General features: G+C 74.9%; 108 protein-coding genes, 2 pseudogenes and 1 riboswitch (1 of these 111 cut by a window edge). Of the genes and pseudogenes, 62 read left to right on the forward strand and 48 right to left on the reverse strand.

Annotation, left to right across the window (positions count from 1 at the left end; translation table 11 throughout):
* Positions 1–187 precede the first annotated feature (187 nt).
* A complete protein-coding gene (locus BUB17_RS03170; protein WP_072913164.1) occupies positions 188–1,216 on the forward strand; it encodes an Atu2307/SP_0267 family LLM class monooxygenase in 1,029 nt (342 codons plus the stop codon).
* Between the two features lie 3 nt (positions 1,217–1,219).
* Here the strand turns inward: BUB17_RS03170 and BUB17_RS03175 are convergent, their stop codons facing one another.
* Positions 1,220–1,849, reverse strand: coding sequence for a CG0192-related protein (locus BUB17_RS03175; protein ID WP_072913167.1), 630 nt, complete (start codon positions 1,847–1,849; stop codon positions 1,220–1,222).
* Positions 1,850–1,932: 83 nt separating this feature from the next.
* Here BUB17_RS03175 and BUB17_RS03180 point away from each other — a divergent pair, with 83 nt between their 5' ends.
* A complete protein-coding gene (locus BUB17_RS03180; protein ID WP_072913170.1) occupies positions 1,933–2,130 on the forward strand; it encodes a hypothetical protein in 198 nt (65 codons plus the stop codon).
* Positions 2,131–2,213: 83 nt separating this feature from the next.
* On the forward strand, positions 2,214–3,392 hold the full coding sequence (locus BUB17_RS03185; protein WP_072913174.1) for an FAD-dependent oxidoreductase: 1,179 nt from the start codon (positions 2,214–2,216) through the stop codon (positions 3,390–3,392).
* Positions 3,393–3,397: 5 nt separating this feature from the next.
* Here the strand turns inward: BUB17_RS03185 and BUB17_RS03190 are convergent, their stop codons facing one another.
* From BUB17_RS03190 to dhaK, 4 genes are read right to left on the reverse strand one after another with little or no spacing between them, the layout of a single operon-like run.
* Positions 3,398–4,942 carry an ATP-dependent DNA ligase gene (locus BUB17_RS03190; RefSeq protein WP_072913177.1) on the reverse strand — a complete coding sequence of 515 codons (1,545 nt, stop codon included), beginning with the start codon at positions 4,940–4,942 and terminating at the stop codon, positions 3,398–3,400.
* Between the two features lie 36 nt (positions 4,943–4,978).
* Positions 4,979–5,389, reverse strand: a complete 411-nt coding sequence (gene dhaM / locus BUB17_RS03195; protein ID WP_012948457.1) for a dihydroxyacetone kinase phosphoryl donor subunit DhaM — start codon at positions 5,387–5,389, stop codon at positions 4,979–4,981.
* A gap of 3 nt (positions 5,390–5,392) precedes the next feature.
* Positions 5,393–6,040 (reverse strand): dihydroxyacetone kinase subunit DhaL, encoded by a 648-nt coding sequence (gene dhaL / locus BUB17_RS03200; protein ID WP_141242883.1) that lies wholly within the window; start codon positions 6,038–6,040, stop codon positions 5,393–5,395.
* On the reverse strand, positions 6,037–7,038 hold the full coding sequence (dhaK, locus tag BUB17_RS03205) for a dihydroxyacetone kinase subunit DhaK (protein WP_072913180.1): 1,002 nt from the start codon (positions 7,036–7,038) through the stop codon (positions 6,037–6,039). The genes dhaL and dhaK overlap by 4 nt, the downstream gene beginning before the upstream one ends.
* 504 nt (positions 7,039–7,542) lie before the next feature.
* Between dhaK and BUB17_RS25915 the strand changes: the two genes are divergently transcribed.
* Positions 7,543–7,836 carry a hypothetical protein gene (locus BUB17_RS25915; protein ID WP_141242884.1) on the forward strand — a complete coding sequence of 98 codons (294 nt, stop codon included), beginning with the start codon at positions 7,543–7,545 and terminating at the stop codon, positions 7,834–7,836.
* Positions 7,837–7,846: 10 nt separating this feature from the next.
* Here BUB17_RS25915 and BUB17_RS03215 read toward each other — a convergent pair whose 3' ends face one another.
* Positions 7,847–8,626 carry a sporulation protein gene (locus BUB17_RS03215; RefSeq protein ID WP_072913186.1) on the reverse strand — a complete coding sequence of 260 codons (780 nt, stop codon included), beginning with the start codon at positions 8,624–8,626 and terminating at the stop codon, positions 7,847–7,849.
* Between the two features lie 220 nt (positions 8,627–8,846).
* Between BUB17_RS03215 and BUB17_RS03220 the strand changes: the two genes are divergently transcribed.
* Complete coding sequence (locus BUB17_RS03220; protein ID WP_072913189.1) at positions 8,847–10,037, forward strand: site-2 protease family protein; 1,191 nt, start codon at positions 8,847–8,849, stop codon at positions 10,035–10,037.
* Between the two features lie 22 nt (positions 10,038–10,059).
* On the opposite strand, the gene BUB17_RS03225 is transcribed toward BUB17_RS03220, so the two are convergent.
* The gene (locus BUB17_RS03225) at positions 10,060–10,908 is read right to left on the reverse strand and encodes an SDR family NAD(P)-dependent oxidoreductase (RefSeq protein WP_072913724.1); all 849 of its coding nucleotides are present in this window, start codon (positions 10,906–10,908) and stop codon (positions 10,060–10,062) included.
* A gap of 179 nt (positions 10,909–11,087) precedes the next feature.
* Positions 11,088–12,584, reverse strand: a complete 1,497-nt coding sequence (locus BUB17_RS03230; RefSeq protein ID WP_072913192.1) for a flavin-containing monooxygenase — start codon at positions 12,582–12,584, stop codon at positions 11,088–11,090.
* Between the two features lie 65 nt (positions 12,585–12,649).
* Between BUB17_RS03230 and BUB17_RS03235 the strand changes: the two genes are divergently transcribed.
* Positions 12,650–13,234, forward strand: a complete 585-nt coding sequence (locus BUB17_RS03235) for a hypothetical protein (RefSeq protein ID WP_244276863.1) — start codon at positions 12,650–12,652, stop codon at positions 13,232–13,234.
* On the opposite strand, the gene BUB17_RS03240 is transcribed toward BUB17_RS03235, so the two are convergent.
* The 3 genes from BUB17_RS03240 to BUB17_RS03250 form a co-directional block, all read right to left on the reverse strand.
* Positions 13,209–13,655, reverse strand: a complete 447-nt coding sequence (locus BUB17_RS03240) for a hypothetical protein (protein WP_072913195.1) — start codon at positions 13,653–13,655, stop codon at positions 13,209–13,211. The genes BUB17_RS03235 and BUB17_RS03240 overlap by 26 nt on opposite strands.
* 86 nt (positions 13,656–13,741) lie before the next feature.
* The gene (locus tag BUB17_RS03245; RefSeq protein ID WP_072913197.1) at positions 13,742–14,485 is read right to left on the reverse strand and encodes an LmeA family phospholipid-binding protein; all 744 of its coding nucleotides are present in this window, start codon (positions 14,483–14,485) and stop codon (positions 13,742–13,744) included.
* The gene (locus tag BUB17_RS03250) at positions 14,482–16,800 is read right to left on the reverse strand and encodes an MMPL family transporter (RefSeq protein WP_072913200.1); all 2,319 of its coding nucleotides are present in this window, start codon (positions 16,798–16,800) and stop codon (positions 14,482–14,484) included. Before BUB17_RS03250 ends, BUB17_RS03245 begins: the two co-directional genes overlap by 4 nt.
* Before the next feature lie 91 nt (positions 16,801–16,891).
* Between BUB17_RS03250 and BUB17_RS26570 the strand changes: the two genes are divergently transcribed.
* Positions 16,892–17,440: a hypothetical protein gene (locus BUB17_RS26570; RefSeq protein ID WP_072913203.1), complete on the forward strand. Its 549-nt coding sequence runs from the start codon at positions 16,892–16,894 to the stop codon at positions 17,438–17,440.
* Between the two features lie 67 nt (positions 17,441–17,507).
* Here BUB17_RS26570 and BUB17_RS03260 read toward each other — a convergent pair whose 3' ends face one another.
* Positions 17,508–18,473, reverse strand: coding sequence for an NADPH:quinone oxidoreductase family protein (locus BUB17_RS03260; RefSeq protein ID WP_072913207.1), 966 nt, complete (start codon positions 18,471–18,473; stop codon positions 17,508–17,510).
* Between the two features lie 135 nt (positions 18,474–18,608).
* Positions 18,609–19,145 carry a DNA-directed RNA polymerase subunit alpha C-terminal domain-containing protein gene (locus tag BUB17_RS03265; protein WP_072913209.1) on the reverse strand — a complete coding sequence of 179 codons (537 nt, stop codon included), beginning with the start codon at positions 19,143–19,145 and terminating at the stop codon, positions 18,609–18,611.
* Between the two features lie 89 nt (positions 19,146–19,234).
* Between BUB17_RS03265 and BUB17_RS03270 the strand changes: the two genes are divergently transcribed.
* Both BUB17_RS03270 and BUB17_RS25320 read left to right on the forward strand, forming a co-directional pair.
* On the forward strand, positions 19,235–20,095 hold the full coding sequence (locus BUB17_RS03270) for an alpha/beta hydrolase (protein ID WP_072913212.1): 861 nt from the start codon (positions 19,235–19,237) through the stop codon (positions 20,093–20,095).
* 359 nt (positions 20,096–20,454) lie between these two features.
* Complete coding sequence (locus tag BUB17_RS25320; RefSeq protein ID WP_083605977.1) at positions 20,455–21,318, forward strand: LysM peptidoglycan-binding domain-containing protein; 864 nt, start codon at positions 20,455–20,457, stop codon at positions 21,316–21,318.
* 62 nt (positions 21,319–21,380) lie between these two features.
* Here BUB17_RS25320 and BUB17_RS26575 read toward each other — a convergent pair whose 3' ends face one another.
* From BUB17_RS26575 to BUB17_RS03295, 4 genes are all read right to left on the reverse strand, one after another.
* Positions 21,381–21,533, reverse strand: coding sequence for a hypothetical protein (locus BUB17_RS26575; protein ID WP_175561256.1), 153 nt, complete (start codon positions 21,531–21,533; stop codon positions 21,381–21,383).
* Between the two features lie 98 nt (positions 21,534–21,631).
* Complete coding sequence (locus BUB17_RS03285; RefSeq protein WP_072913215.1) at positions 21,632–23,050, reverse strand: MFS transporter; 1,419 nt, start codon at positions 23,048–23,050, stop codon at positions 21,632–21,634.
* Between the two features lie 205 nt (positions 23,051–23,255).
* Entirely contained in the window at positions 23,256–24,293 is a 1,038-nt protein-coding gene (locus BUB17_RS03290) for an alpha/beta fold hydrolase (protein ID WP_072913220.1), read from the reverse strand.
* Between the two features lie 74 nt (positions 24,294–24,367).
* Entirely contained in the window at positions 24,368–24,796 is a 429-nt protein-coding gene (locus tag BUB17_RS03295; RefSeq protein WP_083605978.1) for a MarR family winged helix-turn-helix transcriptional regulator, read from the reverse strand.
* Between the two features lie 135 nt (positions 24,797–24,931).
* Between BUB17_RS03295 and BUB17_RS03300 the strand changes: the two genes are divergently transcribed.
* The 6 genes from BUB17_RS03300 (at position 24,932) to BUB17_RS28140 (ending at position 30,863) form a co-directional block, all read left to right on the forward strand.
* Positions 24,932–25,987, forward strand: coding sequence for a substrate-binding domain-containing protein (locus BUB17_RS03300; protein ID WP_072913226.1), 1,056 nt, complete (start codon positions 24,932–24,934; stop codon positions 25,985–25,987).
* Positions 25,988–26,062: 75 nt separating this feature from the next.
* On the forward strand, positions 26,063–26,392 hold the full coding sequence (locus BUB17_RS03305; RefSeq protein WP_072913229.1) for a zinc ribbon domain-containing protein: 330 nt from the start codon (positions 26,063–26,065) through the stop codon (positions 26,390–26,392).
* 3 nt (positions 26,393–26,395) lie between these two features.
* Positions 26,396–27,037: an AmiS/UreI family transporter gene (locus tag BUB17_RS03310; protein WP_072913232.1), complete on the forward strand. Its 642-nt coding sequence runs from the start codon at positions 26,396–26,398 to the stop codon at positions 27,035–27,037.
* A 12-nt stretch (positions 27,038–27,049) separates the two neighbouring features.
* Positions 27,050–28,297 (forward strand): formamidase, encoded by a 1,248-nt coding sequence (gene fmdA / locus BUB17_RS03315; protein WP_072913235.1) that lies wholly within the window; start codon positions 27,050–27,052, stop codon positions 28,295–28,297.
* Positions 28,298–28,832: 535 nt separating this feature from the next.
* Positions 28,833–28,985: riboswitch (cyclic di-AMP (ydaO/yuaA leader) on the forward strand.
* Positions 28,986–29,263: 278 nt separating this feature from the next.
* Positions 29,264–30,190 carry a VldE C-terminal domain-containing protein gene (locus BUB17_RS03320; RefSeq protein WP_072913238.1) on the forward strand — a complete coding sequence of 309 codons (927 nt, stop codon included), beginning with the start codon at positions 29,264–29,266 and terminating at the stop codon, positions 30,188–30,190.
* A 40-nt stretch (positions 30,191–30,230) separates the two neighbouring features.
* Positions 30,231–30,863 carry a class I SAM-dependent methyltransferase gene (locus BUB17_RS28140; RefSeq protein WP_072913241.1) on the forward strand — a complete coding sequence of 211 codons (633 nt, stop codon included), beginning with the start codon at positions 30,231–30,233 and terminating at the stop codon, positions 30,861–30,863.
* A gap of 25 nt (positions 30,864–30,888) precedes the next feature.
* Here the strand turns inward: BUB17_RS28140 and BUB17_RS03330 are convergent, their stop codons facing one another.
* Entirely contained in the window at positions 30,889–32,481 is a 1,593-nt protein-coding gene (locus tag BUB17_RS03330) for a fatty acyl-CoA synthetase (protein WP_072913243.1), read from the reverse strand.
* Positions 32,482–32,621: 140 nt separating this feature from the next.
* Here BUB17_RS03330 and BUB17_RS03335 point away from each other — a divergent pair, with 140 nt between their 5' ends.
* The 6 genes from BUB17_RS03335 (at position 32,622) to BUB17_RS03360 (ending at position 40,368) form a co-directional block, all read left to right on the forward strand.
* A complete protein-coding gene (locus BUB17_RS03335; protein ID WP_072913246.1) occupies positions 32,622–34,325 on the forward strand; it encodes an AMP-binding protein in 1,704 nt (567 codons plus the stop codon).
* A 32-nt stretch (positions 34,326–34,357) separates the two neighbouring features.
* Positions 34,358–35,497, forward strand: a complete 1,140-nt coding sequence (locus tag BUB17_RS03340; RefSeq protein ID WP_072913249.1) for an acyl-CoA dehydrogenase family protein — start codon at positions 34,358–34,360, stop codon at positions 35,495–35,497.
* Between the two features lie 228 nt (positions 35,498–35,725).
* Positions 35,726–36,364 carry a superoxide dismutase family protein gene (locus tag BUB17_RS03345; RefSeq protein WP_072913252.1) on the forward strand — a complete coding sequence of 213 codons (639 nt, stop codon included), beginning with the start codon at positions 35,726–35,728 and terminating at the stop codon, positions 36,362–36,364.
* A gap of 197 nt (positions 36,365–36,561) precedes the next feature.
* Positions 36,562–38,256: a PHA/PHB synthase family protein gene (locus BUB17_RS03350; protein ID WP_072913255.1), complete on the forward strand. Its 1,695-nt coding sequence runs from the start codon at positions 36,562–36,564 to the stop codon at positions 38,254–38,256.
* Positions 38,257–38,290: 34 nt separating this feature from the next.
* Complete coding sequence (locus BUB17_RS03355) at positions 38,291–39,481, forward strand: acyl-CoA dehydrogenase family protein (protein ID WP_072913259.1); 1,191 nt, start codon at positions 38,291–38,293, stop codon at positions 39,479–39,481.
* A complete protein-coding gene (locus tag BUB17_RS03360) occupies positions 39,478–40,368 on the forward strand; it encodes an alpha/beta fold hydrolase (RefSeq protein WP_072913262.1) in 891 nt (296 codons plus the stop codon). The genes BUB17_RS03355 and BUB17_RS03360 overlap by 4 nt, the downstream gene beginning before the upstream one ends.
* Here the strand turns inward: BUB17_RS03360 and BUB17_RS03365 are convergent.
* From BUB17_RS03365 to BUB17_RS03390, 6 genes are all read right to left on the reverse strand, one after another.
* Positions 40,307–40,621: a hypothetical protein gene (locus tag BUB17_RS03365; RefSeq protein ID WP_072913265.1), complete on the reverse strand. Its 315-nt coding sequence runs from the start codon at positions 40,619–40,621 to the stop codon at positions 40,307–40,309. The two genes, BUB17_RS03360 and BUB17_RS03365, sit on opposite strands and share 62 nt — an antisense overlap.
* Before the next feature lie 76 nt (positions 40,622–40,697).
* Positions 40,698–41,042 (reverse strand): GYD domain-containing protein, encoded by a 345-nt coding sequence (locus tag BUB17_RS03370; protein ID WP_072913268.1) that lies wholly within the window; start codon positions 41,040–41,042, stop codon positions 40,698–40,700.
* Between the two features lie 89 nt (positions 41,043–41,131).
* Complete coding sequence (locus BUB17_RS03375; protein ID WP_072913271.1) at positions 41,132–42,346, reverse strand: cytochrome P450 family protein; 1,215 nt, start codon at positions 42,344–42,346, stop codon at positions 41,132–41,134.
* A gap of 55 nt (positions 42,347–42,401) precedes the next feature.
* Positions 42,402–43,640: an FAD-dependent oxidoreductase gene (locus BUB17_RS03380; RefSeq protein WP_072913274.1), complete on the reverse strand. Its 1,239-nt coding sequence runs from the start codon at positions 43,638–43,640 to the stop codon at positions 42,402–42,404.
* Between the two features lie 183 nt (positions 43,641–43,823).
* The gene (locus BUB17_RS03385; RefSeq protein ID WP_072913277.1) at positions 43,824–44,213 is read right to left on the reverse strand and encodes a universal stress protein; all 390 of its coding nucleotides are present in this window, start codon (positions 44,211–44,213) and stop codon (positions 43,824–43,826) included.
* Positions 44,210–44,866: a tripartite tricarboxylate transporter permease gene (locus BUB17_RS03390; protein WP_280173844.1), complete on the reverse strand. Its 657-nt coding sequence runs from the start codon at positions 44,864–44,866 to the stop codon at positions 44,210–44,212. The genes BUB17_RS03385 and BUB17_RS03390 overlap by 4 nt, the downstream gene beginning before the upstream one ends.
* 32 nt (positions 44,867–44,898) lie before the next feature.
* Here BUB17_RS03390 and BUB17_RS03395 point away from each other — a divergent pair, with 32 nt between their 5' ends.
* From BUB17_RS03395 to BUB17_RS26580, 3 genes are read left to right on the forward strand one after another with little or no spacing between them, the layout of a single operon-like run.
* Positions 44,899–45,060 carry a hypothetical protein gene (locus BUB17_RS03395; protein WP_280173845.1) on the forward strand — a complete coding sequence of 54 codons (162 nt, stop codon included), beginning with the start codon at positions 44,899–44,901 and terminating at the stop codon, positions 45,058–45,060.
* Between the two features lie 29 nt (positions 45,061–45,089).
* Positions 45,090–46,619, forward strand: a complete 1,530-nt coding sequence (locus BUB17_RS03400) for an aldehyde dehydrogenase (NADP(+)) (protein ID WP_072913280.1) — start codon at positions 45,090–45,092, stop codon at positions 46,617–46,619.
* The gene (locus BUB17_RS26580; RefSeq protein WP_072913284.1) at positions 46,616–46,831 is read left to right on the forward strand and encodes an FAD-linked oxidase C-terminal domain-containing protein; all 216 of its coding nucleotides are present in this window, start codon (positions 46,616–46,618) and stop codon (positions 46,829–46,831) included. The genes BUB17_RS03400 and BUB17_RS26580 overlap by 4 nt, the downstream gene beginning before the upstream one ends.
* Positions 46,832–47,187: 356 nt before the next feature.
* On the opposite strand, the gene BUB17_RS03410 is transcribed toward BUB17_RS26580, so the two are convergent.
* Both BUB17_RS03410 and BUB17_RS03415 read right to left on the reverse strand, forming a co-directional pair.
* Positions 47,188–47,526: a hypothetical protein gene (locus BUB17_RS03410; protein ID WP_072913287.1), complete on the reverse strand. Its 339-nt coding sequence runs from the start codon at positions 47,524–47,526 to the stop codon at positions 47,188–47,190.
* A gap of 230 nt (positions 47,527–47,756) precedes the next feature.
* On the reverse strand, positions 47,757–48,089 hold the full coding sequence (locus tag BUB17_RS03415; protein ID WP_072913290.1) for a WhiB family transcriptional regulator: 333 nt from the start codon (positions 48,087–48,089) through the stop codon (positions 47,757–47,759).
* A 641-nt stretch (positions 48,090–48,730) separates the two neighbouring features.
* Here BUB17_RS03415 and BUB17_RS03420 point away from each other — a divergent pair.
* Both BUB17_RS03420 and BUB17_RS03425 read left to right on the forward strand, forming a co-directional pair.
* Complete coding sequence (locus BUB17_RS03420; protein WP_072913293.1) at positions 48,731–51,808, forward strand: AfsR/SARP family transcriptional regulator; 3,078 nt, start codon at positions 48,731–48,733, stop codon at positions 51,806–51,808.
* Between the two features lie 113 nt (positions 51,809–51,921).
* The gene (locus BUB17_RS03425; RefSeq protein ID WP_072913296.1) at positions 51,922–52,506 is read left to right on the forward strand and encodes an RNA polymerase sigma factor; all 585 of its coding nucleotides are present in this window, start codon (positions 51,922–51,924) and stop codon (positions 52,504–52,506) included.
* A 75-nt stretch (positions 52,507–52,581) separates the two neighbouring features.
* Here the strand turns inward: BUB17_RS03425 and BUB17_RS03430 are convergent, their stop codons facing one another.
* Both BUB17_RS03430 and BUB17_RS03435 read right to left on the reverse strand, forming a co-directional pair.
* Entirely contained in the window at positions 52,582–53,898 is a 1,317-nt protein-coding gene (locus tag BUB17_RS03430) for a Dyp-type peroxidase (RefSeq protein WP_083605982.1), read from the reverse strand.
* A gap of 22 nt (positions 53,899–53,920) precedes the next feature.
* Entirely contained in the window at positions 53,921–54,391 is a 471-nt protein-coding gene (locus BUB17_RS03435; protein ID WP_141242887.1) for a hypothetical protein, read from the reverse strand.
* A gap of 165 nt (positions 54,392–54,556) precedes the next feature.
* Here BUB17_RS03435 and BUB17_RS03440 point away from each other — a divergent pair, with 165 nt between their 5' ends.
* The 3 genes from BUB17_RS03440 (at position 54,557) to BUB17_RS03450 (ending at position 57,508) form a co-directional block, all read left to right on the forward strand.
* The gene (locus tag BUB17_RS03440) at positions 54,557–55,285 is read left to right on the forward strand and encodes an AfsR/SARP family transcriptional regulator (RefSeq protein WP_175561257.1); all 729 of its coding nucleotides are present in this window, start codon (positions 54,557–54,559) and stop codon (positions 55,283–55,285) included.
* Positions 55,286–55,363: 78 nt separating this feature from the next.
* Positions 55,364–55,756, forward strand: coding sequence for a hypothetical protein (locus BUB17_RS03445; protein ID WP_072913305.1), 393 nt, complete (start codon positions 55,364–55,366; stop codon positions 55,754–55,756).
* 564 nt (positions 55,757–56,320) lie between these two features.
* Entirely contained in the window at positions 56,321–57,508 is a 1,188-nt protein-coding gene (locus BUB17_RS03450) for a cytochrome P450 (protein ID WP_072913308.1), read from the forward strand.
* A gap of 10 nt (positions 57,509–57,518) precedes the next feature.
* On the opposite strand, the gene BUB17_RS03455 is transcribed toward BUB17_RS03450, so the two are convergent.
* Both BUB17_RS03455 and BUB17_RS03460 read right to left on the reverse strand, forming a co-directional pair.
* On the reverse strand, positions 57,519–58,571 hold the full coding sequence (locus tag BUB17_RS03455; protein WP_083605984.1) for an App1 family protein: 1,053 nt from the start codon (positions 58,569–58,571) through the stop codon (positions 57,519–57,521).
* A 127-nt stretch (positions 58,572–58,698) separates the two neighbouring features.
* A complete protein-coding gene (locus tag BUB17_RS03460) occupies positions 58,699–58,902 on the reverse strand; it encodes a cold-shock protein (protein WP_072913312.1) in 204 nt (67 codons plus the stop codon).
* Between the two features lie 255 nt (positions 58,903–59,157).
* Between BUB17_RS03460 and BUB17_RS03465 the strand changes: the two genes are divergently transcribed.
* The 4 genes and pseudogenes from BUB17_RS03465 (at position 59,158) to BUB17_RS28145 (ending at position 61,715) form a co-directional block, all read left to right on the forward strand.
* Positions 59,158–59,409, forward strand: a complete 252-nt coding sequence (locus BUB17_RS03465) for a hypothetical protein (protein WP_072913315.1) — start codon at positions 59,158–59,160, stop codon at positions 59,407–59,409.
* Positions 59,410–59,515: 106 nt separating this feature from the next.
* Positions 59,516–59,680, forward strand: coding sequence for a hypothetical protein (locus BUB17_RS26585; RefSeq protein ID WP_175561258.1), 165 nt, complete (start codon positions 59,516–59,518; stop codon positions 59,678–59,680).
* On the forward strand, positions 59,677–61,176 hold the full coding sequence (locus tag BUB17_RS03470) for a thioredoxin family protein (RefSeq protein ID WP_244276867.1): 1,500 nt from the start codon (positions 59,677–59,679) through the stop codon (positions 61,174–61,176). Before BUB17_RS26585 ends, BUB17_RS03470 begins: the two co-directional genes overlap by 4 nt.
* Positions 61,173–61,715 (forward strand): annotated as a pseudogene (locus BUB17_RS28145) (UGSC family (seleno)protein). The gene BUB17_RS03470 and the pseudogene BUB17_RS28145 overlap by 4 nt, the downstream one beginning before the upstream one ends.
* Before the next feature lie 71 nt (positions 61,716–61,786).
* Here BUB17_RS28145 and BUB17_RS03485 read toward each other — a convergent pair.
* Positions 61,787–62,335 carry a hypothetical protein gene (locus BUB17_RS03485; RefSeq protein ID WP_141242888.1) on the reverse strand — a complete coding sequence of 183 codons (549 nt, stop codon included), beginning with the start codon at positions 62,333–62,335 and terminating at the stop codon, positions 61,787–61,789.
* 332 nt (positions 62,336–62,667) lie between these two features.
* On the opposite strand from BUB17_RS03485, the gene BUB17_RS03490 reads away from it, so the two are divergent.
* The 4 genes from BUB17_RS03490 to BUB17_RS03505 all read left to right on the forward strand — a co-directional run bounded on the left by BUB17_RS03490 (position 62,668) and on the right by BUB17_RS03505 (position 71,880).
* Positions 62,668–63,483 (forward strand): 3-oxoacyl-ACP reductase family protein, encoded by an 816-nt coding sequence (locus tag BUB17_RS03490; RefSeq protein ID WP_072913347.1) that lies wholly within the window; start codon positions 62,668–62,670, stop codon positions 63,481–63,483.
* A 47-nt stretch (positions 63,484–63,530) separates the two neighbouring features.
* Positions 63,531–69,023 (forward strand): ATP-binding protein, encoded by a 5,493-nt coding sequence (locus tag BUB17_RS03495; protein ID WP_072913349.1) that lies wholly within the window; start codon positions 63,531–63,533, stop codon positions 69,021–69,023.
* Positions 69,024–69,046: 23 nt separating this feature from the next.
* Positions 69,047–71,011, forward strand: coding sequence for a 3-oxoacyl-ACP synthase III family protein (locus BUB17_RS03500; RefSeq protein WP_072913351.1), 1,965 nt, complete (start codon positions 69,047–69,049; stop codon positions 71,009–71,011).
* A 71-nt stretch (positions 71,012–71,082) separates the two neighbouring features.
* Entirely contained in the window at positions 71,083–71,880 is a 798-nt protein-coding gene (locus BUB17_RS03505; RefSeq protein WP_244276869.1) for an alpha/beta fold hydrolase, read from the forward strand.
* Between the two features lie 161 nt (positions 71,881–72,041).
* Here the strand turns inward: BUB17_RS03505 and BUB17_RS03510 are convergent, their stop codons facing one another.
* The 3 genes from BUB17_RS03510 to BUB17_RS03520 all read right to left on the reverse strand — a co-directional run bounded on the left by BUB17_RS03510 (position 72,042) and on the right by BUB17_RS03520 (position 75,566).
* Positions 72,042–73,187, reverse strand: coding sequence for an RNA polymerase sigma factor (locus BUB17_RS03510; RefSeq protein ID WP_072913354.1), 1,146 nt, complete (start codon positions 73,185–73,187; stop codon positions 72,042–72,044).
* Positions 73,188–73,225: 38 nt separating this feature from the next.
* Complete coding sequence (locus BUB17_RS03515; protein ID WP_072913357.1) at positions 73,226–73,633, reverse strand: YciI family protein; 408 nt, start codon at positions 73,631–73,633, stop codon at positions 73,226–73,228.
* Positions 73,634–73,814: 181 nt separating this feature from the next.
* A complete protein-coding gene (locus BUB17_RS03520) occupies positions 73,815–75,566 on the reverse strand; it encodes a PHA/PHB synthase family protein (RefSeq protein ID WP_072913360.1) in 1,752 nt (583 codons plus the stop codon).
* Between the two features lie 175 nt (positions 75,567–75,741).
* Between BUB17_RS03520 and BUB17_RS03525 the strand changes: the two genes are divergently transcribed.
* From BUB17_RS03525 to BUB17_RS03535, 3 genes are all read left to right on the forward strand, one after another.
* Complete coding sequence (locus BUB17_RS03525) at positions 75,742–76,773, forward strand: NAD-dependent epimerase/dehydratase family protein (RefSeq protein ID WP_175561259.1); 1,032 nt, start codon at positions 75,742–75,744, stop codon at positions 76,771–76,773.
* A gap of 150 nt (positions 76,774–76,923) precedes the next feature.
* A complete protein-coding gene (locus BUB17_RS03530; protein ID WP_244276891.1) occupies positions 76,924–77,628 on the forward strand; it encodes an MEDS domain-containing protein in 705 nt (234 codons plus the stop codon).
* A complete protein-coding gene (locus BUB17_RS03535) occupies positions 77,625–78,563 on the forward strand; it encodes a sensor histidine kinase (protein ID WP_072913363.1) in 939 nt (312 codons plus the stop codon). The genes BUB17_RS03530 and BUB17_RS03535 overlap by 4 nt, the downstream gene beginning before the upstream one ends.
* 62 nt (positions 78,564–78,625) lie before the next feature.
* On the opposite strand, the gene BUB17_RS03540 is transcribed toward BUB17_RS03535, so the two are convergent.
* Complete coding sequence (locus BUB17_RS03540) at positions 78,626–79,135, reverse strand: phosphohydrolase (RefSeq protein ID WP_072913367.1); 510 nt, start codon at positions 79,133–79,135, stop codon at positions 78,626–78,628.
* A 54-nt stretch (positions 79,136–79,189) separates the two neighbouring features.
* The gene (locus tag BUB17_RS03545) at positions 79,190–79,957 is read right to left on the reverse strand and encodes an IclR family transcriptional regulator (protein ID WP_175561260.1); all 768 of its coding nucleotides are present in this window, start codon (positions 79,955–79,957) and stop codon (positions 79,190–79,192) included.
* 201 nt (positions 79,958–80,158) lie between these two features.
* Between BUB17_RS03545 and eda the strand changes: the two genes are divergently transcribed.
* The 5 genes from eda to BUB17_RS03570 all read left to right on the forward strand — a co-directional run bounded on the left by eda (position 80,159) and on the right by BUB17_RS03570 (position 85,511).
* Positions 80,159–80,848 carry a bifunctional 4-hydroxy-2-oxoglutarate aldolase/2-dehydro-3-deoxy-phosphogluconate aldolase gene (eda, locus tag BUB17_RS03550; RefSeq protein ID WP_072913370.1) on the forward strand — a complete coding sequence of 230 codons (690 nt, stop codon included), beginning with the start codon at positions 80,159–80,161 and terminating at the stop codon, positions 80,846–80,848.
* Positions 80,845–82,128, forward strand: a complete 1,284-nt coding sequence (locus tag BUB17_RS03555; protein ID WP_072913373.1) for an alpha-hydroxy acid oxidase — start codon at positions 80,845–80,847, stop codon at positions 82,126–82,128. The genes eda and BUB17_RS03555 overlap by 4 nt, the downstream gene beginning before the upstream one ends.
* 92 nt (positions 82,129–82,220) lie before the next feature.
* Positions 82,221–83,666 (forward strand): Nramp family divalent metal transporter, encoded by a 1,446-nt coding sequence (locus tag BUB17_RS03560; protein ID WP_072913377.1) that lies wholly within the window; start codon positions 82,221–82,223, stop codon positions 83,664–83,666.
* Positions 83,659–84,624: a sugar kinase gene (locus BUB17_RS03565; RefSeq protein ID WP_244276870.1), complete on the forward strand. Its 966-nt coding sequence runs from the start codon at positions 83,659–83,661 to the stop codon at positions 84,622–84,624. The genes BUB17_RS03560 and BUB17_RS03565 overlap by 8 nt, the downstream gene beginning before the upstream one ends.
* Positions 84,621–85,511, forward strand: coding sequence for a dihydrodipicolinate synthase family protein (locus BUB17_RS03570; RefSeq protein ID WP_083605989.1), 891 nt, complete (start codon positions 84,621–84,623; stop codon positions 85,509–85,511). Before BUB17_RS03565 ends, BUB17_RS03570 begins: the two co-directional genes overlap by 4 nt.
* A 197-nt stretch (positions 85,512–85,708) precedes the next feature.
* On the opposite strand, the pseudogene BUB17_RS03575 reads toward BUB17_RS03570, so the two are convergent.
* Positions 85,709–86,359, reverse strand: a pseudogene (locus BUB17_RS03575) (SDR family NAD(P)-dependent oxidoreductase); the annotation flags it as partial.
* 106 nt (positions 86,360–86,465) lie between these two features.
* Between BUB17_RS03575 and BUB17_RS03580 the strand changes: the two are divergent.
* The 4 genes from BUB17_RS03580 to BUB17_RS27635 all read left to right on the forward strand — a co-directional run bounded on the left by BUB17_RS03580 (position 86,466) and on the right by BUB17_RS27635 (position 89,223).
* Positions 86,466–87,236, forward strand: coding sequence for an IclR family transcriptional regulator (locus tag BUB17_RS03580; RefSeq protein WP_083605991.1), 771 nt, complete (start codon positions 86,466–86,468; stop codon positions 87,234–87,236).
* Positions 87,237–87,344: 108 nt separating this feature from the next.
* Positions 87,345–88,196 (forward strand): fumarylacetoacetate hydrolase family protein, encoded by an 852-nt coding sequence (locus BUB17_RS03585; protein WP_244276871.1) that lies wholly within the window; start codon positions 87,345–87,347, stop codon positions 88,194–88,196.
* Complete coding sequence (locus tag BUB17_RS27630; RefSeq protein WP_244276873.1) at positions 88,193–88,795, forward strand: alcohol dehydrogenase catalytic domain-containing protein; 603 nt, start codon at positions 88,193–88,195, stop codon at positions 88,793–88,795. The genes BUB17_RS03585 and BUB17_RS27630 overlap by 4 nt, the downstream gene beginning before the upstream one ends.
* On the forward strand, positions 88,795–89,223 hold the full coding sequence (locus BUB17_RS27635) for a zinc-binding dehydrogenase (RefSeq protein WP_244276875.1): 429 nt from the start codon (positions 88,795–88,797) through the stop codon (positions 89,221–89,223). Before BUB17_RS27630 ends, BUB17_RS27635 begins: the two co-directional genes overlap by 1 nt.
* A gap of 92 nt (positions 89,224–89,315) precedes the next feature.
* Here BUB17_RS27635 and BUB17_RS03595 read toward each other — a convergent pair whose 3' ends face one another.
* The gene (locus tag BUB17_RS03595) at positions 89,316–90,500 is read right to left on the reverse strand and encodes a dipeptidase (RefSeq protein WP_072913389.1); all 1,185 of its coding nucleotides are present in this window, start codon (positions 90,498–90,500) and stop codon (positions 89,316–89,318) included.
* A complete protein-coding gene (locus BUB17_RS03600; RefSeq protein ID WP_083605993.1) occupies positions 90,497–91,939 on the reverse strand; it encodes a DNA-binding protein in 1,443 nt (480 codons plus the stop codon). The genes BUB17_RS03595 and BUB17_RS03600 overlap by 4 nt, the downstream gene beginning before the upstream one ends.
* Positions 91,940–92,240: 301 nt before the next feature.
* On the opposite strand from BUB17_RS03600, the gene BUB17_RS03605 reads away from it, so the two are divergent.
* The 9 genes from BUB17_RS03605 to BUB17_RS03645 all read left to right on the forward strand — a co-directional run bounded on the left by BUB17_RS03605 (position 92,241) and on the right by BUB17_RS03645 (position 99,393).
* Positions 92,241–92,705, forward strand: a complete 465-nt coding sequence (locus BUB17_RS03605; RefSeq protein ID WP_072913750.1) for an MSMEG_3727 family PQQ-associated protein — start codon at positions 92,241–92,243, stop codon at positions 92,703–92,705.
* 13 nt (positions 92,706–92,718) lie between these two features.
* On the forward strand, positions 92,719–94,431 hold the full coding sequence (locus BUB17_RS03610; protein WP_072913391.1) for a PQQ-dependent dehydrogenase, methanol/ethanol family: 1,713 nt from the start codon (positions 92,719–92,721) through the stop codon (positions 94,429–94,431).
* A gap of 5 nt (positions 94,432–94,436) precedes the next feature.
* Complete coding sequence (gene pqqA, locus BUB17_RS03615; RefSeq protein ID WP_141242889.1) at positions 94,437–94,559, forward strand: pyrroloquinoline quinone precursor peptide PqqA; 123 nt, start codon at positions 94,437–94,439, stop codon at positions 94,557–94,559.
* A 107-nt stretch (positions 94,560–94,666) separates the two neighbouring features.
* Positions 94,667–95,563 (forward strand): pyrroloquinoline quinone biosynthesis protein PqqB, encoded by an 897-nt coding sequence (gene pqqB, locus BUB17_RS03620; RefSeq protein WP_072913397.1) that lies wholly within the window; start codon positions 94,667–94,669, stop codon positions 95,561–95,563.
* An 8-nt stretch (positions 95,564–95,571) separates the two neighbouring features.
* A complete protein-coding gene (gene pqqC / locus BUB17_RS03625) occupies positions 95,572–96,312 on the forward strand; it encodes a pyrroloquinoline-quinone synthase PqqC (RefSeq protein ID WP_072913400.1) in 741 nt (246 codons plus the stop codon).
* A complete protein-coding gene (pqqD, locus tag BUB17_RS03630) occupies positions 96,299–96,619 on the forward strand; it encodes a pyrroloquinoline quinone biosynthesis peptide chaperone PqqD (RefSeq protein WP_072913403.1) in 321 nt (106 codons plus the stop codon). Before pqqC ends, pqqD begins: the two co-directional genes overlap by 14 nt.
* Positions 96,620–96,626: 7 nt before the next feature.
* Entirely contained in the window at positions 96,627–97,724 is a 1,098-nt protein-coding gene (gene pqqE / locus BUB17_RS03635; protein ID WP_072913406.1) for a pyrroloquinoline quinone biosynthesis protein PqqE, read from the forward strand.
* A 49-nt stretch (positions 97,725–97,773) separates the two neighbouring features.
* The gene (locus BUB17_RS03640; RefSeq protein ID WP_072913409.1) at positions 97,774–98,871 is read left to right on the forward strand and encodes a sodium:calcium antiporter; all 1,098 of its coding nucleotides are present in this window, start codon (positions 97,774–97,776) and stop codon (positions 98,869–98,871) included.
* 114 nt (positions 98,872–98,985) lie between these two features.
* Entirely contained in the window at positions 98,986–99,393 is a 408-nt protein-coding gene (locus BUB17_RS03645; RefSeq protein WP_072913412.1) for a YkvA family protein, read from the forward strand.
* A gap of 60 nt (positions 99,394–99,453) precedes the next feature.
* Here BUB17_RS03645 and BUB17_RS03650 read toward each other — a convergent pair whose 3' ends face one another.
* Positions 99,454–99,867 (reverse strand): GlcG/HbpS family heme-binding protein, encoded by a 414-nt coding sequence (locus BUB17_RS03650; protein WP_072913415.1) that lies wholly within the window; start codon positions 99,865–99,867, stop codon positions 99,454–99,456.
* A 312-nt stretch (positions 99,868–100,179) separates the two neighbouring features.
* Between BUB17_RS03650 and BUB17_RS03655 the strand changes: the two genes are divergently transcribed.
* Positions 100,180–101,586: an APC family permease gene (locus BUB17_RS03655; protein WP_072913419.1), complete on the forward strand. Its 1,407-nt coding sequence runs from the start codon at positions 100,180–100,182 to the stop codon at positions 101,584–101,586.
* Between the two features lie 78 nt (positions 101,587–101,664).
* Here BUB17_RS03655 and BUB17_RS03660 read toward each other — a convergent pair whose 3' ends face one another.
* The 3 genes from BUB17_RS03660 to BUB17_RS03670 form a co-directional block, all read right to left on the reverse strand.
* Positions 101,665–102,426, reverse strand: coding sequence for an FAD-binding oxidoreductase (locus BUB17_RS03660; protein ID WP_072913422.1), 762 nt, complete (start codon positions 102,424–102,426; stop codon positions 101,665–101,667).
* Positions 102,396–102,998, reverse strand: coding sequence for a molybdopterin-dependent oxidoreductase (locus BUB17_RS03665; RefSeq protein ID WP_072913439.1), 603 nt, complete (start codon positions 102,996–102,998; stop codon positions 102,396–102,398). The genes BUB17_RS03660 and BUB17_RS03665 overlap by 31 nt, the downstream gene beginning before the upstream one ends.
* 68 nt (positions 102,999–103,066) lie before the next feature.
* On the reverse strand, positions 103,067–105,904 hold the full coding sequence (locus BUB17_RS03670) for a helix-turn-helix transcriptional regulator (protein ID WP_072913442.1): 2,838 nt from the start codon (positions 105,902–105,904) through the stop codon (positions 103,067–103,069).
* A gap of 286 nt (positions 105,905–106,190) precedes the next feature.
* Between BUB17_RS03670 and BUB17_RS03675 the strand changes: the two genes are divergently transcribed.
* Both BUB17_RS03675 and BUB17_RS03680 read left to right on the forward strand, forming a co-directional pair.
* On the forward strand, positions 106,191–106,661 hold the full coding sequence (locus BUB17_RS03675; RefSeq protein ID WP_072913445.1) for a DUF5709 domain-containing protein: 471 nt from the start codon (positions 106,191–106,193) through the stop codon (positions 106,659–106,661).
* 34 nt (positions 106,662–106,695) lie between these two features.
* Positions 106,696–106,992, forward strand: coding sequence for a DUF6510 family protein (locus tag BUB17_RS03680; RefSeq protein WP_072913449.1), 297 nt, complete (start codon positions 106,696–106,698; stop codon positions 106,990–106,992).
* Positions 106,993–107,057: 65 nt separating this feature from the next.
* Here the strand turns inward: BUB17_RS03680 and BUB17_RS03685 are convergent, their stop codons facing one another.
* On the reverse strand, positions 107,058–107,798 hold the full coding sequence (locus tag BUB17_RS03685; protein ID WP_072913453.1) for an alpha/beta fold hydrolase: 741 nt from the start codon (positions 107,796–107,798) through the stop codon (positions 107,058–107,060).
* A 147-nt stretch (positions 107,799–107,945) separates the two neighbouring features.
* Positions 107,946–108,560: an alpha/beta fold hydrolase gene (locus BUB17_RS03690; RefSeq protein ID WP_175561262.1), complete on the reverse strand. Its 615-nt coding sequence runs from the start codon at positions 108,558–108,560 to the stop codon at positions 107,946–107,948.
* A 149-nt stretch (positions 108,561–108,709) separates the two neighbouring features.
* Here BUB17_RS03690 and BUB17_RS03695 point away from each other — a divergent pair, with 149 nt between their 5' ends.
* Positions 108,710–109,312 (forward strand): TetR/AcrR family transcriptional regulator, encoded by a 603-nt coding sequence (locus BUB17_RS03695; RefSeq protein WP_072913456.1) that lies wholly within the window; start codon positions 108,710–108,712, stop codon positions 109,310–109,312.
* 11 nt (positions 109,313–109,323) lie between these two features.
* On the opposite strand, the gene BUB17_RS03700 is transcribed toward BUB17_RS03695, so the two are convergent.
* The 3 genes from BUB17_RS03700 to BUB17_RS03710 all read right to left on the reverse strand — a co-directional run.
* Positions 109,324–110,397, reverse strand: coding sequence for a thioredoxin family protein (locus BUB17_RS03700; protein WP_072913479.1), 1,074 nt, complete (start codon positions 110,395–110,397; stop codon positions 109,324–109,326).
* Between the two features lie 75 nt (positions 110,398–110,472).
* Positions 110,473–111,693, reverse strand: a complete 1,221-nt coding sequence (locus tag BUB17_RS03705; RefSeq protein WP_083605997.1) for an epoxide hydrolase family protein — start codon at positions 111,691–111,693, stop codon at positions 110,473–110,475.
* A 400-nt stretch (positions 111,694–112,093) separates the two neighbouring features.
* On the reverse strand, positions 112,094–112,181 hold the final stretch of the coding sequence (locus BUB17_RS03710) for a dihydrolipoyl dehydrogenase family protein (protein ID WP_072913482.1). 1,244 nt of this gene lie beyond the right edge of the window; only the last 88 of its 1,332 coding nucleotides appear in the window; its start codon lies beyond the right edge, outside the window; it ends in the stop codon at positions 112,094–112,096.

The following is a 112,181-nucleotide window of genomic DNA, read 5'->3' on the forward strand; positions in this document are numbered from 1 at the left end:
CGGGTCGTGCCGGACCGCGCCAGCATGGGGAGCGGCGGGGGGAGAGCGCAACCCACCTCCCGGCGCGCCGTCCGTGCAAGGGGGCGGTACCCGCGCCGGCGGGTGAGGGCCGCCGCCGGGACCTGGTTGACTGGTTGAACACTGGACCGTCGCCGGGTGGCGGCCCCACACCCCGAGGAGGACCGCCGTGCACGTCGGCGTCGACAGCTTCGTCGCAGCGGTGACCGACCCCTCGACCGAGCGCCTGGTCGGTCCGGAGGAGCGGATGGCGCACCTGCTCGAGGAGATCGCGCTCGCCGACGAGGTGGGGCTGTACTCCTTCGGGATCGGTGAGCACCACCGCCCGGAGTACTACGACTCGGCCCCGCCGGTGATCCTGGGCGCCGCGGCCGCACGCACCTCGCGGATCCGGCTGGGCAGCGCGGTCGCCGTGCTCAGCGCCGCAGACCCGGTCCGCGTCTTCCAGCAGTTCGCCACGCTGGACCTCATCTCACGGGGCCGCGTCGACCTGGTGGTGGGCCGGGGCTCGTTCATCGAGGCGTTCCCGCTGTTCGGCCTGTCGCTGGCCGACTACGACGAGCTGTTCGAGGAGAAGCTCGACCTGCTGCTGCGGCTGCGCGAGTCCGAGGAGGTGACCTGGTCGGGGCGGCACCGTCCCGCGCTCACCGGGCAGGGCGTCTACCCGAGGCCGCTGCAGGACCCGCTGCCGATCTGGGTCGGGGTCGGCGGGACGCCGGAGTCCTTCGTCCGCGCCGGGCTGCTCGGCCTGCCGCTGATGGTGGCTGTCATCGGCGGAGAGCCGCGGCAGTTCGCGCCGCTCGTGGACCTGTACCGCCGGGCCGGGGCGCAGGCCGGCCACGCGGCCGAGCGGCTGCAGGTGGGGCTGCACGTCTTCGGCTACGTCGCCGAGAGCACCCAGGCGGCCGCCGACACCATCTACCCCGGCTGGCACGAGATGTTCACCAAGGTCTCCCGTGAGCGCGGCTTCGCCCAGCCGACGCGGGCTCAGTTCGACGCGACCAGCGGCCCGAACGGCGCCTTCTTCATGGGTGACCCGGACACCGTGGCCGACAAGCTCGTGCGGGTGTCGGAGCAGCTGGGTGGGGTCGACCGCGTCGCGATCCAGATGACCAACCCCCGGCTGGCGCACGCCGACCTGCTGCGTGGCATCGAGCTGCTGGGCACGGAGGTCGCCCCGCGGGTCGCCGGGGCCTGACGGTCACATCCGGCGCCCGGTCGCGAGCAGGACCGGGTCGCCCTGGCCGGCCCAGGTGCCGGTGAGCGTGGCGTCGCCGTCCGCCGGAGCGCCCGGCGTCAGGACGCGGCGGACCACGAGCTCCAGGTCCCCGGCGCGGACCGTGGTCGCGTCGGCGGTGTCGGTGGCGGTGGGCGGGCCGAGGGGCCCGACGCCGGCCGCTGATCCGCTGCCGGTGACGTGCGCGGTGGGGTCGCGGCGCTCGTGCCGATCGCCGACCACGACGAGCTCCTCGGCCTGGGGTGCGCCGCTGAGCACCGCGGCCGCCAGCGCGGCGACGTACACCGGGTCGGCGCAGGCGTCGTAGCACCAGCGCCGGCCGAGCACGGAGTGCTCCGTCGTCCCCACGAGGTGCTCCTCCTGCCCCGGGACGGGCGCGCCGCGGTAGGTCAGGGGCACGTGCAGCAGGGTGTCGCCGGCGCGCAGCACGAACGTCTCGGCGCCGACCTCCCCGGCCGGGTCGTCGAAGCGGTAGGCGGCGACCTGCTCGAGGTCGGTGCCCGCGGCCGCGGCACCCCACGCGCGGCCGGGGACCCAGCCGGCCACCAGCTCGAGTTTCGACGGTCGCAGCGTGGCCCGGTAGATGATCGCCATGCGTCGACGCTAGGCGAGTCGGGCCCGTCCCACCCGACCGGACCCGGCCCTCGCGGCCCGGCCCGGTGTGGTGCGGTGGGGCCGTGGCGCGGGGGACGGCGGTCGGCAGCCTGGCCGCGGTGTTCCTGCTCGGCCTGTCCGCGCTGCGCACCACCCACTCGTCGTTCGAGGCCGTCGGGTGGGGCGCCTGCGTGGGGCTGCTGTGCGCCGTCGCCGTTCTCGGCGCGGTCGCGGGGTGCGTGAGCTGGCCGGCGCGGGCCGGTGTCCCGTCCGCCCGGTAGCTCCGCCCGGCGGGCAGGGGTGGCGTCCGGCGCCGGCCTGTGGGGAGATGCCAGGGCGGGACGGACGACGGGGAGGTGCCGGCATGACCCGAGCGATCGTGGTCGGCGGCGGGGTCGCCGGCCCCGTGGTGGCGATGGCCCTGCAGAAGGCCGGCATCGAGGCCACCGTGCACGAGGCGCACGCCGGTCCCGCGGGCGACGTCGGCGCGTGGCTGGGCCTGCAGGTCAACGGGCTCGACGCGCTCCGGGCGATCGACGCGGAGCACGCGGTCGCCGGCGTGGGCTTCCCGACGCCGGTCATCGAGTTCCGCAGCTGGACCGGCGCGGTGCTGGGCGCACTGTCCACCGCGGGCCCCGGCGGGAGCTCCGGCCTGTCGATGCGGCGCTCCGACCTCTACCGGGCGCTGCACGCCGAGGCCCTGCGCCGCGGTCTGCGGTTCCGCTACGGCTCCCGCCTGGTCGACGTCCGCTGCACCCCCTCCGACGTGACGGCGGTCTTCGCCGACGGCAGCTCCGAGCCGGCGGACCTCCTGATCGGCGCCGACGGCGTCCGCTCGACCGTCCGGGCCCTGGTCGACCCGGGGGCGGCGGCGCCCCGCTTCGTCCCGGTGCTCAACACCGCCGGGTACTCCGAGCACGTCCCGCCCGGCGCCGAGGTCGGTCGGCTGACGATGGTGTTCGGCCGCCGGTCGTTCGCCGGGTACCTCGTGGCGCCGTCCGGCGGGACCTGGTGGTTCGCCAACCCGCCGCTGGACCGCGAGCCGGCGGCCGGCGAGGTGGCGGGCATCCCGGACGCGGAGTGGCGGGCCCGGCTGTCCGACCTGCACCGCGGCGACCGGTCGCCGGTCCTGGCCCTGGTCGAGGCCACACCGGGCCCGCTGCGCGGGTGGACGACCTACGACGTCCCGACCGTGCGCCGGTGGTCCGCCGGGCGCATGGTGCTGATCGGGGACGCCGCGCACGCGACCTCGCCCGCGGCCGGCCAGGGGTCCTCGCTCGCCGTCGAGGACGCCGTCGTCCTGGCCCGCTGCCTGCGCGACCTGCCGCTCCCCGCGGCCCTGGAGGCGTTCGAGGAACTGCGCCGGGAGCGGGCGGAGCGGGTCGTCGCCCAGGGCTTCCGCACCAGCAGCGCCAAGTCGCCACCCGCCGTCGGCCGGGTAGCCCGCGACCTGCTCATGCCGTTCGTGCTGCGCCGCCGGGACCCGAACGCCTGGGTGCGGGCCCACTCCGTCGACTGGGACGCCCCCGCCGTCCCCGCCTGACCCGTTCAGCCGCCGGCGAGCAGCGCGCACACGGCGTCGAGCGGATCGGCGTCGGCCGGCGACCGGTCCGGCCGGTAGCGGACCACCCGGGCGAAGCGCAGGGCGACGCCGCCGGGGTAGCGGGGGCTGCGCTGAGCGCCGTCCAGGGCGACCTCGACGACCAGCTCCGGTCTCAGCAGCACGCCCCACTCGTGCTGCTCGCGGGCCAGCCCGGGGAAGGTCTGCGTCTGCCAGTCGAGCAGCTCGTCGGTCATCCCCTTGAAGGTCTTGCCGACCATGACCGGCTCGCCGCCGTCGGGGTCGCGGGCGCCCAGGTGGATGTTGGACAGCTTGCCGGAGCGCCGCCCGTACCCCCACTCGGCGCCGAGCACGACCAGGTCGAGGGTGTGCACCGGCTTGACCTTCTGCCAGGCCCGCCCGCGCCGGCCGGCGGCGTAGGGCGCGTCGAGCGCCTTGACCACCACGCCCTCGTGTCCGGCGCCCAGCGCGCCGTCGAGCACCTCGGCGGCCTGCTCGGGCGTGGGTCGGCGGACGCCGGGCATCCGCAGCGCCGCGTGTTCCTCGCCGGCCAGCAGCTCCGCCAGCGCATCGAGGCGGGCCGACAGCGGCTCGTCGAGCAGGTCGCGGCCGTCGAGGTGCAGCAGGTCGAAGAAGAACGGGCTGAGCAGGACCGTCTCGTCGGCCCCGTCCTCGAGCTGCTGGCTGCCGAAGCGGCTCATCGTGTCCTGGAAGGCGCGCGGGCGGCCGTCGTCGTCCAGGGCGAGGGTCTCCCCGTCGAGGACGGCGGTGCGGCACGGCAGCGACCGGACCTGCGCGACCAGCTCCGGCACGCCGGCGGTCACCTCGCGCAGGGTGCGGGTCCAGACGCGGACGGCGTCGCCGTCGCGGTGCACCTGGATGCGGGCGCCGTCCAGCTTGCGCTCGACCGTGACGTCGGCGCCGAGGTCGGCCAGCGCGGCGTCCAGCGAGGAGCCGGGGCTGGCCAGCATCGGCCGGACCGGGCGGCCGACCTGCAGGTGCACGGCTTCCAGTGCCGTCGTCCCGCCGTCGAGGGCCGTGGCCGCCGTCGCGGGCAGGCTGCCGGAGAGCATGAACGCCCGGCGCACCGTCGGTGCCGGGACGCCGGCCGCGGTGCCGATCGCGTCGAGGACGACGCCCTCCAGCGCGCCCTGCCGCAGCTCGCCGCTCAGCAGCCGGACGAGGAAGCGCTGCTCGTCGGCGGTGGCGCCGGTGAAGAGCTGCCCGACGACCGCCTCCCGCCGAGCCGCCGACCCGGTGCCGGTCGTGCCGGCCAGCTCGGTGAGCGCGCGGTCGACGTCGGAGACGGTGAGCCGCGGCGACGCGGCCGGGTCGTGCGTGAGGCGGGTCAGGGTCCGCCAGCCGACCCCGAGTCGGCCCTGCCGGGTCTCGCCGGCCAGCCACGCGGTGACCGGCTGCACCTCCTCGCCGCCGGCACGGCGCAGCAGCTCGGCGATGGCCGTGGCCTTGACCGTGCGCGAGCGGGTGGCCGCGACCGCGGCGGAGGCGGCGACGGCGTCGGCGAACAGCACGGCGTCATGGTGGCAGCCGGGGCCGACAGCGCCCGGTCAGCCGCCGAGGTGCGCCTGCTTGGGAGCCAGGCCGCGCAGCGCCTCGGCGGCGACCCGGTCGCGGTCGGCGCCTGCGGCCGCGGTGACCGCGGCGCCGACGAGGCCCTCGACCAGGGGCGCGGGGGAGAGGACCACCCGCTCGCGGACGTCGTCGTCCACCAGCTCCAGGGCGGTCTCGGCGGAGAGCACGGCGCTGCCCAGGTCCATGAGGACGACGACGCCGTCCCCGCTGTCGACCGCGGCGATGGCGTCGGCGATCGCCGTCGCGTCGGTGCCGAGGCCGCCGTCGACGTCCCCGGCCGCCACCCCGACGGCGAGCTCCCGGCCGGGCAGCATGCCGCGGGCCAGCTCGACCGCGGCGTCGGCGAGGGCGCGGCTGTGCGACACGACCACCAGTCCGACCGGCACGGCTCAGCCCCGGCCGGCGAGCGCGGTCGCGGCGGCCTCCACCAGCAGCGCCGCCGAGGCCGCGCCGGGGTCGAGGTGCCCGGCGCTGCGCTCGCCCAGGTAGCTGGCCCGGCCCTTGCGGGCGATCAGCGGCTCGGTCGCGTCCCGCCCCTGCGCGGCCGCCTCGGCGGCGGCGCCCAGTGCCTCGTCCAGCGCCTTCCCGGCGGCCAGCGCCTCGTCGAACGCGTCGCACGCCGGGCCGAGCGCGTCGAGCATCGTCTTGTCCCCGCGCTCGGCCTTGCCGCGTGCGATGACGCCGTCGTACCCGGCGCGCAGCGCGGCCGCGAGGGCGCGGCCGTGGTGGGTGGGGTCGGTGCCGACGTCGAGAGCGCCCGCGGCGCGCAGGAAGAAGGTGCCGTAGAGCGGGCCGCTGGCGCCGCCGACCGTCTTGATCAACGTCGTCGCGACCGTCTTGAGGGCGGCGGCGGGGTCGTCCGGGGGGGTGGCCTCCAGGGCGGCGACGGCGGCGGTCATCCCGCGGTCGAGGTTCGCGCCGTGGTCGGCGTCCCCGATGGCGGAGTCGAGCTGGGTGAGCGTGTCGCGCTGCTCGTGCACCAGCCGGGCGAACTCCCGGACCCACGCGGTCAGCGCGGCGGCGTCGACCACGGTCACGCGCCCCAGCGCAGCGAGGGGGTGCGCACCGGGGCGTCCCACAACCGCAGCAGCTCGTCGTCCGCCCGCAGCAGGGTGACCGAGCAGCCGGCCATGTCCAGGCTGGTCATGTACGACCCGACCAGGTTGCGGGCGATGCCGACCCCGGCCTTCTCCAGGACGGCGACCACCTCGGCGTACATCAGGTAGAGCTCGAGCAGCGGCGTACCGCCCATGCCGTTGACGAAGGCGATCACGCCATCGCCGCCGGTCATGTCCAGGTCGGCGAGGATCGGCTCGACGAGCATCTCGGCGATCTCCCGCGCCGGCGCCACGGGGACGCGGCGGCGGCCCGGCTCGCCGTGGATGCCGATGCCGATCTCCATCTCGTCGTCCGGCAGGTCGAACGTCGGCCGGCCCGCCGCGGGCACCGTGCAGGAGGTCAGTGCCATCCCCATGCTGCGGCCGGTGGCGTTGACCCGCTTCGCGACGTCGGCGACCTCGGCCAGCGGCCGGCCCTCCTCGGCCGCGGCGCCGGCGAGCTTCTCGACGAGGACGGTGACGCCCACGCCGCGCCGCCCGGCCGTGTAGAGGCTGTCCTGGACGGCGACGTCGTCGTCGGTGACGACCGCGATCACCTCGGTGTCGGACTCGGCGGACACCAGCTCCGCGGCCATCTCGAAGTTCATCACGTCGCCGGTGTAGTTCTTCACGACGTGCAGCACCCCGGCGCCGCCGTCGACGCCGCGGGTCGCCGCCACCACCTGGTCGGGGACCGGGGAGGTGAACACCTCCCCGGCGCAGGCCGCGTCGAGCATCCCCATCCCGACGAAGCCGGCGTGCATCGGCTCGTGCCCCGAGCCGCCGCCGGAGACCAGGCCGACCTTGCCCTGCACCGGCGCGTCGGCCCGGAGGACGACGCGGTCCTCGTGGTCGACCCGCAGCTCGGGGTGCGCCGCGGCCAGACCGCGCAACGCCTCGGGGACGACGTCCGCGGGGTCGTTGATGAGCTTCTTCATCGCAGCCTCCTGACCTCGGCGTGCCCGGCGACGGGGTCACGTGGGCAGGAGGCTAGGAGGGTGCACCGACGGGCACAAGCGACCCGGGACCCTGGCCTTCGGGAACGATGGGGAGTCCCTGACCAGCGCACTCGTCCCGCGTCGGTCATCCAGACGGGTGCCAGGCCGCCGGACAGCACCGCAGAGCCGCCGAAGGCCCGGTCGGGCGCGGATGCGCTCGACCGGGCCCTCGGCGCGCGCGACCGCGGCCGACGGCGGAGGTCAGCCGACCGGCGATGGGAGGGCGTGTCGTCCTCGGTCGGGTCCTGGTCGGGATCGTCGTCCGGGAAGTCGAACGGCGGCGTCGGCGGCTGCCCCTCGGCGGACACCGGTACGTCGATCGTCACCTCGCCGGCCTCGGCGAACGTGCAGGTGCCGGTGACGATCCGGTCACGTCCCGCCCGTCCGGGCGTCGCTGCACCACCCGCGGGTACCGCCGGAGCCCCGTCCCGGGAGGAGGCCCGCGTGGACTGGATCGTGCTCGTCGTCCTGCTGGCGCTGGCGGCGGCGCTGGCCGGGCAGGGGGCGCGGCTCGTCGCCCGGGGACGGCCGACGGCCGACGCCGATCCCGAGGCCGGCACCGACCGCGCCGTCCTCTCGCTGCTGCTCGTCGGCGCCGCCCTCGGGATCGGCGCGGCCGGCGCGGCCGTGGCCGCCGCCGGCGCTCCCGGACCGGTGCAGGCGGCCGTGTTCCTCGCCGCGGCGGTCGCGGTCGGCCTGCCCGTGGCCGCCGTCTGGCGGGGCGCCCGCCGCGGCTGACCGCGGCCGGTCAGAACCAGCCGCGCCGGGCGCCGAGCTGCCGGACGGCGGCGTCCAGCTGCGCGGCCACGGTACGGACGTCGGTGTCGGTGTGGCCCAGCCGCAGCCGGCCGCCGACGTCCCGCCCCTCGCTGAGCAGCCCGCCGCGCCGGTCGACCTCCAGGACGACGTCCACCCCCTGCGGGTCGGCGAGGAAGGTGACCTCCAGCTCGTTGACCCGGCCGCGCAGCCCGTACGGCGGGGCGAACTCGACCTCCTGGTAGAAGGGCAGCTCGCCGCCGCGGACACGGCCCTTCTCCACGTCGGCGCCGCGGAAGGCGAAGCCCAGGCTGTCCAACGCCTGCAGCACCGTGCGCTGCACCGGCAGCGGCAGCACGGTCACCGGGTCCAGGTCGCCGGGGTCGACCGAGCCCGCGATGTCCAGCCGGGTGCGCAGGCCGACGCGCATGCCGCGCAGGTGCCAGCCGTCGATCGCGGTGATCGGGCACTGCCACGGCACCGGCAGGCTGAACGGCAGGGCGTGCCGAGCGCCGGGCTCGACCCGCGCGGCCCCGGCGACGGCGACCGTGCCGAAGGTGACCTCTTCGCGCCAGGAGCTGTCGCCGCGCTCCACCTCGACGGTGGCCTGCAGCGCGACGCGGACCTCGGTGACGTCCTGGGGGACCGTGCCGCCGGTGACGTGGACGGTGCCGGTCACCGACCCGCCCGGGGTCGTCTCCGGCCGGTCCAGCACGGTCTCGACGCCGGCGCCGCCGGAGCCCAGGCGCGCCATCATGCCGCGGAGAGCCATCGATCCTCCTGGTCGAGGGAGTGGGGTCGGGACGAGGGATCGTCCCCGCAGCCTGTCACGGCGTCCGGCCACGTGTCACCGCCCCGTGAGCAGGGCACCTGCGTCCCGTGGACCTGCCGACCGGCACGACCGCACTGGTGGACGGAGGCGGTGCCCGGCACGCTCGGAGGACCGCGTGCGACCTGGCGGCCCGCCGGAGCGCCGTCCCGAGGGGAGGCACGTGAGCGAGACCTTCAGCCTGGGCCGGATCGCCGGCATCCGTGTCGGCGTGAACGCCAGCGTCCTGGTGATCGTCCTGATCATCGCCGGGGGACTGGCGTTCGGCCGGTTCCCCCTCGTGCTGCCCGGCCGCGGTGCCGCCGCGTACGCCGCCGCCGGGGTGGCGGCCGCGGTTGCCTTCCTCGCCTCGCTGCTGGCGCACGAACTGGCCCACGCCCTGGTGGCCCGCCGCAACGGGGTCGAGGTGGAGGGCATCACCCTGTGGCTGCTGGGCGGGGTGGCCCGGCTCCGGGGCGGCGCCCGCACGCCCGGAGCGGAGTTCCGCATCGCAGGCGTCGGCCCGCTCACCAGCCTCGTCCTCGGCGTCCTCTTCGCCGCCGGCGCCGTCCTGGTCCGGCTCGCGGGGGCCGACGGGCTGCCGGTGGCGGTCCTCGACTACCTCGCCGGCATCAACGTGGTGCTCGCCGTCTTCAACCTCGTGCCGGCCGCTCCGCTCGACGGCGGGCGGTTGCTGCGGGCCCTGCTCTGGCGCCTCCGCGGTGACGCGTGGTCCTCGGCGGTGACCGCGGCGCGGGCGGGCCGGGTCTTCGGCTTCGCCCTGATCGCCCTGGGCTTCCTGCAGCTGGTCACCGGACGGGGTCTCGGCGGGCTGTGGCTCGTGCTGGTCGGGCTGTTCCTGGTGAACGCGGCCACGGCCGAGGAGCAGCACGCGCAGGTGTCCGGCCGACTGGGTGGACTGACCGTCGGCGCGGTCATGAGCGGCCCCGTGCTGGTCGCCGACCCGGACCTGACCGTCGAGCGGTTCCTGCACGAGGTGGCCCTGGTGCAGCGCTTCAGCACCTATCCGCTCGTCGAACCCTCGGGTGCACTCGTCGGCCTGGTGACGCTCAACCGGCTGCGCTCGGTGCCGCCCGCGGCCCGGGCCACGACACGGCTGCGGGACGTCGCCTGCCCGCGGGCGGAGATCCCGGTCGCCCGGCCCGGTGAGCCGCTGACCGAGCTGCTGCCGCGGATGGCGGGGTGCAGCGACGGCCGCGCGGTCGTCCTCGACGGAAGCCGGGTCGTCGGCGTGGTCTCACCGAGCGACGTCGCCCGGACCCTCCAGCTGGCCGACCTGGCCGCCTTCGACCGGTACCCGTCGGCGGGCGGCGGAGCCGACGTCGCCCGCGTACCGGACACCGGCCGCCCCTGACGCCCCCGCCGTCCGGAGGCGGTCAGGCGCCGCCGGCGAAGCGGCGCTCGGCGCGGGCCGCCAGCACCGGGTAGAGCCGCGGCGCCAGCCGGACCAGCAGGTCGACGACCTTGGCGTCGTTGCCGACGAGGATGCGCGGCCGACCTGCCTCCACCCCGTCGACGACGATCCGCGCGGCCCGCTCCGGCGGCATCCTCAGCAGCTTCTCGGTGTAGGCCCGGTGGCGGGCCTCGTCGGCCGCGGTGACCTCCTGGCCCTGGGCCTTCGCGTGCTCGAACGCGGCGGTGGCGATGTTGGTCCGCACCCCGCCGGGGTGGACCACGCTGACCTGCACCGGGTGCCCGGCGGCCAGCAGCTCCGCGCGCAGGCTCTCGGTGAAGCCGCGGACGCCGAACTTGCTGGTGCAGTAGGCCGTCATGCGGCCCTGGCCCATGATCCCGTTGAGGCTGGAGACGTTGACGACGTGCCCGTCGCCGGAGGCGATCAGGTGCGGCAGGAACGCCTTGGTGCCGTGGAGCACGCCGAACAGGTTGATCGACAGGACCCGGTCGTAGTCCGCCCAGCTGCTGTCGAGCACGGTGCTGGCGCCGGCGACCCCGGCGTTGTTGTAGACCTGGTGGACGACGCCGAAGTGCTCCGCCACCGCGCTCGCGTACGCCTCGACGGCCGCACGGTCGCTGACGTCGAGCCGGGCGGTGTGCGCTTGCGCGCCCAGCGCCCCGGCGCGGTCGGCGGTCTCGCCCAGGCCCAGCTCGTCGACGTCGGACAGCGCCAGCCGGGCGCCACGCCTCGCCAGCTCGAGGGCCAGCTGCCGGCCGATGCCGGAGCCGGCGCCGGTGACGACGGCGACCTTGCCGCGCACGCTGCTCATCGGGTTCCTCCTGCGGTGGTCTGGACGAGGTCGGTGGTGAGCGCGACGAGCCGGTCGACGACGCCGGGAGCGAGGTGGTGACAGCAGCGGCGTCCCGTCGTCCGGCCCGTCGATGCGGTAGCAGATCCGCGGGCCGGCCGGGAGGTCGACGAAGCGGTCGGTGTCCGCCGCCGTGGCCGTCACGCGCCCAGCGCCACGCGGTCGGCCGCGCGGAACAGCTGCAGCTCGGGGTCGGTGACGCTGTCGGCGCGCAGCAGCTTGACGTCGGTGGAGTAGCTCATCGAGGTCAGCCACGGCATCCGGTCGCCCTGGCGGGGGAGCTGGTCGACGGCGCGCTGGATGTAGCCCGCGGCGAAGTCGAGGAAGGGCCGGGTCGGCATGTCCGGGTCGCTGGGCTCGGCCCGGGCGACGTCCTGGCCGGAAGCGTCCATGTGCGCCAGCAGCCGGCAGAAGTGCTCGCAGAGCAGGCCGATCTTCAGCGTCCAGGACGAGTTCGTGTAGCCGATGGCCAGCACGAAGTTGGGGACGCCGGACAGCATCATCCCCTTGTAGGTCACCGTGTCGGGCAGGTGCACCGGCTCGCCGTCGACGGTCAGCTGCATGCCGCCGATCGCCTGCACGTTGAGCCCGGTGGCGGTGACGATGACGTCGGCCTGCAGCTCGCGGCCGGACGCCAGCCGCACCCCGTCCTCGGTGAAGGTCTCGATCCGGTCGGTGACGACGTCGGCCGTCCCGTTCCGGATGGCGCGGAACAGGTCACCGTCGGGGACGGCGCACAGCCGCTGGGCCCACGGGTCGTACGGGGGGTTGAAGTGCTCGTCGACCGGATAGCCCGCGGGCAGTTGCTTGGTGTTGACCCAGCGGATCAGCTTCCGGGCCGCCTTCGGGTACCTCTGGCAGAACTTCCAGATGCCGATGCCGCGGGCGATGTTCTTGCGCCGCGTCAGCGCGAACGCGCGCTCGTCGCCGAGCAGCGCGCGCAGCCGGTCGGCGAGGGCGTCGTTGCGCGGCACGGGCATCACGTAGGACGGCGTGCGCTGCAGCATCGTCACGTGCCCGGCGGTTCCGGCCATCGCCGGCACCAGGGTGACCGCGGTGGCGCCGCTGCCGATCACCAGCACCCGCTTGCCGGTGTAGTCGAGGTCCTCGGGCCAGGCCTGCGGGTGCACGATCGGGCCGCGGAAGCGCTCCCGGCCGGCGAAGACCGGCGTGAAGCCCTCGTCGTAGCGGTAGTAGCCGCCGGCGCAGAACAGCCAGCCGGCGCTCAGCTGCAGCCGCTCGCCGGTGTCGGTGCGCTCGACGTCGACGGTCCAGCGGGCGTCGGCGGTCGACCACGAGGCCGCCAGCACCCGGTGGGAGTACCGGATGGAGGCGTCCAGGCCGTTCTCGGTGATCGTCTCGCGCAGGTAGGCGAGGATCCGCGGTGCGTCGGCGATCGACTGCTCGTCCCGCCAGGGCTTGAACTCGTAGCCGAACGTGTGCAGGTCGGAGTCCGACCGGATGCCGGGGTAGCGGAACAGGTCCCAGGTGCCGCCGGAGGCCTCACGGGCCTCGAGGATCGCGAAGCTCTTCGCCGGCAGCTCCGTCTTCAGGTACCGCCCGGCCCCGATGCCGGAGATCCCGGCCCCGACGACGAGGACGTCGAGGTGCTCGGCCGGCGACTGCGGAGTGGTCACCCCTCCGACTCTCCGTGGTCCCCGGCGCTTCGCGCCACCGCACGGTGCACCACGATGCTCGCCAGGTGGTGCAGAGTGCTGCGGAACTGCGGTGGCCGGACGTCTCCCCGCGCGTGCGGGAGCTGTTCCGGCGCGGCGCGGAGGTGGCGCTCGACCCGGAGGACGAGTGGGCCGCCGTCACCCTGCTGCTGGAGGGCGCTCCCATCAGCCCGGCCCGCGCCGAGGCACAGCTCGGCTACGGTCTCGCCGGCCCGCACACCGCCGTGGTCGTGGAGAGCGGGTCGGGGACGGCCTCCGAGCAGCTGGAGGCCGCCGCGGAGGCCGTCGTCCGGGCGAGCGGTGCCGCGCACCGCCTGACCGTCGTCGCCGGCGCCGCCGCGCTGTGGGTCTGGCTGCCGGTGGCGACCGCGCCGAACGCGGGCCGGCTGGCCGGCGAGCTGGCCGCGCACCCCGACGTCCGGGTGGCGTCGGCCGCCCCGGCCGGGACGTCGACGGCTGCCGCCGCAGCCACCTCGACGCCGCCACCACCCAGCGGATGGTCGCCCGGCTGGAAGAGGACCCCACCGCCCCCCGCCACGCGCCCGCCGCGAGCGTGCGGGCGGTGGGGGCAGCGGGGTCCTCTGACTAGCCCAGCGAGGCGGTCAGGGTGATCGCGTCCGCCGTGACGGTGGTGCACTCGAGGGTCAGCGGGCCGGCCGAGACGCTCTCCCCCGAACTGCAGGACACCTCGCGGTCGCCCACCCGGACGGTCGCCCGGCCGTCCTGGACGGTGCCCAGCGAGACCTGCGTCCCGAGGACGTCCGCCTGCGCGCCGTCGCCGGTGAGGGTGAGCGAGCAGGAGGTGCCGGTGCAGTCCACGCCGGCGTCCGCGCCGGTGGGGTCGGAGGCGGCGGTGTCCTCCGGCGCGGTGGTGTCCGTCGTCCCGGTGTCCCCGGCGGGGGCCGACGTGTCCGTGGTGGCGGTCCCGGAGGTGGTGGTGTCCTCGCTGCAGGCCGCCAGCGGCACCAGCAGCAGGGCGCCGGCGAGCATCCCGGAGGCGAGCCGGCGGTGGTGGATCGTGCTCGTGTCCATGTCCCGACGGTAGGGAGTGCGGCCGTGACCTTCGCGGCGAACGGGAGTTCCGTCACACTCCCGTGACCCGCGGCGCCGCACCCGCGTCAGGAGCCCAGGACGACGCCGCTGCCGGAGACCCGGATCGACAGTCCGTCCGGCTGCACCGCGACGTCGACGTCCCCCTCCTCGAACAGCAGGGGGTCCAGGGGTACCGGAAAGGTGAACCGCTGCCGGAGCAGCAGCTCCTCGAGCCCGTCGAGCGCGGGCGGAGCGTCCAGCTGCGTGGGCCGCACGAGCAGCGCGCCGGCCTCCGGTGCGACCTCGGCGAGGGCGGAGACCTCCCGGACCCCACCGGAGGTGTCGACGGTCCCGGTGAGCCGCAGCTGCTCCTCGCCGGCCGGCTCGGCCTCCAGCCGGCGACTGGTGAAGCGCAGGTAGCGGTCCAGGTCGTCGTGGGTCAGCAGGGCCCGCTCGACGGACCGCCCGACGAACACCTCGTCGGTGTTGCCGTCGAGCAGGTCGTGGAAGGAGAGGTACACACCACTCAGCTCGGCCTCGACGGCCCGCAGCCGCACGGGACCGGCGGACACGGTGCCGCTGTCGACCTCGACGTCGTCGTAGCGACCGCGCAGGGCCTGGAGCAGGACCGGGCTGCCGTGCACCAGCACGGTGGGGCGTTCGAGGATGCCGGTCTGCTCCTGCACGGCGCGGGCCAGCACGGACTCCGCACCGGCGCGGGCCAGCCACTCGGCCGCCCACAGCAGCAGCGCGGTCCCCAGGACGACGGTCAGCGCGAGCGCGACGGTGGCGCGCCGGCCGTGGACCGGGGGCGCCGGGCCCGTGCTCACCTCGGCCCGCCGCCCACCGCCGCCTGCACCGCGCCCTCGCGCAACCGCTCGGCCTCCTGCTCGAGCAACCCGGACTGCTCCTCGGCGCCGGTGCGGGCGGCGGTGGTGCGGATCCGGCCGCCCGGCCAGCCCCCGGCGCGACCGAGGAGGGTCAGCGCGGCCGGGGTGAGCACCGGCCGGGTGAGGAAGGTGTCGATGAGCAGCCCGACCGCCATCGTGAACGCGATCTGGCGGAAGGTGGACAGCGGGATGATGGCGACCATGGCGAACGTGGCCGCCAGGATCAGGCCGGCGGCGCTGACCGCCCGCGCGGTGGCGGGCAGGGCGACGGCGATCGCCTGGGCGAGCGGGCGCCGGGCGGCCTGCTCCCAGATCGCCCCGACGACGAACACGAGGTAGTCCGAGCCGAGCGCGAGCAGCAGCACGGCGGTGGCGAAGGGGACGTAGAAGGTGAGGCCCGGCTCCCCGAGCAGGACCTGGAACACCAGGACGGTCAGGCCGAGGGCGGTGGCCACGCCGAGGGCGCTCAGCAGGAGCAGCACCAGCGGCGCCAGGATCGCGCGCAGGAACAGCGCGAGGATGACCAGCTCGACCAGGAGCACGGCGATCACCACGCGCCCGAGCTCGGCGCGGGTGATGGCGGCCAGCTCGGCGGCGACGGCGGTCTGGCCGGTCACCCCCACGGTGACGTCCTCGACGCCGGCCTCGGCGACCAGCGTGTCGACGCGGTCCTGCAGCTGCCGCAGGTCGGCGATCGCCGGAGCCGCCAGCGGGTCGCTGTCGAACACCACGATGAACCGCGCGGCGTCCCCGTCCGTCGAGAAGACGATGCCGTACTCCTCGGGCAGCGGGTTCTGCGCCGGCCCCAGCACCTCGGCGACCCCGGGCAGGGCGGCGAGCTCCTCCTGGAAGCGGGTGAGGGCCTCCCGCTGCGCGGAGACCCCCTCGCCCTCCAGGATCACCTCGGTCGGTGCGGTCACCCCGCGCACGCCGGTGTCCTCGAGCACCTGGGCGCCGACCCGCACGGGGTCGTCGTCGGGCAGGGCGGTGGTGAACGACACGCCCAGCTGCATGTCCGACAGCGGCAGCGCGCCCGGGACGAGCACGCCGACGCCCAGGAGCAGCCCGGCCAGCGCCCCCCGCCGGCCGGAGAGAGCCCGGGCGAGCCACCGCGTGGCCGGCCCGGCGCTGCGGTCCAGCGTCCGGCCGCCGGCCCGGGACGGGGCGAACAGCCGGGCGCCCAGGACCGCCAGCACGGCCGGGACCAGGGTGAGCGACACGACCAGGCCCACCACCACGGTGAGGGCCAGTGCCGGCCCGAACGCGCGGAACAGGGCGAAGTCGGCGACCAGCAGCGCCGCCGTCCCGGCCGCGACGGTCACCCCGGCGACCGCCACGATCGGGCCCTCGGTGAGGACGACGCGGCGGGCCGCCTCGTGCCGGTCCACCCCGCGGTCCAGCTGCCGGCGGAAGCCCGAGCAGAACAGCACGCAGTAGTCGGTGACGACCCCGATGAGCAGGGCCGCCGTCAGCGGCCGGAGCTCGTCGGGGAGGGCGAAACCCAGCGCGGAGGCGGCGGCGCCCAACACGCGCACCGCGACCACGTAACCCAGCCCCGCCACGAACAGCACGACGACGGGCGCCACGAGGGAGCGGAAGGTGAGCGCCACGACGATGGCGATCAGCACCAGCGTCGCCAGCTCGAACACGAGCAGCCGGGACGAGAGGTACTCGGCCTGGGCGACCCGGGCCGGGGTGAACCCGGTGACGTAGGTCCGCACCGAGGGGTCGATGTCGAAGTGGTTGGCGTACTGGCGGGCCAGCGCCGTCGCCTCGGCCAGCGAGGTCCCGCCGGACACGTACAGGTAGGTCACGGCGGTCTCGGGGTCGGAGGTGGGGATCGGCACCGCCGCGACGACCTGCTCGCCACTGGGCGGCGCGGTGCCCTCGAGCTGGGCTTGCACGTGGGCCAGTGCCCAGAGGGCGACGTCGGCGCGGGTGAGGGGGTCCAGGCCCGCGGGGTCGTGCACGACGACGGAGGTCTCGGAGAGGACCGGCACCCGGAACAGCTCCAGGCTGCGCTCCTGCACGGCCACCGCCTCGCTGCCCGGGGGCAGCAGGCCGCCGACGTCGGCGGTGCTGCCGCCACCGCCTCCGGGGGAGGGCACGACGACCGCAGCCACGGCGAGGGCGATCCACCCGGCGAGGACGAACCACCGCCCGGTCACCACGAGGGTCCGGATCGCGCGACCCACCGCGCGGAGCACGGCCGCGGGGACGGCGACCAGCGACCTCACCCAGTGCCGTGAGGACAAGGCGGCCTCCCGCCGGGCCCGTTCTCGTGCGTACCGCTGTCTGCGGAGGGTACGTCCGAGCCCGCCTGACCGCCGGGTGAGAGGACGACCGATGGCGCAGCCCGCCCCACCCGGCCAGGAGGAGCGGTCGGACGGCCCGCAGGACCGTGGCTGGACCCGCTGGCTGGCCGCGGGGACATTCGTCCTCGGCCTGGTCGCCGGGGCGTTGCTCGTCGGGCTGCTCGGTCAGGCCCCGCCCGTGCCGAGGTCCGCGCAGGAGGCGGCGTCCGCGCCGGCTGCCGGGCCGACGGGCACGGCCGGGCCGGGTGACCCGGTCGGGATCGACCCGGCCTGCCTGCGGGCGCTCAACGCCGCGCAGGACATCGCGGCGACCGCCGACGACCTGGGGGCCGCTGCGGCGGCCCTGGACGCGGCTCAGCTCGACGAGGTGGTCCGCCGGCTCCAGCCGCTGCAGGCGCGGCTCGGCGCGAGCCGCGCCGCCTGCGAGGCGTCCGGGTCGCTGTCCACCGAGGGGGCAGAGCCGACCGAGGGGGCAGAGCCGACCGAGGGGGCCGAGCCGACCGAGGGGGCCGAGCCGACCGAGGGGGCCGAGCCGACCGAGGGGGCCGAGCCGCCCCCTCCGGCGTCACCGACGGGCTGAGGACCTCCGGGCCGGGGAACCGGCCCCGCTGCCGAGCCTGCGAGCCGTGGGGGAGCGCGGGCCTTCGTCAGCGGACCCGGAGCAGCACCTTGCCGGTGGCGCGGCGCTCGTCGAGCTCGGTGACCGCCGCCGCGGCGTCGGCCAGGTCGTGCACGGTGCCGAGGACCGGGTCGAGGGCGCCGCGCTCGAGCAGCGGCTGCAGGTCGCGCCACTGCTCCTGCACGTAGCCGGGCTCGCCCGTCCAGAACGCGCCCCACCCGACCCCGACGACCGACACGTTGTTCAGCAGCAGCCGGTTGACCTTCACCGTGGGGATCTCCCCGCCGGTGAAGCCCAGCACCAGCAGCCGGCCCTCCCGCGCCAGGCTGCGCAGCGAGTCGGTGAACCGGTCGCCGCCCACCGGGTCGGCGACGACGTCGACGCCGCGGCCGCCGGTGAGCTCCTTGACCCGGTCGCGGAAGCCGTCGGCGAGCACGACCTCGTCGGCGCCGGCGGCCCGCGCGGCCCCGCCCTTGGCCTCGCTGGACACCACCGCGAGCACGCGCGCGCCGTACGCCTTGGCCAGCTGGATGCCCGCCGTCCCCAGGCCGCCGGCGGCGCCGTGCACCAGCACCGTCTCGCCCTCGCGCAGCCGACCGCGGCGGCGGAGCGCGAAGTGCATGGTCAGGTAGTTCATCGGCAGCGCCGCGCCCTGCTCGAAGGTCACGCCGTCGGGCAGCGGGAAGACGAAGCCCGGGTCGGCCGCGGCCACCTCGGCGAAGCCGCCGAAGCCGGGGAAGGCCGCCACCCGCTGGCCGGGCTGCAGGCCGCTGCCCGCGGGGGCGCTGCGCACCGTCCCGGCCACCTCGCTGCCGGGCACGAACGGCAGCGGCGGCTTGATCTGGTACTCCCCGCGGCTGAGCAGCACCTCGGGGAACGTCACGCCCGCGACGTGCACGTCGATCAGCACCCGGCCGTCCGAGTCGGGCTCGGGGACGTCGACGACCGCGATGGCCGAGGGGCCGCCGAGGGTGACGATCTGGGCTGCGCGCACGGGTCCTCCTGCACGGTGGGCTACGGGACCGCGAGCTTGTCAGAGCGGGGGACCGGCGTCGCAGCGAGGGCGGGGGAGCGGGTGACCGAACCGCGGCTCCACGGGGCGTGACGCCGCCCTCGGCGGAGGTGCGGGCTACCCGCCGACCAGCCGCCGCAGCCGGCGGGCCGGCGCCTGGACGGCCCGCAGGGCCAGTCGCACCGGCAGGGTCGCGAGGGTGGAGCCCACCCGCACGCCCAGGCGCCACAGGTCGGCGTAGTCCGGCGGCCGGGGCGCGGTCGGCATGGGATCGGCCGGGGGTGGTGTGGCGGGCACGATCAGGTCGACCGTCGTCCGGCGGCGGGTGCTGCGCAGCGACTCGAACGACGGGATGCGAGGCGCATCGGGCGACTCCTCCTCGTCCGCTCCGGGCTCCGCCAGGGAGGACTGCGCGCGGTCGGGGCGCGGCTGGGCCGCTCTCATGCGGCCGGGCGGCTCCGGGACGACGCGGCGGATGGCGGCGATGCTGCCCGGGCCCAGCCCGTTGACCGCGATGAGCTCCGCCCGGGTGAGGGTGGCGAGCTGCGCGGTCGTGGTGATCCCGGCCCGGGCCAGCGCGGTCACCGCTCGCGTGGGCAGGCCCAGGTCGCTGACGGTCTCCCCGGGCGTGCTCCCCGGTGACGTGGTCGGCATGGGGTCCAACCTAGGGCCGACCGCTGCGCGGCACCGGGCCAGGTCTCCTGCAGGATGCGCAGGCAGTCCGCACCCCTGGAGGCTCTCCGATGACCGCTGCCCGTCCCGGCGGGACCCCCCGTCCCACGCACAGCGAGGGCTCGTTGCCCTCCGGGCAGTACCGGCAGGCCTGGACCGTCGAGGACCCGGTCGGCGCGGTCGTCCTGGTGCACGGGGCCCACGAGCACGGCGGTCGGTACCGGCACGTGGCCGAGCGGCTGGCCGCCGCGGGGTACGCCTGCCACGCCGTCGACCACCCCGGTCATGGCCGCTCCCCGGGCCGGCGCGGCAACATCGGCAGCATGACCGCTGCCGTCGACGGCGTCGCCGAGCTCGTGCGGTTCGCCGGCGAGCGGCACCCCGGCGTCCCGCTGTTCGTCTACGGGCACAGCCTGGGCGGGCTGATCGCCCTGCAGTACCTCACCGGGACGCCGGACACCCGGGTCACCGGTGCGGTCCTCTCGGCGGCAGCGCTGGACACCAGTGCCGCCAACGCCGTCCAGAAGGTCGTGGCGCCGCTGCTGTCCCGGGTCCTGCCCGACCTCGGCGTCCTCCAGCTCGAGGCGGAGGCGGTCAGCCGGGATCCCGAGGTGGTCCGCGACTACCGCACCGACCCGCTGAACCACACCGGGAGGATGGTCGCCCGGACCGGCGCCGAGCTGATGAGCACCGCGCTGGCCATGCCACGGCGGCTGCCCTCGCTCACCCTGCCGCTGCTGGTGCTGCACGGCACCGCCGACCGGCTCGTCCCGCCGGCCGCGAGCGAGGTCGTGCGCGCGCACGCCGGCTCTCCCGACCTGACGCTCAGGGTCTACGACGGGCTCTTCCACGAGCCGCACAACGAGCCGGAGAAGGACGACGTCCTGGCCGACGTCGTCACCTGGCTGGACGCCCACCGCACGGCGTCCTGACGCGTTCCGCCGCCCGGGACGGCACGACCGGTACAGCTCCGCGACACGCCGCGCTGACCTGCGACCCGCCGTTCCCGGGCGCTGATGTGATCGGCGTCACGGCGACAATGCACATGACTGGACGTAGCGTTTCGTGTGCGCTCAGCAAACAAGAGAGCGCGGCGCCGGACCGCCAAACCCTGCCCACCGGTCGCCATCCGGATCCCAGGGCAGGGGTGGGGGACCCACGACCACGGCGTGCCACGGCTCGGATGCACGACTCGAGCGCCGGCCGCCTCGGGGTGAAGCCGCGGACCGCGGCCGGGCACCGATCGCCCGAACCCGACAGCTGACCTCGCCGGCGGTGATCGGAGATCACCATGGCCAAGCACCGCGCACCCCGCTATGTCCGCACCAAGAAGGTCCTCGCCAAGGCCCCGGTCGCAGCCGGCGCCACGGTCGTCGGCTTCGGCGTCCTGAGCTCCCCGGCCCAGGCCTTCGCCGGGACGACCGTCCTCACCCACGCCGTCGAGATCCCCGCCGCGACACCGGGCGCGGATGCCGGCCGCACCGCGCCGGAGGCCGACCACACCGTCGAGCGCGGTGACACGATCGCGAGGATCGCCGCCGCCCACGGCCAGTCGTGGCGGGAGCTGTACCAGCGCAACGCCGACGTCATCGGCGCCGACCCGAACCGGATCTTCCCGGGGCAGGTCCTGCACACCGCCGGCTCGGCCGGGAACGCGGCCCCGGCCGCCTGGGCTCCCGTCGCCGGCTCGGCCGGGAACGCGGCTCCCGCGGCGGCGGTCGCCCCGCTCGCCGCGGTGGCTCCGACGCCCGCGGCCGCTCCGGCCCCCGTGGCCGCCACAGCCCCGGCTGCCACCGCGAGCATCACCAACAGCGCCGGCAACGTGGCCCCGCAGGCGCAGGCCGCGGCCAACCGGGTGGTCAGCGAGGTGCCCGGCGCCGACGCGATCACGATCGGCGGCACCCGGGCCAGCGCGACCGATCCGAACGGTCACCCGTCCGGCCTGGCGCTGGACTACATGGTCGGCTCCGACGCCGCCCTCGGGGACGCCATCGTCGCCTTCCACGTCGCCCACTGGGACGAGCTGGGCGTCGAGTACGTGATCTGGCAGCAGCGGATCCTCACCTCGCCGACCGGCGCCTGGAAGGCCATGGCCGACCGCGGCAGCGCCACGGCGAACCACATGGACCACCCGCACGTGAACTACGTCGGCTGAGTCCGGGCCCGGCCGCCGGCGGCCCCCACCGACTGCGGGCGGGGCCGCCGGCGTCTCGGCGATCAGAGGAGCTGGTCGAGGTCGTCGGGCCCCGGCCCGGTGCCGCCGGAGTCGCGCAGGGGAGAGGTCTCGGGCACGTCGTCCTCGGGCGGCTCGGGTGCGACCGGTCCCTCCGAGTACAGGGTGCTCGGGTCCCGCGGGTCCATCTCGCTCATGGGGACAGGGTGCCCCGCCGGGCCACGGGGAACCGCGTGCCGACGGCCGGGTACCGCTCGGCGACCAGGAGGTCGTCAGCGCACCCGCGCCGCCTCGCTCAGCGGGCCGGGACCCCGGCCGCCCGGGCACCCGGCCCGCCCGGCACCGGCCGGGCGGGCCGCTGACGGCCGGTCACAGCGGCGACCACGGCGGTCGCCGCGCAGACGGCGGCGCCGGTCACCGCGACGGTGGTGTAGCCGCTGCCGGACGGCGCCGCGCCCGGGCCCGCCGTGGCGCCCGCGAGCACGGTCGCGGTCAGCGCGCTCCCCACGGCGAACCCCACGTACCGCAGCACCTGGTTGAGGCTCATCGCGCTGCCCGTCTCCGACGGCGGGACGGCGGCGACCACCAGCGCCGGGAACGCCGCGAACGCGGCACCGACACCGAGCCCGGCCACCGCCATGACCAGGAAGAGCTGCCAGAGCTCGGTGCGCAGGACCGCGAACAGCACGAACGCGCACCCCAGCACCAGCGCGGCTCCCGGGAGGACCAGCTGCGGGCGGATGCGGGCGGTCAGCCGGCCGGCGACCACGCTCGCCGCCGAGAACGGCAGCAGCACCAGCCCGGCGACCACGATCGAGGCGCCGAGGCCCGCGCCGGGCGATGCCGGGGCCTGTGCCAGGACGGGCACCGCGGTGAGCAGGAGGTAGTTGGACAACCCCACCAGCAGTGCCGCCGAGTGCGCGGAGAACGCCACCCGTCCGCGGGCGAGCCGCACGTCGACCAGCGGGTGCGGCGTCCGGACCTCCCAGAGCACCCAGACGCCCAGTGCCACGACGGCGCCGCCGGCCGTCGCCAGCAGCAGCGGCGACGTCCAGCCCCACGTCCCGGCCCGGCCCAGCGCGACCAGCAGCCCCGTCACCCCGGCGCCGAGGAGCAGGGCCCCGACGACGTCCAGGGGTCGCCGCGGAGCGGCGGCCGAGGGCGGCAGGACCGCGGCCGAGGCGGCGAGGGCGGCCGCGCTCACGGCGGCGCCGGCCCAGAAGGCCGCGTGCACCCCGCCCAGCTCGGCCACGAGGCCGGCGAGCGGGTAGCCGAGCCCGACGCCGGCGACCACGGTGATGGACAGCGCGGCGATGGTGGAGCGCGACCGCTGCCCGGTCAGCGCCTCGCGTGCGGTGGCGATGGCCAGCGGGGTGAGCCCGAGCCCCACGCCCTGCAGCGCGCGGCCGGCGACCAGCCAGCCCAGGCCCAGGGGGAGCGCGGCGAGCACGCCGCCGGCGGTGACCACGGCCAGGACGACGAGGACGACCGTCCGCCGGTGCGGACCGTCGCCGAGCCGGCCCACCACCGGGGTCGCCACCGCGCCCACCAGCAGCGTGACGGTCAGCGACCACTGGGCGCTGGGCAGCGACGCCCCCATGGTCTCGGCGATCGCCGGGATCAGCGGTGCGCCGAGGCTGCTGATGACGGCGACGACCGTCCCGACGAAGAGCAGCACCGGAACGAGGGTGCGAGGGGACCGGGCGACCGCCATGACCTCCAGGGTCCCAGCTCGTTGCGCTCCCCAACGAGGGCGGAACCGAGGTCGCCAGACGTCCTGGACATCTGTTGCGATGTCGTTCCGTTGACCGCATGCTCCCCGTGGGCGGAGCCCTGGGGGCCTCCCGGGTGCGCTCCGCCCGCCAGCTGCTGCAGGTCCGCACCGGTCGTCCCGCACGGGACGACCGGTGCGACGCGGCTCAGGCGGGACGGTCGAGCAGTTCTGCGAGCGTCCGGTCGACGAAGGCGTTGTCGACGGGGTTCATGCCGAGCCCGCCGAAGTGGCCCCAGATCGTGTCGATGGCCCGGACCTCACCCCGCTCGATGAACTGCGCGGCCCACTGCTCGTCCTCGGGCGGGAAGTAGAGGTCGGTCCGGGCGGGCATGGCCACGACGGGGCAGCGGATCGAGCGCAGCGCCGCCTCGGTGTCCCCGTCGAAGCCCGGCGTCCGGCCGACGTCCCCGTGCTCCCAGGTCCAGAGCATCGCCAGCAGGTTGTTCGGGTCCCGGTCCTCGTCGAGCCAGAACCCCTCCCAGAACCCGACCAGGAAGTCCTCGAGCGAGGAGTGGCCCATGGTCCGGTACTCGCGTTCCCAGTAGAACGCCTGGGACAGGCCCCACCCGGCGTAGATCCGGGCGAAGGCCCGCATGCCGGCGGTGGGGCGCGCGTCGGGGGAGTACTCGCCGCCGCGGAAGGCCGGGTCGAGCGTCAGCGTGGCCCGCAGGCTCTTCAGGAAGACCTGGTTGTGCTCGCTCGTGCGGCTGGAGCCGACGATGGGCGCGGCCCGCCTGACCATCTCCGGGTGGCTGACCGCCCACTGGTAGGTCTGGCCGGCGCCCATGGAGGAGCCGAGCACCAGCTCGATCGACTCGATCCCCCACTGCTGCGTGAGCAGGCGGTGCTGCGCCTCGATCTGGTCGGCGAAGGTGACCCGGGGGAAGTGGGGCCCGTCGAAGGGGGGAGGGGTGGTGCTCGGCGAGGTCGACAGGCCGTTGTTGAGCTGGTTGGGGACGACGATGAAGTACCGCTCCGGATCACAGGCCAGGCCCGGGCCGATCGACCACTCGTTGGCGTCGTGCCACGCGCTGAACCAGGTGGGGTGCACGATGACGTTGGACCGGTCGGCGTCCAGGGTCCCGTACGTCTTGTAGGCCAGCTGCGCGCCCCGCAGCGTCGCCCCGCTCTGCAGGGGCAGGTCACCGAGGTCGAACAGCTGGTGGTCCGTGGGAGCGGGCACGGCGAGTTCCTTCCAGGTGAAAGTGTCTCGCCAGCCTGCTCGCCGCCGCAGTCGAGCGCAACCCGTCGCCCTGGTCAGGGTGCCGCCAGCCGCTCCAGCAGCCGGCGGAGGGTGCGCGTCTCCGCGGCGGACAGTGCGGCGAGCCCCTCGCGCTCGGCCCCGGCGATCCGCGGGGCCAGCGACCGGCACAACGCGCGGCCGCGTTCGGCGGCGTGGACGACGACACGGCGGCGGTCGGCCGGGTCGACGTTGCGGTAGAGGAGCGAGCGCTCCACCAGGCGGTCCACGATCCGGGTCGCGGTCGGCCCGGGGATCCGGGTGCGGCCGCCCAGGTCGGTCATCGACAGCGGGCCGACCTCGGTGAGGGTGTGCAGCACCCGCCACTGGTCGAGGGTGAGGTCACTCCCGACGAGGATCTCCTCGACGCGGGAGGTCAGGCCGGAGGCCACCTGGCGGAGCAGGTCGACGTGGGGCAGCGATCCCCCCGACGTCTCCTGCCGCATGCTCGCTCCCCCGACCGGGACCCTTCCCATCGCTGGGGCGGGTCAGCATAGTGATCCCCGGTTCGGGCCGATTCTCGCAGAGAGGCCCGTGGGGTTCCGCTCCGACGCCCACGCAGTCCACGCCTGGGGGGATCGATGGGTCGGTCCGCAGAGGTCGCGCGGGTCGGGCTGGTCGTCCCCCTGCAGGGGCCCGCAGGCCTGTTCGGCCCGTCCTGCGAGGCGGTGGCGGCGACGGCGGTGCGGGCCATCAACGACGCCGGGGTCCTCGGCCGGGAGCTGACCGTCGAGATCATCGACGGCGGCGCGCGGCCGGAGCAGGTGGGAGCCGCCGTGGGCCGGCTGATCGACGCCGGGCGCATCGACGCGGTGACCGGCTGGCACATCTCGGCGGTCCGGCACGCCGTGGCGCCCGTGACCTCGGGGCGGGTCCCCTACGTCTACACCTCCCTGTACGAGGGCGGCGAGACCCGGCCGGGCGTCTTCTGCTCGGGCGAGACGCCCGCGCGGCAGATCGCCCCCGCTCTGCGGTGGCTGCGCGACGTCTGCGGGGTGCGGCGGTGGTTCGTGGTGGGCGACGACTACATCTGGCCCCGCGCCTCGGTGGAGGTCACCCGCGAGTTCGCCCGGCGGCTGGACCTCCGACTCGTCGGGACGGACTACGTGCCGCTGGGCACCGACGACTTCCGGGGCGTCGTCGAGCGCATCCGCGCGAGTGACGCCCAGGGGGTGCTGCTGTACCTGGTCGGCCAGGACGCGGTCCAGTTCAACCGCCTCTTCGCCGAGCACGGTCTGCACGAGCGACTGATCCGCTTCAGCCCGCTCATGGAGGAGAACATGCTCCTGGCCAGCGGCGTGGAGGCGACGCAGGATCTCTTCGTCTGTGCTTCCTACTTCCGGTCGCTGGCCACGACGTCGGCGCTGGAGTTCTGCGGTGACTACGTCGCCCAGCACGGCCCCGACGCGCCACCGCTCAACAACGCCGCGGAGTCCTGCTGCGAGGGGCTGATGGCCCTGGCGGCCCTCGCCCAGCGGGCCGGGAGCCTCGAGGTCTCCCGGATGGCCGCCGTCGCCGACGGGCTCGGGTACGACGGCCCGCGCGGCCCGGTCTCCTTCTCCGGCAACCACCTCCAGCAGCGGGTCCACCTGGCCGTGGCCGACGGCTACGACTTCGAGGTCCTCGCCGCGCTCTGACCCGGGTCCGCGCCCCGGCCCTCTTGACAGGTCCTTTCACCTGAATAAGTTGCAGCTGAATGGAACGGAGGAGCCATGGCCACGTACGTGTTCCGGTGCCCCGACTGCTCGGTGTTCGAGGTGGTGGTCCCGATGTCCTCGGTGCGCCCCACGCATCCCTGCCCGACGTGCGCGGGGGAGTCCAGCCGGGTGTGGACCGCACCCGCCCTGGCGACGACGCCCGCCGCACTGCACCGCGCCGTGTCGACCGCCGACGCGAGCGCGGAGGCGCCGCAGGTGGTCCGGTCGATCCCCGCCGGCCGGCCCCGGCCGCGGAGCCGCCGGTGGAGTCCTGCCGCCGGTGCCGCCCCCGTCAACGCGGCGCACCGCCCCGCGGGCCCGCACCCCTCGCTGCCGCGCTGGTGACCCGTGGGCGCCGTCGGCCTGCTCTACGTCGGTGCCGTGCTGGTGGTCAACGGCTTCATGCTGCTGGGGCACGTGAGCCCGGCCAGTGCCGCACCGCTGAACCTCTTCGTCGGCGCGCTCCAGGTGGTCACGCCGACCTACCTCATCATCGCCGCGAACGGCGACACGGCGCAGATCGCGCTCGCCGCCGGGCTCTACTACTTCGGCTTCACCTACCTGTGGGTGGGGATCAACGGCATCACCGGCTGGCCGGGCGAGGGGCTCGGCTGGTTCTCCCTGGTCGTGGCCGCCGCCGCCGTGGGTTTCGCCGTCCACTCCTGGTTGGCGGTCGGTGACCGGACCTTCGCCGTCATCTGGCTGCTGTGGGCGGTCCTGTGGTTCGGCTTCTTCCTGCTGCTGGCCCGGCACAAGGACCACCTCACCGGCGCGGTCGGCGTCCTGGCGCTGGGCGAGGGGCTGCTCACCGCCGCCGTCCCGGCCTTCCTGATCATCACCGGCTGGTGGAGCGAGTCGCTCACCACGGCCCTCGTCGTCGCCGCCCTCGGGGTGCTGCTGCTCGCCGCCAGCGCTCCACTCGGCCGGACCCTGTCCGCCCCCGCCTCCCCGGCCCCCACCCAGCCCGGTGCCGCACCGGGCGCCCAGTGAGAGGAAACCGCCATGCCCGAGGTCGTGTTCAGCGTCGACCAGAGCAGGTCCATGCGGGACCAGGCCGTCCCCGGTCACAACCGCTGGCACCCGGACATCCCGCCGGCGGTCACCGTCCGGCCGGGCCAGGACATCCGGGTGGAGTGCAAGGAGTGGACCGACGGCCAGATCGGCAACAACGACTCGTCCAACGACGTCCGGGACGTCGACCTCTCCCACGCCCACATGCTCTCCGGGCCGATCGCGGTGGAGGGGGCCGAGCCGGGTGACCTGCTGGTCGTCGACATCCTCGACCTCGGCCCGGTGCCCCAGGCGCAAGGCCCCAACTGCGGGGAGGGGTGGGGGTACTCGGGCATCTTCGCCAAGGTCAACGGCGGCGGCTTCCTCACCGACTACTACCCGGACGCCTACAAGGCCATCTGGGACTTCCGCGGCCAGAAGTGCACGTCCCGCCACGTCCCGGGGGTCGAGTACACGGGCATCACCCACCCCGGGCTGTTCGGGACGGCGCCGTCGGCGGACCTGCTGGCCCGCTGGAACGCCCGGGAACGCGCCCTGATCGCCACCGACCCCGACCGGGTGCCGCCCCTCGGGCTGCCGCCGCTGCCCGACAACGTGCTGGGCGGCACGGCCACCGGTGACCTGCTCGAGGCGATCGGGCGGGACGGCGCCCGGACCGTGCCGGCGCGGGAGAACGGCGGCAACCACGACATCAAGAACTTCACCCGCGGCAGCCGGGTCTTCTACCCGGTGTACGTCGACGGCGCGCTGCTCTCCGGAGGGGACCTGCACTTCAGCCAGGGCGACGGCGAGATCAACTTCTGCGGCGCCATCGAGATGGGCGGCTTCATCGACTTCCACGTCGACCTCATCAAGGGCGGCATGGAGACCTACGGCGTCACCACCAACCCGATCTTCATGCCGGGCCGGGTGGAGCCGCGGTACTCCGAGTTCCTCACGTTCATCGGCGTCTCGGTCGACCACCGCGACGACACGAACGTGTACATGGACGCGACGCTGGCCTACCGCAACGCCTGCCTCAACGCCATCCGCTACCTGGAGAAGTGGGGCTACACCGGCGAGCAGGCCTATCTGATCCTGGGCACCTCGCCGATCGAGGGCCGCATCGGCGGTGTGGTCGACATCCCCAACGCCTGCTGCTCGGTCTTCCTGCCGACGGAGATCTTCGACGAGGACATCCGGCCCGGCGGCCAGGGCCCGCAGCGCAGGGACCGCGGGCAGGTCTGCGTCACGTCCTGACCGGCATCCCGGCCCGGCGCGGGCGGACGCCGGTCCGCCCGCGCCGCTGCGTGCCCCCCGGGCCCGGCCGGCCCGGCGGTGTCCCGCACTCGCCCTCGGGGTCTCCACCGCCTCCTGACCGCCGGTCCGGCCGCAGGGCCGCACCCGCCGTCGTCCCGACCGGCGTCCTCGTCGTCGGACCGGCCTGCGGCGCGGTGTCCGCGCTGGTGCCGGCTGCGCTGGCCGGCGGACCGGGTCGGGGCCGCGCCTTCCCGGCGGTCCGCCGCCGGGTGCCCACCGCGTGGGGGTGGCACCGCTCCGCGCCGGGAGGGCGACCGGCGCCGGCGGTGGGCAGCCCGGGCCGCTGCCGCTCGCCGTTCCGCCCCCCGCGCTGTCCGTCCTCCTCCGCCGGGGCCCCCTACACCCCCGGCCGACGATCCGGCGGGTGGGCGACGCGTGTCACCTCCCGAAAACGGGGCCGCTGATTGTCACAGCTCGATAACGCCGTTACGGTCGACGGGTCCGTTCGGTCGTTCCGCCTCCCATCGGGAGGCCCGAGCGGGCGCCGCCGAGTCGCCCTCCGGGGCGAGCCGGGGACCCACCGCAGAACTGGGGTGAATCCCGCTCCTGGACGCACGTCCAGGGGCAGGTAGGGCTGCTTCCCGCCCGAACCCGTCAGCTAACCCGGTAGGCGGCCGTCGGAAGAAACGGAGAGCCGCCGCATGGCGTGCCCCTGCCCTGCTGCACCACCCCGCCGGCTCCGGATCCCGGTGCGCCCGCGCACCTGACCGCACGCGGCCGTCCGCAGCGGACGCCGCCCGTGGGCCCACCGACCCGAGCACCCGCGCTCGACCGGCTTCCCGCCGCTTCCCCGGTGCGCCCGCCCGGCGCTCGTCGCACGGCCGCAGTCGCCGCCGCCCGCAGACCCCCGCAGACCCGCGCGCCCTCGGGGCGCCGCTGCGCCCACACCCCGGAGAACGCGAACCCATGGCCCGCCGCACCACCACCTCTGGCCGTCCCACCTCTGGCCGCCCCACCTCTGGCCACCCCACCTCTGGCCGCCTCACCTCTGGCCGCTCTGCCCGCGCGCGCCGCCGTCCCGCCCTGTACCTGGGCGCGGCCACCGCCGGCGCCGTCCTGGCCGGTGTCGTCGTCGGCACCGAGCCGGCCGCGCAGGCCGAGGCCGCGCCGTCGGAGACCGTCAGCGTCGCCCGGGAGCTCGGGCTGAGCGCCCGGTCCGGCCCGGTCGACGTCACCTCGGAGCTGCAGCCGCTGCAGGACCTCGCCGCCACCCGCAGCACCCGCGCGGCCGCCGAGACCGCGGCCCAGCAGGCCCAGGCCGCCGCCGACCAGGCGGTGCTCGACCGGCAGCAGGCCGAGGCCGAGGCGGCCGCCAAGGCGAAGGCCGAGGCCGAGGCCGCCGCGAAGGCGGCCGCCGAGGCCGCGGCTGCCTCCGCCGCCGCTGGCAGCCGGGCCACCCCGGCGCAGGCCGGTGCGGCCGCTCCCGCGGCCGCCGCGCCCCGGGCTGCCTCCGCTGCCGCGGCCGGCACGGTCGCCTCGATCAAGAACTCCGCGGGCTCCGTCGCCGGCGTGGTGCAGGCCGCCGCCAACGCCGTCGTCCGCAACGTGCCCGGCGCCGACTCGATCACCCTGGGCGGCACCCGCCCCAGCGCCGCCGACCCGGGCGGCCACCCCTCGGGCCTGGCGCTGGACTACATGGTCGGCTCCGACGCCGCCCTCGGGGACGCGATCGTCGAGTACCACATCGCCCACTGGGACGAGCTGGGCGTCGACTACATCATCTGGCAGCAGCGGATGCTGTCCTCGCCGAACGGCTCCTGGAAGGCGATGGCGGACCGCGGCGGCGCGACGGCCAACCACATGGACCACCCGCACGTGAACTACCGGGGCTGACCTGCGGTTGCCCGCCGCGCCGGCGGGGCAGGACGGCACGATGGGCACCAGCTCTTCCCGTCCCGTCCCGCCGACCCTCGTCGACGCCAACCGGCTGTGGGTCGACTCGCGCCTGCGCGCGCTGGTGCAGCGCCGCATCGAGGCACCCGCCCTGCTGCGGCTCGGCGGGCCGGTGCCCGGCGGCCGCGTCCTGGAGCTCGGCACCGGCCGCCGGGGCACCGGGCTGCGCCTGGCGCTGGAGCTGTTCGGTGCCGGGCACGCCGACGGCGTCGAGCGGTTCGACGACAGCGTCGCGGCGTGCCGGGAGGCGGTGCGCGACCTGACCGGGCGGGTCGACGTGCAGCGCGGCGAGGCGACGGCGCTGACCGCGCACGACGCGGCCTACGACGCGGTGTTCGGCTACCACGTCCTGCACCACGCCGACGCCTGGCGGGACGTCGTCCGGGAGGCGGCACGGGTGCTCCGCCCGGGCGGGCGCCTCTACTCCTGCGAGATGACGGCGCGCATCGTCGACAGCCGCCCGCTGCGGGCGGTGTCCCGCCACCCCGCCGACGGCGACCGCCCGACCCCGGACGGTCTGGCGGCCGCCTGCGTGGCCGCGGGGCTCACCGTGGCCGCCCAGGAGACCCGGCTCGCCGGCTGCTGGACGGCGCTCGTCGCCACCCGACCCTGAGGGCGCACCGCGCGGGCCACCCCGGTCACCCGGCCAGGTCCGCGTACGTCGTCCGGAGCTCGCGCTTGAGGATCTTGCCGCTGGCGTTCTTGGGCAGGCCGTCGGCGACGGCCACGTACCTCGGCGTCTTGTAGCCGGCCAGCCGCTCCCGGCAGAACCGGACCAGCTCCTCGGGGTCGACCGTCTGCCCCGCCCGCGGGACGACGACCGCGGCGACGGCCTCGATCCACCTCGGGTGCGGAATGCTGAAGACGGCGGTCTCCGCGACGGCGGGGTGCTGGTAGAGGACCTCCTCGACCTCGCGGCTGGCGACGTTCTCCCCGCCGGTCTTGATCACGTCCTTCTTGCGGTCGACGACGGTGATGTAGCCGTCCTCGTCCATCACGCCCAGGTCGCCGCTGTGGAACCAGCCGTTGCGGAACGCCTCCGCCGTCTTCTCCGGGTCGTTCCAGTAGCCGGCCGTGGCGTGCGGGCTGCGGTGCACGATCTCGCCCTCGACGCCGGGGCCCACCGGATCGTCGGCCTCGTCGACGATCCGGGTCTCGCTGTTGATCACCGCCGTGCCGGCCGACCCGGGCTTGCGCAGCTGGTCCTCGGGGGAGAGCACGAGGGCGAGCGCGGACATCTCGGTCTGGCCGTAGAAGTTGAACAGCGCCATGTCGGGCAGCCGGCGGCGGAGCTCCTCGACGACGGCCACCGGCATGATCGACGCGCCGTAGTAGCCGGTGGCCAGCGACGACAGGTCGCGGCGGTCGAAATCGGTGGAGCGCAGCAGCCCGATCCACACCGTCGGCGGGCAGAACAGGCTGGTCACCCGCTCCCGCTCCACCGTCTCCAGCACGGTGGCCGGGTCCGGCCCGTCCAGGACGACGTTCGTCCCGCCCAGGTACAGGTTGGGCATCAGGAAGCAGTGCTGGGCGGCGACGTGGAACAGCGGCAGCGCGTGCAGGGCGACGTCCCCGGCGGTGTAGCGGCCGTCGACGATGCAGCTGACGTACTGGCCGATCAGGCTGCGGCTGGTCATCATGACGCCCTTGGGCCGCGACTCGGTACCGCTGGTGTACATCAGCTGCAGCACGTCGTCGTCGGCGACCGGGACCTGCGGCGCGGTCGCGTCGTCGTGCGCGGCCCAGACCTCGAACGCCTCCCAGCCGCCGGGCAGGTCGCCGCCGTCGCCGCCCAGGACGCCCCGGACCCGGACCGCCGCCTCGCGCCCGGCCAGCTCCACGGCCTGCTGCGCCACCGGCAGCAGGGCCACCTCCGCCACCAGCCCGGTGGCCCCGGAGTGCTCGAGGATGTAGGCGACCTCGCCCGCCTGGAGCATGAAGTTGACCGGCACCGCGATCGCGCCCAGGCGCGCGAGGGCGAAGGTGAGCACCACGTACCCGTCGTCGTTGTGCGACAGCAGCGCCACCCGGTCGCCCTGCGCCACGCCGCGGACGGTGAGCGCGTTCGCGACCCGGTCGGCCGCGGTGTCGAGCTCGGCGTAGGTGTACGACCGGTCGCGGTAGCGCAGGGCGGTCCTGGCCGGCACCCGGGCCGCGGAGCGCCGCAGCAGGTCGCCGAGCGCGTGCCTGCGGGCCTGGGCGATCGTGCTGGTCAGCGTCTCGTCGAACACGTTCGTCTCCTGGGGCCCGGCCGTCCGTGGAGGGGTCCTAGAGTGACCCCGAGCACAATCTATTCGGACGTCCGACCATCCGGGAGCCACCGGCGACCGGGTGCCGGCCGGCGCGACGAGGCGCAGGAGAGGACACCCAGATGGACGTCACGGAGGCCTACCGGGCGAGCCGGGACCAGCTGCTCGGGCTGCGCGGCCGGCATGAGCAGGCGGTCGCCGAGTTCCGCTGGCCGGAGCTCGGGGAGCGGTTCAACTGGGCGGTCGACTGGTTCGACGCCGTCGCCCGGGACAGCGACCGCCCCGCCCTGGTCCTGGTCGAGGAGGACGGGACGACGACGCGGCGCAGCTACGCGGAGGTGTCCCGCGCGTCGGACCGGCTGGCCGCGTGGCTCGCTGGCCGGGGTGTCGGGAAGGGCGATCCGGTCCTGCTCATGCTCGGCAACCAGGTCGAGCTGTGGGAGTCGATGCTCGCGGTGGCGAAGCTCGGAGCGGTGATCATGCCGACCACCACCGCGGCCGGCCCGGCCGACCTGGTCGACCGGATCACCCGCGGCGGGGCACGGCACGTCGTCTGCAACGCGGCCGACGTCGCGAGGTTCGCCGAGGTCCCCGGCGACTACACCCGGATCAGCGTCGGGCCGGCCGAGGGCTGGGCGGACCTGCACGCCGCCGCCGACCTCGAGCACGTCCCGGTCGAGCACCCGGGGACCGCGCCCGGCGACCCGCTGCTGCTGTACTTCACCTCCGGGACGACGTCCCGCCCGAAGCTGGTCGAGCACACCCAGGTCTCCTATCCGGTCGGGCACCTGTCGACGGTGTACTGGCTGGGCCTGCAACCCGGTGACGTGCACCTCAACATCTCCTCGCCCGGGTGGGCCAAGCACGCCTGGTCCTGCTTCTTCGCGCCGTGGATCGTCGAGGCGACCGCCCTCGTCCACAACTACCGGCGCTTCGACCCGGCCGCGCTGCTCACCCTCCTGCGCGAGCACGGCGTCACCTCTTTCTGCGCCCCGCCCACGGTGTGGCGGATGCTGATCAACGCCGACCTGTCCGGCGGTCCCGGCGCGCTCCGCGAGGTCATCGGTGCCGGCGAACCGCTCAACCCGGAGGTCATCGAGCAGGTGCGGCGCGCCTGGGGGCTCACCATCCGCGACGGGTACGGCCAGACCGAGACCACCGCGCAGGTCGGCAACACGCCGGGGTCGGAGGTCAAGCCCGGGTCCATGGGCCGTCCGCTGCCCGGCGTGCCGGTGGTGCTGGTCGACCCGGTCACCGGCCGCCCGGTCGAGGGGCCGGGGGAGGGGGAGATCTGCCTGGACCTCGCGCAGCACCCGCTCCCGCTGATGACCGGCTACCAGGGCGACCCGGAGCGCGCCGCCGAGGCGACGGCCGGCGGGTACTACCACACCGGGGACGTCGCGAGCGTCGACGCCGACGGCTACATCACCTACATCGGGCGCACCGACGACGTCTTCAAGGCCAGCGACTACAAGATCAGCCCGTTCGAGCTGGAGTCGGTGCTGATCGAGCACCCGGCGGTCGCCGAGGCGGCCGTCGTCCCGGCGCCGGACGCGCTGCGGCTGGCGGTGCCCAAGGCCTACGTCACGCTGGCCCCGGGGCACGAGTCGACCGGGGAGACGGCCCTGTCGGTGCTGCGGTACGCCCGTGAGCACCTCAACCCCTACCAGCGGGTGCGGCGCATCGAGTTCGCCGAGCTGCCCAAGACCATCTCGGGGAAGATCCGGCGGGTGGAGCTCCGCGCCCGCGAGGAGGAGCTCGCCACCGCCGATCCGCGCTCCGGTGTCGAGTGGCGGGACGACCAGTTCCCCGAGCTCAAGAGCTGACCTGCGCCCGTGCACTCCCTGGAGGAACTCCTGTGACCGTCGACCGTCTGCTGCCCAGCGAGGAGGCCGAGGACCTGCTGGCCCTCGTCCGCGAGGTCGCGGACAAGGAGCTCAGCCCCCGGGTGGCGGAGCACGAGCGGGCCGAGACCTACCCCGAGGGGCTGTTCGCGACGCTCGGCGGCCTGGGGCTGCTCGGCCTGCCGTACCCGGAGGAGTCCGGCGGGGGCGGACAGCCCTACGAGGTGTACCTGCAGGTGCTGGAGGAGTTCGGCGCGCGGTGGGCGGCGGTGGCGGTGGCGGTGTCGGTGCACGGGCTGTCCTGCCACCCGCTGGCGACCTTCGGCACCCCGGAGCAGCAGGAGCGCTGGCTGCCGCGGATGCTCGCCGGGGAGCTGGTCGGCGGGTACTCGCTGTCCGAGCCGCAGGCCGGGTCGGACGCCGCGGCGCTGGCCTGCCGGGCGGAGGCGACCGAGGGCGGGTACCGGGTGACCGGCACCAAGTCGTGGATCACCCACGGCGGGAAGGCCGACTTCTACGCGCTGTTCGCGCGCACCGGCGAGGGCTCGCGCGGGATCTCCTGCTTCCTCGCGCCGGGGCAGGTCGAGGGCCTGTCGTTCGGCAGGCCCGAGGAGAAGATGGGGCTGCACGCCATCCCGACCACGATGGCCAACTGGGACGGCGCGCTGATCGAGGCGGACCGGCTGATCGGTGCCGAGGGGCAGGGCCTGTCGATCGCGTTCTCCGCGCTGGACTCCGGGCGCCTCGGCATCGCCGCGGTCGCCACCGGTCTGGCGCAGGCGGCGCTGGACGCCGCGGTGGACTACGCGCACGAGCGCAGCACGTTCGGCCGGCGGATCATCGACCACCAGGGGCTGGGTTTCCTGCTCGCCGACATGGCCGCCGCCGTCGACACCGCACGGGCCACCTATCTGGACGCCGCCCGCCGCCGGGACGCCGGCCGCCCCTACGGCCGGCAGGCCAGCGTGGCCAAGCTGATCGCCACCGACGCGGCGATGCGGGTGACCACCGACGCCGTCCAGGTGCTCGGCGGGTACGGCTACACCCGCGACTTCCCGGTCGAGCGGTACATGCGCGAGGCCAAGGTGATGCAGATCTTCGAGGGCACCAACCAGATCCAGCGCCTGGTGATCAGCCGCTCGCTCGCCCGCTGACCCCCGCGGACCCACCCGCTCCGCCGGGCGCCGTCCCCCCGGGCGCTCGAGGAGGTCGTGGACGACGTCCACACCCGCTGCCCGAGCCTGCGGACCGCCGTCCCCCTGCGCTCGCCCCGGCGTGTCCTGGCGGCACGCCGGGTGCGTCCCGCCGGCCGGGGCGCGAGGTCGTGGCCAGGGCGCCGGTCCGGGAGGATTCTGGTCACCGGCCGATGTCAGGAGGACCCGATGCGCCGACCGGTCGTCGCCCCAGCTCTGTCCGCGTGCGTCCTCGCCGTCGTCGTGTGCGGCTGTGCGGGGACCGACGAGGCGCAGCCCGGGTCCTCCGGCGGGGGCACGGCCGTGGCGGACTCCGCGTCGGCCGGCACCGGCTCCGCGGAGCTCACCGCGCGGCTGGTCGACCCCGACGGCCGCGAGGTGGGCGTCGCGACCCTCACCGAGGTCGAGGGCGGCACGCAGGTCGACGTCCGGGTCACCGGCCTGCCGCCGGGCTACCACGGGTTCCACCTGCACGCCGCCGGCGTCTGCGACCCGGACAGCCCCAGCCCGGCCGACCCGTCGATGACGGGGGACTTCCTGTCGGCCGGCGGGCACATCGGTGCCGGGGAGACCGATCACGGGGAGCACGCGGGCGACCTGCCCCTGCTGTACGTGACCGACGCCGGCACCGGGACCCTCACGGCCGTCACCGACGCGCTGACCCTCGACCAGCTCACCGACGACGACGGCAGCGCGGTCATGGTCCACGCCGACCCCGACAACTACGCGAACGTCCCGGAGCGCTACGCCCCCGGCGGGCCGGACCAGATGACGCGCAACACCGGCGACGCCGGAGGCCGCATCGCCTGCGGACCGGTCGAGGGCTGATCCGCCCGAGCCCGATCCGCCGACCAGCAGGTACCGACCGCGGCGGCGCGGCACGCCCCCCTCGGTGGGGCGACAGCAGCTCCCCCCGAATGGGCAGTGTCGACGTCTCCGGGCATGATGCTGGGGAAGCGTCCCGCGACCCAACCCACAAGGGTCGGAGGTCCCCCGGAGGGGATCGCCGTCCCGGAGGAGACGACATGGCATCGGTCGACGACTCGCGCGAGGTGGCCGGTGCGGCCGCGCCCCTCGACCTGCTGCTGACCCAGGCGGCCCAGGGAACGGTCCGCCGGCTGTCCCCGGGGAAGCCGGGGCTCAAGTTCCTGGGCGGGCTGGCCCGCCGCCCGGACCGGCTGGCGGCGCGGGCCCGGTCGCTGGCCGGCCAGCTGGCGCAGATCGCCGTGGGCAGCAGCGACGTGGCCCCCTCCCAGCGGGACCGGCGCTTCGCCGACCCGGCGTGGACGGAGAACCCGCTGCTGCGGCGGCTGGTCCAGGCCTACCTCGCCACGGGCGAGACCGCTCTTGGCCTGCTGCACGACGTGCCGCTGGAGTGGAAGGACGCCGAGCGGGTGCGCTTCGCCGGCACCAACCTGGTCGACGCGCTCGCGCCCAGCAACAACCCGCTGATCAGCCCGGTGGCGTGGAAGGCCCTCATCGACACCGCCGGGGCCAACCTCGTGCGCGGGCCGCGGAACCTGGTGCGCGACCTGGCCAGCCCGCCCCGGGTGCCGACGATGGTCGACCCGGACGCCTACGAGGTGGGCCGGGACCTCGCCGTCACCCCCGGCGCGGTGGTGCTGCGCACGCCGGTCTTCGAGCTGATCCAGTACCGGCCGACGACGGAGACGGTCCGGTCCGTGCCGGTGCTCATCGTCCCGCCGACGATCAACAAGTTCTACGTGCTCGACCTCGCGCCCGGGCGCAGCCTGGTCGAGCACCTCGTCGGCCAGGGCCAGCAGGTCTTCATGGTGTCCTGGCGCAACCCCGACGCCCGGCACCGCGACTGGGGCTTCGACACCTACGCCACGGCCATCCTCGACGCCCTCGACGCGGTCGAGGAGATCGGCGGCGAGGACGCCACCCACCTGATGGGGACGTGCTCGGGCGGCATCCTGGCCAGCATGACCGCCGCCGTCCTGGCCGCGAAGGGGCGGCAGGACCGGCTGGCCAGCCTGAGCCTGCTGGTCACCGTGCTGGACCAGACGCGCGCCGGCCTGCTCGGTGCGACGATGGATCCGGACACCGCCGCGCAGGCCGTCGCGGCCTCGCGGCGCGCCGGCTACCTCGACGGCCGCACGCTCGCCGAGGTGTTCGCCTGGCTGCGGCCCAACGACCTGATCTGGAACTACTGGGTCAACAACTACCTGCAGGGCAAGCGACCGCCCAAGTTCGACATCCTGTCCTGGAACTCCGACACCACCCGGATGACCGCCCAGTTGCACGCCGACTTCGTCGACATGGCCCTGGGCAACAAGCTGACCCACCCCGGGAGCGTGACCCTGCTCGGCACCGAGGTCGACCTCAGCCAGGTCACCGTCGACTCCTACGTGCTGGCCGGGTCCGCCGACCACATCTGCCCGTGGCAGTCGTGCTACCGAAGCAGCCAGCTGCTCGGCGGCAAGATGCGCTTCGTGCTGTCGACCAACGGGCACATCGCGGCGCTGGTCAACCCGCCGGGCAACCCCAAGTCCAGCTACCGGGTCACCGACGACAACTCGGCGGCCGTCGAGGAGTGGACCGACACCGCCCGCACCGAGAAGGGCTCCTGGTGGCCGGACTACTCCGCGTGGCTCGGGGAACGGTCGGGACCGGACAAGCCCGCGCCCGACGAGCTCGGCAGCGCCCGGTTCCGCGTCCGCGAGGACGCCCCCGGCAGCTACGTCCGGGACAAGTGACCGGGCCGGCCGGCACCCGACGGGAGAGCGCGACGTGACACTCGCAGAGGACATCGGCAAGTCGCTGTCCACCGACTACTTCCAGCTGCGCGAGGAGTTCTCGCCCGAGCAGCTGGACACCCTGCTGCGCACCCGGGCCTTCGTCGAGGACGAGGTGCTGCCGGTGATCAACGGCTACTGGGAGCGCGCCGAGTTCCCCCGGGAGCTGGCCGAGAAGCTGGGCGCGGCGGGCCTGGTCGGTGACGGCATCGAGGGCTACGGCTGCCCGCCGATGGACGCGCTCTCGGCCGGCTTGGTGCACATGGAGCTCAACCGCGGGGACGGCAGCCTGGGCACCTTCCTCGGCGTCCAGGCCGGCCTGGCGATGAAGTCGATCGCCATGCTCGGTTCGGAGGAGCAGAAGCAGCGCTGGCTGCCGCCGATGGCCCGCTGCGAGGCGCTCGGTGCCTTCGCGCTCACCGAGCCCGACCACGGCTCGGACTCGATCGCGCTGGAGACGACGGCCCGCCGGGACGGCGAGTCCTACCTGCTCAACGGGTCCAAGAAGTGGATCGGCAACGGCACCGTCGCCGACGTCGTCGTGGTCTGGGCCCGCGACGACGACGACGGGCAGGTCAAGGGCTTCCTCGTCGAGAAGGGGACGTCCGGCTACCGGGCGCGGAGGATCGAGGGCAAGGGCTCGCTGCGCGCGGTGTGGCAGGCCGAGATCGAGTTGGAGGACGTGCGCGTCCCGGCCGAGAACCACCTGCCCGGCTCGCGCAGCTTCAAGGACACCGGCGCGGTGCTGGCGACCACCCGTGGCTCCTGCGCCTGGATGGCGCTGGGCCACGCCGTCGCCGGGTACGAGGCCGCGCTGACCTACGCCGGGCGTCGCAAGCAGTTCGGCAAGCGGCTGGTGGAGTTCCAGCTGATCCAGGAGCGGCTGGTCGGGATGCTGGCCAAGGTGACCGCGATGCAGCTGTACTGCCGGCGGCTGGCCGACCTGGCACTGGCCGGACGGGTCGAGCCGACGCTGGCCGGCCTGGCCAAGGCGCACAACACCAGCACCGCCCGCGCGGTGCTGGCCGAGGCGCGCGACCTGCTCGGCGGCAACGGGATCCTGCTGGACTTCCACGTCATCCGGCACATGGCCGACATCGAGTCGATCCACACCTTCGAGGGCACCGAGACCATCCAGACCCTCATCGTCGGCCGGGACATCACCGGCGCCTCGGCTTTCGCGTGAGGGGGACGACGCGGGCCGAGGTCCGCACCGTCCGGGTGGGGGAGGTGCGGCTGCGGACCTCGGTCCGCGGCACGGGACAGCCGCTGCTGCTCATCACCGGCCTGGGCGCCAGCCTGGAGCTGGCCGAGCCCTTCGAGCAGGAGCTGGTGGCCCGCGGCCGGCAGGTGATCAGCTTCGACGCGCCCGGCATGGGTGGGTCGACGCCGTACCGGAGTCCGCGGCGGATGCCGGGCCTGGTGCGGACGGTCATCGGGCTGCTCGAGGCGCTCGGGCTCGACGAGGTCGACGTCTTCGGCGTCTCCCTCGGCGGCGTGGTGGCCCAGCAGCTGGCCCACCAGGCGCCGGACCGGGTGCGGGGCCTGGTGCTCGCGGCCACCGCGCCCGGGTTGGGCGGCATGCCGGGCGCGCCGTCGGCCCTGCTCGCGCTGGCGACGCCGCGCCGGTACCGCGACGTCGAGCACTACCTGCAGATCGCCGGGCGCATCTACGGCGGCATGGCCCGCACCGACCCGCACCGGCTGCTGCACACGGTCATCGGCCGGGTGCGACCCCCGTCGGTGATCGGGTACATGGGCCAGCTCTACGCGATCACCGGGTGGAGCAGCATGCCGTGGCTGCACACCCTGCGGCAGCCCACGCTGGTCATCGCCGGTGACGACGACCCGATCATCCCGCTCATCAACGGGCGGATCCTCGCCTGGCGCATCCCCGACGCGAGGCTGCACGTCGTCCGGGGCGGGGGACACCTGTTCATCCTGGAGCGCCCGGCCGAGATGGCCGGCATGATCACCGACTTCCTCGACGGCGAGCACTCGCCGATGACGGTCAGATCCGGCGCAACCAGGTGGACAGACCACCCGCTCGGCGGAAACCCAGCGCCTCGTTGACCGCCACCATCGGCCGGTTCGCGTCGGCGTTGTAGCTGCTGATCCGCCGCACCGCCGGCAGCGTCGCGGCGACCTCCCGGAGCACGGCGACCTTGATCCGGGCGCCCAGGCGGTGACCGCGGTGCTCGCGCTCGTCGGGACGGTCGGCGCACTGGGTGGCCGCCCACACCTCGCACCAGGCGGCGAAGTGCTCGTCGTCCGGGCCGGTCGCCAGGATCTGCACCTCCCCGTTCTGACCGGCGGTGCAACGCATCTCCGGCCGGCTGCCTCGTTCACGGGCGGCGACGGGTCGTTCCGTGTCCCGGAGTGGCTCCCTCGAGGCCCACGCGTCAGCGCGGTGTCTCCGACTGCGTCCCCGGCGACCGGTAGCGGACCTGCGAGGCCATGCGCAGGGCCTCCATGGTCTCGTCGACGGTCATCAGCACCGTCGTCTCGATCGGGCTGAGCGAGCCACCGGCACCGATCGCCAGGGCAACGGCAGCCATGGACACGTTGTCCGGGGCCTCCCACAGGGTGTAGCCGTCGTGCGGCCCGAAGGCGTACCAGAACCCGCGGAGCTCCCCCCCGACCGACTCGATGTAGGTCTGCGCGGCTGTCCGGCGGTCCTCGGGGTGCTCGATGAGCCGGGCCCACGTCTCGGGCGTGTAACTGAACCTGGTCAGGTAGAGCGGCATCGTCCCTCCCGTTCCGTGCATCGGTTTCGCGTGTTCCGCCGGGGGGCCACCGGAGCCGCCTCGAGGCCGGTCGAGTCGCGGCAGCCGGGTCAGCGCAGCCGTACCGGCAGCCGGGTCAGGCCGCGCATCAGGATGCTCTGCCGCCAGGCCAGCTCGCTCGGGTCGACGGCGAGGGCCAGGTCGCGGAAGCGGCCGAGCAGGGTCCGGAACGCCACCTCGCCCTCCAGCCGGGCCAGCGGGGCGCCGAGGCAGTGGTGGATGCCGTGCCCGAAGGCCAGGTGCTGGGCCTCGCGGTGCAGGTCCAGCTCGTCGGGGTCCGCGAAGTGCCCGGGGTCGCGGTTGGCCGACGCCAGGGACACCAGCACCACCTCGCCGGCCGGGATGGTGGTGCCGCCGATGTCGACCGGTGCGGTGGTGTGCCGGTAGGTGGCCAGGTTGACCGGGCCGTCGAAGCGCAGGAACTCCTCGACGGCGGCCGGCACCAGGTCGGGGTCGGCGCGCAGCTCGGCCAGCCGGTCGGGACGGCGCAGCAGCGCCAGGACCCCGTTGCCGATGAGGTTGACCGTCGTCTCGTGGCCGGCGACCAGCAGCAGGAACGCCATCGACACGGTCTCGTCGGCCGAGAGCCGGTCGGCGTCCTCGGCGGCGGCGACGATCGCCGACAGCACGTCGTCCGCCGGGTGCGCCCGCTTCTGCGCCACCAGGTCGGTCAGGTACACCGCCATGGACATGCCGGCGGCGGTGCGCTCGTCGACCGCGCCGTCGGAGGACAGCAGCGTGTTCGACCACCGGCGGAACGACGTCCGCTCGGCGTCGGGCACGCCGAGCAGCTCGCAGATCACGCCCATCGGCAGGGGGAAGGCGAAGGCGTCGAGCAGGTCGACCTCCGCCGGGCCGGCGGCCATCCGGTCGGCCAGCCGGCCGGCGATCGCCTCCACCTGCGGCCGCAGGGCGGCGATGGCCCGCACCGTGAATGCCCGGCTGACCAGCTTGCGCAGCCGGGTGTGGTCGGGCGGATCGGTGCTGAGGAGGTGCCGGTTGAGCTCCTGGGCGAACACCGCCCGCCCCTCCGGGGGCACCGGCTGGCGCTCCAGCGCGCGGGCGAACCCGTCGGAGTCCTTGGCCAGCCGCGGGTCGGTGAGCGCGTGCCGGACGTCGTCGTAGCGGGTGACCAGCCAGACGGGGAGGCCGACCGGCGTCACCGCCCGCGCGACCGGCTCCTCGACGCGCAGCCGCGTGTAGCAGGCGTGCGGGTCGGCGAAGAAGGCCGCGTCGAGCGGGACGACCGGGGCGGCGAGGTCCATCGCCCGAGGCTGTCGGGCGGGCGCGGCGGGCACCAGGTGCGGAGGTCCCGGTTGGTCAGGCGGACGCCGGGGTGCGTCGGGCGAAGGCCGGGGCGTGCTCCGGGCGCAGCCCCACGCCGATCAGGTACGCCGGGACGACGGACAGGTAGGGGAGCCGCTGCACCAGGGCGAGCACCGGCTTGGGCGGGCCGGCCCGACGCCCCTCGACCAGCGGGCCCACGAAGCCGCGGTGCATCGCCCGCTGCAGGGTCTGCACGGCCACGGTCGGCAGCAGCCGGCGGGCGCGCACGGCGGCCAGCTCGGCGGCGCCCACGGTGCCGCGCCGCAGCGGCTCGGCCAGCAGGGTGGCCGCGGCCACGGCGTCCTGGACGGCGAGGTTGATGCCCACACCGCCGACCGGCGACATCGCGTGCGCGGCGTCCCCGATGCACAGCAGCCCGTCGACGTGCCACTGCACGAGCCGGTCGACCCGCACGTCGAGGTGCTTGACGTCGTCCATCGATGCCAGCGCGTCCATCCGGTCCCGGAACTCGGGGATGAGCTCGGCGACGTCCGCGCGGAACGCCTCGATGCCGCGGGCCCGCAGTTCGGCGTCGGTGCCCTTGCGGCCGATGTAGGCGACCTGGAGGAACGTCTCGCGCGGGATGACCACGGCGAACCGGCCCGGCGCCGCGTGCGGGGCCAGGGCGGCGGGGCGGTCGTCGGGCATGCGTGGGAGCCGGAACCACCAGACGTCGATGGGGACGGGGTACTCCCTGGGCCGCAGCCCCGCCTGCCGCCGCGCGAGGGAGTGCCGGCCGTCGCAGGCCACGGTGAGGTCGGCGCGGATCTCGCCGGTGTCGCCGTCCGCCGTGCGGTAGCGCACCCCGCAGACCCGGTCGCCCTCGCGCAGCAGGTCGGTCATCTCGGTCGACATCCGCAGCGTGAACGTCGGTTCCCGCCGGCCGGCGTCGGCGAGCAGGTCGAGCAGGTCCCACTGCGGCGTCATCGCGATGTAGGGGTAGCGGACGCGCAGCCGGCGGAAGTCCCCGAGGGTCACGGTGTTCCCGTCGGCCGTGGGGATGACGACCTGCTCGACCTTCGTGTGCGGCAGCCGGGCGAACTCCTCGGCCAGGCCCAGCTCGTCGAGCAGCTGCAGCGTCGAGGGGTGCACGGTGTCGCCCCGGAAGTCGCGGAGGAAGTCGGCGTGCTTCTCCAGCACCGTCACCTCGACGCCCGCGCGGGCCAGCAGCAGCCCCAGCACCATCCCGGCCGGGCCGCCCCCGACCACCAGGCACGTCGTGCGCTCACCCATCGCCGGCCTCCCTCGGGGCGTCCGGTGCCGCGCGGGTGCGGCCCGGCACCGCCGATCCTCCCGCGCCTGCGGTGTCCGGCACCACGGTCCGGTGCGCGCGGCGTCGCCCGGGCCGCCGGCAGGGCGGGAGGCCGGCCCCGTCAGCGCCGCGGGGTCAGGCGGGGGGAGCCGCGTGCAGGGCCATCAGGGCTTGACGGCGAGCACCGGGCGGTCGGCGTCGAGCAGGATCCGCTGGGCGGTGCTGCCCATGAGCAGCTTGCCCACCGGCGAGCGCTTGCGCAGGCCGATCACGATCACCGAGGCGTCGACCGCCTCGGCGACGCGCACCACCTCGTCGGCGAGGTCGCCGGCGTGGGCGTCCTGGCGCACCTCGAGGTCGACCCCGGCGGCCCCGGCCCGGGCGGTGAGGCCGCGGACGGTGTCCTCGTCCGCGAGCGCCGCACTGACCGGGGCCCCCTCGCGCGGGGTGTTGAGGAGCACCAGCCGCGCGTCGCGCCGGCCGGCCTCCTCGACTGCGGCGGCGAAGGCGGCGTCCCCCTCGGGGGTGGGGACGTAGGCGACGAGGACGGTCACACGAGCTCCTTGGTGTCACGACGGGCGTTGTCCCGTCGGCGGGGGAGGGCGGTCCGGACGAGCGGGAGCAGCGCCACGAGGAGGAACAGGACGAGCAGCGTCCCAGAGATGGGGCGGGTGAAGAAGCCGGTGGGGTCGCCGCCGAACAGCAGCAGCGAGCGGCGCAGGGAGTCCTCGAGCAGCGAGCCGAGCACGAAGGCGAGCACCAGCGGGCCCGGGTCGAAGCCCAGCTTCTTCATCAGGTAGCCGAGGGCGCCGAACACGATGACCAGCATGATGTCGAAGACGTCGTAGTTGACCGTGTACACGCCGATCAGCGTGATCAGCACGGTGATCGGCGCGAGGATCGTGGCCCGCACCCGCAGGATCTTCACGAACAGGCCGACCAGCGGGCTGCTCAAGATCAGCAGCAGGATGTTGCCGACGTGCATCGAGTTGACGACGCCCCAGAACAGCTCGGGTTCCTGGTCTCCCAGTTGCGGGCCGGGGCTCACGCCCTGCACGAGTCGGTCGAGCAGGTCGAGGACAACGCCACCCGGACCCTCGAGCAGGCATCGGCGGCATCGAGATCGAGGTGGGGCTGCCGTCGAGCCGGCCACCTTCGCGACGTCGCGAACCTGCAGCCGGCCCGGCACGTCGCGATGGAGATCCACGCCCACCTGGCCGCGGCCTACCCTCGCGAACCATGGGTGGAGCACGTCGACCGGCTGCACCCGCTGTTCAACGAGCGGCTGGAGCCCGCGACGGGCGGAGGTACGTCTCCGACCGGCCGGGCCTGGGCATCATGCTCAGCCAGCAGACCCGCGCCTGGACGGTCGACCGCGTCACCGTCGGCGCCATCCGCTGACCACCCGCACCACAGCACAGGAGGCAACCGTGTCCGAATCACCCGACCGCGGAGTCGTCAGCACCGACCCCCGCACCGGCGAGGCCGTGGAGGTCGTCGCCCAGGAGACCACGGCCGAGGAGGTGGACCGGCTCTGCACGGCCGCGCTCGCCGCGGTCCCCGGCCTGGACGCCCTCGGCCGGAGCGGGCGGGCGGCGCTGCTGCGCGCGCTCGCCGACGCGCTGGAGGCACGGCGGGACGACGTGGTCGCCGTCGCCGACCGGGAGACCGCCCTCGGCCCCACGCGGCTGAACGGCGAGCTCACCCGCACCTGCTACCAGCTGCGGCTGTTCGCCGAGGTGCTCGACGAGGGCAGCTACCTCGAGGCCGCGATCGACCACGCCGGGGACACCCCGATGGGCCCGCGCCCGGACCTGCGCCGGATGCTGGTGCCGATCGGCCCGGTCGCGGTGTTCGGGGCCAGCAACTTCCCGCTGGCGTTCTCGGTGCCCGGCGGCGACACCGCCTCGGCGCTGGCCGCAGGCTGCCCCGTCGTCGTCAAGGCGCACGGCTCGCACCCGGCGACCTCGCAGCTGGTCTTCGACGTCCTGGACGCCGCGGCCCGCAAGGCCGGCGCGCCCGACGGCACGCTCGGCATCGTGCACGGCCTGCAGGGCGGCGCCGACCTGGTCGCCCACCCGGCGATCCGCGCCGTCGGCTTCACCGGCTCGGTGAACGGCGGCCGCGCCCTGCTGGAGATCATCGAGCGGCGCCCCGACCCGGTGCCCTTCTTCGGCGAGCTGTCCAGCCTCAACCCGGTGGTCGTCACGCCGCAGGCCGCCGCCGAGCGCGGGACGACGATCGGCACCGAGCTGGTCGGCTCGTTCACCCTCGGGGGCGGTCAGTTCTGCACCAAGCCCGGCCTGGCGTTCGTGCCGGCCGGGCCCGAGGGCGACGCCGTCGTCGACGCGATGGCCGAGGCCGTGCGCGGTGCGGCCGCCCCGGTGCTGCTCAACGAGGGCATCGCCGCCTCCTACGGCCGCATCTCCGACGGCCTGGCCGGGACGCCCGGCGTCGAGGAGATCGCCCGCGGCGGGAACCCGTCCGGCCGGGGTTTCGAGGCCGTGCCGCGGCTGCTTCAGACGACGGCGGCCGGGCTGCCGGAGCAGGTGACCGAGGAGTGCTTCGGGCCGGTGTCGGTGGTGGCGCGCTACGACGGCGAGAAGGAGCTGTTCGCCGCGCTCGACGCCATGCCCTCCTCGCTCACCGCGACCGTGCTGCGCGGCGCCGGCGAGACGGACCTGCCGCTGGCCGTCTCGCAGGAGCTCCGCACCCGAGCCGGCCGGCTGGTCTACGACGCCTACCCGACCGGCGTGGCCGTCTCGTGGGCCCAGCACCACGGCGGTCCGTGGCCGTCGACCAACTCCCAGCACACCTCGGTGGGAACGACGGCGATCCGCCGGTTCCTACGCCCGGTGACCTGGCAGGGCGCGCCGCAGGAGGTGCTCCCGGCCGAGCTCACCGACGACTTCCGGGGCATCCCACGGCGGATCGACGGCGTGCTCGAGCTGCCGCGGTGAGTCCGCAGGCCGCCCTCGTCAGCTCCGAGCGCGGCCTGCGCGTCGACCCGGACCTCCCGCTCGCCGCCCCGGCGCCGCGGGAGGCCGGGTCCGCCAAGTGGGACGTGATCGCCGACTACAAGAGCCCGCTGGAGCTGGAGCTGATGCGCGGGGTCGAGCGGCTGCTCGACCCGGCCGGGCTGATGAACCCCGGCGAGGTGCTGCCCGGCTGACCGGGCCGGACCGGCGCCGCCTCCGTGCGATCGAGGGCGGCGCCCCGGTCACCAGCGGAGCGGGTCGACGAGCCGGGACTGCGCGGTGCGGCAGGCCCGGCAGTTGCCCCACGAGACGATGGCCAGCGGTGTCGTCGGCGAACCGCACTCCGGGCAGTCGACGAGCTCACCGGACCGGCCGCGGGCCTCGGTGATCTCGTGGGACCGTTGTTCGTGGATCGTCTCGTCGCCCCGGCAGGGGCATCCGAGATGGGCTTCGGCGCAGCGTCCACGGTGGGTGGCGATGGGGCCTCCTCGTCTCTGGGGGGAACGCTACCCGCCGTTCCGTTCCGCGACGGCGCAGGTCACGCCGCGGGTCAGCGGTTGCGGCGGCTGACCCGCAGGACCATCCCGTCGGCGCCCACGAGGACGACCAGCGAGCCGCGGCGGAAGCGGGTCCGCGTGGGGGTGTCGGGGTGGGGGGAGACGTCGTCGGGCGCGTCGAGGCAGCGCTGGACGTCGGCGTCGGCGATCCCCATGCCGGTCGCGGCCTCGCGGGCTCCGCGGGTCATCCGCAGGACCGGGGCCTGACGATCGCGCGGCGGAGGTCCGGCCGGGTGGGTCGGGGCGGGAGCCGATCCGATGTCGGCGGTGCTGTCGTCGTGGTCGTACCCCGTGGACGGGGGAGCGAGGAAGGTCAGAGCGGGTGCGCTCATGCAGGGTCCAGACTGGAACGGGCGGGGACCGGAGGTCGCGCCGCGGTGGTGGGCGCCGGTCGGCGCCGGGAGCCCGGGCGCGGATTCCGCTGCCACCGGGCGGTGGTCGATGGGGCGGGCACCGAGCGGGCTCGCGATCCCCACGCTACGCGTCCGGCGGGACCGCCGCTGCGAGCGGGACGGTCGCCGGCCGTGCGGACGCCCTCGGCCCGGGCCGGGGCGCGGGCGGGTCAGGCGCTGAGGTCGGTGCGCTGCCGCAGGCGGATCCGGCGACGCTCGCGCTCGGAGAGGCCGCCCCAGATGCCGAAGCGCTCGTCGTTGGCCAGCGCGAACTCCAGGCACTCGGCCCGCACGGTGCACCCGCTGCAGACCCGCTTGGCGTCGCGGGTCGAGCCGCCCTTCTCCGGGAGGAACGCCTCCGGGTCGGTCTCCGCGCACAGCGCCTCGAGCCGCCACGACGGGTCCCCGACAGGGGCCAGTTCGGTCCACGGCGAGGCATCGCGCGCCGGCGCGGGGACGCCGTCGGTGAGCAGGGTCAGGTGGGGGCGGGCGAACGCGGACACGGGGGCTCCTCGGGGAAGGCGGAGTCGGGCAGGTGGGTGACGGACCGGTACGGCCTCGTCGCTGTATGTGACGTTACGGAACGCCCGGCCCGGCCCGCACTGGCAGAACGTGGACGAAAGCGGCGCCCGGTTCTGGCGCGATCTGTGCTTCCCCCGCCGTCCGGCGCGTCGCAGTTCCGGAGAACCGGTCCCGCCGGTGGCACCGTGTCGCGCGGTCGCTCACGACCCGTCCGACGAGGACCGCGCGTGAGACCATTGATGCGGTGGGTGACTGGCTCGACCGGTTCCCGGCCGTCCGGACCCCGGTGGATTGACACCGGCCGGAGGAACTCACAGCATTCCGGTCCCGAGGCACCTCCCTCCCACGCACCACACCCGTCAGGTTCCCGAGGGGGTGCTCCAGTGGCCGTCGCGCCGGACATCCGGATCCCGCTGCTCGACAGGTCCCCGCCGCGCCTCGGCAGCGCGGCGTCGTCCTGTCCCCCCGAGTTCCGGCCGCACGGCGTCCGGCCCGGCGAGCGGACGGCGCGGCCGGTGTGCGGCCTCCGTCGCCCGCACCGGCCGGCCATCCCCGCTCCGCGCGCCCGGCGGTCGTGGCCGCGCGCGGGTTCGGAGGGCTCCGGCATCCGTGCAGTGCGCGCATGAGCCGGGCGCTCCGGTACGCACCACCGCTCGCCGACCGCGGGCTCATCGTCCGGCCCCGGCTCTTGCACCGGCTGCACTCCCGGTTCGAGCGGCGGCTGACCGCCGTCGTGGCGCCGGCCGGGTTCGGCAAGACGACGCTGCTGGCCCAGGCGGTGCAGGAGAACACGCTGTCCCCGCTGGGCGAGGACCGCTGGCTGACCTGCCAGCGCGACGACACGGCCCTGTCGTTCCTGGCCACGGGCGCGTTCGCCGCCGTGGGCCTCACCGCGCCGGTCCCGGACGACCCGCGGGAGGCCGCGGTCACCGTCGCCGAGGCCATCTGGAGCGCCGCGCCGCGGCACCTGGCGCTGATCCTCGACGACGTCCACCTGGTGCAGCCGGGCTCACCCGGCGGCCGCTTCGTCGCCGAGCTGGTCGAGGAGCTGCCGCGCAACGGACACGTCGTCCTCGCGTCCCGCCCGCCGCTGCCGCTGCGCACCTCGCGGCTGCTCGCCAGCGGGGAGGCGGTCGTCGTCGGCGAGGCCGAGCTGCACTTCGCGCGTGAGGAGATGGCGGCGTTCGCGGCGTCCCGGCAGGTGCGGCCGGACCTGCTGCGGGACGTCGGCGGCTGGCCGGCGCTGGCCGAGCTGACCGCCACCGCCGGCCCGGACGCCGTCAGCGGCTACCTGTGGGAGGAGCTGCTCAGCCGGCTGCCGCCGGAGCGCCGGCGGGCCCTCGCCGTGCTGGTCGCCGTCGGGGGCGCCGACGACGAGCTGGCCGCGGCGCTGCTCGGCCCGGACGTGCACCTGGAGGAACTGCTGGAGGGCCTGCCGCTGGTGGTCCGCGGTCCCTCGGGCTGGTGGTCGCTCCACGGGCTGTGGTCGGCGATCCTGGCGCACCGCCTGGACCCCGGGCAGCTGGCGCAGGCCCGCCGCACCGCCGGACTGGTCCTGGCCCGTCGCCGGCGCTACCACGACGCCATGGAGCTGCTGGCCGAGGCCGGGGCGTGGGACGACGTCCGCCGTCTCGTGGTCGAGGTGTGCGAGGTCGGCACGCCGCTGGTCCCGCCGGACGTGCTCGAGGTGTGGCTGCACCGGCTGCCTCCGGACGTGCAGGAGGGCCCCGAGGGACTGCTGCTGGCCGCGATGGTCGCCGAGCCGACCAGCCTGGCCGGCGCCGCGGCGCTGCTGGAGCGCGCCCTCGCGGTGGCTCCCGAGGCCGCGCCGGTCTGCTTCGCCTGCCTCAACGCCCTCGTCGAGGTGGGGCTGCGCCGGAACGACCGCCGGGAGATGGAGAGCCACATCGAGCGGCTGACCGGGCTGGCGGCCAGCGGCCACGAGCGCGCCGCCGGGTGGATCGCGCTGTTCCGGGGGCTGCTCGCCCGGACGCCGGCCGAGGTGCGCGCGCAGCTGGCCACACCGGCGCTGGTGGCGGGGACCGCGCTCAGCCCGGTGCAGCAGTGGCTGCGCGCCCACCTGATGCTGCTCAAGCTGGGCGACGCCGAGGCCGCCGAGCGCGTCGTCCGCCGGGCCCTCGCCTCGGCCGGCCCCAACATGGCGGTGCTGTTCCGCAGCCAGCTGGTCGAGTCGCTGCGGATGCGCGGACGGCTCGACGAGGCCGAGGCGCTGCTGCCCGACCTGCTCGCCGGGATCCACCCCGCCAAGGTGCTGACCTCGCCGGAGACCGTCACCTGCGCCGTCGTCCTGCTCGGCCTCCTCGGCCGGGACGACGAGGCCGCGGAGCTGCTGGGGGCGCACCGCCAGGCCATCGCGGACTCGTCGGTCGCCTGGGCTCCGGTCGCCGGGGCCGTGGCGGAGGCGGCCCACCGGGTGTCGCTCGGTCAGGAGGCCGCGGCCGCCGAGGCCCTGCGCGCGGTGCTGTGCCTGGACGTGGCCCGCAGCCGGGCGGTGCGCCAGGTGTCCGCCGCGGCGCTGCCGCTGCAGTACGTCCTGCTCCCCGAGACGCGGCCGCTGTGGGACGCCGGAGCCCCGCCGGGGTGCTTCCGGCCGGCGCTGCAGCTGGCCCGGGCGTTGGTGGCGATCCGGGAGGAGGGGTCGCTGGCGCAGGTGGCCGGCCTGCCGGCCGAGGCCCGCGCGGTCATGCGGGCCGTCCTGCCGGCGCCGTGGACGGCGGAGCTCGCCCTCGGCATGGTCGCCTCGGGTCTCCAGGAGGGGCACGAACTGGTCGAGGAGCTCGGGCCGCGCGCCCGGCCCACCCTGCGGGCGCTCAGCAGCGGAGGCCCTGCGCCGGTCGCCGCCACCGCCCGCCGGCTGCTGCGTGAGCTGCCGGCCGCGCCACCCGCCCGGCTGGAGCTGCGGGTGCTGGGGCCGATGCAGCTGCGCCGGAACGGGGCCGTCGTGGTCGCCCGCGAGCTGCGCCGCGAGCGGGTGCGCCAGCTGCTCGGGTACCTGCTCGCCCACGACCGCCCCACCCGGGCGGCGGTCACGGCCGTCCTGTGGCCCGACCTCGACGAGGCGGCCGCGGCCCGCAACCTGCGGGTGACCCTCGCCTACCTGCAGGACCTGCTGGAACCCGACCGCGGCGAGTCCGACGCGCCGTACTTCGTCCGCAGCGACGGGCCCGTCCTGCACCTGGTCGTCGGTGAGGCGCTGCAGGTCGACGTCGTGGACTTCGAGCGGCACCTCGACGAGGCGGCGCGGCTGGAGCGCCAGGGGGTGCCGTCGGCCGCCCTGGCCGCCTACGAGCAGGCCCTGCGGCTGTGGGACACCGACTACCTGCCCGACGTGGGCGACGCGGACTGGCTGGAGTGGGAGCGCGACCGGGTGCGGGGGCGGTTCGTCGGGGCCGCCGTCCGGGCCGGGGAGCTGCTGCTGGCCCGTGGGGACGCCGGCGCCGCGCGGACGCTGGGCGAGCGGGCGCTGCGGGTCGACGCCTGGTCCGAGGAGGCCCACCAGCTGCTGGTGTCCGCGCTGCTGGAGGCGGGCGACGCAGCCGACGCCCGCCGGGCGCTGCGGCGCTGCCTGCAGGCGCTGGAGAGCCTCGGCGTCCCGGCGCAGCCGCGCACGCTCGCCCTGGCCAGGCGTCTGGAGGTGCACGCCCCCGCGCGGCGGGACCGGCCGCAGGATCGCGGCTGACGCCTGGCTGGCGCCCGGCTGGCGCCCCTCCCTGTTCCGGCTGACGCCCGGCTGACAGCACCTGCCCACGCTCCGGACGACGGCGACGCCGCCGTCCGGAGCGAGGAGTCGCCATGGACGCCGCAGCAGTGACCGACCTGGTGCACCGCGCCGCGCAGGGTGACCAGCGGGCGTGGCGGGGGATCGTCGACGAGTACGGCGGCCTGGTGTGGTCGGTGGCGCGGAGCTTCCGGCTCAGCGAGGCGCAGACCGCCGACGCCGTCCAGACGACCTGGCTGCGGCTGGTGGAGCACCTGGTCGACATCCGCGATCCGCAGCGGCTGCCCGGCTGGCTGCGGACGACGACCCGGCGGGCCTGCCTGGCCGTGGCCCGCGACCACTGCCGCGAGCAGGTGACCGACGACGTCGAGCAGACCCCCGCCGTGCACCGGGACGGTCCGGCCGACGACGCCGGCCCCGAGACGAGCGCCGTGCGGCACGAGCAGCAGGTGCTGGTCCGCCGCGCGGTGGCCGCTCTGCCCGAGCAGCAGCAGGCGCTCCTCGGCCTGCTCGTCGCCTCTCCGGCGCCGAGCTACGCGCAGATCAGCGCCGGGCTCGGGATACCCGTGGGCAGCATCGGCCCGACGCGGGCACGCATCCTGGCCCGGCTGCGGACGACGCTGGAGACGGCCGGGGTGTACGACGCGGTGCCGGCCTGACCGTCGCGCGTCGCGGTCGTCCGCTCCGGATCCCCCTCCGGGCGTTCCCGCGGGAGCGCCCGGAGGGCGACGGTGTCACGGCTCCGCGAGGTGGCGGATCCCGGTCACGCTCGGGAGGAAGACGTACGCACCGCCGCGGGTGGTGACCAGGCGGGGCAGACCGGTCAGCTCGGCCCGGCCGGCGGCCGTCCGGAAGCGGAAGGCGCGGCCGCCTCCGGTGCCGTCCCCGGTGCCGAGGAAGGGGTCCTGGGTGCGGCCCAGCCCCGGTGCGAACAGCCCGTCGAGCGCCCACTCGGCCATCAGGAACTCGAACTGGTCCCGGAGGCTGGCGCCGATGAACAGGCCGACGACCCCGCGCTCCTGCCCGTCGTCGGGCCGGGCCGGGTCGTACGGCGGGCCGTAGGTCAGCCCGCGCCGCACGATGCGGTGCTTGGCGCCCCCGCCTCCGGCGACGGGGGAGTCGCGGGGGTGCATGCGCCGGACGTGCGCGCCGATCGGGCAGCGCTCACCCCGCTCGTCACCGGCGTAGTCGAAGTCGTTGAGGGCCTCGGGTGGCAGCCGGGCATCGGTGTCGGGGGAGAGGACCAGCGGCGTTCCGCTGCGCCACCGGCCGCACAGCCGGGCGGCGACCAGCTCCTCCGACGTGGCGGTGCGCTGCGCCTGCTCGGCCAGCAGGGTGCAGAAGGCGGCCACGTCCTGGGCCATCACCCGGAACGCGGCGAAGCTGCCGTTGCGGCCGAGGGCGGGCGGGTCGGGCACGGGATAGCTGTGGCCGGTGAACTGGCTGGGGTGGCCGAGCAGGAAGGCGCCGGTCGGCTGGACGGGCAGCCGGTCGGGCGGCCCGGGTGGCGGGGCGGGGTCGACGGTCGGCTGGGAGATCCCGTCCACGTAGCCGAAGTGGTCGACCTTCCCGGGCAGCAGGTCGCCGTCCAGGCGGTCGAGCTCGGTCAGCCCGGGAGCGGTGCCGGCCAGGACGGCCTCGGTGGCCCGGTCCCGCGCCTCCGGTGACACGGCCGACAGCGACAGCAGCAGGTGGAACCCCGGGTCGGTGAACGCCGGACGCCAGTGCACCGGGTCGCTGGGCCCGGTGTCCCCGACGAGCGCGGCGCGGGCGGCGGCGCCCGCGGTGAACTCGGCGGGGAAGCCGGTCGGCGGCACGCCCAGCGCCCGCAGCCCGGCCGCGGTGACCGCCACGTTGAGGCACGAGTCCGGCTTCTCGGTCCACGGCGTCGCCGTCGTGACCTGCGGCCGGCCGGGGGTGCCGTCGACCAGTGAGCCGAGCAGCGCGCGGGCGGCCGGAGCGGAGTCCACGCGCAGCAGCAGGTGCCGCGCCGTGGGCATCGTGTAGCCGCGGACGACCAGACCCTGGACGTCGGAGAGGTCGAGCACCACCGGAGCCCCCGTTCCGCCGGGCTCAGCCGGCGTCGTCGGCGCGGATGTCGATCACCGGCCGGGTGGGGTAGGCGCTGTAGAAGGGGCCGACGCACCCCAGGTCGTGCCGGCGCACGTAGGCCAGGAACTCCTCGGGGTGCTGCTGGACCGGCAGCGGCGGCGGGTCGGCCATGTGCTGCAGCAGCTGGTCGAACACCGGACCGATGTGGTGGACGAAGTCCATGATGTAGCGCTCGAAGTCCCCGTCGTACGTGGTGATCACGGCCAGCCGCTCGTCGTCGAGGAAGACGAACCGGGCGAAGTGCACCGTGCCGATCGCGTCGAGCGCGGTGGTGACGGGGTTCCGGTCGCGGGGCAGGGCCTGCAGCCGCTCGACCTCCGCCCGCAGCGCCTCCCGCGCGTCGGGCCGGGCCGCCATGACCAGCGTCAGCGGGCTCTGCACCGTCGTCCCGGCCGTGGTCGTGCCGGTCGTCTCCGTGGTCACACCAGTCATGTCCGACCTCCTCGTCCCGCGGACGGCGGCAGCCGCCCGGGTCCGCGACGATCCGAGGACGGCGTCACCGCGCCGTCACCGCACTGTCACCGGCCGGGGCTGTATCAGCACCGGCCCCGCGCACCTCTGCCGGTCGTGCAGCATCGGACAACGGACGCGGTCGACGTGCGGGCGACGACACTGCGGGTGAGCCTGCTGGGTGGCTCCTCCCTCGGCACCGCCGAGCTCCCGCGAGGACGGCACGACGTCCCCCGCAGCGTGCAGCGACTGGTGGCCTACGTCAGCCTCTCGGGCCGGCCGGCCCGGTCGGCGGTCGCCGGCCAGCTGTGGGGCGAGGTCCCCGAGGAGCAGGCGCAGGCGAGCCTGCGGTCGGCGCTGTGGCGGCTGCAACGGCTGGCGCCGGGCCTGCTGGACACCTCCGGCGGCGCGCTCGCCGTGGCCCGGGGCGTGCACGTCGACGTCCGGGAGCTGTGCGCCTGGGCGGCGCGGGTCCGGGACCCGGGCGCCGACGTCGAGGACCTGCGCCTCCCGCCCCCGGAGCTCTCCGGCGACCTGCTGCCCGGCTGGCGTGACGACTGGGTCCTCGTCGAGCGCGAGCGGCTGCGGCAGCTGCGGCTGTACGCGCTGGAGACCCTCGCCGCGCGGCTGGCCGGCGCGGGACGCCCCGGCGACGCGGTGGAGGTGGCCTCCCTCGCCGTCCGGGCGGAGCCGCTGCGCGAGAGCGCCTACCGGGTCCTGGTGCGGATCCACCTCGCCGAGGGCGACGTGGCCGCCGCCGTCCGTTCCTACCGGCAGTTCCGGGCGAGGGTGCGCGACCAGCTCGGGCTGGACCCGACCGACCGGCTCACCCGGCTGGTCGCGCACCTGGAGGAGGGACGGCGGGTGGCCTCCTGAGGACTCCCGCCGGCCGTGTATCAGACCGGCGGTGGTCCTCCTCCGTCCGGTGTACCGAAACCCCCCGGGAGGTCAGGGATGGACTCGCAGGCGCCCGCCGCGGCGGACCCGCGGGGCGACGTCTCCTACCGGCAGCTGCTCACCGGCCTGCGCCGGTTCCTCCGCACCGACGGGCAGCGCCACCTGGACGACCCGAACGTCGCCTCGGTCGGCCTGGGCTACAAGGTCACCGGCGGCCGTCCGACGGCCGAGCTGTCGGTGCAGTTCACGGTGGAGGAGAAGCGCGTCGGTCCGGAGGCGCTGGCCGCCCTGGGGACGCACCCGGTCCCGGAGGCCGTCACGGTCGCCGGCGTCCGGGTGCCGACCGACGTGCTCGAGCGCCGCTCCTCGCCGGCCCTGGCCGCCCGGCCGCGGCGCGGCGCACCTCCGCGGCCCCCGTCCCCAGGGCCACGAGGGATCCCGGCGAGGTGACGAGGGGCATGCCCGAGCGGCTGGTGCTGTGCTGTGACGGCACGTGGAACACCGTGGGTCAGGAGCGCGAGGCACAGCGCTCCGGGCTGGCCTTCCGGGACGACGCCTACCGGCGCCCGTCCCGCGGGGCGAGCTGCACGACTCGCGCCGGGGGGTCTTCCGGCTGCAGCGGGCGTACTCCCGTCCCCTGGGAACTCACCACCCGGGCACCGAATCCGTGGTTCACAGCGCGGTCGCGCGCCACGGGGACGTCGATCTGGACCATGCGCCAAGTGCCTTGCCCGCCTGTCTGCAGGGCCCCCACGGGACGACGCAGGTCCCGATGGACCGGCCGCCGCCGGAGCCGGCCCCCGCTCGGCGGTCCGCCAGCCGGAGCGGGCGGACCGGGAACCAGTGCCGGCCGCCCCTTGTGAGCGCCCGGCGGCGGCAGGACCATCGCCTCCGGGCCCCGGGAACGGCGGCCGTCGGCGGATTCGGCACGGCCGGGGCGCACCGGCCGGTCCGGCGCCGCGTCCCTCCCCGGACCCGGGACGCGGCCGCACAGCCCGAGGGGAGCGAGCCCGCATGACGACCACCCGACCGACGTTCGACGACTTCCTCGCGTGGCTGGAGTCCGGCCGGGAACACGGGCAGGTCCACTTCGACGACCGGCAGCAGTGCTGGCACGTGCTGGGCCACCCGGAGGCCGGCGTCGTGCTGTCCGACCCGGCCGTCTTCTCCTCCGACCTCACGGCGCTGCAACCCGCGCAGGACGACCTCGCGCTCTTCCAGCGCGGCAACCTCGTCCGGATGGACCCGCCGCGGCACCGGGAGCTGCGGTCCCTGGTCAACCAGGCGTTCACCCCGCGGGTCGTGGCCGGCCTCGAGCCGCGGATCGCCGAGCTGACCACCGAGCTGCTGGACCGGGCGGGGGAGCGGTTCGACCTGGTCGACGCGCTGGCCTACCCACTGCCGGTGATCGTCATCGCCGACCTGCTGGGGGTCCCGACGTCCGACCGGGAGCTGTTCCGCCGGTGGGCCGACGTGCTGCTCGGCCAGGAGGTCGACCCCGACCAGGGGCTGGTGGAGGCCGGCGAGCGGGCGGTGGCCGCGGTGGCGCCGACCGTGCGGGAGATGAACGACTACTTCCTGGACCACATCAGGTCCCGGCGGACGCACCCGGGCGACGACCTGACCAGCCGGCTCATCCAGGCCGAGGTGGACGGCCGGCGGTTGGCGTACGAGGAGATCGTCGGCTTCGTCGGGCTGCTGCTGATCGCCGGGCACGTCACCACGACCGCGACGCTGGGCAACAGCATCGTCGCCTTCTCCGACGCCCCGGACGCCGCGGCCGAGGTCCGGGTCGATCCGGACCTGCTCCCGGGGGCGATCGAGGAGGTGCTGCGGATGCGGACGCCGTTCCCGCGGCTGGCCCGGATCACCACGGCCGACGCCGAGGTCGGCGGCGTGCGCATCCCGGCCGGGCAGGTGGTGCTGCCCTGGCTGGCGGCGGCCAACCGGGACGCGCGGGTGTTCGCCGAGCCGCAGCGCTTCGACGTGCACCGCCGGCCCAACCCGCACCTGACCTTCGGGCACGGCGTGCACTTCTGCCTCGGCGCGCCGCTGGCCCGGCTGGAGGCCCGGGTCGCGCTGCGGCTGCTGCTGCAGCGGTACCGGGACATCGAGGTCGCCGCCGACGAACCGGTCGAGCACCGCAACCCGTGGACGATGGTCGCCGTCAGCCGGCTGCCCCTGGTGGTCCGCCCCGCCTGACCGGAGGCCGTCAGCGGCGGGCGCCGGCCGGGTCCGGCCGGACGGTGAGCAGGCCCGTGCGGTCGAGCAGGTCGGCGAGCGCCCGGCCGTCGCCCGCACGGACGACGGGGACGGCGCCGACCCGCTCCTCGGTGGCCGGCGGCTCCGTGCCGATGGGGGCGACGGTGCGCAGCGCGATCGCCGCGACCCGGTCCGGGTGCGCGCGGGCGAAGTCGCGGTAGATCTCGGGGTCGTGCTCGCCGTCGTCCCCGACCAGGACCCACTGCACGCCGGGCAGGTCGGCGGCCAGCCGCTCCAGGGACCCCCGCTTGTGCGCCCGGCCGCTGCGGAACCACGCGCGCGGGCTGATCCCCCAGTCGGTGAGCAGCAGGGCGCCGGCCGGGAAGCCGTGCCGCTCGAGGAAGGCGGTGATCGGCCCGGCCAGGTTCCACGGCCCGTTGCTCACGTACACGACCGGTGGGTGCGGGGTGCCCTCGACGAGCCGGGTCAGCAGCACCGCCATGCCGGCCACCGGGCGGCGGGTGGAGCCGTTGCCTGCGAAGGTGCGCCACGCGGCGCGCAGCGGGTGCCGGATCCCGGTGATCCACACCGTGTCGTCGATGTCGCAGACGACGCCGCGGCGCGCGTCGGGGGAGGCGACGTGCAGCGGTGCCGGCACCGGCGGGCGGCCTTCCGGGTGCAGCAGCGCCGTGGCCGGACCGGGGGGCAGCTCGGCGGCCACGGTGAGGTCGATCAGGCCGCCCTCGTCGGCCCGCGCGCGGACCCGTGTCCCGCCGAGGGTGACGTCGATCTCGCCGTGCGGCTGCTCGAGGGTCAGCAGCCGGCGCCAGCCGGGGATGTCGAGGCGGGCGTTCGGGTCGGTGCCCGCGGGGGCCAGCAGCAGCCGCCCCCGGACCCGCGCCCGGCCCCGCGCGGCGTATCCCGGGTAGCCCAGCGCAGCGGTCGTCCAGCCACGGCGACGGGCGCGAGCGGACAGTGCCCGGTCCAGCCGGACCTTGGCGCGGTACGCGGCCGCGATCGCCCGCAGCGACCAGGTCGCGGGGTCGGTGGGCTGGTCGGACACGAGCGCCTCCGCGGGGACCGGTGGTCGGCAGACCTTACCGGCCCGACCGCGGGGCCACCGGTCCTGGAACGACCGGACCCCCACGGCAGGAGAGCCGTGGGGGTCCGGTGCCGTGTCCCGGCGGCGCTCAGACCGCGCGGACGTTCTCCGCCTGCGGGCCCTTCTGGCCCTGGGTGACGTCGAACTCGACGCGCTGCGCCTCGTCCAGTGACCGGTACCCGCTCCCGGAGATCGCCGAGAAGTGGCAGAAGACGTCGGGGCCGCCACCGTCCTGCTCGATGAAGCCGAAGCCCTTCTCCGCGTTGAACCACTTCACAGTGCCCTGGGTCATGTCGTTCCCTCTTCCGTGCTGTCGCGTCAGGACAGACGGTCGCCGGTCCCGGGTCGCCGCACCGACCGGCAGGACCGAGAGGAACGTCAGGCGAGGACGACTGTCGACGTTCGGAAACGAAGCAGAGGCACAGCAGCGACCGGATGCCACGGTACGCGATCACCCGCCACCCTGGGATCGCGCCACCGCGACGGGGCGGACCTCGTCCGGAACGTCCCCGGCCAGCGCCGCGTCCGTGCCCGCGAAGGAGTTCCGATGGACATCACCACCGTCAACGACCGGCACCTGTACCAGGGGCGGGTCGTGGTCCAGGACCCGACGGACCCGTCCCGTTCGGTCGAGCTGTCGCGCAGGATCGTCCGGTTCGGGCCCGCCGGCTGGCTGACCGTGGTGACGGCCCTGGCCGAGGACGCCGAGATCGTGCTGTACCCGACCGCCCGCGTCCTGGCGGTCACCGACCTCCGCGAGGTCGGCGTCGCCGGCCACCGGCCTGGTGCGGAGGCGTGACCGCGACCCCCGGAGCCGGCAGCGGACCGGTCCGCACCTCGACGTCGGCCTCCGCGCCGCGCGTTCGGGGGGTTCCGCGGTCCCGGTGGGGGGAACACCGTGCCGTGTGACCGATCCCCACGGGACGCCTGAGGTGGAGCAGCGGCTGGCGGAGGACCTGGACCCGGAACGGCACCGGGCTCCGTCCGAGGGCATCCCGCAGGAGCTGTCCGACGACGCGGGCGACGACGCGGGCGAGGACGATCCCCCACCGGCCGGGACCGGCCCGTGAGCGCGGTGCCGTCGGGCACCCCCGCGCGGGCGGACCCGGTGAGGTGCGGCCCCGGCACGGACCGGCGCGGTGCCGGAGCGCCGGGCCCGGGAGGCGCCGGGCAGCTGCCCGACGGGTTGGTCGCCGTGGTCAAGCGGGACTGCCCGACCTGCGTGCTGGTCGAGCCGGTGCTGCGCGGCCTCGGTGCCGCGGTGTGGTGCCAGGACGACCCGACCTGGTTCGACCACGACGACACCGCCCTGGAGCTGTCCTACCGCCTGGACGTGGAGACGGTCCCGACCCTGCTGCGGATCGAGGACGGGGTGGAGACCGCGCGGACGGTCGGCTGGAGCCGCGAGCAGTGGGAGGCCCTGACCGGCGTCGCCGGGCTGGGGGAGGGCCTGCCCGAGCACCGGCCGGGCTGCGGGTCGCTGTCGGTCGACCCGGCTCGGATCGACGCGCTGGAGGCGCGGTACGGCGGCAGCGGGCTGGCCAGCCGCCGGATCGAGCTCGCCGACCTCGAGGACGAGCACGAGGCGCTGTTCGACCGGGGCTGGACCGACGGGCTGCCGGTCGTGCCGCCCACCCCCGAGCGGGTGCTCCGGATGCTGCGCGGCACGACCCGCGACCCCGGTGAGGTGGTTGCCGTCGTCCCGCCGGACCTCGTGCCCTGCACCGTCGAGAAGGTCGCGGTCAACGCGGTGCTGGCCGGCTGCCTGCCCGAGTACCTGCCGGTCGTCCTGGCGGCGCTGGAGGCGGCGTGCGCGGAGGAGTTCGCCCTGCACGGCGTGCTGGCCACCACCCACTTCGCCGGCCCGGTCGTGGTCGTCAACGGGCCGGTCGCCGCGCGGATCGGGATGAACAGCGGGGTCAACGCCCTCGGCCAGGGCAACCGCGCGAACGCCACGATCGGCCGGGCGCTGCAACTGGTGGTCCGCAACGTCGGGGGCGGCCGTCCCGGTGAGGTGGACCGGGCCACCCTGGGCAACCCGGGCAAGACCACCTTCTGCTTCGCCGAGCGCGAGCGGGACAGCCCCTTCGCGCCGCTGGCCGCCGACCGCGGGGTGCCCGGCGACGCGGTGACCGTCTTCGCGGGGTCGGGCGTGCAGCCGGTGGTCGACCAGCTCAGCCGGGACGCCGGCTCCCTGGCCCGGTCCTTCGCGGCCTGTCTGCGCGTCAACGCCCATCCCAAGCTGCCGATGGCGTTCGACGCGATGCTCGTCGTCTCCCCGGAGCACGGCCGGGTGCTCCGCGAGGCCGGCTGGGACCGCGCCCGCCTGCTGGCCGAGCTCGACGGGCTGCTGAGGCTCCCGGCCGGTGAACTGGCGCGCGGCGCCGGCGGGATGGCCGAGGGCCTGCCGCCCGGGGTCGCCGCCGACGAGGTGCCGAAGTTCCGGCCCGGCGGCCTGCTGATGACCCACGCCGGCGGGGACGCCGGGTTGTTCAGCGCGATCGTCGGCGGCTGGGTCGGCGGCGAGATGGGCAGCACTCCGGTGACGCGGGAGGTACGGGCATGAGGACGGTCCTCGATCCCACCGGCGAGCGCCGGGCGCCGGAGCGGCCGCTGCTGCCGCGCCCGGCCTCGCTGCAGGGCCGGAGCGTGGGCCTGCTCGACATCAGCAAGGCCCGCGGCGACGTCGTCCTGGACCGCCTCGCGGAGCTGCTCGGCGAGCACGGCGCCACGGTGCGCCGGTACCGCAAACCCACGTTCGCCCGCGTCGCCCCGGTCGACCTGCGGCAGGAGATCACCGAGCACTGCGAGGTGGTGATCGAGGCACTGGCCGACTAGGGCTCGTGCACGTCGTGCAGTGTGCACGACATCGCCGACCTGGAGCGCCGGGGCGTGGTGGGGGTCTTCCTCGCGAGCGAGGCCTTCGCCGACGCCGCACGACTGCAGGGCGCGGCACTGGGCTTCCCGGCGCCCTGCGTGCTCGTGCCCCATCCGGTGCAGGACCGCACGGACGCCGAGCTGCGCGCGGTCGCCGAGGAGGTCTGTCCGGCGGTGGTGGCCGCCGTGACCTCGGGCGCCGCGTCGCCGCGGAGCCCGTCGGGCTGACACCGCACGCCCGAGCCGCTCCCGGGTGCGCGGCGACCGCACCGGCGGGTGGTGCGGTCGCCGCGGTTGGGTCAGGCCGGGGTCGGGGTCTCGCCGAACAGCCGGCAGTCCCCGCCGAGCTCGTCCCACCGCGGCACGACCGCCCAGCCGGGATCGGGGCTCCGGACCACGGTGTGCGCCCCGGTGATCGCGTACATGCAGGACGAGTCCGGATCGCTGCCGACCCACAGGTCGACGGTGTAGTCCGCCAAGCTCCTGGGCTCCGAGCAGGCGCCGCACCGGTCTTCCACCACGAAGTACGCGCGGACCAGCGGGACGTAGAAGACGGACCCGACCGGGAACTCGTCGCCGCCCTCGTAGCCCACCGCGAGCGTGATCGGGTCGTCGTAGGTCCCCGTGCCGCCGGCCTTGCGACCGGATGAGGTGGCACGGGTCCCGGCGGGCGAGTTGTCCTCCAGGCTGTAGCCGGTCAGCCACGCGGTCTCGACCCATCCGTGCGGCTCTGGGCCGGGGTGGGCGGCGGCTTCAGGGGCAGCGACCGTCGGTACCAGGACGGCGGCGCACAGGCCGGTCAGCCCTGCGGCGGCGGTGGTCACGGTGCGGCGGGTCGGTGTCCTCATGGCGTTCCTGTCCGTGGGGGGCGGGAGCGCGGTCACTCTGGCGGCCCCGCCGTCGGCCGACGACCCGGGAGCCGGTCCGACGGCGCGTCGGCAACGGGGCGTACCGGACACGCCCGTCGGTGTCGCGACGTCGGCCGGGCGGTCGCGAGCCCGGCAGTGCCCCGAGCCGCCCGGCGCGAGGGGCGTCCGCGGACGAAGTCGATCCCTGTCTTGCCGTGCCGTCCCGTCGGCACCATGCTGCCGGTATCCGGAACGGAAGACGTGGTCTGGCTCACAGACCCGGCTCCGGTCCAGACACGACACGTGTGCACCCGAGTGCTCAGGAGGAGCCGGTGACAGCGACCCAGGAACGGACCAGCAGGACGGGCGAGAAGCTCTCCGGCCGGGTGGCGTTCGTGACGGGCGGCACCCGGGGGATCGGCGCGGCGATCTGCCGCAGCATGGCCGCCCAGGGTGCCGACGTCGCCGCCGGCTACAGCGGCAACGAGGAGGCCGCCGAGCGTTTCCGCAAGCAGTTCTGCGACGACTTCCCCGACCAGGGCTTCTCCGTGCACAAGGGCGACATCGGCGACGCCGACGACTGTCGCCGCACCGTCACGGAGGTCATCGAGAAGCACGGCCGCCTCGACATCCTGGTCAACAACGCGGGCATCACCGTGGACCGGACCGTGCTGAAGATGACCGACGACGACTGGCGCCGGGTCATCGACGTCAACCTGTCGGGCGCCTTCTACCTGTCCCAGGCCGCGCTCAAGCACATGCTCGAGCGGGGCAGCGGGCGGATCGTGATGATCTCCTCGGTGATCGGGGAGATGGGCGGCATCGGCCAGTCCAACTACTCCTCGGCCAAGGCCGGGCTGCTGGGCCTGACCAAGACGCTGGCCCGCGAGGCCGCGATGCAGGTGCAGCGCTCGGGCAAGACCGACGGGCTGGGCATCACGGTCAACGCCGTGACGCCGGGCTACACCGCCACCGAGATGCTCGAGAGCGTGCCGGAGAAGGTGCTCGACAACCTCAAGGGCAAGATCCCGCTGGGCCGGCTGGGTGAGCCCGAGGAGATCGCTCGCGTCGTGCACTTCCTCGCCGCGGACGCGTCCGGCTACATCACCGGGCAGGTCTGGGGCGTCAACGGCGGCCTGGACATGTAGTCGCCGGCCGCCGTCCCCAGGGTCCGCTGACAGGAAGAGGTGCTCGGGTGTTCGACCGCATCGCCGTCGTCAACCGTGGGGAGCCCGCGCTGCGGCTCATCCGCGCGGTCCGAGAACTCAACGCCGAGCACGGCACGCGGACCCGCGTCGTCGCCCTGCACACCGAGGCCGAGCGCAGGGCGACGTTCGTGCGCGCCGCCGACGAGGCGGTGCTGCTCGACGACAGCGGGGGCGGCTCCCCGTACCTGGACCACGCCGAGCTGGCCCGGGCCCTGCGCGCCAGCGGCGCCGACGCGGCCTGGGTCGGCTGGGGCTTCGTCGCGGAGGACCCCGCCTTCGCCGAGCTGTGCGCCGACCTCGGCGTGACCTTCGTCGGGCCGCCGCCGGAGGCGATGCGCCTGCTCGGTGCCAAGATCGAGGCCAAGGTCCTCGCCGAGAAGGTCGGCGTCCCCGTCGCGCCGTGGAGCCACGGCCCGGTCGAGAGCCTGGACGACGGCCGGCGGTACGCCGACGTCATCGGCTACCCGCTCATCGTCAAGGCCCGCAGCGGCGGTGGCGGCCGCGGGATCCGCGTCGTCCGCTCGCCGGACGAGCTCGAGGAGGCCCTGACCCGCACCCGCTCCGAGGCGGAGAAGAGCTTCGGCGACCCGGTCGTGTTCATGGAGCGGCTGGTCGAGGGCGGGCGGCACGTCGAGGTCCAGGTGATCGCCGACCAGCACGGCACGGTGTGGGCACCCGGCGTGCGCGACTGCTCGGTGCAGCGGCGCAACCAGAAGGTCATCGAGGAGTCCAGCTCGCCGGCGCTGACCCGGGAGCAGGACGCCGCGCTGCGCGAGTCCGCCGTCGCGCTCGTGCGGGCCGCCGGCTACGTCGGCGCGGGCACCGTCGAGTTCCTCTACCAGCCGGAGGAGCAGCTCACCACGTTCCTCGAGGTCAACACCCGGCTGCAGGTCGAGCACCCGGTGACCGAGCTGACCACCGGGCTGGACCTGGTGAAGCTGCAGCTGCACGTGGCCGCGGGCGGCCGGCTGGAGGGCGAGCCGCCGGCGACCAACGGGCACGCGGTGGAGGCGCGGCTGACCGCCGAGGACGCCGAGCAGGGGTTCGCCCCGGCGCCCGGCCGGGTGGAGCTGCTGCGGCTGCCGACCGGGCCCGGCGTCCGGGTGGACACCGGGATCAGCGTCGGCGACGTCATCCCGCCGCAGTACGACTCGATGATCGCCAAGGTGATCGGGTGGGGCCGCGACCGCTCCGAGGCCCTCGCCCGGCTGCGCTGCGCCCTGCAGGAGACCACCGTCGTCCTGCGCGGCGGCACCACGACCAAGACCTTCCTGCTCGACCTGCTCGACCGCCCGGAGGTGGTGGCGGGCACCGTCGACACCGGGTGGCTGGACCGCGCCGGCCCCGCCGACGGCCCCCGGCCGACCAGCACCGCGTGGGTGGCGCTCGTCCAGGTGGCCGTCGACCTGGCCGAGGCCGAGGAGGAGCTGGAGCGGCAGGCCTTCCTGGCCTCGGCCCGCGGCGGCCGGCCACGGGCGCCGCACGAGGTGGGCCGCACCGTGGAGCTGGGCCTGCGCGGGCAGGTCTACCGGCTGACGGTGGCCACGGTGGCGCGGGACCGCCACCGGGTCGAGCTCGACGGCCGGGTCGTCGACGTCGAGGTGGACCGGCTCGGCCCGCTGGAGAGCCGCCTGGCCGCCGGTGGACGGCGGTACTCGGTGGTGGCCGTCGAGGCCCCCGGGTCGCACCTGGTGGAGGTCGACGGCGAGACGCACCGCGTGGGCCGCGACGCCGGCGGTGTGGTCCGCGCCCCCGCCCCAGCCGTGGTCGTCGCCGTCCGCGCCGCGGCGGGTGAGGAGGTCGAGGCCGGCCAGCCGATCGTCATCCTCGAGAGCATGAAGATGGAGACGGCGGTGCGGGCGCCGTTCGCCGGCCGGGTCCGCGAGGTCCGGGCCGTGGTCAACAGCCAGGTCGACGCCGGTGCCCCGCTGCTCGGTCTCGAGCGGATCGGCGGCGATGTCGAGGAGGCGACCGGGGAGCGCGCGGAGCTGCCCAGCGCGGACGCGGTGCCCGACGGCGACCCCCGCACCCGGGCGCTGGCCGTGCTATCGGCACTGCGGGCGCTGGTCACCGGCTACGACCTCAGCGCCGCGCAGGCCCGGCAGCTGGTCGCCGAGTACGGCGCCGTACGCGACCAGCTCCCGGTCGACGACCCGGAGCTGCTGCGCGGCGAGCTCGCCGTCCTCACCACCTTCGCCGACCTGTGCGAGCTGTCCCGCAACCGCCCGGCCAGCGAGGAGGAGGAGGCCGACACCCAGGTCCACAGCCCGCGCGAGTACTTCCACGCCTACTTGCACTCCCTGGACGTCGAGCGGGAGGCACTGCCGGAGAGCTTCCGCACCCGCCTGGGCCGGGCACTGCTGCACTACGGCGTCGAGGACCTCGAGCCCGGACCGGCCCTCGTCGCGGCCGTCCACCGGATCTTCCTGTCGCAGCAGCGAGTCGGGGAGCAGCTGCCCGCCGTCTCGGCGCTGCTGGACCGCTGGTTGATCGCCGAACGCCCGCCGGAGGGTCCGGCGCGGGCCGAGGTGGGGGAGGTCCTCGACCGGCTGGTCGTCGCCACGCAGCTGCGCTACCCGGCCGTGGGCGACCTGGCCCGGGCGGTCCGCTACCGGTACTTCGAGGAGCCGGTCGTCCGGGAGGCTCGCCAGCGCGTGCTGGAGGAGGCCGGCCGGCTGCTCGACGAGCTCGACGCGGCCCGCGGGGACACCGCGGAGGAGATCCGGCGGATGGAGGCGCTCGTCGCCAGCCCCGAGCCGCTGATCCGGCTGCTGGCGCAGCGCTTCGGCCGGGCGACGGCCGTCCCCGACCCGATCCTCGAGGCGCTCACCCGCCGCTACTACCGCAGCCGCAGCCTCGAGGACGTGCGGTCCTTCCTCCTCGACGGGGATACCTGCGTCACGGCCGAGTACGACCTGAACGGCCAGCGGCTGCACCTGGTCGCGCTGATGGTCGACCGGGCCCGGCTGGCCGAGGCGCTCCGTGCGCTCAACCCGACGCTCGCCGGCGTGGCGGACCCCGCCCAGCTGGTCGTCGACCTCTACGTCAACTGGCCGGACCGCCCGGCCGACGCCGACGAGCTGTCGGAACAGCTGCGCGGGCTGCTCGCCGACGTCCCGGCGTTGCAGACCGGTCGCCGGGTCACCGTCACGGTCTCCACCCCGGACGGCGAGGTCGAGACGGTCACCTTCCGACCGGCGCAGGACGGCCGGCTGGCCGAGGAGCGGGTCGTCCGCGGGCTGCACCCACTGACCGCCCAGCGGCTCAACCTGTGGCGGCTGAAGCACTTCGACGGCGAGCGGGTGCCCTCGGCCGAGGACACCTCCCTGTTCCACATCACGGGTAAGGACAACCCGAACGACGAGCGGTTCATCGCGATGGCCGAGGTCCGCGACCTCACGCCGCTGCGTGACGACGCGGGCGAGATAGTCGGCTTCCCCACGGTCGAGCGGCAGCTGACCTCCTGCCTGGACAGCCTGCGGCGGGCCCAGTCGCTGCGGCGGTCCCGGCGGCCGCTGGAGCACAACCGCGTCTACCTCTACGCCTGGCCCTCGATCGAGCTGCCGCTGTCGGAGGTGGCGACCTTCGCGCGCACCTCGGCGCCGCTGACGATCGGCGCCGGCCTCGACCAGATCGTGCTGTTCGCGCGGCTGCAGGAGGAGGAGGGCCGCCCGCCGCGCGAGGTGGCGCTGCGCTTCTCCTTCCGCCCCGGCACCGGGTTGCGCATGGAGGTGACCGACCGGCCCACCGAGCCGATCCGCCCGTTGGACGACTACACCGCCAAGGTGCTCAGCTCACGGGCCCGCGGCGCGCCCTACCCCTACGAGCTGGCGCCGCTGCTCGCGGGGCCGCAGGGCTCGTGGGTCGAGCACGAACTGGGCGACGACGGCCGGCTCACCCCGGTCGAGCGCCCGCGGGGCCAGAACAAGGCGGGCATCGTCGTCGGCCTGGTGACCACGCCGACGCAGCGGTACCCCGAGGGCATGACCCGGGTGGCCCTCTTCGGTGACCCGACCAAGGCCCTGGGCACCGTCGCCGAGCCGGAGTGCGCCCGGGTGGTCGCCGCCCTCGACCTGGCCGAGGAGCGCGGCATCCCGGTCGAGTGGTTCGCGCTGTCCTCCGGCGCCCGCATCTCCATGGACAGCGGCACCGAGAACATGGACTGGGTGTCGCGGGCGCTGCGCCGGATCATCGAGTTCACCCAGGCCGGCGGGGAGATCAACGTCGTCGTCACCGGCATCAACGTGGGCGCCCAGCCGTACTGGAACGCCGAGGCCACGATGCTGATGCACACCAAGGGCATCCTGGTCATGACGCCGGACAGCGCGATGGTGCTCACCGGCAAGCACTCCCTGGACTACTCCGGCGGGGTGTCGGCCGAGGACAACTTCGGCATCGGCGGCTACGACCGGGTGATGGGACCCAACGGGCAGGCCCAGTACTGGGCGCCCGACCTCACCGGCGCGCTCGACGTGCTGTTCCGGCACTACGACCACACCTACCGGGCGCCGGGGGAGCGCTGGGGCCGGCCGGCCGAGACCTCCGACCCGCGCGACCGGGACGTGCGCTCCTTCCCGCACGAGCACCCGGCGAGCGAGTTCACCACTGTCGGCGACGTCTTCTCGGCCGAGAAGAACCCCGAACGCAAGAAGGCCTTCGACATCCGGACCGTCATGCGGGCGGTGACCGACCAGGACCACCCGGTGCTCGAGCGCTGGGCCGGCATGGCCGACGCCGACACCACCGTCGTCCTCGATGCCCACCTCGGCGGGCACCCGGTGGCCGTGCTCGGCGTCGAGTCGCGGCCGATCCCGCGGCGCGGCAGCTACCCCGCCGACGGCCCCGACCAGTGGACGGCGGGGACGCTGTTCCCCCGCTCGTCGAAGAAGACCGCCCGCGCGATCAACGCCGCCAGCGGCAACCGCCCGCTGGTCGTGCTGGCCAACCTGTCGGGCTTCGACGGCTCGCCGGAGTCGCTGCGGGAGATGCAGCTGGAGTACGGCGCGGAGATCGGCCGGGCCATCACCAACTTCGACGGCCCGATCGTGTTCTGCGTGGTGTCGCGCTACCACGGCGGCGCCTTCGTCGTCTTCTCCGGCGTCCTCAACGAGGGCATGGAGGTGCTGGCCGTCGAGGGCTCCTACGCCTCGGTCATCGGCGGGGCGCCGGCGGCCGCGGTCGTCTTCTCCCGCGAGGTCGACAAGCGCACCGCCGCCGATCCGCGGGTGCGCGACCTCGAGGCCGCGATCGCCGCTGCCGACTCCGTCGAGCAGGCCCACCTGCGGGCCCAGCTGGCCACCGTCCGCAGCGCCGTCCGGTCGGAGAAGCTCGGCGAGGTCGCCGCGGAGTTCGAGGCCGTCCACGACATCGAGCGGGCCCGCCGGATGGGCTCGGTGCACGCCATCATCCCGGCCGCGGAACTGCGCCCCCGTCTCATCGCCGCGGTGGAACGCGGGATGGAACGCGCCGCCCGGAGCTGAACCGCCCGACAGAGAGGACTCTCGTGAACGCGTTCGTCCTGAACCAGCACGGCCGCATGGTGTTCCCCTCGAACATCATGCCCGAGCTCGACTTCTCCACCATGGAGACGCTCGAACAGCTCGACAGCGTCATCCGCCGGGACTTCGAGACCAAGGCGCCGAGCGGCACCGAGATCCTGGAGCGGGTCGGCACCGGCGGCTACAGCACCCGCTACGACCTGATGCGCGACATGGCCCTGAACCTGTTCTGGGCCAACCGCTTCTCGATCACCATGTACGACAAGCGGCCGACCCGCTGGGCCGACCTCCCGCGGACGCGGTCCGACGTCTTCCTGCCCGTCCTGGAGCCCTGGGAGGACGGCGAGGCCAAGGTCAGCGGCGTCCAGGAGGCCTATCCGCAGCTGCCGTCGAAGTGGAACGAGGGCTGCGAGGACCGCATCTTCGACATCCTGTTCGACGTCTTCGCCAACCGACGCCACCACGCGTCCACGCTGCCGGCGGTCAAGCCCACGGTCGCGGAGTTCCTGGAGCAGCCGGGCAACCTCACCTTCCGGCTGCCGCACTACGACCCGGACTTCCCGGTCTACGACTACACCGACATCCTCGACGTCTCCGAGGACGTCCCCGAGCTGGAGGCGCTGCACCGCTGGGCGATGGTGCTGCACAACCAGTACCCGTGGGAGCGGTCGCAGGTGGAGCTGGCCTCGGTCGACCAGCTCCAGGACGAGGACTGGGTGGTCGCCTTCCACCCGCGGGACAAGGAGGTGCGCGCCTTCCTGCGCCGGCTGCGCGCCGGCACCGCGCCCCGGCACGTCGCCGGGCCCCGGGAGTCCCGGCCGCCGGTGCGTCCCTACCCCGAGCTCGACGTGCGGCAGCGGTTCTCGGTGCAGCCGCGGATCGAGGCGCTGGCCGCGGTGCACGGCGACCAGGTCTGCAGCAACGACGACCTGATCCGCAACACCGCCTACAACTGGTCGCCGATGAGCGCCGACGAGATCTCCTCCAAGACCGGCATCGAGCAGCGCGAGTACAGCTCGCTGCCGCTGGAGGAGCTGGCCCTGCAGGCCGCCGAGGCGGCGCTGGACAAGGCGGGCCGGCAGCCGGAGGAGATCGGCGGCGTCCTGGTCTGCACCTGCACCAGCTCCCGGCTGATCCCGTCGCTGGCCACCTACCTGTGCGGGCAGCTCGGGATGCACCAGGTGTACGCGGCCTACGACATCATCGCCGCCTGCGCCGGCATGCCCTACGGCGTCGCCGACGCCGTCCGGATGCTGCAGGAGGTCGAGCGGCCGGTCCTCGTCGTCTGCGTCGAGAAGTTCTCCGACAAGATCGGCAACGTCCGCACCTCGCGGATGATCTTCGGCGACGGGGCGGCGGCGCTGGTGGTGGGCCCGGCACCCGAGGGCACCGACGGCGACATCGACTACATGAAGACCTACGCCAGCGGCCCGGCCAGCGAGGTCAACTCGATCCTCTGGCCGAACCCCGAGTTCGACAACAACATCACCGTGTTCGGCCCGCAGGTGAAGGCGCTGGCCGGCCGCTACCTCTCGCAGATGATCGACGAGCTGGGGCAGCTGCCGGCGCCCGACGGCCGGGACGGGTCGCTGATGGACGCCATCGACCTGATCGTGCCGCACCAGGCGAACAAGACGATGGTGATCGGGCTGGCCGAGCGCGCCGGGCTGACCGCCGACCAGCTCTACTTCAACATCGAGCAGGTCGGCAACACCTCGTCGGCCAGCATCCCGCTGGCCATCCACGACGCGGTGCGCGACGGCGTGATCACCGGGCCCATGCGGGTCTTCGCGCCCGGGTTCGGCGCGGGCGCCGTGGCCGGGTACGCGGTGATGCGGGTCGACCCGGCGGTGGTCGCCGTCCAGGGGTCGTCCGCGCCGCACGAGCACGGCGAGATGCCCGCCCCGGCGCCGGCCGACCAGGCGCAGTCCGAGTCGGCCTCGGAGGGCATGCGGGAGGCCTTTACCTGAGCACCCGCACGGTCCGCGGCGCGGACGGGACGCGGCTGCGCGCCTGGTGCAACGACGGGGACGGCGTCCCGGTGCTGCTCTGCAACGGGCTCGGGGCGCCGACCGCGGCCTGGCCGCGGATCACCGCCCGGGACAGCGGGTTCCGGGTGGTCTCCTGGGCCCACCGCGGCCTGGCCGGCTCCGAGCGGCCGGCCGACCGGAGCCGGGTGCGCGTCGAGGACCACGCGGACGACGCCCGCGCGGTCCTCGACGCCTACGACATGCCGTCGGCGACGGTCATCGGCTGGTCGCTGGGGGTCAACGTGGCCTTCGAGCTGGCGCTCGAGCAGTCCTCCCGCGTCCGGTCGCTGCTCGCCGTCGCCGGCGTGCCCGGCGGCAGCTTCTCCGCGATGTTCGCGCCTCTCGGCGTGCCGCGGCGGCTCCGGACCCCCGCGGGGCGGCTGAGCAGCCGGCTGCTGCCGGTCGTCGGCCCGCTGCTGCCGGTCCTCCTGGCCAGCCTGCCGCCGTGGCACGACCTGCTGACGGCGGAGGGGGTCCGCGGCCCGGCGCGGGAGGCCGCCCACCCGGCCGCGCTCTACGCGGTGCTGCACGAGTTCTCCCGCCACGACTGGCGCTGGTACCGGCACCTGGCCCTGGCCGTGGCGGAGCACGCACCGCTGGACGTCGCGCCGGTGCGCTGCCCGGTCGCCTTCGTGGCCGGCCGGTACGACACGCTCGTCGACCCGGCCGACGTCCGTGCGGCGGCACGGACGGTGCCGGACGCCCGGCTGCGCACGCTCGCCGGCACCCACTTCGTGCCCCTGCAGTACCCGGAGGTGATGGTGGACGAGCTGCGGTCGCTCGTCGCCCGGGAGCCCGGCCGCCCCTAGCGCCTGCCCTCGCCCGGGGCCGTTGCGCCCGGCCGGGGCGAAGGGCATGCGGTGGGCCACGGCCTCGGGGACTCCGCGGCGGGGGACGACGACCCAGCCGGCGTGCCGCCGGCCCGGCGCGTGGCAGGCCGCGGACGGGGAAACGCTCCGCCCGGGGCGGCTCAGCCGGACGCGGCCTGCCGGAGCCGTGCGGCCCGCCGGATGAGGTGGTCGCGTTCGGCCGGGTTCGACGCGGCCCGCGCCGCCGCGGCGTAGAGGTCGGCCGCGTCCGCGAGCCGTCCGGCCTTCTCGTGGAGGTACGCCGAGGCCGCGGTGTGGCGAGGGAGGCCCGGGTCGACCTCGGCCAGGGCGGCCAGCCCCGCCGGGGCACCGTCGGCCTCCCCGACCGCCACGGCGCGGTTCAACCGGGCCACGGCGGAGCCGGTGCGGGCGACGAGCTCGTCGTACCACTCCACGATCTGCACCCAGTCGGTCTCCTCGAACCGTCGCGCGTCGGCGTGCAGTGCGGCGATCGCCGCCTGGGCCTGGTACTCACCGAGCCGGTCCCGGGCGAGCGCGGCCTGCAGGACCTGCACCCCCTCGGCGATCAGCGCGGTGTCCCACCGGGACCGGTCCTGCTCGGCGAGCGGGACCAGCCGGCCGGCGGGGCCGGTGCGCGCGGCGCGGCGCGCGTGGTGCAGCAGCATGAGCGCGAGCAGGCCGGCGACCTCGGGGTCGTCGACCGCCGCCGCGAGCTGCCGGGTCACCCGGATCGCCTCGGTGGCGAGATCGACCTCGCCGGAGTGACCCTCGTTGTAGATCAGGTACAGCACGCGCAGCACCGTCGCGAGATCGCCCGGCTGGTCCAGCGACACCTCCGCGATGCGCCGCTTGGCCCGGCTGATCCGCTGGCCCATCGTCGACTCCGGCACGAGGTGGGCCTCGGCGATCTGCCGGGTGGTGAGCCCGCCGACGGCCCGCAGCGTGAGCGCCACCGCCGAACCGGGCGGCAACGACGGGTGCGCGCACAGGAAGTACAGCCGCAGGGTGTCGTCGACCTCGGGCACCGGTCCCTGCGGGGGCTCCAGGTCGACGGCGACCTCGCGACCGTGGCGGGCGTGCTCGGACCGGCGCAGGTCCAGGTACCTGCGCCACGACACCGTGACCAGCCAGCCCTTGGCGTCGCGCGGTGGATCCGCCGGCCACGTCTCGATGGCCTTGACCAGTGCCTCCTGGACGGCGTCCTCGGCCGACGCGAAGTCCGCTCCACGCCGGACGAGGACGCCGATCACCTCCGGGATCAGCGCCCGCAGCCGCGACTCCTCCACGCCGGTGTTCCCGTCGGTGCCCGGGTGCCGCCGTCCGGTCAGTCGGTGACGGTGGGCGGGGCGCCGAGGAAGGGGCGGACCTCCAGCCACTCGTGGATCGGCTTCCCGCCGGCTCCGGGTGCGGCCGACAGCTCCCCGGCCAGCTCGACGGCGCGCTCCCAGGAGTCGACGTCGATGACCATCCAGCCGGCGACCAGGTCCTTGGTCTCGGCGAACGGACCGTCGACGACCGGCGGCCGCCCCTCGCCGTCGTACCGGACGAACGCACCGTCGGGCGCCAGCGCCTGTCCGTCGACGTACTCGCCGGACTCCTCGAGCTTCGTCGCGAAGTCCTGCATGTACGCCACGTGGGCGTCGATCTCCTCCGGTGCCCAGCGGTCCATCGGCACGTCGTTGACCGGTGCGGGCGCGCCCCGGTAGTGCTTGAGCAGCAGGTACTTGGCCATGGGATCTCCCTCGCTCGGGGCGACCCGTCTCGGCCGCCTCACACCAGGGACGGAGCCGACGGGGCCGTTTCGACACGGCCGGACGCCGGGCCGCCCGGAGCGGCCCGACGGGCGGCCTCGCTGCGTCCCCAGGAGCGCCTGCCGGGCGGGTGGTCGACGTGCGCCGCCGGGGCGCGACGTGCTAAGCCCGGGCGGGGACGCGGTCCCGGACGTAGGAGCCGGGCGCCGGCTCCAGCACCGGGTGGGCCGAGCTGCCCAGCGTCTCCGGTGCGGGCACCTCGTCGCCGGAGCGCTCGATGGTCCAGTCCGCCCAGGGCTCCCACCAGGTGCCGGTGTGTTCCTGGGCCTTCGCGCGCCAGGCGTGCGGATCCGGCCCGGGCTCACCGTCGGTCCAGTACCGGGACTTGGGGTTGCCCGGGGGGTTGACCAGGCTCTGGATGTGGCCGCTGTAGCTGAGCACGAAGGTGCTCGGTCCCGAGAGCAGCTGGGTGGTCCGGTAGCAGCCGTCCCACGGGGTGATGTGGTCGGTGAGCGCACCGGTGACGAACGTGGGGACGGTGATCCGGCTCAGGTGGACCGGCGTGCCCAGGACCCGCAGCGCACCAGGCTTGACCAGCGCGTTCTGGCCGAAGATGTCGAGGAACTGCTCGTGCAGCCGGGCGGGCAGGTTCGTCCCGTCCGCGTTCCAGGCGAGGATGTCGAACGCGGGCGGGTCCTCGCCCATGAGCCACTGGCTCACGAGGTAGTTGAAGATCAGGTCGTCCGGGCGCATCCAGGTGAACATCGACCCCATCTGGCGGGAGGTGATGACGCCCCGCCGGGCCGAGTTGCGCCGGGCGACATCCAGCATCCGAGGACCGGAGAAGGCACCGAGCGGGGCCCGGTTGGAGAAGTCGAGCAGGGTCACGGCGTAGCCGGCGGCGTGCACCCGGTCGTCGCCGTTCGCGGCCAGGTGGTTGAGCGCGGTGGTCATCACCTGGCCGCCGGCGCACAGACCCAGGGTGGTGGCGTCGGCGGAGCCGGTGACCTCCCGCGCGACGTCGACGGCGGTGACGACGCCCTGCGCGTACTCGTCCAGGCCCCACTCGGCCTGGTCCCGGGTCGGGTTGCGCCAGCTGACCATGAACACCTGCAGGCCCCGGCTGACCGCGTACTCGACGAGGCTGCGGCCCGGTCGCAGGTCGAGGAAGTAGAAACGCCCGATGGGCGGCGGCACGATCACCAGGGGCCGTTGCCGCACGCGCGGCGTCGACGGGGTGTACTGGATGACCTCGATGACCTCGTCCCGGTGGACGACCGCCCCCGGGGTGATGCCGAGGTCCTCGCCCACGGTGAAGGCGCTGCGGTCCACCTGGCGGGGCAGCCCACCGTTGCGCACGAGGTCGTGGAGCGCGTTGCGGAACCCACGGAGCACGCTGGCCCCGGCGGTGTCGAACGCCCGCTTGAGCGCTGCCGGGTTGCCCAGCAGGGTGTTCGTGGGCGCCGCGGCGCTGGTGAGCGCGTTGAGCACGAACCGCACCTGCTCGACCTCGCGCCAGTCGGCGCCACCGGCCTCGAAGTCGGCGACCAGGCGGTCCAGTGCCGCCGCCGCCGCGACGTAGGACTGGGCGAGCCGGCGGTAGCCGGGATGCGACGACCAGGCCGGGTCGGCGAACCGCTTGTCCTTCGGCGAGGGCGCGATCTCGTCGGTGCCCCGGAGGATGCGCAGGCCCTCCTGGCCGAGCCGGACGGTCTCCCGTGCCATCGGCCCGGGCCGGGTGAAGGTCGCCACGAGGCCCTGGATCATGCCCCGCGGGGACGGGAGGCCGACGTCCTCGCCGCCCTCCACCGGAGGCGACGTGCTGGCGTCCTCCGGCGCGAGCCGGTCCTCGGCCGCGGGGCGCGGCCGGCCGGATGAGCGCGGGCGGGGCGGGGTCGTCGGCTGGGTCGTCACGCTGCCTCCGTTGTGAGCTCGGTCACACCTCCTCCGACCGTAGCCCCCGATCCGGGGTCCCGGGTAGTTCCACGGGCGCGTGCCCGGGGCCACGGGACACCTCACCCGAGGCGGCCGGCCCGGCATGCTGGGCGCCAGCGAGCGCCCGGTCCGACCGCACCCCAGGGAGGCTGCGATGACCCCCGTGCCGGAGACGCCCCCCGAACGGTCCGCCCGTTCCGCGCCCCCGGTCGCCGGGCCGTCCGACCTGCACGTGGTGGTGGGCGCCGGCGGAGCGGTGGGCCGGCTGGTCGTCGCCCACCTGCACGCGGCGGGGGTCAGCGTGCGTGCGGTGACCCGGGACGGTCGCGACGTCGGCACGCCGGGCGTGGAGTCGGCGGCAGCGGACGCGGCGGACGTCGCGGCCCTGACCGCTGCCTGCCGGGGAGCGGTCACCGTCTACCACTGCGTGATGCCGGCCTTCCTGCGCTGGACCGAGCAGTTCCCCGTGGTGACCGACGCCCTGGTCGACGCCGCGGCCGCGGCGGGGGCACGGCTGGTCTTCGCCGACGACACCTGGATGTACGGCCGGGTCTCGGGCCCGATGACCGAGGACACCCCGTGGCGACCGGTGAGCAGCAGCGGCGTCCTGCGGGCCTGGCTCGCCGAGCGGCTGCTGCACGCGGCCGCGAGCGGGCGCCTGCAGGTGAGCATCGCCCGGGCGGGCGAGCTCTACGGGCCCGGTGTGCGGTCCCTCATCGCCGGCAACGTGTTCGGCTCCGCGCTGCGCGGCCGGCCGGTGCACTGGATCGGCGACCCCGACCTCCCGCTGACCCCCACCCTCGTGGACGACTTCGCGCGGACCGTGGCCGTCCTCGGCCTGCAGGACACGGCGGACGCCGCGGTCTGGCACGTGCCCCACCCCGGCCGGACGACCGGCCGGCAGCTGGCGGCCGAGGCCTGCCGGCAGGCGGGCACCCGCCTGCGGCTGCTGCGGTACGGGCACCGGCAGGTGCGCGCGGTCGGCTGGTTCGTCCCGCTCGTCCGCGAGGGAGCCGAGCTGGTCTACCAGTTCGAGCAGCCGTTCGAGGTCGACGGCAGCCGCGCGCAGAGCGCCTTCGGGCTGACCCCGACGCCGTACGAGGAGGGCGTGCGGCGCACCCTCGCTGCGCTGCGTGCCCCGGACCGACCGCAGCGGTCCCTCGCGTGGGCGCGGACGCGTCGGTAGCGTCGGTGGGGTGACCGTCCTGCGGGAGCTGGACGCACCGACGGGTCTGCGACCCGGTGACCACGTCTGCTGGACGGTCGCCGGCACCGCGGACTTCTCGCCGCCGTCCTGCCCTTCCTCGACGAGGGACGACGGCTCGGGGAGCAGCTGCTGGTCATCGGGTCGTCACGAGCAGAGCTGCGGCGCACCCCGGCGCCGCTGCCGGGCAGGGACGAGCTGCTGGCCAGCGGGCAGCTGCAGGTGCACAGCACCGCCGGGGTGTGCGCCTCCGGCGGGCAGCTCTCCTCGACCGAGCAGGTGGCGGCGTACCGGAGCCTGGTCGGGGAGGCCCTGGAGCGTGGCCGCACCGGCCTCAGGATCGCCGCGGACGTTCCGCCGCTGGCCCGCTCCGGGCCCGGCGCGCGGTGGCAGCTGCACGTCCACGAGCAGCTGGCCGACGCCATGATGGGCACCGTCGCGATGACCGCGCTGTGCCTCGACGACTCGGCACCGGAGGCGGACGTCCTCGCCCCGGTCACCCTCCTGCACCCCGGCCAGCACTCCGGCGAGGAGGAGCCCCTCGCCCACCTGTCCGGGCGGGGCCCGTCGCTGTCGCTGCACGACGAGGTCGACGGCACCCAGGCCGACGGCCTGTCCCGTGCACTCGTCGACGTCGCCCGCGGCACTCCCGGGGAGGTCGTGCTCGACCTCTCCGACCTCCGGTTCCTGGACGTCGCCGGCGCCCGCGCCCTGGCCCGGGCCGCCGACGTGCTGCGCGGATCGGGCGTGCGGCTGCGGCTGGTGCGGGTCCCGCGGGTGGCCGTCCGCTGCCTGAAACCGTTCGGCCTGAGCGGTGGGGACACGGTGCCGGCGTGAGGAACACCCGCCCGACCGGCGACTGGGACGGGGCGAGCCTCGCCCACGAGGGCTTCGCGTTCAGCACCGACCAGGAGCTCGTCGACCGGGTGGTCCCGTTCGCGGTGGAGGGGCTGTCCCGCGGGGAGCCGGTGCTCGTCGTCGCCGGCGAGCGGGTCCGGACGCTGCTCGCGCAGGAGCTGGGCCCGGACGTGGATCGGCTGGCGACGTTCACCGCCGCGGAGACCTGGTGGCGGGGCGGGCACCGCACCCTGCACGCCTACGACCGGGACCTCCGTGCCCTGCAGGCCGTGGCGCCCACCTGGCGGCTCGCCGCCGAGCCGACCTGGCTGGCCCGCGACGACGGACGGGAGTGGAGCCGCTTCGAGGCCGTCGCCAACCGCTGCTACGCCTCCCTGCCGTACTACAGCCTGTGCCTGCACGACCGGCGCCGGCTGCCGGCGTCGGTCCTCGACGCGGTGGCGCGCACGCACCCGCTGACCTGGGGTGGCTCCGCACCGGTCCCGGAGCCGGCGTACGAGGACCCGGAGCGGTTCCTCCGGTCGGTGCACCCGGCCTGGGCCTCACGGCCGGCCCGGGCCGCGGTCGCGGCGCCGACGACGCCACGGGAGGCGCGCCGCGCCGTGTCGGCAGCCGCGCTCGGCTGGTGGCCGGCGCGCGCCGGCGAGGTCGTCCAGGCCGCCCACGAGCTGGTGGTCAACGCGCTGCGCGTGGCGGCCTCCGCCGAGGTGTCGTCCTGGACCGACGGGGACACCCTCGTCGTCGAGGTCGCCGACGCCGGACCCGGCCTGCCCGACGAGACCCTCGGTTACGTCCCGCCTCCCGACGGACCCGACGGCGCCCGGGGGATGTGGCTGGCGTGGAGCCTGGCCGACGACGCAGCGGTCGACTCCCACCCCGCGGGCACCGCCATCCGGCTGTTCTTCCACCGCTGAGCGCAGCAGCAGGTCGGCCGTTCCGGCCCGCTGGTGCGGCGCGGACAGGCGGCGGCCGAGGGTCAGACGAGGAGGCGGCGGCCGGAACGGGAGTCGGCGGCCTCGGCGGCGCGCAGGATCCGGCGGGCCGGGCGGTAGCGGCCCTCGCGCAGGCTGCGCGCCTTCTCCGGAGCGACCCGGGCCAGCTCGGCGTTGGTGGCGAGGTGGTGCGCGTTGTCGGCGAGCATGACCAGGCGGCCGAGCGGGTGGGCGGCCGACCGGCGGATCAGGCCGGCGATGTAGGGCTCGCCGGGGCGCCGGGTGACCGCGTCGACCGCCTCGACGACGACCTCCGGGACGCCGAGGGCGCGGAGCCGGTCGAGGTCGTAGCGGCGGGTGGGGTCGGGGTGGTCGCGGGTGGCCTCGACGACGTCCCGGAGGGCGCCGGCCATCTCTGCGTCCGGGCCGTGGCGGCGCAGGGCCTCGGCGACCGGCCGCAGCCGGGCGAGGTAGTGGTCCCGGCCCCGCTCGTCGACCTGGCCCTCGTGTGCGTGCAGGGCGAGCAGGTGCGCGTCGGGAACGGTGAACCCCACGCTCCCGAGGCTAGGCGGTGGGCGGGCCGCCGGCCGGGACCCCGGGCGGGGCGCTCAGGACGCCGTCAGCGACCGAGCGCAGTGCAGCAGCGCGGGCACGTGGCCCAGCAGCCGCTCGCGGTCGGTGAGGAAGGTGACCGTCGAGATGCTCACCGCGCGCAGCGGGTGGCCGAGGGGCTCGGGCACCACCGCAGCCAGGCAGCGGATGTGCTCCTCGTTCTCCTCGTCGTCGACCGCGTACCCGCGCTCCCGGATCAGGCGCAGCTCGTCGCGGAGGGCCCCGGGGTCGGTGAGGGTCCCGGGCGTCCGGCGCGGCAGGCCCGCGGCCAGGACCGCTGCCACCTGGTCGTCGGGCAGGTGTGCCAGCAGCGCCTTGCCCATGCCCGTGCAGTGCAGCGGGGCCGTCGCCCCCACCAGCGACCGCATGACGAACTGGTCGTGGCCGTCGAGCTTGTGGGTGTAGACGACGTGGTCCTCGACGAGGACGCCGGCGTGCACGGTGTGCCCCACCGCGTTCCGGAGCCTGGTGAGGGAGTGCTCCACGGAGGTGCCGGGCGACGCCATCGCGGCGAAGGCGTGCGCCTGCGGCCCGAGGGAGTAGCGCCCGCCCTCGTGGGCGCGGACCCAGGCCAGCGCACGCAGCCCGGCGAGGACCCGGTGCGCCGTCGGCTTGGAGATGCCGCAGCGGCCGGCCAGCTCGGCCAGCCGCACCGCGCCGCCGTCCTCGGCGAGGACCTGCAGGACGACGAGTGCCTTGGCGGTGCTGCCCGGGGCCGGAGCGCCGGCCGTCGTCGCGGGTTCGGGAGCTGTCGACTCGGGCATCTCGCTCCTGTCTGCCGGGCGCGCCGCCGGTGCTTGACGGCCCGGTGTGACGCTGCTTACGCTCGTCCCCGCGTCTGGAACACCGTTCCGTATTCCGGAACGTAGCGCTGCTCGCATGGGCCGTCAACGCCGACTCCGGCAGGCGTCGACCGGCACGCCACGTGGCGAGCGCTCGACGACCGACCGCTCCCAGGGGGGACAGTGGGCAGCTCGGCACCCGGCGCCGGCCGGTTGGCCGCTCTGGAGCGGGCCCGCCTCGTACCGGTCGTGGTCCTGGACGACGCGGCCGACGCCGGGCCGCTGGCCGACGCGCTCGTGGCCGGCGGGCTGCCGGTCGCCGAGGTCACCTTCCGCACCCCGGCCGCGGCCGATGCGATCCGGGCGATGGCCGACCGGGGGGACCTGCTGGTCGGTGCCGGCACCGTCCTGACCCCGGCCCAGGTCGACCAGGCCGTCGCCGCGGGGGCCGGGTACGTCGTCTCCCCGGGCCTGAGCCGGGCCGTGGTGGAACGGTGCGCCGAGCGCCGCGTGCTCGCGCTGCCCGGCGCCGTCACGGCGACCGAGGTGCAGGCGGCCCTGGAGCTCGGCCTCACCGCGGTGAAGTTCTTCCCGGCCGGGACGTCGGGCGGCGCGCGGGCCATCGCCGCGCTGGCGGCGCCCTTCGCCGGCGTGCGGTTCGTCCCGACGGGCGGGATCGGGCCGGCGGACCTGGCGGACTACCTGGGGCTCGACGCGGTCGTCGCGGTCGGCGGCTCCTGGATGGTGCCCCGCGACCGGATCAGGTCGGGGGACTTCCAGACCGTGCGCCGGCTGACCGCCGAGGCGGTGGCCCGGGTGCGGCCGGACCCCGGCCGGGCGGCCGGCGCTCGACGAGGAGAGGGGAGAGCATGACGGACAGGGCACCGCTCCCGCCGGTCCGGACCACCCGGCAGGTGCCGAGGTGGTCGGAGCTGCGCGAGGTCGTGCAGTTCAGGAAGCCACGACTGGGCCGGCGGGCGCGACGGCTGGAGAACGCGCTCTCGGTCCGCGACCTGCGCGAGGCGGCCCGCCGCACGACTCCCCGGGCGGTCTTCGACTACGTCGACGGCGCGGCCGAGGAGGAGATCACGGCGGCGCGGAACTCCGCCGCCTACCGCCGGGTCACCTTCCACCCGGACGCGCTGCGGTCGGTGGCCGACCCCGACACCGGTGTCGAGCTCCTGGGCCGGCGCATCGCCATGCCCCTGGTGTTCGCCCCCACCGGCTACACGCGGATGATGCACCACCACGGCGAGGCCGCCGTCGCCGCCGTGGCGCAGCACGTCGGCGTGCCGTACGCGCTGTCGACGGTGGGCTCCACCTCGATCGAGGACGTGCGGGCCGCAGCTCCCGACGGCGACCTGTGGTTCCAGCTGTACTACACCGCCGACCCCGAGGTGAACGAGGACCTGCTGGCGCGCGCCGAGGCGGCCGGCTACTCCACGATCCTGCTCACCGTCGACACCACGGTCTCCGGGATGCGGCTGCGCGACGTCGTCAACGGCCTCACGATCCCGCCGACGCTGACCGCGCGCACCGTGCTCAACATGTCGAGGTTCCCGGTGTGGTGGTTCAACAAGCTGACCACCGGCGGGATGACGTTCGCCTCGCTCTCGGGTGTTCCGGGCAACCCGAGCCCGGCCGAGGTCGCCAGCATGATGTTCGACCCCGGTCTGGACCTGACCTCGCTGGACCGGCTGCGGAAGCGGTGGCGCGGCGACCTGGTCGTCAAGGGCGTCACCACCCCCGCCTCGGCCCGCGAGGTCATGGAGCACGGGGCCGACGGCGTGGTGGTCTCCAACCACGGCGGGCGCCAGCTCGACCGCTCGGCGGCGACGCTCGACGTGCTGCCCTCGATCCGGTCGGCCGTCGGGCAGCAGGCCACGGTGCTCATCGACGGCGGCGTCCTGCACGGCCAGGACGTCGTGGCCGCCCGGGCCCTGGGGGCGGACGCGGTCATGATCGGCCGCGCCTACCTGTACGGGCTCATGGCCGGCGGCCAGGACGGCGTGCTGCGCGCCTACGAGATCCTCGCCGAGGAGTACCAGCGGTCGATGCAGCTGCTGGGTGTGCGACGCAGCGAGGACCTCTCCGACCGGCACGTCGCCTTCACGGCGCACGCGTCGGGCGACTACCCGAACGTCTCGGTCTGACCGGGCCGACCGGTGGTCCCGCCGGTCGGCCGGGACCCCGCGCCACCCCGTACCGCCCCACCCGACAGGAACGTCGAACACAAGGAGGCACGATGGTCAGCACCCGTGAACCGGGAGGCGCGGGGTCCTCGGTGGTGGACCTCTTCCCCACCAAGCACCTGGCAGCACCGAAGCTGCGGGACATGCCCGAGGCGCCGGCGCACTTCCGGCACGTCATCGGGCCGGGGATCGTCGCCGCCGGCGTCGGCATGGCCAGCGGCGAGTTCATCCTCTATCCCTACATCGCGTCCCAGGTCGGGCTGGTCTTCGTCTGGGCCGCCTTCGTGGGTCTGGCCACCCAGTACTTCCTCAACATGGAGATCGAGCGGTACACGCTCGCCACGGGGGAGACCGCGCTCACCGGGTTCAGCCGGTACTGGCGGCACTGGGGTCTGGTCTTCGCGATCCTCGCCTACTTCGCCAACGTCTGGCCGGGCTGGGCGACGAGCTCGGCGACCCTGATCACCTACCTCGTCGGTGGCAGCGTGGCGCCGATCGCGATCGGCATCCTGCTGCTGATCGGCGTCATCCTGACCATGGCGCCGGTCGTCTACCAGGCCCTCGAGAAGATCGAGATGGTCAAGGTCGCCGCCGTCCTGCTGCTGATCGTGGTCGCCTCGGTCGCCGCGATCGGGGCGTCGACCTGGGCGGACGCCCCGCAGATCATCACCGAGGCCGGGCTGCCCTACCAGGAGCTCGGGTTCGCGCTGCTGCTGGGCGCGCTGGCGTTCGCCGGCGCCGGGGGCGGCCAGAACCTGTGCCAGAGCAACTGGATCCGGGACAAGCGGTTCGGCATGGGTGCCTACGTGCCGCGGATCGTCAGCCCGGTGACCGGCCACCCGGAGGCTGCGCCGTCGACCGGGTTCGTCTTCGAGCCCACCCCGGAGAACCTGGGCCGGTGGCGGCGCTGGTGGAAGCTCGCCAACTACGAGCAGCTGAGCACCTTCGTGGCGATCAGCTTCCTCACCATCCTGTTCACCTCGCTGCTGGCCTACGCCACCGTCTTCGGCCAGGAGGGGCTGGCCAGCGACATCTCCTTCCTGGAGGCGGAGGGGAACGCGCTCAACGCGACCGTCGGCGGCTGGTTCGGCACCTTCTTCTGGATCATCGGCGCCTTCTCGCTGTTCGCGGCGGCGCTGGGGATCGTCGACTACACCAGCCGGCTCGGGGCCGACGTGCTGAAGACCGCCTACGTGAAGGACGCGAACGAGAGCAAGATCTACTTCGGGCTGGTCTGGGGCCTGGTCGTGATCGGCGTCGTCGTGATCCTGTCCGGCCTCAGCCAGCCGCTGGTCCTGCTGGTCATCTCCGCGGTCACCGGCGGGCTGATGATGTTCATCTACTCGGCGCTGCTGATCCTGGTGAACCGGCGGACGCTGCCGAAGGAGATCCGTCCGGGCGCCGGCCGGGTCGCCGCCCTGGTCTGGGCCTTCCTGCTGTTCGGCTTCCTGTCCGTGCTCACCTTCAACCAGCAGCTGCAGAACCTCTTCGGTGGCTGAGCCGGGGGAGGCTCCCGCGCCGCGGGTGGTCACCGCCGGGGAGACGATGGTGCTCGTCGTCCCCCCGGCGCCGGGCCGGCTGCGGCACGCCACCTCGGTGACGCTGTCGATCGGCGGGGCGGAGAGCAACGTGGCGATCGGGCTGTCGCGGCTCGGCGTCCCGGCCAGCTGGGTCAGTGCCCTGGGGCAGGACGAGCTCGGCGAGCTGGTCCTGCACCGGGTGCGCGCCGAGGGCGTGGACACCAGCGCCGTGCGCCGGGTCCCGGACCGGCCGACGGGCCTCTACCTGCGCGAGGAGGTCGCCGGCGCGCTGCGGGTCTACTACTACCGCAGCGGGTCGGCGGCCTCGACGCTGGCGCCGGGCGCCTTCGACCCGGCGGTGCTCGACGGCGCGGCCTTCCTGCACCTCACCGGGATCACCGGGGCGCTGTCCCCGGAGTCGGCCGAGTTCCTGAGCTGGGCGGCGCGGACCGCCCGGCAGGCCGGCGTCCGGGTCAGCTACGACGTCAACTACCGCAGCCGGCTGTGGGGACCGGCGGCGGCCCGCGCCGCCAGCGAGGCGCTGCTGCCGCACGTCGACGTCCTGCTCGTCGGGGACGAGGAGGCCCGCGCGCTGTGGGGCTGGGACGACGACACCTGCCTGGACCGCCTCGCCGACGCCGGTCCCGGCGAGGTCGTGCTCAAGCTCGGCGCGCGCGGCTGCGCGGCGGTGGTGGACGGCGAGCGGCTCACCTCGCCCGGGTTCCCGGCCCGCCAGGTGGACCCGATCGGGGCGGGGGACGCGTTCGCCGCGGGCTACCTCGCCGCGACCCTGGAGGGGCTCGACCCGGCGGGCCGCCTGCGCACGGCCAACGCCATGGGCGCGTTCTGCGTGCAGAACCTCGGCGACTACGAGGGGCTGCCCAGCAGGGCCGAGCTGACCGCGTTCCTGGACCAGACCGTCGACCTCGGGAGATGACGATGCAGCAGCAGGACCCGGCCGGCGTCCTCGAGGGCGTCTACGTCGCCAACGTGACGCCGTTCCGCGACGACGAGCGCTACAGCGTCGACGTCGACGCCTACCTCGCGCACGTCGCGTGGCTGGCCGGGCAGGGGGTCACCGGCGTCATCCCGTTCGGCACCAACGGGGAGGGGCCCTCGGTCGCCACCCGGGAGAAGCAGGCCGTGCTCGACGCGCTGGTCCCCGTGGCAGGCCCGCTGCACGTCGTCGCCACGGTCGCCGAGGGCAACCTGCCGGACACCCTCGACCTGCTGGGCCACCTGGACGACCTGCCGGTGCGGGCGGTCATGGTGCTGCCGCCGTACTACTTCAAGCCGGTGTCGACCGACGGGTTGCGGCGGTTCTACGACCGGGTGCTGGCCGCCACCCGCCACCCGGTGGTGCTCTACCACATCCCGAAGTACTCGGTGCCCATCCCGCCGGACCTGGTGACCGGCCTGCCGGTGTGGGGCGTGAAGGACTCCGGGGGCGAGCCCGGCTACGCCGAGGAGGTCCACGCGGCCGGGAAGGGCGTCCTGGTCGGCACGGAGGACGACCTCCCCGGACGGCTCGGGACGGCGCACGGCTCGATCTCGGCGCTGGCCAACATCGTCCCCGAGCAGGTCCTGGCCCTCTACCGGCACGTCCGCGACGGGCGGTCCGCCGAGGCGGCGGCGCTGTCCGCCCACCTCCAGCAGGTCCGCGCGATGACCAAGCAGCACGACTCCGCCGGGGTGCTCAAGAAGGTCGCCGAGCAGCGGCACGGGCACCCGATGGGCACCGTGCGGCCCCCGCTCAGCCCCACCCCGCCGACGTTCGACGCCGCGGCCGCGGCCGAGCGCGCCGTGGCAGGTCCGGTCCGGTGAGCGGGCCCGGGCTGCGGCTGCTCGTCACCGACGCCGACGACGGGGTCCTCGAGGCGGAGGTGGAGCTGCGGCGCACGGCGGCGGGCGACGTGGTCAGCTGGGCGCGGACCGGGCGTCCCGACCACGTCGTCGTCGAGGGCCGCTGACCCCGCAGGGGTGCCGGTCCGGGTCCAGTAGGTGGCCCGGCCGCCGCTGATGTCGTAGACGGCGCCGGTGGAGAAGCTGACCCGGTCGGAGCACAGGAAGGCGACCAGCTCGGCGACCTCCTCGGGCCGGCCGACCCGCTTCATCGGGATGAGGCCGGTGATGTGCGCCAGCACGTCGGGGGCGGTCGCCGCGTTCATCGGCGTGGCGATGACCGCCGGCGCGATCACGTTGACCAGGACGCCGGTGGTGGCCAGCTCCTTGCCCGCGGACTTGGTCAGCGCGATGACCGCCGCCTTGGCGGCCGAGTAGGCCGCGAGGCCGGGGTTGCCGTCCTTGCCGGCCATGCTCGCGAGGTTGACGACGCGTCCCCAGCCGCGCTCGGCCATCCCGGGCACGAACGCCCGCATGGCGTTCACCGTCCCGACGACGTTGACGTCGAGGACGTGACGCCACTCCTCGGCGGTGGTCTGCACCAGCGGCCGGTTCGGCCCGACGACGCCGGCTGAGTTCACCAGCACGTCGACCGGCCCGACCTCGCCGGCCACCCGCCGCAGCGCCTGTTCGTCGGTGACGTCGGCGGACACGTCGGCCCCGGCGAGGTCGAGCGTGACCACCTCGAGTCCGTCGGTGCGGAGCCGCTCGGCGGTGGCCGCGCCGATGCCGCTGGCACCGCCGGTCACCAGAGCGGTCCTCGTCGTCATCACGTCTGCTCCGGCCTTCCGACTGTCGAGACGATGGTCTAACTTCTGGAACGCGATGGAGACTACGCACACATCCAGGGGAGTGACAGCACCTGGCGGAGGCGGCGTGAGCCGGCTCGACGAGGGGCGGCTCGTCGGCTCCGACCGGGTGCTCGCCGTGCTCAGGGAGCTGGCCCGCCACGCCGACGGTGCCGGCCTGGAGGAGCTCACCCGGGCGATCGGCAGCCCCAAGTCGACCGTGCACCGCGCGCTCGGCTCGCTGCGTCGTGCCGGGCTCGCCGACCAGGACGCCCGGGGCCACTACGTGCTCGGCGACGAGTTCCTGCGGATGGCGTTCGCCCACCACGAGGCCCGGCCGGAGCACGTCCGCGTGCGCCCGGTGCTGGAGAGCCTGGCCGCCCACTTCGGGGAGACCTGCCACTACGCGGTCCTCGACGGCCGGGAGGTGGTCTACCGCGCGAAGGTCGACCCGCCGACCGGGGCCGTGCGGCTGACCTCGACGATCGGCGGGCGCAACCCGGCCCACGCCACGGCCGTCGGCAAGCTCCTCCTGGCGCACCGGCTGCGCACCCGCGCGGACGTGGCGGCCTGGGCCGGGACGGCGGAGCTCGTCCGGCGCACGCCGCGGACCCGCTGCTCGGTCGAGGACCTGCACCTCGACCTGGTACGGACCCGGGAGCAGGGGTACGCCACCGACGACCAGGAGAACGAGACCGGCGTCACCTGCCTGGCGCTGCCGGTCTTCCTCACCTCACCGAGCACGCCGTCGGGCGCGCTGAGCATCAGCGCGCTCGCCTACCGGACGCCGCTGTCCGTCCTGGTCGAGGCCCTCGGCGTGGTCCGAGGGCTGCTGGGGCCGATGGGGGAGGCCCGGTGAGGTGGGCGGCGGCGCCCGCATGGCCGGGCCCTGCCCAGCACTGACCCGCCCAGCACTGACCCGCCCGGCACCGACCCGCCCGACCCTGGAGACAGCACCGTGTACCTGATGCGCATCGGCGCGCCCGGCGCCGAGAAGCCCGTCGTCCGTCTCGACGACGGGACCTACGTCGACGTCTCCGACGTCGCCCCCGACTTCGACGAGACCTTCTTCGGCAGCGGAGGCCCGGAGCTCCTCCGCCCGGTGGTGGCCGAGCGCGTGGCCGCCGGGCGGGTCGCGCGCTTCGCCGGCGAGCGGATCGGCGCGCCGATCGCGCGGCCGCACCAGATCCTGTGCATCGGCCTGAACTACCGCGACCACGCCGCCGAGACCGGACAGCCCGTGCCCGCCGAACCGATCCTGTTCACCAAGTCGCCCAACACGCTCATCGGCCCGGACGACGACGTGCGCATCCCGCGCGGGTCCAGCAAGCCCGACTGGGAGGTCGAGCTCGGCCTCGTCATCGGCCGGCGCACCAGCTACCTGGACTCGGTCGAGGAGGCCCGCGACGCGATCGCCGGCTACCTGGTCGTCAACGACGTCAGCGAGCGGGCGTTCCAGATGGAGCGCGGCGGCCAGTGGTCCAAGGGCAAGTCCGCCGAGACGTTCAACCCCGCCGGGCCCTGGCTGGTCACCCCGGACGAGGTCGACGACGTCCTGGCGCTGGACATGTGGCTGGACGTCAACGGGGTGCGCCGGCAGACCGGCAGCACCGCGACGATGGTCTTCGACCCGTACGTGATCGTGCACCACCTGAGCCAGTTCATGGTCCTGGAGCCCGGCGACCTGATCAACACCGGGACCCCGCCGGGTGTCGGCATGGGGTTCCGGCCGCCCGTGTGGCTGCAGCCCGGTGACGTCGTGGAGCTCGGCATCGAGGGCCTGGGGTCGCAGCGGCAGCACGTGCTCGGGCCGCGGTGAGCGCACCGACCGTGCGGGCGTTCGTGCTGACCGCACCGGGGGAGGCGTCGGTGCAGGAGGTGCCCGCGCCCGTGGCCGTGCCCGGTGAGGTCGTCGTCGACGTCGAGCGGGTGGGTGTCTGCGGCACCGACGTCGAGTTCTTCACCGGCGAGATGGCCTACCTGCACGAGGGGCACTCCGCCTATCCCATGCGGCTGGGCCACGAGTGGGCGGGCACCGTCTCCGCCGTCGGCGACGGCGTCGACCCCTCCTGGCTCGGCCGCCGTGTCATGGGCGACACCATGCTGGGCGACCGGACCTGCCGCGCCTGCCGGCGGGGCTCCCAGCACGTCTGCGCGCGCCGCCAGGAGGTCGGCATCCGCGGCGGCCGTCCCGGTGCGCTGGCCGAGCAGCTCGCCGTCCCCGCGTGGTCGCTGCACCCGCTGCCGGACCCCGTCGACGCCGTCCTCGGCGCGCTGGTCGAGCCCGGCGGGAACGCGCTGCGCGCGGCGCAGGCCGCCGGCGTGGGCCCGGGTGACCGGGCACTGGTGCTCGGCCCGGGGACCATCGGGCTGCTGACGGCGATGTCCTGCGCGCGGCCGGCGCCGAGGTGCACCTGATGGGCCGCCACGAGGAGTCTCCGGCCCTCGCCCGCAGCCTCGGCTTCAGGCACGCCTGGACCGAGGAGACGCTGCCCGACCTGCCGTTCGACGCGGTCGTCGACGCCTCCAACGCCGGCCACCTCCCGGCCCTGGCCCTCGAGGTGGTGCAGCCGGCCGGGCGGGTGGTCTACATCGGCATCTCCGGCGACCGCAGCACCATCGACACCCGGACCCTGCTCCTCAAGGACGTCACCGCGGTCGGCGTGCTGTCGGCCTCGCCGGCGCTGGACGCCACCATCGCCGCCTACGCCGGCGGAGCGGTCGACCCGCGGCCGCTCGTCGCGGCGACCGTCGGTCTCGACCGGGTCGGTGCCGTGCTGGCCGGCGAGCGCATCGAGGGAGCCGGCCCGGGCCCCAAGACCCACGTCGACCCGAGGACCGTCTGACGCGACGGCGCGCCGGACGGTCAGCCGGCGCTGCGTGCGGGCGCCGGGTCGGGACGTGGCCGGTTCCCCGCGGATCCGGGCCCGGGACCGGCTCAGGATCGGTCGAGGTCCTCGATCCGCGCGGTCGACGGGCCCCGAACGGCGGCCGCGGAGCAGGACACGGCCTCGGCCTCCCGGAGCACCCGCAGCACGTTCCCGCCGACCAACCGGACGCAGTCGTCCTGGCTCCACCCGCGGCCGAGCAGCTCGGCGACCAGCGCGGGGTAGCAGGCGACGTCGTCCAGGCCGTCGGGGACGTCGTCGGCCCCGTCGTAGTCCCCGCCGAGGCCGACGTGGTCGATGCCGGCCACCGTCCGCACGTGCTCGACGTGGTCGGCCACCTCGGCGAGCGACGCTCGCGGCCGGGGGTGCCCGGCGGCGTACTCGGCGCCCACCGTGGCCCGGGCCCCGGCGTCCCGCGGGTCGAGCCCCCGGCGCTCCACCTCGGCCCGCAGCCCGAGGGCCCAGGCGCGGCACCGCGGCGACACGAAGTCCGGGACGAACGTCACCATGCACACCCCGCCGTTGGCGGCCAGCCGGCGGAGCAGGTCGTCGGGGACGTTCCGCGGGGAGTCGCAGACGGCCCGGGCCCCGGAGTGGGAGAAGACGACCGGTGCCTCCGCGACGTCCAGCGCGTCGCCGGCCGTGGTGGCCGCCACGTGGGACAGGTCGACCAGCATGCCGAGCCGGTTCACCTCGCGCACGACCTCGCGCCCGAACGGGCTGAGCCCACCGGTCGCGGGGACGTCGGTCGCCGCGTCGGCCCAGGGCACGTTGACGTTGTGCGTCAGGGTCAGGTAGCGGACGCCGAGCCGGTGCAGCACCCGGAGGACGCCCAGCGAGCTCGCGATGGAGTGGCCGCCCTCGGCGCCGAGCAGCGAGGCGATCCGGCCGCGGGAGAAGGCGGCCAGCACGTCGTCGGCGCCGAGTGCGAGCTCCAGGTCGTCCGGGTGGCGGCGGATCATCCGGTGGACGAGGTCGACCTGCTCCAGCGTGGCGGCCACCGCCGCGTCACCCTGCAGCGTGCCGGGGACGTAGACCGACCAGAACTGGCCGCCGACCCCGCCGCGCCGCAACCGCGGCAGGTCGGTGTGCGTCGCCGGCACGGGACCCGCGAGGTCCACCCGGTCCAGGTCGGCTCCGAACCGGGTGCGCAGCGCCCACGGCAGGTCGTTGTGGCCGTCGACCAGCGGGTGCCGGCGCAGCAGGGCGCGGGCCGCGGCGAGGTGGTCGGTCATCCCGCCCTCAGACCGAGCGCCTGGCGGACGCGGGGCGCGTGCCGGCGGGCGACCGGCACGATCTCGTGACTGCGGGTGCCCGTGGCGAGGTACAGCGCGCCCTTGAACCCCTGCTCGATCTCCCGCACCCGGCCGAGGTTGACGAGGAAGCGGCGGTGGACGCGCAGGAACCCCCGGTCGGCGAGCTCCTGCTCCAGGCGGTCCAGGCCCCGGACGGCGGCCAGCAGCCGTCCCTGGTCGGTCACCAGCCAGACGTTGTCGTGGTCGGTCTCCGCGTACCGGATCTCGCGGGGGTCGAGGAGGACCCACCGGTCCTCCCGCAGGGCGACGACCCTCGCGGGCAGCGGTCGCGGGCCGGGGAAGCCGGTGTCCGGGTCGTCGCGCAGCTCCGGATCGCCGGAGCCGGAGGACCCGAAGACCAGCAGCGCGCCGATCACCTGCGACCCGTCGAGCACGGGCCGGACGGCGACCGGGAGGGGCTGGTCGAGGAACGGCACGTAGAGCAGCGTCGACCCGCTCCACCCCGGGTCCTGCCGGGCGCGGACGGTCGCCCGCCGGGTCAGCTCCAGCAGGGCGGGGACCTGCGGCATCCACCGGTCCGACGGTGCGAGGGCCGCAGCGTCCGCCGGGGTGCCGAGCAGGACGGCGGCCGCGGTGTTCGCCAGCACGACCTTCCCGACCGTGTCCACCACGGCCAGCGGCGTCCCCGGCGCCTCACGGGCGTCGGCGAGGGCGGCCGCGAGCAGCGCGCCGGTGTGTCGCGCCCGCTGCCGCAGCTTGGCCTCGGTGGTCGCTGCCGCCGCGCGCAGCCACGGCAGGACGGCGTCGGGCAGCGGGGTCTCCCAGCACGAGATGTCGAGGGTCGCCAGCGGCTCGCGGGTGACGACGTCGCGCACCGCGACGCCGGCGCACATCCACGAGTGGAAGCCCCGGCACCAGTGCTCCGGACCCCGGACCAGGATGGGGCGCCGGCTCTCCAGGGCCGTGCCCATGCCGTTGGTGCCGCTCGCGCGTTCCGACCAGGCCGACCAGGGCGCGAGGTTGCTGTCCGCGGCCAGGTCGAGCACGCCTCGGCTGCCCCAGGCCGCCAGGACCCGCCCGTCGCAGTCGCTCACCGCGGCCAGACCGTCGACGCCGTCGATCTCCCGTGCCGCCCCGGCGGCCAGGCCGCCGAGCTCGGCGAGCACCACGTCGTGCTCGATCGAGTGCGACGTGCCCTCGGCAGCGGCGGGGGCACGTCGCAGGTGCGGGCTGACCTCGTACTCCTCGCGGCACCGGTACCAGGACACCAGGATCTCGGGGCGGACCCCGTGGACGTCGTCCGCGCCGGCGGCGAACCGCTCCCGCGCCGCGGCGATCCGATCGAGGTCCTCACCGAGGAGCGCGGCCCCGTTCGTCGCGGGGGACGTGCCTGTCGTCGGCTCTGTCTCGCCGTTCATCCAGTTGCCCTTGGGCTCGGGGGAGCGAGCGTCCCAGGATCCATCAGCGGTCGGCCGACCCGAGGCTAGCCATCCGCGGACGGTGTTCCAACGACGTCGGACGCGGTGGCCCAGGGGGACCCGGGCACGGCGGCCGGGGAGGAGGCGCCACTGGCGGCACCAGAGCCGCATCGACCACCACGACACCGAGACCCACGGGGACACCGAGACCCACGGGGACACCGAGACCCACGGGGACACCGAGACCCACGAGGACACCGAGACCCACGAGGACACCGAGACCCACGAGGAGGTGGGGTCCGTGGCGACCCTCACGCCGGACCGGTCCGAGCTGCTGCACGAGCTCGGTCTGGACAGGCAGAACGTCGGGATGCTGGGCCGGCTGCTGGCCACCGGGAACATCGGCCGGGCCGAGGAGGGGCCGGACGGCCGGATGAGCGCCGAGATCCACATCGTCCCCGACCAGCTGGTCTGGGATCCCCAGATCCTGGTCCTGCCGCACGGCGGCGACCTGGACATCGAGTTCGTCAACGACGACCAGAACACCCACTGCGCGCTGGTGCCGAGCAACGGGGACAGCCAGTGGATGTGGCTGCCCAACTACTCGCGGGGGACCATGCACGTCACCCTCGACGGCCCCGGCCAGTACTGGTTCAGCTCCAACATCGGCAACGACGAGGGGCGGGGCCTGATCGGCGCGATCGTCGTCATGGGCGACGTCCCGGCGTCGGCCCGCCTCGACCGCCCGCCGCAGCCGCGACCGTAGACAGGAGCAGTCGATGACCGCCATCGAGTACCGGCAGGCCCCGCCCCCAGTCGACTTCGGCTCCCTGACGACCGCGACGGGGACCGCGCCGCCGGTGGCGCAGGGCGTCACCTACGAGCGCATCCTCGACGCACGCTCGGAACCGCAGAACTGGCTGACCTACTACGGCGCCTACGACGGCCAGCGGTACAGCCCGCTCGACCAGATCGACACGCAGAACGTCCAGCGCACGACCCTCGCCTGGGTGTTCAGCTTCTCCCCCCAGGGCCTGCACGCGGGCCAGTCCACCTATGCCTTCGAGAACAGCCCGATCGTCGTCGACGGCGTCATGTACGTCTCCGGGTGGGACGGGTGGGTCTGGGCCCTCGACGCCAAGACCGGCCAGCTGCTGTGGCAGTACAAGCACGCGATCCCGTTCGACACCTCGTTGTGCTGCGGGAACGTCAACCGCGGGGTCGCCGTCGCCCACGGCAAGGTGTTCGTCTGCACGCTGAACGCCCACGTGCTGGCGCTCGACGCCACCACGGGCGCGTGCCTGTGGGACGTGACCAGTGGCGACGTCCGTGCCGGCGAGAGCCTCACGGTCGCCCCGCTGGTCGTGAAGGACCGCGTCGTCGTCGGCAGCTCCGGCGGGGAGTTCGGCGTGCGCGGCCACCTCGACGCCTACGACGTGGAGACCGGGGAGCGGGTCTGGCGCTGCTACACGATCCCCAAGCCCGGCGAGCCCGGGTCCGAGACCTGGCCCGCCGAGGGGGAGGCCTGGACCCGGGGCGGCGGCAACTGCTGGATCACCGGCACCTTCGACCCGGACACCAACCTCCTGTACTGGGGGACCGGCAACCCGGCCCCGGACTTCGACGGCGAGGTGCGCCCGGGCGACAACCTGCACACCGACAGCGTGATCGCGGTGGACGCCGACACCGGGGAGATCCGCTGGCACTACCAGTGCACCCCGCACGACCTGTGGGACTACGACTCCAACATGGAGTGCATCCTCTTCGAGCAGGACGGGCGCAAGCTGCTGGCCCACTTCGACAAGAACGGCTACTGCTTCGTCCTGGACCGCACCAACGGGGAGCGGGTGCGGATCTTCCCGTTCGTCGACCGGATCACCTGGGGCGAGATCACCCCCGACGGTCAGGTCACGGCGAGGATCTACCCCGACGAGGAGGGGGTGGAGGTCCACTTCTACCCCGGGCCGGCCGGGGCCAAGGAGTGGACGCACGCGGCGTACAGCCAGAAGACCGGCCTGTTCTACGTCCCGGTGCAGGACACCGGTGCGAGGGTCGCCCGCCGGCGCCGCGAGTTCAAGGAGAGCATCCCCTACTGGGGCGCCGCCGTGACCGTGGACGCCGAGGACATGGCCGGCTCGATCTCGGCCTTCAACGCCTCCGGCGAGGAGGTGTGGCGCTGGCGCAACGACCTGCCGATGTGCGCGTCGGTGCTCGCCACGGCCGGCGACCTGGTGTTCGCCGGCACGCCGTCGGGGAAGTTCGTCGCGCTCGACGCCCGCAGCGGCGAGCTGCTGTGGCAGTTCAACTGCGGCAGCGGCCACCACAGCAGCCCGTGCACCTACAGCGTCGACGGCAAGCAGTACATCGCGGTGCCGGTCGGCTGGGGCGCCTGGGTCGAGGGGTTCCTGCCCGGGATGATGGGCGGCCCCCACGGCCAGGCGATGTTCGTCTTCTCGCTGCCCGAGGGCCAGGACTCGTCCGGGGGGAGGTGACGGCGATGGACCAGGAGCTCTGCGCCTCCCCGCTCTGCGCGGACGAGTGGGAGGCCCCCTCCTTCGAGGAGATCCGGGTGTCCGCTGAGGCGACCGCGTACATGGGCGTCCAGGACGACTGGGACTAGGCGGACACGTCCGGAACCGGGCGGAGAGGCGTCGGGCGATGCGGTCCGGCGCCTCTCCGTCTCCGCACGGCTCTGTCGGCCCACAGCTGGGAGGACCACCGATCGACATGTGGGTGCGGGTGCTGGGCTCGGCGGCGGGAGGCGGCTTCCCGCAGTGGAACTGCGCCTGCCCCCCGTGCCGCGCGGTGCGCGACGGGTCCCGGCCGGCCCGTCCCCGCACCCAGTCGTCGATCGCGGTGAGCGCGGACCGGCGGCGGTGGTTCCTGCTCAACGCCTCACCCGACGTGCCCGCCCAGCTCGCCGCCTTCCCCGCCCTGCACCCCGCCGAGGGCAGCCGCGCGGTCCCGCTGGAGGCGGTGCTGCTCACCGACGCCGAACTGGACCACACGCTCGGGCTGCTGCTGCTCCGCGAGGGCCGCGGCCTGGTGGTCCACGCGACCGAGGCGACCCGCGACACCCTCCGCGAGGGGACCGGGCTGCTGCGGACGCTGGAGGCCTACTGCCCGGCCGAGTGGCGACCGGTCGTGCCGGGGGTGGACGTGCCGCTGGCCGACGGGCTGTCGTACCGGGCCTTCGACGTCCCCACGACCAAGCGCGCGCGCTTCGGCTCCGGTTCGCGGGAGGGGCGGGTCGTCGGCTACCGCCTCACCGACGAGCGCAGCGGCCGGGTGCTGGTCCACCTGCCGGTGCTGCAGGAGCTGACCCCGGCGGTGTGTGCCCAGCTCGAGGACTGCGCGTGCCTGCTCGTCGACGGCACCTGCTGGTCCGACGACGAGCTCATCGGGCTCGGCCTGGCCGGCCGGACGGCACGCGAGATGGGACACCTGCCGATCAGCGGTCCCGGGGGCAGCCTCGAGCAGCTCGCCCGGCTGCCCGTCGAGCGCCGGATCTACGTCCACGTCAACAACACCAACCCGATCCTCCTCGAGGACGCGCCCGAGCGGCGCGCCGTCGAGGAGCACGGCATGGAGGTCGCCGTGGACGGGCTCGAACTGGAGGTGTGAGGCCCCCCATGACGCTGACCGCGACGGCGACCGACGAGTTCGTGGCCGCGCTGCGCGAGCAGTCCCGGCGCTACCACGACCGGCACCCCTTCTCCCGCAGGATGAACGACGGCGAGCTGGGCCGCGAGCAGATCCGCTGCTGGGTGGCCAACCGGTTCGCCTACCAGGCGGCCATCCCGCGCAAGGACGCCGCGATCCTCGCCAACTGCCCCGACCGCGAGGTGCGCCGCCGCTGGATCCGGCGCATCCACGACCACGACGGCACCGCCGACGGCGAGGGCGGCGTCGAGGCAGGCGGGATAGAGGCAGGCGGGATAGAGGCAGGCGGGATAGAGGCATGGCTGCGGCTCGGCGGGGCGGTGGGGCTCGGCCGGGAGGAGATGGAGGACCAGCGGCACGTCGTCCCCGGCGTGCGGTTCGCCGTCGACGCCTACGTCACCTTCGCCCGTACCCGGCCGTGGGTGGAGGCGGTGGCCTCCTCGCTGACCGAGCTGTTCGCGCCGGACCTGATGGCCGAGCGCCTCGCCGCCTTCGAGCGCCACTACACCTGGATCGACCCGCAGGGGCTGGCCTACTTCCGGGCCCGCCTCACGCAGGCGCCCCGCGACTCCGCACACGCCCTGGAGGTGGTGACGGAGCACTGCCGGACGCCGGAGACCCGGGCGGCTGCCCTGGCGGCCCTGTCCTTCAAGTGCGACGTCCTCTGGAGCATGCTCGATGCGATCGACCACGCCTGTGCAGACCGCTAGGGGTGCCGACCGCCCCCGGCTGGCCCGTTCCGTCCGGCTGAGGTTCGACCCGGCACGCGGGCGGCACGTGCTGCTGACGCCGGAGGCGGTCACCGTCCTCAACGGCACCGGCGCGGCCGTCCTGGAGCTCTGCGACGGCCGGCGGACGCTGGACGAGATCGGAACCGTGCTGCGCGGCCGGTACGGCTCGGTGGACGACGACGAGGTGCGCGCCTTCGTCGACCGCCTCACCGCCCGGCGGTGGCTCGAGATCGGGGACGCGGAGGCCGGCCGTGGCCAGCGCCGTGGGCAGGCCGGCCGTGGATAGGCCGGCCGTGGAGCGGCCGTTCGGCCTGCTGGCCGAGCTGACCTACCGCTGCCCGCTGCACTGCTCCTACTGCTCCAACCCGCTCGAGCTCGCCGCCCACACCGACGAGCTGACCACGGCGGAGTGGCAGCGGGTGCTGGTCGAGGCCCGGGACCTCGGCGTGCTGCAGCTGCACCTCTCCGGCGGTGAGCCGCTCCTGCGCCGCGACCTCGCCGAGATCGTCCGGTGCGCCGGTGAGCTGGGTCTGTACACGAATCTGATCACCAGCGCCCTCGGGCTGACGCCCCGCCGCGCGGAGGAGCTGCTGGCCGCAGGCCTCGACCACGTGCAGATCAGCCTCCAGGCCGACGAGGCCGCGCTGTCCGACCGGCTCGCCGGGGTGCGGTCGTTCGAGCGCAAGCTGGTCGCCGCCCGGCTGGTGAAGGAGCTGGGCTGGCCGCTCACGCTGAACGTCGTCCTGCACCGGCACAACGTCGACCGGGTCGCCGGCGTCCTCGACCTGGCCGAGCAGCTGGGGGCCGACCGGATCGAGCTGGCCCACACGCAGTACTACGGGTGGGCCCTGCGCAACCGCGACGGGCTGCTGCCGAGCCGGGCGCAGCTGGAGCGCGCCGAGGGCGTGGTGCGGGCGGCGCGCGAGCGCCTGCAGGGCCGCATGGAGGTCATCTACGTGCTGCCCGACTACCACAGCCGCTACCCCAAACCCTGCATGGGCGGCTGGGGCCGGCGTCAGCTCACCGTGGTGCCCGACGGCGACGTCCTCCCGTGCCCGACCGCACACACCCTGCCCCTGCCCCGGGCCAGCGTCCGGGAGCACCCGCTGGCGTGGATCTGGGAGCGGTCACCGCTCTTCCAGCGCTTCCGAGGAACGGACTGGATGCCCGATCCCTGTCGCAGCTGCGACCGCCGCGAGCTCGACTTCGGCGGCTGCCGCTGCCAGGCCTTCCAGCTCACCGGCGACGCAGCACGCACCGACCCGGTCTGCCACCTCTCGCCCGACCACGGTCTCGTGGCCGAGGCGGTGGCCGCCGCAGACGAGGAGGCGCGTTCGGGTGCGGCGGTGCTGACCCCCCGGCCGCACCTCGCTGCCCGGCGCAGCCGGTGACCGGCCGTCGACGCCCCCGCCCCCCGGGTTGCGAGGAGGGAGTCCGGCCATGACCGAGCTGTTCGTCTTCATCTCCGGGGCGACCCTGCTGGTGGTCAGCGCGGAGAAGCTCATCACCCACCTCGTCGGCGCGGCGAGTGGTCTGCGGGTTCCGCTGTTCCTGCTCGCCGTCGTCTTCACCGGTGTGGAGTTCGACGACATCGCGCTCGGCGTCGGGCTGAACCTCGAGGACCTCAGCGGTGTCGCGCTCGGCGTCGTGTTCGGAACGGCGCTCTCGTTCACCGGCGTCGTCCTCGCGCTCGCCGCGATCCTCCGGCCGAGCCGGGTCGACATCCCGCGCGACTACCTCCTCGTGTTCGCGGCCGCACCGCTGGTGATGGTCGCGTTCACCCTCACCGGGCCGCTCACGATGACCGACGGACTGCTGCTCCTCGGTCTGTTCGTCCTCTTCATCGCCTACGTCGCCGCCCGGGAACTCCGCAGGAGCATCCCGGTCTTCCGCGACGAGGAGGTGTACGAAGCCGCCGTCGCCGAGGCCGGAGACGGCGTGCACCCCCGCCGCGGGGCGGACACGCACGCGCTGCGGGACCAGCCGGCCGGTGCAGCGGCCCGGACCGGCGCCGAGCGGGCGCAGCAGATCGTCGACGACGAGCCCCGGATCGAGGCACGCGACCTGCCCGGCTGGGCCCACCTGGGACTGGCGGTGGTCGCACTCGCCGGCCTCGTCGTCGGCGCGGCGACCGTCAGCACCGGGACCGAGGGGATCCTGGAGACCCACGGGCTCGAGGGCACGGTGTTCGGCGCCACGATCGTCACCGCCGTCCTCACCATGGAGGACGTCTTCCTGACGGTGGAGCCCTTCCGGAGGGGCGTGCCGGAGATCGGGGTCGGCAACGTCATCGGCAGCGTCGTCTTCTCGGTCACCGGGAAGCTGGGCATCACCCTGCTGGCCGGCGGCATCGTCGTCGGCTCGGACGTGTTCACCTGGCACCTGCCCTCGCTCGTCGTCCTCACCGCTCTGGCTGCGTACCTGCTCTCCACCGGCCGGCTGACGCGGTGGCACGGCGGCATCCTCCTGGCGCTCTACGTCGTGTACTGGGTGGTCAGCCTGGTCGCGTTCGGCGAGGTCCCGGTCGAGATGGACTGAGGGAGGGCCCCTCGCCACGTGCAGGCTCGCGGCGGGACCCTGCACGGGGGCCGGCGGGACCCTCCACGGGGCCACCGTCCCGCCGGTGGACGGGACGAGGGAGGTGGCGGCGGGATGCCGGGCTGGGCGTGGTCGCTGGCCGGGGTGCTGGGCGGCCTGCTGCTGTGCTGGCTGGTGCTCATGGCGGTGCTGTGGAGGACCTGCCCGGACGAGCTGGGACTCCGGGAGCTGCTGCGGCTGCTGCCCGACGTGGTCAGGCTGGTGCACCGGCTGGCCGGCGACGGCGCGCTGCCGCGCGGCGTCCGGGTGCGGCTGTGGCTGCTGCTGGCCTACCTGGCGCTGCCGATCGACCTGGTGCCCGACTTCGTGCCGGTGCTCGGCCACGCCGACGACGCGATCGTGGTCGCCCTGGTGCTGCGCTCGGTGGTCCGCCGCGCCGGCGCGGCCGCGATCGCCCGGCACTGGCCCGGCACGCCCGACGGCCTGGCCGCGCTGCGCCGGGCGAGCCGGCTGCCGGTGTAGGCGTCTGCTCGCCCGGAGTGCTGCGCTCGCCGTGGAGCCGGCCCGGTGGGTCCGGCGACGTCAGAAGCCGGCGGTGGCCGCCTCGCAGACCGTGGTGTCCTGCTCGCCGGTGCCACCGCTCACCCCGACCGCCCCGACGATGACCCCGTCCGCGCGCACCGGGGCGCCACCGGCGAAGACCATGACCTTGCCGTTGTTGGACGCCTGGATCCCGTAGAACGGGCCGCCCGGCGTGGCCAGCTCGGCCAGCTCGGCGGTGTCGATGTCGAAGGCCCGGGCGGTGAAGGCCTTGTTGATGGCGATGTCGACGCTGCCCCGCCAGGCGCCGTCCATCCGCACGTGCAGCACGAGGTCGCCCCCGGCATCGACGACGGCGATGTTCATCGGCTGCCCGATCTCTGCGGCGCGTGCCTCCCCGGCCGCGACGATGCGGCGGGCGTCGTCCAGGGACAGGCTGGTCAGCTGCTGGGTCACAGGAATCCCTCCCGGTCGAGCGCCGGCCAGGGTGCCGGCGCTCTCGGCGACTGTTCCGGCCCCGGCCGGAACGCCCTCGGATTACCCGCGCCGCTGCGGTGGCCAACTCGGTTCCGGTGCCGGATCGGCGCGCAGGAGCAGCACGCCGGAGCGGCGAGGGCCGGGGGGGCCGGCACGACCGTCGAGCGCACGGGGAGGTGACAGGGCCTCGACCTGCGGCTCGCCGTGCTGTGATCCTGGTCGCTCGACACGATGGACGTGCCCGACCGGGCGGCTCCTCCGGCCACCGGTCCCAGCCGGAGGAGCAGATCGATGAGTGACGATCCGAACGGCGGCCTCGTCCGCACCCTGGGCCGGTGGGACGTCCTGGCCGTCGCCTTCGGGGCGATGATCGGCTTCGGCTGGATCGTGCTCACCGGGGGCTTCCTGGAGAGCGCCGGCACGCTGGGCGCCGCGCTCGCCTTCGTCATCGGCGGTGTCGTGGTCGCCTTCGTGGGGCTCACCTACGCCGAGTTGGTGTCGGCGATGCCCCACGTGGGTGGCGAGCACAACTACGTCCTCCGGGCGATGGGCAGCCGGCCGGCGTTCATCACGTCGTGGGCGCTGGTGCTCGGCTACATCTCGGTGGTGGCGTTCGAGGCGGTCGCCCTGCCGCAGACCATGCTCTACCTGTTCCCGGACATGCTCGCCGGCCGCCTGTGGACCGTGGCGGGGTACGACGTCTACGCCACCTGGGCGGCGGTCGGTGTGGTGTCGGCGGTGGTGATGACCGGGCTCAACTACGTGGGGGTCCGTCCGGCCGCGGTGTTCCAGGCCGTCGCGGTGCTGTTCCTGCTCGCGGTCGGGGCGGCCCTGCTCGTCGGCAGCTTCGTCGGCGGCTCGACGGAGAACATGCAGCCGTTGTTCACCGGAGGTGCCGTCGGCCTCATCTCGGTGCTGGTCGCGACGCCGTTCCTGTTCGTCGGCTTCGACGTGATCCCGCAGTCCGCGGAGGAGATCAAGCTGCCCTACCGCAAGATCGGTCAGCTGCTGCTCGTCTCGGTGGCCATGGCGGTGACCTGGTACGTGCTGATCATGCTCACCGTCGGGTCCTCGCTGCCGGTCGCAGACCTCGCCGCCTCCGAGCTGGCGGCCGCCGACGGCATGGCGGCGTTGTGGGGCAGCGACGCGATGGCCACGGTCCTGGTGCTCGGCGGCATCGCCGGGATCCTCACGTCCTGGAACGGCTTCCTGATCGGCGCCAGCCGGCTCGTCTACGCGATGGCGCAGTCGGGGATGCTGCCTGCCTGGTTCGGCCGCCTGCACCCGCGGTACCGCACCCCGGGCAACGCCCTGGTCTTCATCGGTGCGCTCTCGGTCGTCGCCCCGCTGTTCGGCCGCCAGACCCTGGTGTGGATGGTGGACGCCGGTGGGTTGAGCATCATCGTCGCCTACCTCATGGTGGCGGTGAGCTTCGTCGTGCTCCGGCGCCGCGAACCGGACATGGCGCGGCCCTTCCAGGCCCCCGGTGGGCAGGCCACCGGCGTGGTCGCGGCCGCACTCGCACTGGGGCTCGGCGTGCTGTTCCTGCCCGGCATGCCGGCCGCGCTCATCTGGCCGTACGAGTGGGTGCTCCTGGCTCTCTGGTGGGCACTGGGACTGGTGTTCGTGCTGCGGCTGCCGTCGGTGGGGCCCGGGCCGGACGCCGAGCAGCGGGTCCTGGCCGCACGATCGCGCTGACGGGGCGGTCGCCGTTCCCGCGGACCTGCAGGACCGGGCCGGTGGCCAGCGCCACGTGGGGCGACGCCGCCGGAACGGCTACGACGGATCGCTGGACCCGCCGAAGCGTTCGAGCCTGATCCACGACGGGTCGTGACCGAGGTCGACGAGTGTCGTGGCGGTGCTCTCGACGAAGGAGGTGGGGCCGCACACGAAGACCCGCGGCCGCGTCGTGGGCGCGAAGGTCTGCGCCTCCAGCATGCGGCGGTCGATCCTGCCGGTCAGACCCCGCCAGTCGGAGGGCGCCTCCCGGGTGAGCGTGATCGTCGTCTGCGGCCCCAGGACGTCGCGGGCGAGGACGTCGTCGGACGTGCGTGCCGAGTACAGCAGGCGTACCGGCGTGGAACCGCCCGTGCGCCGGTGGTGGTCGAGCATGGCGAGGAACGGGGCGACGCCGGCGCCACCCGCGACGAGCTGCACCGGGCGGTGACCCTCGGCCTGCCCTGCGTCCCGGTCCACGGCGGACGACCAGACGAAGTACCCGCCGATGGGGCCGCGCAGCTCCAGCAGGTCGTCGGAGCGCAGTTCGTCGGTGAGGTACGGCGAGACCTCGCCACCCACCAACCGCTCGACCAGCAGGTGCAGCCGGGGGTCCTCGGGGGCGGAGGCCAGCGAGTAGCTGCGCTGGGCCGTGTAGCCGTCCTCGGCGGTCAGCCGGACGTCGACGTGCTGGCCGGGCAGGTGACCCGACCAACCGGGGACGTCGAGGAGGAGCCGGTGGACGCCAGCGGTCTCGGGTCGGTTCTCGAGGACCGTGGCGCGCAGCCAGGTCAGTCGCCGCTGTACCGCTGCTCGGGCCATGGGTCCCCGCGATCGTGGTAGCCGAACGTCTCCCAGAACCCCGGCTCGTTGAACCGGGTCAACGCGAACCCGCGGAGCCACTTGGCGCTCTTCCAGAAGTAGAGGTGGGGGACCAGCAGCCGGACCGGCCCCCCGTGTTCGGGTGCGAGCGGCTGCCCGTCGTAGGTGTCGACCACCCAGGCCCGGCCGTCGGTCAGGTCGGACAACCGGTGGTTGGTGGTGTACCCGCCGTCGCAGAAGGCGAGGACGTAGGCGGACTCGGTCCGGACGTCGGCCAGCAGGGTGTCGACCGCGACGCCCTCCCAGCGGGTGTCGAACTTCGACCACTTCGTGACGCAGTGGATGTCGACCGAGACCGCCTCGCGCGGCAGTTCCCGGAACTCGTCCCAGGTCCAGCGCCGCAGGCCGTCCACCTCGCCCTGGAGCGTCAGGTCCCACTCGGCCACGGGCGTGTGCGGCGTCGGACCGGCGGACAGCACGGGGAAGCGCTCGCCGGCGTCGTACTGGCCCGGGGGCAGCCGCTCGTCCCCGCGCTGCTCCCGGCGACCGAACCCTCGAGAGACCAGTGACATGACGGCTCCTCCCTGGACGTCACCCCAGCGGTGCCGACTCTCTCCGCTCCGGCGAGCCGGGGCATCAGTCAAAGGACCACGGCTCGACCCCGGGCGGTCGCTGCTCCCGGTGGCCCACCGGCCACCTCGCGCGCGGTGCCGCTCAGGGCGTCCCTCAACGCCGCCCGGGAGGTGATGCCCAGTTTGGGGAAGACCCGGTAGAGGTGGGCACCGACCGTCCGAGGCGAGAGGTACAGCCGGCTGCCGATCTGCTTGTTGGACAGACCCGAGGCGGCCAGCATGGCGATCTGGTGCTCCTGCGCGGTCAGTGCCCCGGCGCCCCGGTCACCGGTGGCGCCACGGTGGGTCAGCCCCGTGGCCCGCACCTCGTTGGACGCCCGTGTCGCCCACGGTCGCGCCCCGAGGTGCCGGAACGTCTCCAGCGCCGCGGTGAGCTGCACGCGGGAGGCGTTCGTCGCGCGGCTGCGGCGCAGGTGCTCGCCGTAGGCGAGCTGGACCCGCGCGCGTTCGAAGGGGTACTGCTCGGCCCCGGGGACGGCCAGCGCCTCCTCGAAGCGCCGGGACGCCTCCTCACCCGATGCCACGAGAGCTGCCGAGCCCGCCTTCACGAGGGCGAGCTTCGGCCGGCCGGTGAAGATCGGAGCCCGCTCCATGGCCGCCAGGTGCGCCGCGGCTTCGGGACGACGGCCCGTGCGCACCGCCGCCTCCACCAGGTCCATGGCGACGGCGAGGCCGACCGGGGCGTAGGGGGCGAAGCCGCCGGCCTGACTGACCGCGCTCAGTTCCCGGTAGGCGTCCTCGAAGTTCCCGCGTCCCAGCGCGGCCAGCCCGCGGACGCGGCGGGCGAAGTCCTGCAGCAGGCGGACCGCTCTCGGCGCCGACCACGCGACGAGCTCGTCGGCCAGCGCCTCCGCCGTCCCGTCGTCCCCCCGCGCGGCCGCCAGGAGGGCCGAGCAGTAGACGCCGGTCAGGGCGACGAGCCGGTAGCCCAGCTCCTCTCCCCAGGCGCGGCCCTCCTCGGCCGTGCGTCCGGCCTCGTGCCAGCGACCGCCGTCGAACGCGTCGTGGCACAGCAGCATCAGGGCGTTGACGGCCGAGGCGGCCGCGCCGCCCTGCCTGCCGTCCCTGACCACCCTCCGGAGCGCCGGCCGGCAGCTGGAGAGGCGGTCCGCGTAGAAGGCGGCCATGCCCACGCGGACCACGTGGGTGGGATCGACGCCGGTGTGCGCCGAGACGATCAGCTCGTCGAGCTGCTCGAGTGCCGCCGGTGCCGCGCGGACGGGGTCGGCGAACACCGTGCGCGACACCGACAGCACCGGCGGGACGTCCGGTCCCAGGGCATCGAGCGCCCACTCGAAGGGTCGCCAGAGCTCGTCCCGGCCGCCGAAGTGGCACACCAGCATGAGGCTGTGCAGGGCGTCCTCGACCGTGACCGCGTCCGATCCGGAGTCGAGCGCGTACTCGACGGCCCCAACGAGCATGCGGTGCGCCGTCTCGACGTCGCCCTCCCCGTTGAGCAGGTGGTGGGCGGCGGCCACCGCGACCTCGAGGGTCCCCGCCGGGCGGGGATCGGCCGTGCGGACCGCGGACAGCAGCTGGGGCACGTTGCGCAGGTCCCCGGTCGTGTCGGCACCCACGAACGCGGCGGCCGCCAGCCGACGGGCCCGGTCGGGACCGCCCGGTGTGAGGTCTGCGGCCCGGAGGAGGGCGTTGACGGCACGGATGGCGTCCCCCTTGTGCCGTGCGCGGTGCGCCGCGCTCTCGAGGAGGTCGGCGGCGCGGGCGTCGGCGCCCACGACGGCCTCGGAGAGGTGCCAGGCGCACTCCTCCGGCCGGTCGACCAGGACCTGGGCCAGGGCGCCGTGCGCCCGTCGGAGCTCACCGCTCGTCGACGACTCGACCGCCGCCGACCCGATCAGCGGGTGCCGCAGGGTCACCCGTCCCGCAGCCAGGTCGATGCGCAGCAGCCGTGCCCGCTCGGCCGGCGCCAGGTCGTCGAGCCACTCGTCGGAGGCCGCCGCCGCACGCAGGATCCGGAGGTCCCCCGTCCCCTCGAGGGCTGCGAGCAGCAGCAGTCCCCGGGTCCTCTCGGGCAGGCCGGCGAGCTGCTGGGCGAAGGCCCGCTGCAGGTGGCTGCTCAGCGGTAGCGCCGACGGGAGGGGGGCGGACCCGGCGCGCTGCGCCTCGGTCATGACCGCAGGGAGCTCCAGCAGGGCGAGCGGGTTGCCCTCGGACGCCGCCAGGACGCGCCGGTGGATCTGTGCGCCGAGCACGGGGAAACGGGTCCGCAGCAGCTCCGCGGCCGCGTCCTCGCCCAGCGGGGACACCTCCAGCTCTGGCAGACCTGCCTGGAGGAGATCGCAGTCGCTGCCCGTCCGCGCCGCGGCCAGCAGGCCGATCCGGCTCCTGTCCAGCCGGCGGGCGACGAAGCCGAGGACCCGGACGCTCGGCCGGTCCAGCCACGGCACGTCGTCGACGACGACCAGCACCGGGCGGGACTCCGCAGCCCGCGCGAGCAGACCCAGGACGGCGGTCGAGACGAGCAGCCGGTGGGGTGGCGGCCCCGCCCCGAGGCCGAGGGCCACGACCAGCGCGTCCCGCTGCGGCTCGGGGAGCGCCTCGAGGTGGTCGAGGAGCGGCAGCAGGAGCTGGTTGAGGCCCGCGAAGCCCACCTCTGCCTCGAACTCGACCCCCGCGGCCTGCAGGACGGTCGCGTCGGCTGCCGCGGCGTCCCGGACCACCGTGTCGAGCAGGACCGTCTTGCCGACGCCGGGCTCCCCGGTCACCACGAGGACGGCGCCGGTGTCCCGCGCCCGGTCGAGGAAGGAGGCCAGGGCCGCGCACTCGGCCGACCGGCCGAAGAGGCCCGCGTCGGCGGTGCGGACGGAGGCGAGCGCGTCTGGCAACGGAGTCCCCTCCCGCGCGTCCCCGGCGGTGCCGGGTCCCGAGCCCTCGGTCGTGGAGGTCGCTGGTTCGGTCGTCCGTGTCTCGGTGAGAGTGTCTCTCACCCAGGGGGCGGGCCACCAGGGACCTCGGGCCCGGGGAGGGCGCCACCTCCAGTCGGATGACCGATGCACCGGTGTGGTCGGTGCTGCCACGGTCGCCTCGCCCGGCGGACTCCGGGTACCGGGAGGGCCCGGACGACCCGCTCCCGGTGGAGGGCGTCCCTGCTCCGGCCCGAGGAGGTGTGCGGTGGACCCGTTCGCCTTCGGCACCGACGGGACCGATCCCGAGGAGGACTCCGGCGTCCTGGAGCCGCAGGACACCCTCGAGGAAGTCGGCGTCGCCGACGTGCTCGACACCGGCTGGTCCCCGGCCGAGCGCCCGTGGGCGGTCACGGACTGGGGCACCACGGAACGCGAGGAGCTGGCCGGCGAGAGCCTGGCGGGTCGACTCGCCCGTGAGGTCCCGGAGCAGCAGCCGGCCGAGGGCGACGGACTGGGGGACGCCTCCGACACCGACGGCGAGCTCATCGACGACGAGGTCGGCGGCCGCCGCGCGGGGCGGCTGGTGGAGACCGTCGAGCGCTGGGGCGACGTCGAGCCGGAGCTGTACGCCCTCGATGTGGGCATCGACTCGGGGGCGGCCTCCGCGGAGGAGGGGGCGGTGCACGTCGTCCCCGAGGCGGACGACGGCTGGTCCTCCGGCTGGACGGATCGATGACGCGGCACGTCGGAGTGGATCGGAGGGATGTCCCGTGACCGGTGTCCCGGAGACGGGTGATCGGCGCCTGGACGGCAACGCAGCGGGCGGTGTCCTGCGTGAGGTCTTCGCGGTGGACCCGACGACGGCCGTCTCGACCTGCGCGCACTGCGGACGGCCGGCGCCCCTGGGTGAGCACCTGGTCTACGCCGACGCGCCGGCGCTCGTCGTCCGGTGCCCGGGCTGCATGCAGGTCGTGCTCCGGTGCGCCTCCGACGCGGCGGGCCTGCGACTGGAGATGACCGGGGTCCGGCTGCTGCGGATGACCCCTGCGGAGGGCGCCTCCGGGTGAGGCCGGGCGCGCTCGGGCCGTCGGGACCGGGACGCGGTCCCGACGGGCCGAGCGGCAGGCGACCGCTACGCCGAGACGGCCTGGAGCGCCTGCCGGATGACCTCGGTGACGACCTGCGGCTGGGAGACCATGATCACGTGGGAGCCCTCCGCCTCGGTCACCGTGGCGCCGGCCCGTGCGGCCATGGTCCGCAGGACGTCGCTGCCCGCCGCCTTGTCGCCCGTCGGGATGACGGCCCAGGACGGCAGGCTCTTCCACGCCGGCGCCGAGGTCGGCTCCCCGAAGGCCAGGGCCGAGACGGGCCGCTGGGTGGCCGCCATGACGCGGGCCTGCTCCTCCGACACGTCGGAGGCGAAGGCGTCGTGGAACCGGTCCGGGTCGATCGCGAACTCGGTCTGCGTCCCGGAGTCGCCGGTCGGGTAGCTCCACTGGAGCAGAACCGTGGTCAGGACGCTGTCCTTCGAGTCGGCCTCGACGTCCTGCAGGGTCTCACCCTCGTCCGGCGCGAAGGCGGCCACGTAGACCAGTCCGACGACGTTGCCCGCCCGCAGCGCGGCGTTGGTGAGAACCGCCCCGCCGTAGGAGTGACCGACCGCGAGCACCGGGCCGTCGATCTGGGAGAGGGCGCCGGCCACGTAGGCGGCGTCGTGGGAGATGCCGCGCAACGGGTTGGGGACGGCCCGCACCCCCACCCCGTCCGCGAGGAGCTGGGCGACGACGTCGTTCCAGCCCGAGCTGTCGGCGAAGGCGCCGTGGACGAGTGCGACGGTCGGCTGCGCGCCGTTCGTGCTGGTGGCCTCGGTCATGGTGATCTCCTCCGGGACTGGTCGGCGGAACCTGAGGTGGCACCTGGCGTGCCCCCGTACGTCGGGGACGGCGTGCCGCAGGCGAGGACGTTGCTCCGGCGTCCGGGCCGTCGCATCGGTCAGGTGACCCGATGCTCGACCGTCGGGTCAGGCGGACGCGGCCGGCCCGGTCGGGCTCCGGTGACCGGCGTGGAAGTCCTGGATCGCGGAGAGCGTCTCGTGCGGTCTCTCCTCGACCATGAAGTGGCCGCAGTCGATCACCCGACCGGTGACGTCGTCGGCCCACTCCCGCCAGATCGCGAGGGTGTCGTACCAGGCCTCGAGCGCGTCCCTGCCCGCCCAGAGGACCTGTGCGGGGCAGGTGATCCGTCGCCCGGCGGCGCGGTCCTCGTCGTCCTCCCGGCGGTCGCAGGTGGCCCCGGCCCGGTAGTCCTCGCACATGGCCTCGATGGCCGCCGGATCCCGGGCGCAGCGGATGTTGTCGGCCACCGCCACCGGGGGGAACCGGCGGATGGCGCCACCGAACTCGGCGTCGAGGAAGAAGAAGTCGGGATCCCGTCCGATGAGCCGCTCGGGGACCGGGGAGGGCTGGGCCAGGAAGGCCCAGTGCCAGTAACCGAGGGCGAAGCGGGCGTCGGCCCGCGCCCAGACCTCGCCGGTCGGGATGACGTCCATCACCGTGAGCCGGCGGACCACCTCGGGGTGGTCCAGCGCCGTCCGGTAGGCGACCCGTCCTGGGGGCAGGGGTCGAGGCGACCGCAACGGTGCAGCGTGCCCGGGGGGCCGGTCGTGGCGCATCGGTCAGGCGACTGCTCGCGGAGAACCCGCACGTCGGTGAGGGCCCGGGCTGCGGGGTGACAGACTCGTCGGTCGTCCGGATCGGCCCACCGCGGGAACAGGAGGGCAGCGGCATGCCGCCGACCAGTCCGGTGGCCGGCTCCCGGGAGCAGCGCCGTGCCCGGATCGAGAAGACGGCGCTGGAGCTCTTCCGCACGAGGGGTTTCGACAACGTCACGGTGGAGGACGTCTGCGCCGTGGCGGGCGTGGCTCCGGCGACCTTCTACCGGCACTTCGGGACCAAGGAGGAGGTCGTCTTCGCCTATCGGGAGGACTTCACCGCGGCGCTCGGCAGGGCCCTCGACGCCTCCGCGCACGTCCCGGACGCGAAGCGCCTGCCGGTGGTCCTCGGCGAGTTCGCGGCCTACCTGGAGTCACAGCAGGACCTGCTCGCGCTGCGGGATCAGATCGTGCTGGGACACCCGCGGCTCATGCAGCGGACGCTGACGGTCCAACGTGACGTGGAAGGTGCGCTGGCGGCGGGTCTCGCGCGATTGCGCGGCTCGTCGACGCCCGACTCGGCCGCCCTGCTGGAGGCCGGCGCCGGCCTCCTCGTGCTCCGTGTCGCCCTCCGGTCGTGGCGGGCGCAGGGCGGGGGATCGCTGCTGACAGCCACACAGCAGACGCTCGTGCGACTGCGGGAGGTCGTCTCCGGCCTGGCCATCGGTGACGGGTGAGTCCGGGCGGCCTACCCGAAGGTCAGGGCGTAGACCGCCACGCCGGGGTCGAGGAACTCGACCTCGAAGGCCCCGCCGGTGACGGGGCCGTGTCGACGGAGGAGCTGGTACAGCCGGGGTTCGGTGACCGTGCCGGAACCGGTGCTGTCGACGTCGAGGCCGTGGTCGGTGCCCGGGTCCCGGCCGTCGAGCTGCACGCGGAACCGCACCGTCGCCCCGGCCGGCGGCGCCACGACCAGGTGGAGGTCCCGGGCGTGGAAGCGGCACGTGAGTCGTCCGCCGGGCTCGCGGGAGGACGACGACTCCGCACCGACCGTCCAGCTGCCGGCGAGGGACCAGTGGCCGAGTCGCAGCCGCTCGGCCGCGGTGTAGGCGTGCGGCCGGTCCGGCACGACGTCGGGCGAGGAGGCGAACCCGGAGGTCCGGTCGTAGCCGAGGTAGGTCTCCGCGGAGCGGAGCGTGTCCCAGTCGGCGGGGGCCTCGATGCCGCGGGCGTCGACCGGCACCGGCTCGGGCCCGAGGTCGCCGGCCCCGGCGTCGCGCAGGAGCTGCCGGAGGACCCGCTCGTCCTCCTCGTAGCCGCCCTCGCCGAAGCTGTGGTGGCGGAGGCGCCCTGCGGCGTCGACCAGGTAGCGGGCCGGCCAGAAGTGGTTGTGGAAGGACCGCCAGACCGCGAAGTGGTTGTCGATCGCGACCGGGTGGCCGATCGACCGGGCCGCCGCGGCACGGCGGACGTTCTCCACGTCGTGCTCGAAGGAGAACTCCGGTGAGTGCACGCCGACCACGACCAGCCCGGAGTCCCGGTAGACCTCCTCCCAGGCGCGGACGTACGGCAGCGACCGGAGCCAGTTGATGCACGTGTAGGTCCGGAAGTCGACCAGCACCACGCGACCGCGCAGGTCCGCGCCGGTGAGCGGCGGTGAGTGGAGCCAGTCCGTCGCTCCGGCGAGGGAGAACTCGTCCTCGGCCGGCCACCGGGCGTCCTCGCCGTCGGCCGGCCCGCGGTCCTCGGCCCGGACGGCGTCGTGGCGGAACCGCTGCCCGAGACGGCGGGCGGCGTCGAGCAGGTGGTCGTGGGATGCCATGGCCGGCGTTCCTCCCGGGATCGGCGCTGACTGCGGTGGGCGACACGCGGCCACCCACCGTCGGGGCACGGTCGCTCAGCGGACGGACCGGAACGCGGCGCGCAGTTCCTCGGCGAACAGCTGCGGCTGCTCCCAGGCGGCGAAGTGGCCGCCCCGGTCGACCCGGTTGTAGTGGATCAGGTTCGGGTACGCCTGCTCGGTCCAGCTGCGCGGAGCCTCGTACTGCTCACCCGGGGAGACGGTCACGGCCACCGGGATCGACACGCCCTTGGCATCGAAGAAGCCGCCCCGGTACTCCCAGTAGAGGCGGGACGCGGAGACCCCGGTGTTCGTCAGCCAGTAGAGCGTGATGTTGTCGAGCACCTCGTCCCGCGTCAGCTCACCGGTCGTGCTGGTGTGCCGGTCCAGGGCAGTGACGACCGCCGCGGCCGGCTGGCCGTCGGCGTCGTTGTGGTCGAGCAGCCAGGCGGCGAGCCCTACAGGTGAGTCGGCGATGCCGTACAGGGTCTGCGGGCGGGCGGCCATGTACCGGGCGTACTCCACCTGCCCGAACGTCCGGATCAGCTGCTCGTAGGCGCGCTGCTCCTCGGCGGACAGCCCGGCGGGCGGCGGCTGGCCCGCCAGCGCGGCGGCGTTGACGTCGGCGGGCACGGTGGCCGGCATGTTGGTGTGGACGGCGAGCAGCCCCTCGGGCGCCTGCAGGCCCATCTGGTCGACGACGAAGGCGCCCCAGTCGCCGCCCTGGGCGACGTAGCGGGGATAGCCGAGGCGCTGCATGAGGTCGGCCCAGGCCCGGGCCATGCGCTCGGGGCCCCAGCCGGTGCTCGTCGGCTTGGCCGAGAACCCGTAGCCGGGCATCGACGGGACCACCACGTGGAAGGCGTCCGCGGCGCTCCCGCCGTGCGCCGTCGGGTCGGTGAGCCGGTCGACGATCTTGAGCTGCTCGATCACCGAGCCGGGCCACCCGTGGTTGACGACGATCGGCAGGGCGTCCTCGTGCCGGGACCGGGCGTGGATGAAGTGGATCTCCAGGCCGTCGATCTCGGTGGTGAACTGCGGCAGCGCGTTCAGCCTCGCCTCGCAGGCGCGCCAGTCGTAGTCCGTCGCCCAGTGGCGCGCCAGCTCCTGCATCACGGCGAGCGGCACGCCCTGCGAGTGATCCGAGACGGTCTCCGCCTCGGGCCACTGCGTCGCGGCGATGCGTCGTCGCAGGTCGGTGACCTGCTCCTCGGGGACGTCCACGTGGAAGGGGCGGATCGCCGTGGCGCCCGTCGGCTTCTCGGCTGTGAGGGACATGTGCGGCCTCCGTGGTCCGGGGAACGGCAGGAAGCCTGGCGGTGCCCCGGGCGCCGCGCGCCCGTCGTGGTCCCTGGTCCGTCCCTGGTCCTCCGTGGGGGATCTCCCCGTCGACCCGGGCGGGCTGCACGTGGCGGCGGGACGACTGCCGGTCGCCGTCGGGACGGACCTCCAGGTGCCGGCGTCGTCGTCGGGCGGCCGGGCGAACACCGACGGGCTGTCGACGCAGGGGTCCGGCTCGTGGTGGCTCCCTTCGACCCCTGGGATGCACCGTCAGCACGGACGACGCCGGCCGGATCGACGACAGCCGTTCCTGGGGACGCGGTCCCCAGGGGCTGCCGTTCCACCGCGATCGCGCCCCGACCGTGTGCGCTCCCGACGGTAGGGGCGCGCGGCTGCGTCAGGCCCGGACGGCCGCCGTGCGGAGTTCGAGCAGCGCGTGCAGGAACGCCTCCGAGAAGGTCGGGAACGGCTGGATCACGTCCTCG

The organism is Geodermatophilus obscurus (assembly GCF_900143215.1).
GTDB lineage: Bacteria > Actinomycetota > Actinomycetes > Mycobacteriales > Geodermatophilaceae > Geodermatophilus > Geodermatophilus obscurus_A.

What these genes read in the sequence shown, in the direction of transcription:
- BUB17_RS03175 (WP_072913167.1), bottom strand. Translation starts at nt 1,849, where the DNA reads ATGGCGATCATCTACCGGGCCACGCTGCGACCGTCGAAACTCGAGCTG.
- BUB17_RS03185 (WP_072913174.1), top strand. Translation starts at nt 2,214, where the DNA reads ATGACCCGAGCGATCGTGGTCGGCGGCGGGGTCGCCGGCCCCGTGGTG.
- dhaK (WP_072913180.1), bottom strand. Translation starts at nt 7,038, where the DNA reads ATGAAGAAGCTCATCAACGACCCCGCGGACGTCGTCCCCGAGGCGTTG.
- BUB17_RS03215 (WP_072913186.1), bottom strand. Translation starts at nt 8,626, where the DNA reads ATGGCTCTCCGCGGCATGATGGCGCGCCTGGGCTCCGGCGGCGCCGGC.
- BUB17_RS03225 (WP_072913724.1), bottom strand. Translation starts at nt 10,908, where the DNA reads ATGAGCAGCGTGCGCGGCAAGGTCGCCGTCGTCACCGGCGCCGGCTCC.
- BUB17_RS03240 (WP_072913195.1), bottom strand. Translation starts at nt 13,655, where the DNA reads ATGGACACGAGCACGATCCACCACCGCCGGCTCGCCTCCGGGATGCTC.
- BUB17_RS26570 (WP_072913203.1), top strand. Translation starts at nt 16,892, where the DNA reads ATGGCGCAGCCCGCCCCACCCGGCCAGGAGGAGCGGTCGGACGGCCCG.
- BUB17_RS03265 (WP_072913209.1), bottom strand. Translation starts at nt 19,145, where the DNA reads ATGCCGACCACGTCACCGGGGAGCACGCCCGGGGAGACCGTCAGCGAC.
- BUB17_RS03270 (WP_072913212.1), top strand. Translation starts at nt 19,235, where the DNA reads ATGACCGCTGCCCGTCCCGGCGGGACCCCCCGTCCCACGCACAGCGAG.
- BUB17_RS25320 (WP_083605977.1), top strand. Translation starts at nt 20,455, where the DNA reads ATGGCCAAGCACCGCGCACCCCGCTATGTCCGCACCAAGAAGGTCCTC.
- BUB17_RS26575 (WP_175561256.1), bottom strand. Translation starts at nt 21,533, where the DNA reads ATGAGCGAGATGGACCCGCGGGACCCGAGCACCCTGTACTCGGAGGGA.
- BUB17_RS03285 (WP_072913215.1), bottom strand. Translation starts at nt 23,050, where the DNA reads ATGGCGGTCGCCCGGTCCCCTCGCACCCTCGTTCCGGTGCTGCTCTTC.
- BUB17_RS03295 (WP_083605978.1), bottom strand. Translation starts at nt 24,796, where the DNA reads ATGCGGCAGGAGACGTCGGGGGGATCGCTGCCCCACGTCGACCTGCTC.
- BUB17_RS03300 (WP_072913226.1), top strand. Translation starts at nt 24,932, where the DNA reads ATGGGTCGGTCCGCAGAGGTCGCGCGGGTCGGGCTGGTCGTCCCCCTG.
- BUB17_RS03305 (WP_072913229.1), top strand. Translation starts at nt 26,063, where the DNA reads ATGGCCACGTACGTGTTCCGGTGCCCCGACTGCTCGGTGTTCGAGGTG.
- fmdA (WP_072913235.1), top strand. Translation starts at nt 27,050, where the DNA reads ATGCCCGAGGTCGTGTTCAGCGTCGACCAGAGCAGGTCCATGCGGGAC.
- BUB17_RS03320 (WP_072913238.1), top strand. Translation starts at nt 29,264, where the DNA reads ATGGCCCGCCGCACCACCACCTCTGGCCGTCCCACCTCTGGCCGCCCC.
- BUB17_RS28140 (WP_072913241.1), top strand. Translation starts at nt 30,231, where the DNA reads ATGGGCACCAGCTCTTCCCGTCCCGTCCCGCCGACCCTCGTCGACGCC.
- BUB17_RS03335 (WP_072913246.1), top strand. Translation starts at nt 32,622, where the DNA reads ATGGACGTCACGGAGGCCTACCGGGCGAGCCGGGACCAGCTGCTCGGG.
- BUB17_RS03345 (WP_072913252.1), top strand. Translation starts at nt 35,726, where the DNA reads ATGCGCCGACCGGTCGTCGCCCCAGCTCTGTCCGCGTGCGTCCTCGCC.
- BUB17_RS03350 (WP_072913255.1), top strand. Translation starts at nt 36,562, where the DNA reads ATGGCATCGGTCGACGACTCGCGCGAGGTGGCCGGTGCGGCCGCGCCC.
- BUB17_RS03365 (WP_072913265.1), bottom strand. Translation starts at nt 40,621, where the DNA reads ATGCGTTGCACCGCCGGTCAGAACGGGGAGGTGCAGATCCTGGCGACC.
- BUB17_RS03370 (WP_072913268.1), bottom strand. Translation starts at nt 41,042, where the DNA reads ATGCCGCTCTACCTGACCAGGTTCAGTTACACGCCCGAGACGTGGGCC.
- BUB17_RS03375 (WP_072913271.1), bottom strand. Translation starts at nt 42,346, where the DNA reads ATGGACCTCGCCGCCCCGGTCGTCCCGCTCGACGCGGCCTTCTTCGCC.
- BUB17_RS03380 (WP_072913274.1), bottom strand. Translation starts at nt 43,640, where the DNA reads ATGGGTGAGCGCACGACGTGCCTGGTGGTCGGGGGCGGCCCGGCCGGG.
- BUB17_RS03395 (WP_280173845.1), top strand. Translation starts at nt 44,899, where the DNA reads ATGGGTGGAGCACGTCGACCGGCTGCACCCGCTGTTCAACGAGCGGCT.
- BUB17_RS03410 (WP_072913287.1), bottom strand. Translation starts at nt 47,526, where the DNA reads ATGAGCGCACCCGCTCTGACCTTCCTCGCTCCCCCGTCCACGGGGTAC.
- BUB17_RS03420 (WP_072913293.1), top strand. Translation starts at nt 48,731, where the DNA reads ATGAGCCGGGCGCTCCGGTACGCACCACCGCTCGCCGACCGCGGGCTC.
- BUB17_RS03425 (WP_072913296.1), top strand. Translation starts at nt 51,922, where the DNA reads ATGGACGCCGCAGCAGTGACCGACCTGGTGCACCGCGCCGCGCAGGGT.
- BUB17_RS03435 (WP_141242887.1), bottom strand. Translation starts at nt 54,391, where the DNA reads ATGACTGGTGTGACCACGGAGACGACCGGCACGACCACGGCCGGGACG.
- BUB17_RS03445 (WP_072913305.1), top strand. Translation starts at nt 55,364, where the DNA reads ATGGACTCGCAGGCGCCCGCCGCGGCGGACCCGCGGGGCGACGTCTCC.
- BUB17_RS03450 (WP_072913308.1), top strand. Translation starts at nt 56,321, where the DNA reads ATGACGACCACCCGACCGACGTTCGACGACTTCCTCGCGTGGCTGGAG.
- BUB17_RS03460 (WP_072913312.1), bottom strand. Translation starts at nt 58,902, where the DNA reads ATGACCCAGGGCACTGTGAAGTGGTTCAACGCGGAGAAGGGCTTCGGC.
- BUB17_RS03465 (WP_072913315.1), top strand. Translation starts at nt 59,158, where the DNA reads ATGGACATCACCACCGTCAACGACCGGCACCTGTACCAGGGGCGGGTC.
- BUB17_RS03485 (WP_141242888.1), bottom strand. Translation starts at nt 62,335, where the DNA reads ATGAGGACACCGACCCGCCGCACCGTGACCACCGCCGCCGCAGGGCTG.
- BUB17_RS03515 (WP_072913357.1), bottom strand. Translation starts at nt 73,633, where the DNA reads ATGGCCAAGTACCTGCTGCTCAAGCACTACCGGGGCGCGCCCGCACCG.
- BUB17_RS03525 (WP_175561259.1), top strand. Translation starts at nt 75,742, where the DNA reads ATGACCCCCGTGCCGGAGACGCCCCCCGAACGGTCCGCCCGTTCCGCG.
- BUB17_RS03545 (WP_175561260.1), bottom strand. Translation starts at nt 79,957, where the DNA reads ATGCCCGAGTCGACAGCTCCCGAACCCGCGACGACGGCCGGCGCTCCG.
- BUB17_RS03555 (WP_072913373.1), top strand. Translation starts at nt 80,845, where the DNA reads ATGACGGACAGGGCACCGCTCCCGCCGGTCCGGACCACCCGGCAGGTG.
- BUB17_RS03560 (WP_072913377.1), top strand. Translation starts at nt 82,221, where the DNA reads ATGGTCAGCACCCGTGAACCGGGAGGCGCGGGGTCCTCGGTGGTGGAC.
- BUB17_RS03570 (WP_083605989.1), top strand. Translation starts at nt 84,621, where the DNA reads ATGACGATGCAGCAGCAGGACCCGGCCGGCGTCCTCGAGGGCGTCTAC.
- BUB17_RS03585 (WP_244276871.1), top strand. Translation starts at nt 87,345, where the DNA reads ATGCGCATCGGCGCGCCCGGCGCCGAGAAGCCCGTCGTCCGTCTCGAC.
- BUB17_RS27635 (WP_244276875.1), top strand. Translation starts at nt 88,795, where the DNA reads ATGGGCCGCCACGAGGAGTCTCCGGCCCTCGCCCGCAGCCTCGGCTTC.
- BUB17_RS03595 (WP_072913389.1), bottom strand. Translation starts at nt 90,500, where the DNA reads ATGACCGACCACCTCGCCGCGGCCCGCGCCCTGCTGCGCCGGCACCCG.
- BUB17_RS03600 (WP_083605993.1), bottom strand. Translation starts at nt 91,939, where the DNA reads ATGAACGGCGAGACAGAGCCGACGACAGGCACGTCCCCCGCGACGAAC.
- BUB17_RS03610 (WP_072913391.1), top strand. Translation starts at nt 92,719, where the DNA reads ATGACCGCCATCGAGTACCGGCAGGCCCCGCCCCCAGTCGACTTCGGC.
- pqqA (WP_141242889.1), top strand. Translation starts at nt 94,437, where the DNA reads ATGGACCAGGAGCTCTGCGCCTCCCCGCTCTGCGCGGACGAGTGGGAG.
- pqqB (WP_072913397.1), top strand. Translation starts at nt 94,667, where the DNA reads ATGTGGGTGCGGGTGCTGGGCTCGGCGGCGGGAGGCGGCTTCCCGCAG.
- pqqC (WP_072913400.1), top strand. Translation starts at nt 95,572, where the DNA reads ATGACGCTGACCGCGACGGCGACCGACGAGTTCGTGGCCGCGCTGCGC.
- BUB17_RS03640 (WP_072913409.1), top strand. Translation starts at nt 97,774, where the DNA reads ATGACCGAGCTGTTCGTCTTCATCTCCGGGGCGACCCTGCTGGTGGTC.
- BUB17_RS03645 (WP_072913412.1), top strand. Translation starts at nt 98,986, where the DNA reads ATGCCGGGCTGGGCGTGGTCGCTGGCCGGGGTGCTGGGCGGCCTGCTG.
- BUB17_RS03655 (WP_072913419.1), top strand. Translation starts at nt 100,180, where the DNA reads ATGAGTGACGATCCGAACGGCGGCCTCGTCCGCACCCTGGGCCGGTGG.
- BUB17_RS03660 (WP_072913422.1), bottom strand. Translation starts at nt 102,426, where the DNA reads ATGGCCCGAGCAGCGGTACAGCGGCGACTGACCTGGCTGCGCGCCACG.
- BUB17_RS03665 (WP_072913439.1), bottom strand. Translation starts at nt 102,998, where the DNA reads ATGTCACTGGTCTCTCGAGGGTTCGGTCGCCGGGAGCAGCGCGGGGAC.
- BUB17_RS03685 (WP_072913453.1), bottom strand. Translation starts at nt 107,798, where the DNA reads ATGACCGAGGCCACCAGCACGAACGGCGCGCAGCCGACCGTCGCACTC.
- BUB17_RS03695 (WP_072913456.1), top strand. Translation starts at nt 108,710, where the DNA reads ATGCCGCCGACCAGTCCGGTGGCCGGCTCCCGGGAGCAGCGCCGTGCC.
- BUB17_RS03700 (WP_072913479.1), bottom strand. Translation starts at nt 110,397, where the DNA reads ATGGCATCCCACGACCACCTGCTCGACGCCGCCCGCCGTCTCGGGCAG.
- BUB17_RS03705 (WP_083605997.1), bottom strand. Translation starts at nt 111,693, where the DNA reads ATGTCCCTCACAGCCGAGAAGCCGACGGGCGCCACGGCGATCCGCCCC.